The sequence below is a fragment of the Granulicella mallensis genome (assembly GCF_014203225.1).
GTDB classification, from domain to species: Bacteria; Acidobacteriota; Terriglobia; order Terriglobales; family Acidobacteriaceae; genus Granulicella; species Granulicella mallensis_A.
Genome location: NZ_JACHIO010000028.1, coordinates 1 through 83,496, shown reverse-complemented (window position 1 = coordinate 83,496; position 83,496 = coordinate 1). Strand labels below are relative to the sequence as shown.

Sequence of the window (83,496 nt, the reverse complement as noted above, 5' to 3'; positions counted from 1 at the left end):
TCTTCTCCCGCTTCGAGAAACTGGACGTACTCTTTATCGGCTTCCTCCACTTCGCACTCCTCGTCGAAGCGCTCAGATAGCGTGAACACGCCCTAGCGAAACATGCGGATCTAATCCTCTACGTTCTGAGTAAGAAACGGCTTTGGCTATGACGTAAAAAAAATGGCATAAGAGATCTCAATCCTGGCTTAGAAGCGTAGACTCCAAATCGAAAGAGACACAAAGTAGTCTGGAAAACGCAGAAAAGGCTTTGTACTTTGAGGAGGAGTCTGATGAACGATTACTATGTCCGCAAATTAGCATTTTGCTATATCGAAAACGGCACTTACAAAACGCGCGCAGCAAAAACGAACATGTTTCGGAGCCATCCCTTCAAGAATGAGCCGGGGATTCCACAGCGCGAGCTACTTCTATCTAGAGAGAACCTTATAAACTTCTTGTCTAACGCACTGAACCCGCTTCTTGCGGGAGAAAAAATCAATGAAGCAGCCAGGGGTGAAGTTATTGTGGATCTTCCGGTGCTATGCGGCCTGGATGATCTTCAATAGACTTCTAACACTGGCGCTCGACATTCTGCTGGTTCAAATCGCCTCAACATACTTGAACGGCCTGATCCCCTGGCTCTTCCAGAAGTACATCAGGATAATCACGCTGGCGACCGCAGCGTACGCACACCATAGCGACGTGAAGGCATAGCGTTTTACCGCCATCACAGCCAGCAGGATCACCAGGTTCGCGGTGCCGAAGAACACCATCGCCTTGACCTTCGAGAAGAACAGCGAGCCGCACGTCGCAATCACATAGAGCACCGCGACCCAGGTCATGTTGGTCGCATAGTTCACGTACACAATGCTGTTGTCCAGCACCGATACTTGCAGCGGATACGCCGCCAGTCCCCACAGCATATAAAGCGTCAGCAGCGTCCCCAACACGACGAAGGGAAGCATCGTCCGCCGTCGCGCTCGCGTCGGTTCGAACAGCATAATGCTCAACGGCATCAGGAATGGCAGCAGCCCCTGCGCATAGAGTACGAACGCCGCTCCCATGTTGTGCGCCACCGTCGGCGACAGAATGCCGTCCAGGCCCAGCCATACGAAGCCTTCGATGAACTGATGCACTGCAAACAGAGCCGGTAGCGAAGCAAACATCAGCTCACGCCTGTGCTTTACCTTCGCCAACGTGGCAACACCCATCCCACCGAGCACACCGCTCCCTACAAAGTTCGCCGTCGCAGAAAAACACATCACCGCACCATCCCACAGAAGTAGTGCAGATCATAAATGATGCTCACCGCGGCCATTGTTTGATGAACGACATTTGCCCCTATCGGCATGGCCGGATACTTTTAAGAAAACGCATCCAGTTCACACCATTCTTTGGAGTCTTATGGCGACCCGCACCAACATCCCCGGCACCTCTCCCTTTGAACCCATCATCGGCTTCTCTCGCGCAGTACGTATCGGTAACGCTGTGCACGTCTCAGGCACCGGTCCGGTCGGGGCAGAGGACCTCTCGCCCGCCGAACAGACCCGCGTCGTCCTCAAGCTCATCGAGACTGCTCTCTCTCAGGCCGGAGCGACCTTCGAGCACGTCGTCCGCACGCGCATGTTCCTCGCCCGCGTCGAGGATTGGGAAGAGATCGGCCGCGCTCACGGCGAAGTCTTCGGAACGATCCGCCCCGCAAGCACCATGGTCGTCGCCGCCCTGCTCAACCCCAAGTGGCGCGTCGAGATCGAAGCCGAGGCCGTGCTGCCTTAGAAGCTTCCTGTAGCTGTACTCTGGACGCTATGGAGAACTTCCGCCTCCGCGTCTTCCGCGCCGTCGCTCGCCATCGCAACTTCCGCGTCGCCGCTGAAGAACTCCTGCTCACTCAGCCCGCCATCACGCAACAGATCAAGGCGCTGGAGACGGAGCTCGACGTGGCGCTCTTCGACCGCGCGGGCGGCAAGATCACACTTACCACCGCCGGGACCGCGCTCCTTCCCTACGCCGAAAGGCTGGCGGACCTCTCCGAGGAGGCCCGCCAGGCCGTGGCCGCGACAACCAGCACCAACGCCGGACATCTCACCCTTGCGGCTTCGCAAACCATCGGCCAATACCTGCTTCCGCGGCTCATCGCTGCCTTCCTGATCGAGAACCCAAAGGTCGACATCAGCGTGATCGGCGGCAATACGCAGGCAGCGCTCGAAGCCCTCGTCGGCCATCGCGTCCAGCTCGCACTCATCGAAGGCCCTCCGATGCGTCAGGACGTCCGCATCGAGCCTTTCATGGAAGACCACATGATCTGCGTCGTTCCTGCTACCCACGAATGGGCCGGCGAAGAGGTTGAGCCTGCACAGCTCCAGCAGGCTACGCTCGTGACCCGCGAGCTTGGCTCCGGCTCGCGCCGCATCGTCGAGCAGGCCTTCGAACGCGCCGGCCTGCGCCTCCGCGACCTGCATATCCGCATGACCTTCGACTCCACAGAGGGGCTGCTCAGCGCCGTGGAAGCGGGTCTGGGCATCGCGTTCGTCTCGCGCTGGGCGGTACGTGCGCAGCTCGCTCTCGGAACGCTGCGGGTTGCGCATATTCGCGGCCTGCAGCTCGCACGCATGTTCTCTCTGGTCACACCCAGCGGCCCGGAACCTACCGGAGTGACCGGCGCGTTCCATCGCTTCGTCCTGGAACGCGCCGAGGACCTGGCGCCTCGCCCTACCGGAAGGCCACAGCCCTAGATCGAGATCACGCGAAAGTAGATCGCAGCCAGCGATGCCCCGGCCACAATCACCCAAAGCACGACTCCCTGCACCAGTGGCCTGACGCCCACCTGCTTTAGTGTCTTCTTCGACAGGCTCGTTCCGATCAGAAACAGCGTCGCGGTCAATCCCACCTTGCCGAGATGGTTCAGCGCACCGAACATGGGGTGCAAGGCAGGCAGGTAGGTGCTGAACGCGGCAGCCGCGCAGAACATCACGATGAACCATGGAATCTTTACCCCGACCCTCGGTCCCGCATCGGAACTCCGTGTACTGCTTCGCGCAATGAACGTCGCCGTAATCAACGACACCGGCACAATCCACAACGCTCGCGCCAGCTTTACGGTCGTTCCGATAGCCAATGCCTGGTCGCCATACTTCGCCGCTGCTCCTACCACGGAGCTCGTGTCGTGGATGGCCAGCGCAGCCCATAGGCCGAACTGGTTCTGGCTCAGATGCAGCGCCCAGCCCACAGCCGGGAACAGCAGCAGGGCCACCGAGTTCAGAAGAAATACCGTGCCCATCGATACGCTGATCTCTTCCTCCCCCGCCTCCGTAATCGGGGCCAGCGCGGCGATTGCACTCCCGCCGCAGATGGCCGTGCCTGCCGCGATCAGGAACGATGCCTTGCCCCCGACCTTCAGCAGCTTGCCCAGGAGCAGCCCAAGCCCCAGCGCGACCGTGATGCTCACCGCCGTGTAGAGGAATCCTGAGCGGCCCGCATGCACCACCTGCTGCACGTTCATCCCAAAGCCCAGAGCCACTACCGAGGCCTGCAACAGGAACTTTGCCAGCGAACCCGCCTCGGCCCGCAAGGGGTGGTCCACCGAGAAGCCGAACGCGATGCCTCCCACCAGGGCCACCGGCGGCGACACAATACCGCTGGCCGCGATCAGCAATCCGAGGAAGAACACGGTCTTGCTGTTGAGTGTCTTGAACGCTACTGCCTTCTCCGGAACTGCTTGAACTGCCGTTTGGGTCGTCATATTCCTTGCCTCGACTTCCACTTTCAACCCCTCCAAACCGGGCGTCCAAGCAGAAGTTCTTATGGCCCATAAGCGGTTGCTCTGACGATCTACCCTCCAGTCGGTTATCCTTCTGGCAATGCACAAGCTCTCGATTCGCGACCTCGATCTCACCGGTAAGCGCGTGCTCATCCGCGTCGACTTCAATGTGCCCCTCTCCAAAGAGGGCACCATCACCGACGACACACGCATCCGCGAAACGATCCCCACCATCGAGTACGCGCTGCGCCGCAAGGCCCGCGTAATCCTCGCCGCACACCTCGGCCGCCCCAAGGGCAAGCACGTCGACGCGATGAGCCTGCGCCCCGTCGTCGATCGCCTGCGCTCGCTGCTTGACCACGTGCTCGACCCGGATGAAAACGTCGCCTTCGCCCCCGACTGCGTAGGGCCGGTGGCCATCGAACTGGCCGACAACCTCGAGCCCGGCCAGACGCTGCTGCTTGAGAACCTGCGCTTCCACGCGGAAGAAGAGGCCAACGACCCGGCCTTCGCCAGGCAGCTCGCACAGCTCTGCGACATCTACGTAAACGACGCCTTTGGCGCGGCCCACCGTGCCCACGCTTCCACCGAGGGCATTACGCACTTCGTCGCCCAGTCCGCCGCGGGCCTGCTGATGGAGAAGGAACTGAACTATCTCGGCAAAGCCGTCGCCGAGCCGAACCGGCCGTTTGTCGCCATCATTGGCGGAGCCAAGGTCTCGGACAAGATCGAAGTCATCAATGCCCTTCTCAACAAGGTCGATGCCCTGCTGATCGGCGGCGCGATGGCCTACACCTTCCTCAATGCGCAGGGCCAGACCACAGGCAAATCGCTTGTGGAGGCCGACAAGTACGACGTCGCGCGTGCGGCCCTTGAAAAGGCCGAAGCCCGTGGCGTGAAGTTCCTGCTGCCCGTCGACCACATCCTCGCCGACAAGTTCGGCGCCGACGCGAAGACTCAGATTTTCAGTGGTACCAAGCCCTTCCCCGCCGACCTGATGGCACTCGATATCGGCCCTGAGACGATTAAGCTCTTTGCAGCCGAGATCGCCGAGGCAGCCACCATCGTCTGGAACGGCCCGATGGGCGTCGCTGAACTCGCACCCTTCGCCAAGGGCACCAATGCCATCGCCAAGGCTCTCGCGAAGAACGAAGATGCCATCACCATCGTCGGCGGCGGAGACTCCGTGGCGGCACTGCACAACTCCGGCGTAGCGGACAAGATCACGCACATCTCTACCGGCGGCGGCGCGAGCCTGGAGTTCCTCGAAGGCAAGACACTCCCCGGAGTAGCGGCGCTTACGGACAAGTAGCTAAAACTTGCGCAGGTAGCCGTGAATCATCTTGCGAACCTCGATGGCTTCCGCCGTCAACTTCGCGGATGATTCCGGCTTCCAGTAGGTCAGATCTTTAGCCAGCTCAATCAGGTATTCCAACTCATTGCAGCTTGCCTGCGCCTTCCGCAGGTCGGCAGCAAACTCCAGGTTGTTCTCGCGTCCGCATCCCTCCGCAATCCGTGTTGCAATCGCAGTGGCACTGCGCCGCAATTGAATCGTCAAACCGAATACCTCTTCTTTGGGCAGCGACTGGGTCTCCCGGTAGATAGCCAGAACCAGGACATGGGCTTTACGCCAAAATTCGATATTGCGGAAATCCTGCACGGTTCGAGCTCCTAGTGCCTGCTTTGAGTTTCAAGACTCGAGCTGCGAGACTCGAGTAAGCAACTCGATACTCGGCACTCGCATCTCGAAACTCAGAGCATAACCGCGCGGACGCCATAGCACCAGCAGCGTCCGAATTTCGGCCATCCCCTCTTGCCATTCCACCCACCTACCCCGTAATCTCCACTGACCACAGCCTTTATTGGAGTCTCGAACGCATGCGCAAGCCCATCATCGCCGGCAACTGGAAGATGTATAAAACACCCAAGGAGTCGCTGGCCTTTCTCGACGCCTTTCTTCCCCTGGTCGAAGACCACACGCGCGATGAGATTCTCGTCTGCCCGACCATGAGCTCGCTCGGCTATGTGCTGGAGGCGACCATCGGCACCAACGTCCGTGGCTGCGCGCAGAACATGCACTGGCTCAACGAAGGCCCCTATACCGGCCAGACCTCGCCAACGATGCTCGTCTCCATCGGCTGCCGGCACGTCCTGCTCGGCCACTCCGAGCAGCGGCTCTACTTCAACGAGACCTATGAGCGCGTGAACCTCAAGCTGAAGGCCGCGATCAACCACGGCATCACACCGATCGTCTGCGTGGGCGAACTGCTGGCCGAGCGTGAGGACATGAAGACGGAAGAGACACTACGCAGCCAGGTTCGTGCCGCGCTGCGTAATATCTCTGCCAATGAGGCCCGCCGACTGGTCATCGCTTATGAGCCCATCTGGGCTATCGGCACCGGCTCTACGGCCTCACCCGAGGTAGCCGCCGAGGCCCACAAGATTATTCGCCACGAAATAAGCCACTGCTGTGGCGAGCAGACTGCGGAAAACACCCGCATCCTCTACGGTGGCTCCGTCAAGCCGGAGAACATCAGCGCGCTCATGCAGCAGGCGCAGATCGACGGAGCACTGGTCGGCGGCGCCAGCCTGGTGCCCACAACCTTCGCCAACATCGTGCACTACGTTTAGCGGACTACGCCCGCCTGATCCATCGGCCAGTACACAAAGGCGGCCCGGCCATAGATCAGGTTCCGCTCTACCGGGCCGAAGTCGCGGCTGTCGCTGGAGATGGAGCGATGGTCGCCCATCACAAAGTACTCACCATTCGGAATGGCCATCTCCGGCTGGGAGCGGTCGTCTTCGTACTTCAGCGGGACGTAGCTTTCCTTGAGCGGCGTTCCATTCACCCACACTGTTCCGTGGTCGATCCGCAGCGAGTCTCCCGGCAGCGCGATCACGCGCTTGATGTAGCTCTTCGAGTGGTCGTGCGGATATAGAAACACCACAACGTCGCCGCGATGGATCTGCTCCCCCACCAGGGTACCGAGGTGGGAGTAGGCAAACTTATCGATGAACAGCCGATCCTGGTCTTGCAGCACCGGCAGCATGCTCGTGCCTTCCACGCGCACCGGCTGATACAGAAACAGAATGATGAACGCCGAAGCCACGCCCGCGAAGAGCAGGTCCGTCATCCACGAGCGCAGGCCCGGACTTTTTTGCGGTGCCGATGTCTCGGCTGTCTCTGGTATCTGCTGCTCCAATGTTGCCTCTTCCATGTCGAACGTCTTACCCACCCTCTACATTTTATAGACGCATTTCTACGCAAAGGGTGCGCAACCCCTTATTTCACGTCCAATCCCAGCCCCGGCACCAGCGTTTTGCCGTCGATCCCGGAGGGCGACCAGTCCGTCACGATCGCCTTTGCCAGCTTCGCAATGGTGACTTCCCCCTCGTTGTCCACCGTCCAGCCGTGGTCGGCATTGTCGTAGGTAAAGATCGCCAGCACCATCGGGCCGCTCTTGCCGGCGACGATAGCCACATCGTTGCGCACCGCGTTCAGGCTCCCGGTCTTGCTGGCGATCGCTGTGCCCGTCTCACTGGAGTCGACGGTCTCCAGGTAGCGCGGAATCGTCTCGCGATAGAACTGGTTGCTCAGCATCTTCAGCCCCACCGCGCAGACCGCCAGATCCTGCGCATCGGGCTTGGCAAAGCCCTCGCTGGAGGTTGGCGGCACCGGGGCCGTTCGTGGAGCGTCGGCGTGCAGTTCGCATCGTCCGATCCGGGCCATCAGCGTCGCCATCTCATAGGCAGTCGTCTTGCCGAGGCCAAACTTCGGCTGGTCAGCGGGCATGGGGCCTGTAGCGGGCTTCATGATCTTCTTGTAGAGGTGCGTGTTCACCAGCCCCAACGAGGCCATCCGAGCATTGACGGTGTCCGTGCCGAAGCGGTCGATCATCAGATTCGTTGCGGTATTGTCGCTGACGATCACCATCATGGTCAGCGCGTCCTTCAGCGTGAGGGTCAGGGGCGTGTCGAAGAAGGTGAGCACTCCCGATCCGGGCACCGGATCGCCCGGCCTCAGCACCAGCTTTTCGTCCCAGTGCGCTTTGCCCTCGCGGACCTCGAGCATCGCCTCATACAAAATCGCCAGCTTGATGTCCGAGGCCGTCTGCACCGGTAGATTCTGGTCGATCCCCACGGCCTTCCCGGTGTTCAACTGCACGGCATACAGAGCCACTTTTCCATGGTGCGCGGCCAGAATCGGTTGCAGTTGCGCGAGCAAAGCCGGATCGTCCGAGAGCGCTGGTGCAGCCTGAGCCTGGGCCACCGCCATGGCCGCGCCAAGCAGGATTGCCGTTATGGAGGTCTTTGCAATGCCCATCGAATCCCCTTTTGATTGCTTTAACTTACCCTGCCCCTGCACATTCCCGCCGGGTAATGCAGCTAGAATAGCTTGGTATGCACGATTTAGCTTTTGTCCGGGCGAACCTGCCGCTCGTAGAAGAAAAACTGCGCTCTCGCGGCGCTGATCCGTCGATCCTTGCCGACTTTGAGCGGCTCGATGCGGAGCGCCGCACTGCGATTACCGAGGCCGAAACCCTCAAGGCACAGCGCAACGCGCTCTCCGAAGAGTTCGCCAAGCTCAAGCGTGCCGGCGGAGACGTCGCCGCCATCAGCCAGCGCTCCGGCGAGCTGAAGGACCGGACAGCCGCCCTCGAAGCCGCTGCCAGCGCCGCCGATGCCAAGCTGCGCGACCTGCTTCAGGGCCTGCCCAACCTGCCGCAGGACGGCGTGCCCGCAGGCAGTTCCGAGCACGACAACGTCTGCGAAAAAACCTGGGGCGAGCCCACGAAGTTCGACTTCCCCGCCAAGCCCCACTGGGAGATCGGCGAAGAGCTCGGCATCCTCGACTTTGGCCGCGCGGCCAAGATCTCCGGCTCGCGCTTCGTCGTCCACTTCGGCGCGGGTGCTCGCCTGGAGAGGGCGCTGGCCAACTTCATGCTCGACCTGCACACCCGAGAGAACGGTTACGCTGAAGTGCTGCCACCCTTCATGGTGAACTCCAGCTCTCTCTTCGGCACGGGGCAGCTTCCGAAGTTCGCTGAAGACCTCTTCCACTGCGACGACAAAGGTCCGTACATATCCGGGCAGTTGCAGGAGAACGACCACTGGCTGATCCCTACGGCGGAGGTCCCGGTCACAAACCTCTTTCGTGACGAAACAATCGATCTGAGCGACGGCACAATCTCATTCACGGCCTACACCCCCTGCTTCCGCTCCGAGGCCGGCTCCTACGGCAAGGACGTGCGCGGCATGATCCGCCAGCACCAGTTCCAGAAGGTCGAGCTTGTGAAGTTCGCCCGGCCTGAGGACTCTTCTGCCGAACATGAAAAGCTGACGCGCGACGCCGAGTCTGTGCTCGAGCGCCTGGGCCTTCCCTATCGTCGCATGCTGCTCTGCACCGGAGACATGGGCTTCAGCTCCTCCAAGACCTACGACCTCGAAGTGTGGGTTCCCGGTCAGGAGACCTATCGCGAGATCTCCTCCTGCTCGAACTTCGAGAGCTTCCAGGCGCGGCGTGCGAACATCCGCTACAAGCCAGCTGGCTCGAACAAAACGGAGTTCGTCCATACGCTCAACGGCAGCGGCCTTGCCGTTGGACGCACCTATCTTGCGATTCTGGAGAACTACCAGCAGGCAGATGGCTCCGTGCGTATCCCGGATGCACTGCAGCCCTATATGGGCGGAGAGACCGTGATTACCAAGCAATCCCTGGGGCGTGCACGATGACCCGTTTAATTCGCAGTTACTTTTTCTGGTCTTACGAACGCGGCAGCTTTCACTACGACGTGATGGTCACGGCCATCCTGCTCTTTGTGTTTGTCTCGCCGCGCTTTATCGACTTCAAAGACAAGCCGGTAACCACCGTTCCGCTGCATGGCAGTGAAGTGCTGGTAAAGGAAGCTAGTGGCAATAGCAACGAGGCTCGCTTTGTGTATGAGGTTCGTGCCGAAGATCTCGACGGGGCATCGACCGATGTAGAGATTCGCAAAGCTCTGCTGAGCGTGATCGAACCCATCTCGGGTGAGGTAAAGCTCGAGCAGTACAAACCTGTACCGGACACCAAGGGCAAGATCGTGGCTTATGATGCCACGGTATTGCGTTCCGGCCTCTAAATTGCGAAGGCGTTAGATAACGCTTTTCTCTCCAGCTCATCTAACGACATGACTGTTCGTTGCGTCTGTCTCAGACCAAATCGCCGCTTCGCAGGAGATCGCGTTTTATGAAGAAGCTCTTCACTACAGCCCTCGCTCTTGCGCTGACCTCCACCGCGCTCCACGCACAGGCTCCTTCGCCGCAACTTACGGACGTGCTCCATCAGCTCGATACCGCCTCCGCGAAGTTCCACAATGTGCAGTCCGACGTCAGCTATGACAACTACACACGGGTTGTCCGGGATCATTCCATTGAGACCGGCACGATCTATGTCGAACGCTCAGGCAAAGGACAGCAGATGGGCGCCGTCTTCTTCAACAGCACCCCCGACGGCAAACCCACAAAATCGCCGGCCAAGATCCTTGTCTATGATGGCAGCACGCTGCAGATGTATTCGCCCGGCACAAATCAGGACGACGTCTTCAAGGCCGGAGCAAACCAGGCGAAGTACGAGAGCTTTCTTACGCTCGGCTTCGGCGGCAGCGGTAGCGATCTCGCCAAGGCGTGGACGATCACCTATGACCGTAACGAACCCCTCAGCGACGGAACGAAGCAGGTGAACACCGCAAAGCTCATCCTGGTCAGCAAGGACCCTGGGGTAAGCGACATGTTTACCCGCGTCACGATCTGGGTGGATCCTCAGCGAGGGATCTCGCTCAAACAGCTCTTCGAGCAACCCAATGGTGACAGTCGCACCACAACCTACTCCAACATTCGGCTCAATGAACACATCGACACGAAGCCCTATGAGATCAGCAAAAAGGCTCAGCACATTCCGCACTAGTCTCCTGACGTACTAACGCGAAGGCAGCCAGAAGGATCACCACCGGAAAGCACTCCAGCGTGTACCGTGGCTCGGAGTTGTCGATCGTTGCCAGCAGCACGCAACGCAGCAGCACGAAGAGGATCATGGCGTAGGCCAGCACGCTATATCCGCTCCAGCCCTGCCGCCGCCAACGCCATAATCCTACCCAGGCCAACGCCAGATACAGGGCATTCAGTAACGCATAGCCGAAGCTGAACGCCGATCTCTTTGGATGGGCACGCCAGTTCCACCAGTCGATCGGGATCTTCATCAACTCGGTCCGGGGACGCAGCCACATGTCCGCCAGCTTCGCTATTGGCAACAGGATGTAATAACGCAGCGGATGCGCCGCAATGCGCTGCGCGGCCAGCCTCCCGAACGCGTCGTCGGACTCTGGGTTCGCCGCACTGACCTCGTTGTACTGCGCGTAGACTCGCTCCGTCTCCTGGCGCTGCGCGGCATTGTCGAAGGCTCGCGGCGGAAGATCGGTCATCGCGAGCGGCGACCCGTCATAGGTCCAGTACACGTCCACCGTCGATTTGAAATCGATGGCCCAGGTCTTATACCAGCGCTGAAAGCCATAAGAGATAGGCTCGCCGGGATCGGTCGCATAACGTGGCGCCAGCGGCTGCACCACGTGAAAGACGCGCCAGTTGCGAACACCCCACAGCAACAGAGGCAAGGCCACGATGACGGCTACGCTTGCCGCAGGCAGTGCGCGCTTGAGCACTCCCCCTCTCCTCTCTCGAAGTCCCACCCACAGCACCGCCGGAACCACCACCATCGGCAGCAGCGCCTGGTCCGGCCTGATCAGCACGGCGAGGGCCGACGCAGACCCGAGCGAGAGGAGCCAGACGTTTCCCGGCCTTCCGTGCTGCCGCTCCCCCATCCATCGTTGCAGGGAGAAAAACGCCATGGTAATGAAGAACAGGCTGAGGGTCTCCGTAAGCGGAATGGCGGCATAGTTTGCGGTAAACGGGCAAAGAGCCGCCAGGCCAAGCGCTATCAGCCCGGCCCGGCGACCCCTCAGCCGTGCGGCAAGAGCAGCCAGAAGACAGCATTCGACAAGGCTGAGGACAGCCTGTACCCCGGTCACGGCAAGAAAGTTTTCATTGCCGAATACCGCAAAGCACAGGCCGAGAAAAAAGGGATATCCCGGCAGGCGCATCAGGGTCTGGCGTATTCCGGTGGCTTCCGTGACCCCATAAATATGATGGGCAAACATATTCTGGGCAAGATCGGCATAGATCTCCGGATCGCCCACAAATCTTGCGTGGTACTGGATGAACAGGAGACGCAGCCCGGTGCCCGCCAGCAAGAGCAGCGTCGCGACAGCCCACCTTCGGTCCCTTTGAGACATTTCATTGCATCATACTGATTGGAGAGGCTGATTCGCACCCTTCCGATTCAGGCGATTGACCTCGCCCTTTTCTCCCCTAGCGCATCTGCCAATACGTAATACGATGGCTAAGACGCAATACGATGATGGAGACCTCTAAAGATCGATGAACAAGCAAGTTTTTTACGACCCGCAACGCAAACGCTGGAAGCGGCTTCGGCGAATCTTCGACTTGTCGGCTCTCCTTGGTGTCCTCATCGGCGGCCTGTTTATCGTCGGCCTGGTCCGGATGAAGCCCCTGCGCGGGCTCGATCTGCGTTCGGTGACCAAACGCTACCGCGCCCTGGCGAATCCGCCGGCCCCGGTGCTTACCCCCAGAGAAAAGCTCAATCACTCCGCCCATCGCAGAACCGACCTCAAGCCCTCCGACGTCGTTCTGAACACGGGTGAAGGACTGCGTGCGGCGTTCTATACCGACGCCGACCCAGCCAGCTACGCGTCCTTCAAGCAACACCTCAAGCAGATCGACCTGCTCTTCCCCGAGTGGTTGCACGTCACCACGGCTGACGGCAATATCACCGCCCTCACCTCCGACAATATGCCGTTCAACGTAGTCGAAGGCTCCGTGGTGCATGGAGTCGACCGCGAAAATAAAGTCGTCCGCGCCATTGCGGCGGCCCGTGAAGATACCGAAATCTTCCCGATGGTCAACAACTACAGCGTGACGGACGGTGTCTTTGAAGACAACGTCGGGCAGTTTCTCCTGAGCCCCGTCGCGCGTGCGAACTTTATTCACCAGGTTGACGCGTTTCTCGCGGCCAATAACTTCTACCGCGGCCTTACCCTCAACTTTCAGAACATTCCGATCGCCGCGCAGCCCGGTTACCAGCAGCTCATCCAGGCGCTCTATAACGACTTTCACTCGCGCAATCTGCGGCTCTACGTCAATGTGCCGGTCGGTGACGACGACTTCGACATGAAGTTCATCGCAGCTAACTCCGACGGCATCATCCTCATGAACTACGACCAGCACCAGACCGGCACCGATCCCGGGCCGGTGGCCGGGCAGGACTGGTTCGCCGATAATCTGCGGGCCGCGATGAAGATCGTTCCGCGCGAAAAACTCATCTGCGGTATCGGCAACTACGGCTACGACTGGACCACCAACCTGCCTCCTCCGCCGCCGGCCAAGGGCAAACACGAGCGCAGCAAAAAAACTGCGACACCTGAAAAACAGCCAATTCTCTCCACCACCATGCTTTCGACCCAGGAAGCATGGCAGGCCGCCGCCGATGCGGATGCTCAGATCGACCTTGACGAGGACTCGCTCAACCCGCACTTCGCCTATGACGACGAAGATACGAAGACGCGCCATCAGGTCTGGTTCCTCGACGCTGTCACGGTGCTGAACCAGATGCGTGTAGCCCGCGCGCTCGGATTGGAGACCTTTGCACTCTTCCGTCTCGGCTATGAAGATGACTCCCTCTGGAAGATCTGGGACACGCCCACGAAGTCCGACCCCGTGAAGGACCTCGCAGTGGTTGCCCCCGGACAGGATGTGGACACCGAAGGTGACGGTGATATTCTGCGCGTCACCGGCCAGCCGCAAAACGGCCATCGCACCCTGACGATGGACGACGACAAGACGATCCCGTCCAAATACCTCAGCGTCGTCTCCGAGAAGATGGACTCGTACCCGCTGCCCTACACGCTCTCGCAGTATGGATACCATCCCAAGCAAGTCGCCATCAGCTTCGACGATGGACCCGATCCCACCTGGACGCCGAAGATTCTCGACATCCTGAAGAAGTACAACGTTGTCGGCACCTTCTTCATGATCGGCGAAGAAGCACAGGACAACGTCGGCGTGATGCAGCGCGTCTTCCGCGAAGGCCATGAGATCGGCAATCACAGCTTCACGCATCCAGACATCAGCGAAATCTCGCCTGGATCTGTCGACCTGCAACTCAACCTGACGGAACGGCTCTTCGCCGCCAAGCTCGGCGTGCAGCCCGTCTACTTCCGTCCGCCCTACTCGATCGACCAGGAGCCCGACACCAACGACCAGGCCGCTCCGATCGACCGCATTCAACATCAGCTTGGTTACGTCATCGTCGGCGACAAGATCGATACCAACGACTGGGACGAACATCCTCGCAAGACACCGCAGGAGATGATCGACAGCGTCTTCGAGCAGATTAACGAAGCCAACACCAAAACCTGGATGCGCGGCTCGATCATCCTGATGCACGACGGCGGCGGCGACCGCAGCGCCACTATCGCAGCCCTGCCGAAGCTGATTGAAGCACTACGGGCGCACGGCTACGAGATCGTTCCCGTCTCTCAGCTCATCGGCCAGACCCGCGACCAGGTCATGGTGCCGCTTACCCGCAAGCAGCGCTACTACGCCTTTATCGATTCGATCACCTTCTTCTTCATCGGCTTCTTCAATCACTTCGTGCTATCGGTCTTCTTCGTCGGCGACGTCCTGATGAGCGGCCGCCTCATCATCATCGGTCTGTGCGCGATCATCGATCGCTTCCGCCGCCGCAAAGACTTTGCGACCCCGGACTATAAGCCGAAGGTCGCCGTCCTGATCCCCGCCTATAACGAGGAGATGGTCATCGCACGCACGATTCGGTCCGTGCTGATGTCCAATTACAAGAACATCCGCATCATCGTCATCGACGATGGCTCGACCGACGCGACCTACAAGATCGCTACCGAAACCTATGCGAAAGAGATCGCCGACGGAAAGGTGACGGTTCTGACCAAGCCCAACGGAGGCAAGGCCGAGGCGCTCAACTTCGCGCTGCGCAGTACGGACGAAGAGGTCTACGTCGGCATCGATGCCGATGGCGTCATTGCCCACGACGCGATCACGCGGCTCGTCTGCCATTTCGCGAACCCAGCCATCGGAGCGGTGGCAGGCAATGCGAAGGTCGGCAATCGTGTGAATCTCTGGACACGCTGGCAGGCTCTCGAATACATCACCTCGCAGAACTTCGAGCGGCGCGCGCTGGATCTGTTCGACGTCGTCATGGTCGTCCCCGGAGCCATCGGAGCCTGGCGCACAGCTGCGGTCAAAGCCGGAGGCGCGTACCATCCCGACACCGTCGCCGAGGACGCCGACCTCACGATGAACCTGCTGGAACAGGGCTACGCCGTGATCTACGAAGATCAGGCATTGGCCTTTACCGAAGCGCCGGTCACCGCTAACGGACTTGCCCGGCAGCGTTTCCGCTGGTCTTTCGGTATTCTGCAGGCGGTCTTCAAGCATCGGGGCGCCATCGCGCGTCGCCGTGCCATGGGCCTCTTCGCCCTGCCGAATATCGTCATCTTCCAGATCCTTCTGCCGCTGGTCTCCCCGCTGATCGACTTCATGTTTGTCGCCGGGGTCCTGCATTACTTCATCGACAAGCACTTCCATCCCGAGACGACCAGTACGAACGACCTCTTCAAGCTCCTGACGTTCTTCCTGACATTCCTGCTGATCGACTTCGCGGCCTCGGGCCTGGCGTTCCTGCTGGAACGCAAACACCCGGCCAGCCGCGGAGACGCCTGGCTGCTCGTCCACATCTGGGTCCAGCGCTTTACCTATCGCCAGCTCTTCTCGTGGGTACTGCTCAAGACTGTCAAGCGTGCGATCGACGGCAAGCCCTTCTCGTGGGACAAGCTGGAACGCACCGCCAAGATGTCGAAGGCAACGGAGAAGCTGACGGAGTAAAAACCTGAACGAACCGCTTTGCACCGCATGAACGCTTAAAATGATTGAACAGAGGTCCCCAATGCCCGTCACTACGCTTTCCCCGTTCCACAATGAGCCCTTCACCGACTTCAAAGACGCCGACACCAAGCGCGGCATGCTCGAAGCCCTCGCGCAGGTTCGCAGCGAACTCGGCGCAACCTACGACCTCATCATCGGAGGCCAGCAACGCCGCTCCGGCACCACCTTCACCTCCGTCAATCCTGCTCGCCCCGCGGAGGTCATCGGAGTCCACTCCGCCGCCACCGAAGCCGATGCGAACGACGCCGTCAGCGCTGCACAGCAGGCCTTTCTGAGCTGGAAACGCATCTCTGTCACGGAACGCGTTGCCCTGCTGCAGCGTGCAGCCGAGCTGATCCGCAGCCGTCACCTGACCTTCTGCGCCTGGCTTACGCTCGAAGTCGGCAAGAACTGGGCCGAGGCCGATGCCGATGTAGGCGAGTGCATCGACTTCCTGGAGTTCTACGCGCGTGAGGCCCTGCGTCTCGACTCCGCCACCACGCCCATCCAGTTCCCTGGCGAACGCAACCTGCTGCGCTATATTCCGCTCGGCGCCGGTGCGGTCATTCCCCCGTGGAACTTTCCCTTCGCCATCATGGCCGGCATGACCGCCGCTGCTATCGTCTGCGGTAACACCGTGGTGCTCAAGCCCTCGCCGGATGCCCCCACCATCGCAGCCCGCTTTGTCGCGCTGCTGTCGGAAGCTGGACTTCCTGACGGTGTCGTCAATCTTGTACAGGGTGGACCAGAGGTCGGTCGCGCCATTGTGGAGCATCCGCAGATTCGCTTCATCGCCTTCACGGGATCGAAGAAGGTGGGTCTCGAGATTCACGAGCGCGCCGCGCGCACACAGCCCGGCCAGCACTTCATCAAACGCACGATCCTCGAACTGGGCGGCAAAGATTCCATCGTCGTCGACTCCGATAGCGACCTCGATGCCGCGGTTGACGGCGTAGTCGCCTCAGCCTTCGGTTTCAGCGGCCAGAAGTGCTCGGCGTGCTCGCGCGTGATCGTCGCCTCGTCGGTGTATGACGTCTTCTGCGATCGTCTGCGGGAACGCGTCTCGGCCCTCGCTACCGGCGATCCAGCGGAGAATTTTGCCACCGGTCCGGTTATCAACAGCGTCGCGCACAAACGCGTTCTCGACTACATCCAGCTCGGACAGACGGAAGGACGTCTGCTGGCAGGCGGTACGTCTCTCGAAATCGAAGGCGGCTACTACATCGCACCCACAGTCATCTCCGACGTCGCACCCACGTCTCGTCTGGCACAGGAAGAGATCTTTGGGCCTCTGCTTGCGGTCATTCGTGCCAAGGACTTCGACGATGCACTGGCCATCGCCAACAACACGGAGTATGGATTGACGGGCGCGATCTACACCAACTCACGCGAGAAGCTCAACCGCGCCCGCAACGAGTTCCACGTCGGCAACCTGTATCTCAACCGCAAGTGCACGGGAGCGATGGTTGGAGCGCATCCCTTTGGAGGCTTCAACATGAGTGGAACCGACTCCAAGGCCGGCGGCCCTGACTACCTGACACTCTTCACGCAGGCAAAATCCATCGCAGAGAAGATGGGCGTTGTCTCCGATGAAGCAGAAGAGCAGGAACAACGCATGGGGCTGTGATTCACAGCCTGCGAAAAGCAAGACCGAAAGGGCATGGCTGAGGCCATGCCCTTTCGTCTTTTAGCGATTCGAGTACCGCGCACTCTGTAAAAACTTCACAGCAACATCCTGTTCACAGTCGAGTTCAAACCAATGTGCCGTCTCGACGGTCAGGAGAGCTATATGAAACTTAATCGTGTGGTTCTCACGGCAGCATCGTCCTTGTTTCTGTTCGCGGGCCTTGGCTGTGCCAAACACTATGCACCACCCCCACCTCCACCGCCTCCCATAGCCCAGGTGCCGCCCCTCGTTCAACTGGCCGAACACAACGGCGTTGAGACAGGCCGCTCCGACGGTGCACGCGCGGCAAAGAGCGGAGCTCCGTACGACGCTCGCCGAACACGCGCCTTCCACGATTGCCCCGGCTACGATCCGCATCTAGGACCGTTTGAGCCCTATCGCAATGCCTTCCGCGATGCCTATCTGCGCGGGTACGATCAGGGCTATCGCCGTCGCTAGAGCAGTTCGTCGTTAGCCGTTGAATGTCGTTAGTTCGTTGAAGGTGATGGCTGCCATAACAGCGCGAAGCGCGTTCCCCGATGCTTCAGCATCGGGGAGACGGAGGGAGCCGTAGCCTTTAGGCTACGGAATTAGGCTAGGCAAGAATTGGGCTTTAGCCCCGGGCCTTTTGTTCGCAGCCGAAAGAAGGCCCGGGCCTAAAGGCTACGGCTCCCTCCGTCCCGCGACGCTAAAGCGTCACGGTTAGCGCTTCGCGCTATTCGGATCGTCCTGATTCTTCGACAAAAAAACGACTCACCTGGAGCACCGCACGCGGGACCAAAGTCCCGCCCCTTCAAAACAACTACCTCGTTGCACTGGCCGCACTCGCAGCCTCCTGCGTATCATCATCGAGTGGGCCATCACTCTGCCCTATCTCATTCGCGAGCGCACAGCATGTCCGAACTACGCCCCTTCCACATCGCCTTTCCAGTTCACGATCTCGCCGCAGCGCGCCATTTTTACGGCACGGTCCTCGGCTGCCCCGAAGGCCGCAGCTCAGAGCAGTGGATCGACTTCAATCTCTTCGGACATCAGATCGTCGCGCATCACAAACCTGCTCCTGACAGAGCAGAAGCACACAGCAATCCCGTCGACGGACACGCGGTGCCGGTTCCCCACTTCGGAGTGGTGCTGACACAGGCAGACTGGAAGTTGTTGGCAGAACGCGTCCGTGCCGCTGGTGTGTCTTTCGTCATCGAGCCTTACACACGGTTCGAAGGCCAGGTCGGCGAGCAGTCGACGATGTTCTTCCTCGACCCTTCGGGCAATGCCCTGGAGTTCAAGGCCTTCGCGGATCTTGGCGAGCTCTTCGCGAAGTAGAGACGCAGGGTACGCAATCAGGAATCGGAAGGGCATGGCTTCAGCCATGCCGTAAAGTGCCCCTCTTGCATTTCCCCCTCATGATTGCGACGCGTAGCGTCGCAATCATGAGGGGGAAGATGTTTAAGTGTCTCTATCGGCACGGTTGAAACCGTGCCCTTCCGATTCTGTAGCTACGAGAGCGAAATCCCCTAAACCGGCTGCTTGCGTCCGTTCGCTGCAGCATCCGGCATTGGCTTGCTGGGCACCTTCACTGGCGACGGCACATCGTCGCTGGTCAAGTGCTCTTCCACATGATGCAGGTGCCGTCGCATCGCCCTGCGGGCCTCATTCGGGTTGCGGCCTGCAATCGCCGCAAAGATGGCCTCGTGATCCTCCAGCGCGGCCGCCTGATGTTGGTCGAGACCGGCACGCTGGCTCAGCCGGTGATACATCGGCGCAAACATGCCTGCCCACAACCCATCGACGATACTCGTCAGCACGCTGTTCTTGGCGGCCTCGCCGATCGCCACGTGGAACTGCCTGTCCGATACCTGGGCATTGGTCTTTGCCTGCACCAGCTTCCGCATCTGCTGCAGGGTCTTTTCGATCTTCGCCAGGTCTCCGGCTGAAGCATACAGGGCGGCATCCGCGGCGATCTCGCCCTCAATCAGAATGCGTGCCCGCAGCAGCTCAAACGGCCCGGGGCCGGAGTCCAGCACCAGCGACATCGGGTTCACAGCCTCGCGAACATAGGCTCCCGATCCGCTCCGAATCTCTAACTCGCCTGCGATCTCCAGTGCCACCATCGCTTCGCGAATCGTGGGACGGCTCACCCCGCAGACCTTTGCCAGATCGATCTCTCCCGGAAGCCGGGCGCCCGGCTCGAGTCTCTTCTCCGCAACATAGCGCGAAATTCGTGCTGCAACCTCCTGGTACCTGCGATGCGTCTTGACCATATTCATCCCCGCGTTCCTGAGTAAGGAGCGCACGGCTCCATCCTACTCTGCAAGTGCCGTTTGTAACACATAAGAAACAGGTTTGCGCGACCTGGTGTACCGTAAAGATGAAATGTCTGTTCAAGACCCCAAATTCGCCCCAGATAGTTCCGTAGACACTCCTGCAAGCGAACAACCTTCCAATGGCAGCCGCTCCTGGATCATCAGCCTCACGAGCCTGATGTTTATCCTGCTCCAGAGCGCCTGCACAGCGGTCATGGCCATCAGCGGCATACGCGTCATCATTGGGGTAAGCGCATTGGCGGCTGCGGCCGGGGTGCAGCACACCATCGGCCGCATCCATGCCGATGCCATCCGCATTCCCATGATGGTCGTTGCGGTAGCCGGCTCCCTCATAAACCTGTATGTCGTCTGGAGGATTCGCAGCCTGCGCGCCAGACCCTCATCCCAGTGGCGTATGGCCTCCGTGACGCAGAAGCAACGGCGTTCCGAAACCTTCCAGATCGTCCTCGCAATCGTGACCCTGGCTCTTGTAGCGGCCGAGGCGATCGCGCACCAGATCCTCCATCAAGCTCAGTAGCCTGACAGGCACCGTATCTGGACACGGTGCGTGGTTCAATTTGATACCTCTCAGGCTATCCCTCGCGGCTCATCCACCATCAGGTTTCTTGGGCACGATACTCTGCATCTCCGCCTCAAGCCGGGCATGGAGACGTTCGCTATAGCCGAGCGGCAGTTCAAAGACACGCTCGTCCGCGGTGAGGATCAGGATGTTCCGCGTCGAGTCGAGGATCGCCGAACAGAGTTCGCAATGCTCCAGATGCTTCTGTACCACCGCCAGAACCTCGGGATCCAGTGTTCCATCCAGGTAGCCGGAGATGTGATCCCAGACATGTTTGCACTCTATGACCATGGGAGCCACCTCCTCTTCTTTGGATTGATCTGCTTCAACTGCGGTGCAAGCTTTTTCTGCAACATGAGCCGAGCGCGATGCAGCCGCACCTTTACCGCTGCCACCGTAATGCCGAGAGCCTTTGCCGACTCGTCGATACTCAACTCTTCGACATCCCGCAGCAGAAAGATCTCGCGATAGATGGGTGGCAGGCCGGCAATGGCCTGCTGCAACAACCCCCGAACCTCTTGCCGTTCCACCGCCTCGGAGGGAATCTCCCGCCAGTCTCGCAGCAGCGCGGGCGAGATATGACCCTGCTCATCCTGTGGCTCATCGAGCGACTCCATCTTGACCGTATTCTTGCGGCGAAGACGGCTGCGTGCCTCATTCAGCGTGATACTGATCAGCCAGGTGCTGAACTTCGCCTCGGCACGAAAGCTCGCGAGGCTGCGGAAAGCCTTTAGAAAGGCCTCCTGCGCGGTATCTTCCGCATCCGCTTCATTCTGGAGCAGCGACAAAGCCATGACATACACGCTTCGCTCATACGGGCGAATGAGTTCATGGAACACCTGCGAATTGCCTGCAAGGATGGACGCAATCATCTGCGCTTCATCCCTGCCTGCGAGTACGTCAGTCATTCTTTCTCGATCCCGGGGTTCTCCAGCCAGACGCGATAACGCTTCGCCAGCAGCGCATCCACAGAGAACAGTCCTGCACCGAATATTAGAACGAGAAGGGATGCAAACAGAATCGTATAGGGCGACGCGGCGCTAAATTTGTCCGGATCGGAAAAGAACGAGACAAAAGCGTCATGGTCCGCAGTCCAGTAGGCGACCAGCATATTGCAGGTCATGAGGAATGCCGTCAGCCTCGATCCAAGCCCCAGAATCAAAAGAATTCCACCGAAGAACTCGAGGCACCCGATGAAATGCGCACTGGCACTGGGAAATGGAATGTTCAGATTGGCGAAGATATCCGCGAACCTGGCGAGATTGTGCAACTTCCCCCACCCGGTCATCACCAGTTGCCATCCCCAATAGAGCCGCACAGCCAACAAAAATGGAGATTGCAGATAGGACAACATCCCCGAAATACGCACGTACAACTTAAGCAAATTTTTCATGAGGCTCCGTTCTCTCTAAAGTGGCAGCAGAAACGCCAGAAAGCGTGCAAGACAGCCGATAACACGGAGCATCGAGATTGCGATGCGGTGAATCAGTGTCTGTGCAACGTTAGAGCGGCAGAAAGCGTATTGGTTACAACCCATCGAGTGGTTTGTTCAAAAAACCGCCATTTCAGCAATATTTACCTCATCGAGTCGCTTCCAGCACCGCGATCCCGTATTGCGACAGCGTCACGGTCGAGACCGTCCCTCCTGCCAGAACGTCCTTCATCGCACTGGGTAATGTTACGGTCTTTGCCTCTGCTCCATAGTTTGTCAGAATGTATACGCGCTTTCCGTCTCCAGAGCGAATTGAAAGCTCCACATCCTCCGGCAGGTCGGTCATGATCGCCGCGACGCCGCTCTCCTCGATCATCCACTTGGCGGCAGTCTTCATCGTTGCCTCATCCAGCGCGGCTCCAATGTAAGTGATGCTGCCCTTCCCTACTTTGCGGGTGACTGCAGCTGGCTGTCCGTCCAGCCAGCCATTGCTCTTGCCGTACCGCATCAGCACCTGGGTCTCGGGGGATTTCACGCCGATCTGCTCGGCCCAGATTGCATCTTCTCCGCTGCCCCAGTTGCCCTCGATGGGAACCGGCTTCTGCAGGGCATAGAACTGCTCTACCCGCGCCCCCAGCAGTTCCGTAAGAGGACCAGGCTGTCGCTGGGTGTAGAGACTGTTGTCCTCATCCTTCAGGCCGCTGCGCTGGCCCAGTACCAGATGCCCGCCACCGCGCACATAAGCTTCCAGGTTCTGTACGGCTTCCGGAGTCAGCACGTTCAGCGCTGGAGCCACGACTAACTTGTAGCCGCTAAGCGGAGCCGTATCCGACACGACGTCGATGCTGCGAACCAGCCTGCGCAGCGGACGATAGAAGCTGACCAGTGCCGCCGTAGGATCAAACTGCTGATTATGCCGCTGCCAGTTGATCGCCCACCGGCTGTTGTAATCATGCAGAATCGCCACCTGCGACTCAACCGTCGTTCCGGCCAGCACCGGCGCGGCCTTTGCGAAGTCGTCTCCGAGCTGCTTCACCTCGTCATACAACGGCACCGGGGTTCCGTCCGGCCCCACAAGCGTACCGTGGTACTGCTCCTGCCCATTGAGCGCGCTGCGCCACTGCCAGTACTCCACGGCCTGGGCGCCATGGCCGATATCGTTCCAGGCCATCGCACGTACTTCCCCCTTGTTCAGCGCGTTGTTAAGGGGAGACCAGTTGACGAATCCCGGCTGCGTCTCCATCACCCAGAAGTTCTTCCGGAGAAAGCCTCGGGTCAAATCGTGAATCGCGCCGTTCGATGCCGGATCGAGCTGCCCTTGTCCGACGTAGTCATCCCACGAGGCGAAGTCCAGGTCCTGCGCCACCGTATAGGAGTCATACCCATCGAACCAGCCCATCATGTTCGTGGTGATCTTCTGCCGGGGCTCGGCATGTGCACGAATTACCTCGACCTGATTCTTCTGATAGCTCCGCCAGGTATCGGAGACAAACTCTTTCCAGTTCAGCAGCAGCCCCGGATTGCCATACTTCTCCTCGATCGGGATCTGGCCCCAATCCTGATAGGTCTCGCTCCAATAGGAGGTCGTCCACCGCGCGTTCAGATTGTCCAGGGTCTTGTACTTGGCATGCAGCCATTCGTCGAACTGCTTCTGCGTGCTCTGGCCGTAGCTCTCGTCGGCGTATTCGTTGTCGATCTGCCAGGCAATTACGTTGGGATCGTGACCGAAGCGCGCGGCCATCTTTTCGGCGATCTCCCGCGCCAGCTCGCGGTACTTCGGATCGCTCCAGTCAAACTGCTGGCGATTGCCGTGTCCATCCTTGCGGCCATCCACCATGGTGCGAAGCGTCTCAGGATACTTCTCCGTCAACCACGCCGGCGGAGCCGCCGAGGGCGTCCCCAGCACGACGGCGATGTGGTGTCTCTCCGCGGCACGCACCGCATGTTCGAGCCAGTCAAGCTTGTACTCGCCCTCCTTCGGCTCCATCGTGCTCCACGCAAACTCGCCCACGCGAACGAAGTTGATGTGGGCCGCCTCCATCAGGGCCAGATCAGCATCCCAGCGTGACTCCGGCCACTGCTCGGGATACCAGGCTGCGCCCAGCAGTAAGGGAGACTCGCGTGGCCCGGTAGCGAGCGGCGTCTGTCCAAAAGCTGAGAGCCCAGGGGTGAGAACGCTGAGAGCGAAGGCAAGAAGAGTGTTGAGCTTCATAGAGATTGATCCCTTTGTATAGGTAGTTCACATCTGCAAGCTGCCGTAAAACGAAAAACGATTCGGTCTTAGCCCTTGCCGGGCCGAAACCGAATCGTGTAGAAAGCGCCAAAGATTGACATCAGAAGTCCCCACCAAAAGGTGGGATGAAGCTGATTGAGCACCGTTGGCGCCTCATGGTGCGTAAACCAGGCCCATGCGCCATAGGGCGTCAACACCAGCCCATAGAGCAGTGCCAGCCCTCCTACAAAGAACCAGATTGAAAGAGCCTCGCCCCGTCCTGTTCCCTCTGCCATAAGAAGTACCTCCTCGCGCGCGTTGCGCGGTCCTGTCCGTTAGAAGAAAACGATGTTCAAAATAAAGAAGACGATGATGACTACAACCGCCCAGAAGATCGGCTTCTGCCACAACGTAGTGGCTCCGTCGTCCGGAATCGGTGTTGCGCCATAGACGAGCCCGGCAAGCTGTGCCTCAGGAGTCGGCTTCGTTACGTAGCTCACGACCACGGTTACGGCTACGCAGATGATCCAACTCCAAAGAGCACGATAGAGATTCTCCGCCATCGGCCTCGCATCCGCCGAGAGAGCGATGCGGCTCAACGCCGCCGCTCCGCCGTACGTCGTATAGAGCCACATGCCGATCGAACTGACGGTTCCAGCCAGCAGGCCCCAGAAACCGCCCGCCTTGGTCGCACGCTTCCACAGCATGCCCAGTACGACCGTACCGAACAGCGGAGCGATAAAAAAGCTGAAGAGCGCCTGCACGTAGTCCATGATCGAGGCCGCATGCGCCACCAGGTAGGCCGTGCCAATGGAGACCAGCATGCCGATCACGGTCGACCAGCGGCCCATCGCGACATAGTGCTTGTCGCTTGCCTTTTTGTTGATGAACGCACCGTAGAGGTCATAGGTCCACACCGTGGAGAACGCGCTCACGTTGCCGGCCATACCGCTCATGAAGCCCGCCACCAATGCCGTAATGCCGAGCCCCAGCAACCCCGGACCGCAGTAGCGAATCAGCATCAACGGCAGCACTTCGTTATAGCTGTACGGATGCTGCGCGTTCACGGCGTTCTCGCCAACCAGGTGAAGGATCGAACCATCGGGATTTTTCAAGACGGCCAGAGCCAGCAAGCCTGGCACGATCACGATGAACGGGACCGCCATCTTGAACGCCGCACCGATGATCGGGGCCATCTTGGCGGCTCGCAGATTGTTGGCACTCAACACACGCTGGACGACCAGGAAGTCGGTGGTCCAGTATCCAAAGCTCACCACAAAGCCCAGGCCAAAGACGATGCCCGTCCAGTGCACACCCATCGGGTTATCGCGGAAGTGGCCCAGCGTGGTCCACATGTGCGTGTAGTCGGTTGAGCCGACATTGTGAGCGATCTGCGCCTTGAGATTGCTCCAGCCTCCGGCTTCCACCAGGCCGAGGATCGGGATCAGCGCCGCACCGGCCCAGATCAGCACAAACTGCAGAACCTCATTGATGATGGCGGAGCGCAGGCCGCCCAGCATCACATACACGGCCACCGTGATTGCGCCGACCCAGATGGAGAAGCTGATATTCCAGCCCAGGATGACGTTCATCACCAGTGCCATCGCATACATGTTGACGCCCGACATCAGGATCGTCATCAAGGCGAAGCTCACCGCGCTCACACAGCGTGCGCCTTCACCGAAACGCAGTTGCAGGTATCCCGGCACCGAATGCGTCTTCGAGATGTAGTAGAACGGCATCATCACGATGCCCAGGAACAGCATCGCCGGAATCGCGCCGATCCAGTACCAGTGCGTCGCCAGCATGCCGTACTGGTACGCCGCGCCCGCCCATCCCATCAACTCCAGTGACCCCAGGTTGGCCGATACAAAGCTCAACCCGGCAACCCACGCCGACATCTCGCGCCCCGCGAGAAAGAACTCTTCACTGGTATTCGTAGACCCCTTCACATAGAAACCAATGAAGATCACGACTGCGAAATAAAGAACAAGAATCAGAATGTCGATCGGAGCAAGGTGGGTAAGTTGAGTGGAAAAGATAAGCGTAAGAGCGGTCATTAGGTCTCGTAGAAAGAGGGTTGAAGATAGCTCGGTGACAATCAATTACCCGGTGAGAAGGTCCATCACCGGATAGAACATAGGCAATACGGCAGAGCTGTTCCCAGGTTGCGATGCTCTCCTGGCCTGTAGGCTTTCTGTTTCGGATACATCCGTAACCGCATCTGCTCGATGCTTGGAAAGATACCAGCGCCAAGCTACAGAAAGATACCCCAACCGATAACAGGGCCATCTCCAGGTGTCGATTTGGAGCTAATGAGCCAGATCGAAACCACGTAACGGGCATTTGCTATGATCGTCTCGCTTCTCCCGCGAAAAACATGCTGACCATCTCCCGCTTCCACGTCCCCGGACTCTTCCTCGCCATGCTGCTCTGCATCGAGCTCGGCCGGCGGTTGCGCCATCGTGCCATTGCAGCCCATACCGACGTTCCCGGCGCGGCCGCGATGCAGTCTGCCGTCTTCGCGCTCTTCGGTCTTCTGCTCGCCTTCACCTTCTCCGGGGCCATGGGACGCTACGACACCCATCGCCAGCTCATCGTCCAGGAGGCCAACACCATCAACACCGCCTACCTCCGGCTCGACCTGCTCCCCGCTGATGCTCAGCCCGCCCTTCGTCAGACCTTCCGCGACTACACCCTGCTCCGCGAGCAGACGCTGCTCGGTCACACCGGGGCCATTGACGCCGCCAACCAGACCGGCAGTCTTCAAAAGAAGATCTGGAAAGACTCCTTCGCAGCCGCAACCCGTCCCGGAGCGAACTCTGACGCGAACAAGCTGTTGATCCCTGCCATCGGCAGCATGATGGACATCACCGCGACCCGCAAGAACACCTTCAGCATGCATCCTCCACCGATCATCCTGATCCTGCTCTTTTCGCTGGCCTGCGCCTCCGCGCTATTGGCGGGCTTCGGCATGACCGGCACCAGGCCAAGCTGGTTGCACAGTATCGTCTTCGCCGCAGTCATCTCGCTGACCGTCTACACCACGCTGGACATCGAAGATCCCATATCGGGTCTTGTCACCCTCTCCGGGAATCAAGCCTTCAATGATCTTCTCCAAACCATGCACTAGAGCAACTTCCCTGTTACTGGGAAGTTGAATCGGGCGTGCAGCACCGTTTTTCTGGGGAAAAACGGCCATAAATGTCACGGCTCCGCTATACACCTACAGGAAGCTTGCTCTAGCTGGTTTCGACCATGCTTCAATCGCTATATTCGCAAGGAATTATGATGGAGAACCTGGAGCCTGCGAATTGTTACTTCTGAGCATGTGGAACTATTCTTTTTTCGCCGTGCATTACTGGGCATCGTTCTGGACAGTGGTATGTCTCGGATTCGTTCAGATTCTGGTTGCCTTTTCGAACAGTCATCTCACGATCGAATCTCTCCCTATGCACATCACCCATACGAGGCGTAACAGATACCGTGCTATTTATGCCGCGCTCATGCTTGGAATTCTTTGCTTTACGCTGCTACTTGCCAGGCTGAACGACTCGAATCAGTATCAGACGCAATTAGCCCTGATTCAGGAGCGCGCCAAGCAAGAGGCACTCCAAGGCAAACTCGATCAAACATTGAATGCGATCAAAGTATCGGAAGCCGAGCTGGACGAGATTCGTAACACAGTGTCGGATCATCCGCCCGATCCAACAAGGACATCCATGCTCCACTCTTTAGATAGGGTTGAGCACAATCTAGCGACTCAGGAGGCATCCATGGAAGGGAAAAAAGTATCCACGGCGCTTCCTTCAGCCGGAGCGTCTTCGGTTCAACCTTAGCCCGCGAACGGATCAACACCCCGGAGGCGCTTCCCTATTCATCCCACTGCAGCTAAACCCTTGCATGGTTCAGCCGCGGGAACGACTAGGCTCGAACCCGCAGCCTTTGCTGTGACAAAAATGCTCGGAGTTACGGGCTGTGACTACTGACCGATGTGGACCGGCACCTCGATAGTTGAGGTGCGCGGTGGAAGACACATGTTGTTGTTGCAGGATTGGTAACGCACGAGGACGTGCAGTGGTTTGGCCGACGGGGACGCAGCGGCCTGGAGGTGGAGCGTGAACTCGGCCGTGGCGAGATAGACGGGAGTGTCGAGGTTGAAGGAGTTGTCATGCACGGTTTGGGGCTTGCTGGCGCTGACGTGGAGCAGGTCGGCCGGGTCTCCTTCCGCAAGGCCTACCTGCGTGGCGATAGGGCCGCCGTCGGGTTCTTCCATGGCGTAGAGGTGCCAGCCTGGTTCGACGGTGCCGGTGACGGCAACCGTAAACTTGCTGCCAGGCTTGACGCTGGAATGCGGGGCGGACTTGACGGTCCACGCAACGGGGTTGTGGGCCTGCGCCACAGCAGCGGGAGTCGCGGCAGCACAGGCGATGAGCAGAGTGAAATAGTTGAGGGCGTTACGCATGGTCAGTTCGACTCCTTATAGGCTGTTTCGCTTGTATTTGTAGATTGTCCGTTGATGGCGGCGATGGCGGACTGGAGGACGCGATTCGTGGTTGTGTCCTGCACCCAGGCGACAACGTAAAGGTGTTGCGGGTTCATCGTCGTGGGCATAGAGCGCCATTGCAGAGGGCCGAATTTGTCATTGGACTGCGCGTAGCCGACGAGATAGTCGTGTAACTTGGCGGAGATGGCTGCCATGTTGAAGGATGCATCAGCGGTGGTGGTCTTGTTGAAGTCGAGCGGAAAGCCGGTGTCTGCAGGCTTGGCGAGCGAGCGCACGACCATGCGGTGGAAGCGGATTCCATTTTCGCCGCTGTAGCGAATGTCGTCTTCAACCAGAGCGAAATTGACGACGAGGTGTGGAACCGGCGGCAGAGGAGGCGCGGCGGCCACGGCGGGTGCGGCTGCGGCTGCGGCTGCGGGCTTTTGCTTTTTGTCTTCTTTCTTCGCGGCGTCGGACTCTTTCTTTGCTTCTTCCGGCTTCTTGGGCGGCTCGGTCGGTTTGGGTTCAGTGATGAGCTTCGTGGTTTCTTCCTGCATGCCGGTGGTAACGTCTGCATGCACCTGGATCTCACCTGCCATGGAAAAGCTGGCCGTAAGAGTGAGCTTGACATTGGAGGGCGCGGCAATCTCGGTCGCGGTCATTGTCTGCAGCTTGGCGTAGACTTCTTTGCTGTGGTCACGATAACTGCCATAGATGGACAACGGGGTGCCGTCGAGGACGAAGCCGGGAGTATGGATGGCGTGAAAGAGTTCTGCGCGCGCGACAGAGTCCGGGTTGGTAAGCGGATCAGGCCGTGGGACGTGCTCATCGAAGGTGAGAGCAATCAGATCAGTGCGGGGATATTGCGCCAGGAGCGCATCGACGGCGAGGTCTCCACCGATGCAAGGCGGGCAGCCGGAGCCCGTGAAGAGCTCAAGCAGAGCGACGTGACCGGAATGGATAGGTGCGACTTTCTCCGGCGTAAAGGGTGCTGGAAAGACCTCGTTATAACGGGCATCCAGTGCTGTGTCGAGGCCGGAGTCGCTGCCGTTGTTTGCGTCGCGATACAGCTGGACGAGCGTGGCATGGTACTTCTTTGCGAGATCGCTGAAGAGCTCTGAGATGTCGTTGGCGACGGCGGCGCGCTCGAAGTAGGTGAGCGCGTCTGAGTTGTCGTGATTAGCGAGTGCATATTCAGCGCGGATGGCGTTTGTAGCGACGTCTGCAGGTTGAATAGCGTAAGCCTTGTCGAGCAGAGGCTTGGCTTCCGCGAACTTGTGCTCATGGATGTAGACGTCGGCAAGTGCGAGGTAGATATTGGCAGTTGATTCGACGTAAACCTGATGGAGTTTATCCGGCTGAGGGAGCGCGACCTTGAACTGCTTATAGAGTTCGGTTTGCCCGCTGTCCCACGTTGCTTCGTCGAGGTGATGTTCGGCGTGTGTGGCGAGTTTTTCCGCTTCAGGCAGAAGAATGCCATTGGGGCCCGCTTCGGCATATCTTTCAGCGATCTCAGCTTCGCTCTCAAGACGCTCAAAGCCCTTGTCGGAAGAGCGGATTTCGTCTTTTTCGGCGCGTTTCAGATCGTCGGTATGGTCGGGCAGGTAATCGATCAGCGTATTGAGGCGCAAGGACCTTGCGCGGCCTATCTGATGGCTCTTGGGATAGGTTTTGATGAAGGAATCGAGAGCAGTGACCCGCTGGACCGGATCGGCGGTGGCTGCAGCCGCTGCATAGGCCCGTTCATCGGCAGCCTTACGCATGGCGGGGGCGGCCTGAGCCGCAGCTGCCAGCGAGGTGAGCACAAACAAGCCAGAAAAGACGACAGCGGATGCAGTACGGGCTGCGAAAGAAGATTGGAAAAATTTCCCAGGGACTCCTGTAGCGAGAATCATGACGTTTCCTCTGACTATTTGGATTCTTTAGTTGAATATAGGATATATCTGAGGATATGGACGTACAGGAGGTACCGAAGGGTATCGACAATACAAACTTTCTTCAGTCCATGCCCCTGATGAAGAACCCGATGAAGAAACAGAACGCCAGACAGGCCTTCACACAGCGCAAATGATGGCTGCTGGACCTGACCCCGGAAGGGCGCGACACCTACAAATACCTAGAGCTCGAGTGCACACAAAATAGCGCGATACCGCCTTCCGCAGATCGTTCAGGACAAGGTCATTAGCCTGTCCGTCCCGCAACGAAGATAAAGCCATGCCTTCAGTGCGCGTAATGGGTAAAGACAAAGTCATTAGCTTTGGCAGGCTCGTGGCAAGAAAAGCAGCCTTTGAGCGCCGCCTCGTCAGCAGGTTTGCCGCCTTTGAATTGGGCGAATCCCCAGCCGCCGGTCGCGGCATATTTTTTGGAGTCCTTGACCATCAACTGGACATTCGTGGGAGCCCCGGCAACGAAAGACTGTTCGCGGCCAAACGCTTTGTTGTTTTCCTCAGACGGAACGTAGCTCCAGGCCAATCGGGCGATGATTGTGCCATCAGGAAACGGAAGCGTTTCTTTCCGATACGTCTCGATCGCTGCATCGTTGCCCAGAACGGCGCGGAGATCATTGAGGCTGCCTGCCTCGTGGGCCACGGAAATCAATCTCCAGTCGCGGTATCCGGGAGGAAGCTTGATTCCGAGGGATGCCTCTCCATCCGCACGTCCGGAGGCACAGGCCGTTAAGGCAGCGATGCCGGCCACTGCTACCACTGCAACCAGCGTAAAAGCTATCCGTTTCATAAAGCACCTCTTCTAAATCCTTGAAGACTACCCTCGGCTCTTCGTCAGAGCTTAAGATGAAACCCAAAAGGTCTCGATGACTTCATCTTTTTATCTCAATGTTGGGCTGTGCGTTCGCAGAAGCGATCATGCCTAGCTTCTTTTCTTTCGCCGAATTTGCGATCACCGCTCGGCGAGCCGATGAGCGCTTCGACGAACCAGAAACTCATCCACGCTGAAGGCGAAGCCTTCACAACTCGCGAGAAGCAAGCTCCCTCCTATCCCTGTGAATACGGCGTAATTCAAGGGCGCCTTGATCCCCAGGGAAAGTGTCATCGCCACCCCGAATATCGATAAAAGCACTCCGCTTAACAGCGCGGCGGTGCGTGTACGCCAGCCAATAACAAGGAGAAGACCGAGGAGAATTTCAGCACCAGTAGCGACAATCCCCAGCAACGGAATCATTCCTGCTGGCAGATACCAATTGAGGGTATGGGTATATTCCAGGAACCGCGAGAAATTCCCCCAGTCGACATTGGGTTGCCCAAACGCTCCCCACAAACCGAATCGATCGGCCACCGCCGACAAGAAGCCAACACCAAGCCCCATTCTTAGCAACAGGCTTGAGTAGTTTGCGAATTTCGAATCCTTCAGCGTAATCGTGCTCATATATCTCCTTATTGATCGAGCTTTTGCGAATAGAACCGCCGGCACTTATTGATCTACTTCACTGGAATCACGAGTGGAGAGCCTTTTTTGTTAATCAGGAGCACAAGAAATTTTGCCGGCTTTGTACTACTTGCATTCCGGCTAACCACATGAATATCGTTGGGATCTTCGTAAAAGATCTGGCCTGGCCCTAGCGTGAGTTCTTTTTGCCCTCTCACCTGCATCACCACGGAGCCCTCCAGCACGTAAACCGACACCTGCGCATTGTGGCGATGGATAGGGCTCGCAAAGCCCGGAGGAAAATCTACGGTATACATCAGAACCTGCTCACCAGGATGTCCTGCCAGGTCCTTCGTTATAAGCGGTGTGATCGTCTCCTGCGCCATCAGCGTGCTGGTTGGCACCAGGATGCTGGAGATGAGAACCGCCAGCACCCATATCAATCTTGAGTTTGTCCTACGTTGTGCTGCCAATCTTGTTTGCATCGGTCTATCTCCCTGCAACAACACTAGGCTTCATGTGGACCATAGCAAAGGTCCATAATGCGAAGGTGGACTAGTCCACCTGACAGAGTGCTTAAGAAAATCATCTGGGTCGAATTCTCGTCATCGAGGGGCATCACGAAAGACCTGCGGTTCGTCTAACTCCCTATGTCCACCCAAACAGTCACACGCGCGATTGAATCCGACTTTGAGCCAAAGCTCATCTACGTGAAGCTGGCAGATATCTCTCTCATTCCTCTGTGGGCGCCTGTCTTCGCAGACAAAGTTGAGCGTGCGCATGAAACCACCTTCCACGTCACAAAAGGCGGCGATGCGTTTGATATGGAACTTTTTGCGAATGAGTCCACATTGACCGTCGATTACTTGCGTGAAATGGCCAATGGAAAACGGGGTGGTGCCTACATCCGCGTTATGCCCAAACCGCTTGGCGGCAGTGTCGTCGTGATGACCGTGCCTGTTGGACCCAACACCACTTCCGCTCAGGTTGCGACCGTGCTGGAACAGGAACTCGAAGCGCTCATCAAACTGCTATAGACCAGGCGCGAGGCCAGCAATAAAGTCACAGAGATAGTGATCGAAGGGGCGAGACCAACGGGATCTTGAACTCGTAGAACCCTGGTATGAGCCATGTCTGTTGCGTGCTCTACAACGTAGCGCCAATAGGCTTGACCGTGAATACGCATTCGAACTGCGGACGTGACAGCGCCGCTGGATGGTCATTCAAATCCCCTGTCATCGCCCTAACCTCCACCCAACGAATGATGTTCCCCCGATCGTCTGATTGCTAGAGGTCAAAACCGGGGTTCCGAGCAGCCGTACGTTTCTCATGAGAACCTCCTCTGTGTCGCGACTGCCCGTTATTGCTGGAAGACTTTCCCTGGCCTGTCCCGACATTTCGATCTCTCTGTTTTGGCAGGCCTGCCCCATGCCTGATTCGCGCCTATTCTGAGTTCCCTTCGATGAAAACTCTGCTGAATCTGGATCGAACGGTCCGGGAGGGATCGCGGGCATATCGTTCCCATAGCAGCATCGCAAATTACATCTTGACAGAGATTGGCATGCGCGCTCACCTTCCAACCTTCACAAGGGAAACATTTCTTTTATCCATGAAATTCAATACCAAACAAGAAGTGCCTATAGAAATTCCAAATCAATGGGCTCAACCTCGTCGAATAAATACAAATACAAATCATGGCGCATCGCAAATTACATCTTGACAGAGATTGGTACACGCGTTTACCTTCCAATCTCGCAAGGAAAACATCTATTTTATTGATGAAATTTAATGCCAAACAAGAAGTGCCTATAGAAATTCCAAATCAAAATGCAGTCACGGCCGCGAAGCAAACCATATTCTGATCAGCAACCCCAACATCTCCGCCAAGAGAGGTAACAGTCTGGCTGCGAGCTACGTGAACTCGTATCCCGTCTTTTGCGCGGGTAATAAGTCTCCTGAGTGTGCCCGGAATCGAGAGGATCTATTGATGCTTCAACCTATTTTGAGCAGAACTGCGATGAACACCTTTGGTAATGCCGGCATTTCCACCAAACGCACTGCAGTCACGAATCTGCTTCGTCTCATCTGCATCGTTTTTCTTCTCTTGTCCGGCGCCACATCGTTTGCCCAGGAGTTTACAGGCCGTGTCACGGATTCATCCGGCGCAGCCATAGCAAAGGCAAAGATCAGCGTAACGAATCAGGACACGAAAGTGGTCGTTAACACAGTAACGACTCACAGTGGAGACTACACCGTGCCCTACCTGCGCCCAGGTCTGTACAGCGTTTCGGCGGAGGCGCAAGGATTTAGCCAGGAGGTACACACCGAGATCACCCTACAGGTGGGGCAGACCGCGACTATCAATTTTGCGCTGGTGGTGGGTTCCGTAACCGAAACGGTAACGGTGCGGACGGATGAAGCTCTGCTGGCGGGCAGTGGCGATGTCGGAGAGGTTGTCGAGAGTACCCGGGTGTCGGAGCTTCCTCTCAACGGCAGCAACCCAATGGCACTTCTCGGTCTCAGTGCCGGCGCGACCCTGGGAGCCGCTCCGCATGCCATGCGGCCTTTCGATGACGTCCAGGCCACACTGTCGATCAACGGTGGTGGCCAGGGTAACAACGAGATTCTCCTGGACGGCGTATCCAACGAAGCCGCTCGGGGAGATGCCTACCAAGCTACAAACGGGCAGATCGGATATATTGCACCTGCCTCGGCCGTTGCCGAATTCAAGATCATCACCAATCCTTACAACGCTATGTATGGCCGCGCCTCCGGCGGCGCCGTCGATATGACGCTGAAAACCGGAACCAACCAGTTGCATGGAAGCGTGTATGAATATGCCCGCAGAACTTTCCTCGATGCAAACACCTGGCAGAACGACTACTACCACAATCCCACGCCGCCCCAAACGCGAAACCAGTATGGCGCTGAACTGGATGGCCCTGTCGTACTCCCGAAGCTCTACAACGGCCGCGATAAGACGTTTTTTACGCTTGCGTTCGAAAACTGGTCAAGTACCGATCCGGGGACGATGACCACCAGCGTGCCCGAACCTCAATGGCTTACCGGCGACTTTAGCAATCTGACCTACTATGACCCAAACACCCAGTCTTATAAGCCGGAGATCATCTACGATCCGCTGACACTGCACGCCAATGCGTCGGGTGTTCTGGTTCGCGATCCGTTTCCCGGAAACATCATCCCGGCATCGCGTCTCGACCCTGTTGCGCTGAAGATCCTTTCGTACTACCCCAAGCCCAATACTGCGCCGACGGCAGGCTTGAATCCATGGAATAACAACTATGAAACCCCCGTGCCGCTGGTGGATACCTATAGGAACTTTCTGGCCAAGATCGATCAAAACATCTCCGGGAAAGATCGTGTGAGCCTGCGCTACGGATTTTGGGAGCGGTTTGAAACGCAATCGCAAAACGGCCTTTATGGCGCTCCGGCCGAAGGTGAATTTCCTCACGCTGAGCGCGTCAATACGTTGTACGCGGATTGGGTCCACACCTTCGCTCCGAACCTGCTGTTCGACTTCAAAGCGTCGGGTATCGTTCGCGTCAACATCGAAAACACAGGTCCAGCAGGTTTCGACATTACATCGCTCGGGTTCCCTGCGACTCTTGCTTCCGGGCTCGGAGGCTATGCGAACTACTTTCCTTCTATCCAATTTGGCGACAATTTCACTTCGTTGGGTAGCTCGGGCGGGCAAAAGGCCATCGGTAATTCCCTGGCCATGCTGCCAAGTGTGACGTGGATCAAAGGGAAGCACGCAATCCATGCCGGACTGGATTGGCGGATTCTCCAGAACAGCACACGCAGCGTACAGGGTGGCATGTCTCTCAGCACCGGTCGCACCTGGACACAGCAAAGCTACACCACGGGCGACCCGGCCAGTGGCAACTCGGTCGCCTCGTTTCTGTTGGGCACAGCGGACGGTGGGAGTATCAGCCTAAATCCAAACACGTTCGAATCTCAGCACTACTATGCGCCGTTCGTTCAGGACGACTGGAAGGTCACGTCGCGGCTCACACTGAACCTTGGAATCAGGTATGACCTGAACGCGCCGCCGATCGAACGTCATAACCGGGCGGACTATATCTTCGACACGAACGTGGTCAATCCGGTCAACTCTCAGGTGAATCCGGGCTTGCTGCCGAATGGGGGCCCCCTGAAGGGTGGATTGACCTTTCTGGGGGTCGACGGAAATCCTCGCGCCTTCTATGCCCTTGTGAAAAACGATGTCCAGCCCAGATTTGGTTTCACGTACCGGCTCGATGAACGCACGACCTTAGAGGGCGGCTTTGGGATCATGTACCGGAACGTGGCTCCTGGTCCGAACCAATATGGTTTTTCAGCCAGTACTTCCTACATCTCATCGTTCGATGGTGGGAAAACACCGACAGGGCCGAATCTTTCGAATCCATATCCGACGATCATTCAGCCGACCGGGGCTTCGCTGGGATATCTCACCGCCCTCGGTCAGGGGCCATATTTCATCAACCCGCATTACAAAACACCTCAGTATCAGTCGTTTTCCATTGGTGTCCAACACCGATTCCTGAAGAGCGACATGTTCCAGCTCAACTACGTCGGGAGCAGGACCTATCACAACGATAGCAATGACAATATCAACCGCATCCCGACGGCGGCCTTTGAGAACTGCAACATTTTGTACGGTGGGAACCCCGCCAATTGCAACAGCGGCCCCGGTAGTTATGTAACGAACCCTTTCTATAACATTGCACCATTTCAGGGAACAGGCTATTACTCCTCTCCAACCATCCAGGCCATCCAACTCACTCGCCCCTTCCCTGCGTTTACGGACATTCAGGAGTATCAACTGAATAACGGCAGGTCCTGGTACAACGCCATGCAGGTGACGGCCATGCATCAGTGGGACAAGTTCCTGACCGTGCACGCTACGTACACCTGGTCGAAGACCATGGACTCGGGTGGCTACGCCGATCAGACCTATCGCATTCCCGCTCGCAGCATTGACGGGAACGACTATACGCACGGGATTACACTTTCAGGCGTCTGGCTCCTGCCTGTTGGCCGTGGCAAGTATTTCGGGGGCAACATGAATCGCATACTGGATGAAGCGATCGGCGGCTGGGAGCTTGCGGCGCTTTATAAATATCAGTCGGGCTTCCCGTGGCAATTGAACGGAAGCACCATGTATCTGTCCGATGCCTGGGTTCCGAGACACTCCGACCCGACCATTCCAAATTCCATTCGCGGAGTGAAGCCCTGTGCTGCTCAATACGTCGAGCAGAACGATGGTTCCTACTTGTTGACGCCGATCCAGGCCAATTGCGGTGGGCACTACAACTTCATCGTGAATCCTCAGTACGGCGCAACGCAAAACATTATCTACTCCGGCATTCGGAACCCCGGGACTTCGGACTTGGACGTAAACCTTTCCAAAAATTTTGCAATCTATGACCGAGTCCGTCTTCAGCTTCGCCTGGAGGTCTTCAACGCGCCAAACCATCCGGTTTTTACCGGGGGTTACGACAACAATCCAACAGACCCGGGCTTCGGAACGATTAACAAGACTAACGGGCAGACCAATGATCCAAGACAGGTTCAGTTGGGAGCGAAGCTTCTTTGGTAAGGCTTGAATTTTGTCTCGGTGTTTAGCCCAACGAGAATGCGGGATCACTCCAACGTACGACTGACGTTCGCTTCCGCAACGTCAGTCGTACGTCTATGCGGGTGTCCTGCATTGCTCTGTCATGTGCACGCCACTGTTCGGAACCACGGGCAGCGATATCACCGATTGCACAAAGAGAGTCGTAGACGGAGTCAGATTATTAGGTATTGCAAGGATTCAGGAGAGCCGGAAAAGGAATGACAACATTTAGAAGGCTTCAATGAATTCATCTGCAATCTGTCTGTATAGAGATGTACCGGTGACCGTCGTCGTGTGCTGATTTGATTTAAGACATCGTAGTGGAACCACTTTTTCGTGTACCTCGCATGGCCGTAAGCGCGTTCTGCAGATCGCTCCTGCCGAGGAGCGCGAGCAGGCCGAGAGCCGGAACCAGAGCAGTAATCAGCAAAGCCCCCTGCCCTTTTGGCGCCCACCCCATCTGCGTCAGCCAGAGTGCTCCGCCGGCGATAGCAAGCCCGGCCATCATCTCCGGCAGACGATAAGGCAGCGAGAAGAGGCGTTGGGCCAATAGAAACGCGCCTGCGGCCTCGACTGCATAGGCAATGGTCGTTGCCCAGGCTGCTCCGTAAATTCCCCATCGCGGAATCATGGCGAAGTTCAGGGCCACGTTCACAGAGAATGCCAACAGGCTGACGATGAAAACAGAGGATGTGCGTTTTGCCTGCAGGATCGAAAGATCGAAGAGAGAAAACAAAGCATGGAACAAATAGCCCATGACGACCAGAGGCACAATACGTGCTGCGGCTTGATAGCGATGGTCAAGAAAAACGTTGATGAACAGGGGCGAGAGCAGTATTCCTGCACAGGCAACGGCAGCGAGAAAGACCGCCAGACCGGAGCAGATGCGACCCAGCATCTGGCGGTTCTTTTCCCGGTCTGCCGCCAGATCGAAGAACATGGGAAGCCACGCCTGCGAGAGCGACTGTGTCACAAGATACATGACCATTCCAAAGGTGTAGGCAAGAGAATAGACGCCCACGTCACTCAAGCTTCGGTAATGCTCAAGGATGAAGCGGTCGGCGACGACCAGGCCGCTGGCCATCACAAGGTGAGGAATGAGGGGCAGGCTGAAGGACAGGGACTCCCGAATAAACTTCCATTGGAAGCGTGCCGTTAGAAACGGCCACATGCTCCACGCCGCGATGATGAATGTAATCACACCTGCGGCCAGCTTCCCCTGCATCATTCCGATAGCGCCGCCACGGCGGATCACCACTCCATACATGCAACAGCCTGCGGTGAGCAGGGCGAGGAGGAGCGCTAGAAGCGCGTACGCGCGCGGACGCCGTGCAGCCTGATATTCAGCCAGACGATATTGCACCCCCTGGATCGCTGTTGCCGTGGCAATGGCCATGGCGACGTACGGATAGAACGGCACGGAGGAATGCGTCGCCCAGCGGGCCTGAAGGGCTCCTCCCAGGATGAGCGCCAGCCCCAGGAAGACGATCATCCAGGCGAGCCCGAAGCGGAGGATGCTGCCTAAATAACTGCGCAACTCCTCAGCATCGCTGTTGTGTTGGAAGTACAAACGCTGGAGCGCGCTATCCAGTGATAAGCCCGCGAAGATCACCAGGAACGAAGCGATGATTTCGGCGAGATAAATGATGCCGTAGTCGGAAGGGTGCAGGAAATGCGCATAGACGATGACCAGAAGGAAGTTGAGCGCACGGATGCCGATGTTCGCACCGCCGTAAATGGAGAAAGACCTGGCCAAACGCAGCAAGGTGCCATGAGTGGGCTGGGCTTCTACTTCTGCTTCAACTGGCGTTATGTCTTGGGGCGAAAGATCGGGCATTCATGAACCCTGGCGCTGCGTCACACTAGCATATCGAGGCTTAAAAGCGTACCTGCGTCAATGTCACGCTGCGTATGCCTCCCCAGTAATTGGGAGCGCATGGCGGGTGCAAGTCCCGTTCCCGGCCGCAGAACATCCAGCATATCCACCGTCAGCACAGCTCCTGCGGGAATGAACCTGGCAGCCACCAAGGATCTGCGAGCTACATCGGCAGTGTTGAGCTCCTCTGCTACCGGACGCTTGATGCCGTCTCCGAGAGCCGCTTCGATGTTGCGAATGCCTTTTACCAGATGCGCCAGCTCGTGTGGCTCCAGAGAGGCCCGATGATCCGGGCCGGGCAGATCCTTATTCAGGGTGAAATGCTTCTCGATGACACAGGCTCCGAGTGCGACGGCGGCGAATGCGATTTCGGTACCTACTGAATGGTCTGAGAGACCGGCGGCTACGCCGAACTCCTTCTCCAGGGTGTGCATGGCGCGCAGGTTCATACTGCGTGGCTCTGCCGGGTAATTACTCACGCATTGCAGCAGAACCATCTGCCGATTGCCCGTTGCGCGGATGGTTTCGACAGCGAAAGCCACCTCTTCAAGTGTGGCCATCCCTGTCGAAACGATCAGCGGGCGGCCTTTGCGAGCGATGTGTTCCAGAAAAAAAACGTTGGTAATTTCGCCGGATGGAATCTTGAACGCAGGCATAGACAACTCAGCAAGAAAGTCCGCACTTTCATCGTCAAAAGGCGTCGACAGAAAGAGGATGCCTCTTTCGATGCAATGCTGATGAAGCTCGCGGAAGGCAGTGAAGGGCAGCTCCAGCTTCCTTACCATGTCCAGTTGCGACTCTTCCGTCCCCGTCGTTTGCTGCTGATAGGAGGCCTTCGCGGCTACGGGCGAACAAACTTTTTCCGCCTGGAAGGTCTGGAATTTGACGGCGTCACAACCTGCCTCGACGGCTACATCGACCAGCTTGCGGGCCAGCTCCAGACTTCCGTTGTGATTGACTCCGGCCTCACCGATGATGAAACACGGCTCGCCTCTCCCCACTCTGCGTTCTCCGCGATCTCCAATGGAAACGACTTTATTCTCCATGCTGTTTTCTGTACCGAGCATCACGATGCTCCTCCTTCGAGACCAGGTCGCTTCCTGTCTACCCTACTTGACTTTGATGACATCCCCAACACACTCGGGAAACAGGTAGATTTCTTTTCCTGGAGATAGATGGCAGGATAGCAATATGAGCATTCATCCGGTACTGGCCGTGATCCCCGCTCGCGGCGGCTCGAAGGGCGTGCCTGGAAAGAATATTCGCCCCCTTGCGGGGCTGCCCCTGATCGCTCATTCGATCCGGCTGGCACAACGATGCCCGGAGGTTGCGAAGTGCATCGTCTCCACCGACAGCGAAGAGATTCTTTCGGTGGCTCGCGAATATGGCGCGGAAGTCCCATTTCTGCGGCCTGCGGAGCTTGCCGGAGATAACACTCCCATGTGGCCGGTTCTGCAACACGCATTGGCACAAATGGAATCGATAGAACGCTGCCGTTACGGCAGTGTTCTCCTGCTTTCTCCTGCCAGCCCTGCACGTCTTCCGGAAGATGTTGCAAAGGCTATCCAGTTACTTGAGCAGGATGAGCACGCCGTGGGAGTAGTCGCCGCATCAAAGCCATCCTTCCATCCGCGATGGGCGTGCATCGACATTGCCGAAGACGGCTATATGCGCCAGAGTTTTCCCGATGGCAAGGTTTATGTAAGGCGCCAGGATATCCCGGCGATCTACCGCATCAATGGCGCGCTCTATCTGTGGCGGCGCGACTATCTCGCAACTTCGGAAGCTCCGCGCTACTTTGAGATGCCGCATGCGATGCTGGAAATTCCTGAAGACCGGGTCATCGATATCGATAGTCCACACGACTTTCGCCTCGCGGAGCTGATGCTCAAGGACGGAATGATTCAGCTTCCCTGGCTTTAAATCTTTTTCCGCCACGACTCGAAACATTGCCACCACACCAGCTTCTGCCATTCATAGAGGGCGGTCTTTGCCCACTCACGATTGCGCCACCAGGACTGGCCGAAGATCGTTGGATCGTTCACGGCCGCAACCGACCAGCGATATTGAGGCAGGCGCGATCGCACGATGGAAAACGCACGCCGGGTGTGGAAGTCGCTGGTAACGAGGAGTGCTGACTTTGGAGCGGGGTGCAGTTGAGCAAGACAGTCGCGGATATTCGAGGCTTCCTGAACGGTTGAATCATTGGTGATCGTGCATACGCTGATCTGCGATTGATTGCTGCCTGCCGATTGCCTTACGAAGGCCGCTGCGCGTTCCGCAGAAGTCTGGCCATACGTCAGGTCTGACGATGCATCCATCACCATCTTCTGGCCGTAGCCTGCGCGCAGCAACGCAAGCGCACCCCAGTAACGGTGGTCATCATGATCTCCGGCCAGCACGACGATGACATCGGAGCGCTCCGGCTGATTCACGACCAGGTAGCTGCCTGAGCGGACAGCGCAGAGCACTCCGATCAGGAGAAGGATGACGATGGCGATGGAAGTTCTTATGGCTCTATTTCTCTTCACGGATGCAGTTTACTGAACAGGAAGGGCAAGCGGGATGCGATGTGCGCGATGCTATACTGCGACCAATAGAAATGGCAGTCGAGCCTGTATTGGTGCTGGCGTTGTGTAGTTCAGATGTAGCACGAAATGTGTGATCCGGCAGACCCTGCCGATTGATCCGTAAGCGGAGACACCTCGATGCCAGCCCATCCATCCCATGAGTTGCCGCTCATCACCAGGTCGCAGGCAGTTCGCGAACTGATGAGCCTCATGGACCGCTGTGCTTTGGGGATTACGCTGGTCGTTGACGAAGACAGGCGGCTTGAGGCGACGATTACCGACGGGGATGTGCGGCGCGCGATCCTTTTAGGAATTGAACTGGATCAGCCGGTCAGCGATCTTCTTTCAACCCGCAAGGGCAATGGCCACCCGATAACGGCCAGCCTTGGCACGCCGCCGGAAGAGTTATGCCGATTGATGGCCGAGTCTCGTATCCGGCAGATTCCGCTCTTGGATGCGGAAGAGCGTGTGGTAGATATCGCGCTCGATTCAGACTATCTGGCGGCGGTTGCCCTGCCTCTGGACGGCTTTATCATGGCGGGCGGATTCGGTAAGCGGCTGATGCCGCTCACCGAAAACTGTCCCAAGCCGATGCTACCGGTGAACGGCAAGCCGATCCTCGAGCACCTGGTCGAGAAGCTCCGCGCCACTGGAATTCAACACGTCAGCATCTCCACCCACTATCTGGCAGAGAGCATTGTCGAGCACTTTCAGGATGGGAAGGACTTTGGCGTCCACATCGAATATGTTGACGAAGAACGGCCCATGGGCACAGCCGGGGCTTTGGCAAGGGCCTCGGTGGGGGAGCTGCCTTTACTCGTTATCAATGGAGATATATTGACCTCCATCGACTTTCGGGCGATGCTGGAGTTCCATCGCGAGCATCAGGCCGATATGACGGTCGCGGTTCAGCAGCACGAGACAAAAATTCCCTATGGCGTCATCCACATGGAAGGAATCGATGCTGTCAGCATCGAGGAGAAACCGCTGGTGCGCCATTTTATAAATGCGGGCATCTACCTGATTCAGCCGAGCGTGTGCCGGATGGTTCCTGCGGACCGCGCCTTCGACATGCCCGAGCTGATTACCAGCCTGATCGATACGCAAAAGCGCGTGATCTGCTTCCCCATCCGGGAACACTGGGTTGATGTTGGACAGATGGAGCAATATGAGCGCGCCTCCACGGATGCGCAGTGGGCGTGGTCTAAAACCGGAGACGAGCTACGACATTGAGCGATTCATCTATATGGAATAACCGGCGCGTTCTCGTTACAGGCGCAGGCGGTTTTATCGGGAGCCATCTCGCGGAACAAATGGTTCAGCTGGGCGCCAGGACACGCTGTCTGCTCCGCTATAACTCGCAAGGCTCTTTGGGCTGGTTGTCGACCTCGCCGTTGCGTTCCGATATGGAGATTCTTCATGGCGACATCCGCGATAAGGAGAGTGTGCTTCGGGCCGTCAAAGACGCCGATGTTATCTTTCATCTCGCGGCATTGGTCGGTATTCCGTATTCGTATGAGTCTCCACGATCGTATGTGCAGACCAATATTGAAGGCACCTTGAATGTTCTGGAGGCTGCCCGGCAATATGGAACGGAGCGGCTGATCTGCACCTCGACCAGCGAAGTCTATGGCTCGGCTCTGCATGTTCCGATCGATGAAAACCATGCGCTGCAGGGGCAATCCCCCTACTCCGCAACCAAGATCGGCGCCGATAAAATTGCGGAGTCTTACCATCTCTCTTTCGGCTTGCCGGTCTCCATTGCTCGACCCTTTAATACCTATGGTCCGCGCCAGTCATCGCGCGCTGTGATTCCGACGATCATTACACAGGCCCTTGCGCAGACATCCGTGAAGTTAGGGAACCTGCACACCACGCGCGATTTCAACTTTGTCTCGGATACCGTAGCCGGATTCCTGGCCATTGCCGAGTCCTCGGCAACCATCGGGAAGACGTTGAATATCGGTAGTGGCATCGAGATCTCCATTCACGAGCTGGCGGAGTTGATCTTTGAGCTGACCGGGACAAGATGCCCCGTGGATGTCGAAGAGGTACGCTTGCGTCCGGAAGCGAGCGAGGTAGATCGTCTTTGCGCTAACAGTCTTCAACTGAATGCGCTTACGGGGTGGAAGCCGAGGGTTTCGTTACGAGAAGGACTGGAACGAACCATCGAATGGATCGGCCAAAATCTTGGAGCCTACTCCATCGGAAGCTACACGGTTTGACGATGGCTTACCGTTCGGCAAGGTGACATGAAATGATCCGATCGCTGGCCAAGCGCCTGCCTCATCCGCTTCTGTCCCGGTTGTACCATCATGTGAATCTCCGCGAAGAATCGGCTCGTGTCTCAAAGGCTGCTGCAATGGCCGGCTTGCCTCTTTTGCAAACTCTCGATCTGCAAAGTCTGCGAGCCAGCGATACGCTCTTTGTGTTAGGCAGCGCATGGTCGATTAACGATATCCCCGACGCAAGATGGAAGATCATTGGCAAACATGACAGCATCGGCCTTAACTTCTGGCCTGCTCACCCTTTCGTTCCACGTTTTTTTCACTTCGAGAACGTAGCGTATGACGACCACCCGGTCATGTATGACGCCTTTCATTCGCTTTTGACACATCGCGCAGCAGCCTACGCAAACACGGTAAAGATCGTCACCAACGTGGAGCCGCTTGAACGGCGGCAGATGTTCTTTGAACTTCCGGAAGATTTGAAAAAGAACCTGTACGCCGGCTTCTCGATGCCCGTCGTTGCACGCAATGAGAACGAGCTGCGCGCGGGCATTCGGTATATGCGTTCGATCGGGGCCTTTTCGCCACGAGCAAAGACGGCATGGTTCTTCAAATACGGTGGTTCGGTCGTCGGCACCATGACGCTTGCGGTACTCATGGGTTACAAACGCATTGTTCTATGCGGAGTCGATTTGAATCGGCAGGAGTATTTTTATCAGCATCGTGAGCTCTACCCGGAATACGCTGACTGGGAATTTGTATCCCCGAAAGAGATACACCTGACCACCCGTCGTCTTCCCTGGCTTGTTCCTGCCCAGACTGCCGTACACCTGTTTAAGGAGTTAGTCCTTGACCCGGAAAACATTGAGTTGTTCGTAGAAAACAGCGTCTCCACACTGTATCCCCGCGTGGAGCTTGCCCCTCAGTCACTTTTCGAAGAGCTGGATCGGTGTGTTCCCTCGCGCCCTTTGCAGCCGGGACAATGAAATAGACTTCATTCATGTGGCCGTTTAAACTCGCACGAGCGACGTGGTGCTGTCTCTTTAGAGAACTGTGTATATTAGTGCAGCCGGGGGTTGAGTGTTGAGCTCTGTCTTGAAGACGACTCTTGATTCGAAGACTGCACCCTCCAGGTCCCCGCGGCACGGTTGGTTGCGTGGCTTTCTCATTGCCTTACCCCTCATGATGTGTGTCCAGGCAATGCAGGCGCAGACGCATCCCGCCAACGGCGCGCCGGTCACTCCTGCCTCGACCTATCCCGAGACATCGGGAAGCCCTGCGGCAGCACCTCCCGCGCTGACAGCGGTTCCATCTGTCGATCAATCGCACTACATTCTCTCGCCGGGCGATGTGCTGGAGATCTCCGTCTTCAACGCTCCTGATCTTTCACAAAGGGCAGTCGTGAACAGCGCCGGCAATATCTATATGCCGCTCATCAATGATGTCCACGTCGCCGGCCTGCACGTGGAGAACGCGCAGGGAGTGGTTGAACAGGCTTATCTCAAGGATGGCGTACTGAAGGTTCCGCATGTGAGCATCGTGGTCACAAGTTATTCAAGTGGCGTTCTTTTGATGGGCGAAGTGAATAGGACGGGAATCTATCCGATTGTTGGCGCGGGAAGGCTCTTTGACATCTTTGCGGAAGCAGGGGGAACAACGCCGAGTGCCGGACAACTCGTAACGATTACCCACAAAGGCAGTACTACCGAGCCACAGACCTTATTTCTGACGAGCGATCCTGTGAAGTCACTGGAGGCGAATGTCGTAGTCCAGCAGGGAGACACCATCATCGTTTCCAAAGCGGGTGTGCTCTATGTGGTGGGCGAGGTACTGGCGCCCAGCGGTTTTCTTATGGATGAAAAGGGCCAATACACTGTAATGAAGGTGGTTGCCATGGCCCACGGGCTTGGCAAGTTCGCCAAGCCTTCCAAGGCCAGGATCGTTCGGAGAACGCCCGAGGGAGAAAAAGAAATCCTGGTTCCGCTGGATAAAATTCTTGTCTCGAAGCTGCCTGATGTTGCGATGCAAGCGAACGATATTTTATTTATCCCGCCAAGCAAAGGAAAGCAGGCTGCTTCCAGGTCTATCGACGTAGCTGTTGCGCTGGCCTCGGGCGTTGCCTATTACGGTCTCTCACGTTAGAGCAAATTATCTGACGGCTGATGCCAGAACCTTTTCTACAGCGTCGGCTGCATCCTCCATGTCACTCTTGTTGAGTGTCGGATGCACGAGAAACATCAGCGAGGTTTCGCCCAGCTCCTGGGCAACAAGAAGCCTTGCCGGCGGACGAAGCTCCACGGGAAAAGCCTTCTCCAGGTAGATCTCGCTGCAGCTTCCGGAGAAACACGGCACACCTTCTGCGTTGATGGCATCGGCAATGCGTTGCCGGTCCCACCCTTCCCGCAGATGCTCAGTCCGAAGGAAAACATAGTATTTATAGAAAGAATGCATCGACTCGGCAGGAGGCCTGGTGATCCGCAGGGCCCGAATTGCGGAGAACCGCTCGGTCAACACGTCCGCTAATTCCCTTCTTGCCTGTACCGATTGCGGCAGCTTCCCGAGTTGCAGGCGGCCTATGGCGCTTTGCATCTCGGTAAGCCGCCAGTTCGTGCCGAAGCTTTCATGCAGCCATCGGTACCCCGGTGGATGATGCCGGTGATAAACGGCATCATAACTTTTTCCATGATCCTTATAGGCCCATGCGCGCGACCAGAGAGCCGTATCGTTCGTGGTCAACATGCCGCCTTCGCCCCCAGTGGTAAGGATCTTGTCCTGGCAGAAGGAGAAGGCGTTCACGTCGCCCATAGAACCTACGGGGCGTCCTTTGTACGTTGCTCCGTGTGCCTGCGCACAATCTTCGATGACCTTGAGCCCGTGTTCGCGGGCAAGGTCGAGGATCGGGTCCATATCGCAGGGCCATCCGGCAAGATGGACGGCGATAATGGCGCGTGTACGCGGAGTCAGCACAGCGCGAATCGTTTCGGCTGTAATATTTTGGGAATCCCGGTCGACATCTGCCATCACGGGAGTTGCTCCACGCATGACGGCACAACTGGCCGATGCAATGAAGGTGCGGCTGGTGCTGATGACCTCGTCTCCGGGGACGATACCGAGCGCTTGCAATGCCAGTTCCAGCGCGACAGTTCCATTAGCCAGCGCGATGGCATGCTTGCAGCCTGTAAATGCGGCGAACTCCGCCTCAAACTGCCTTCCTTCGTCACCGGTCCAGTAATTGACCTTTCCCGATTCGAGAACGCGTGTAACAGCTGCGACCTCTTCCTGTGAAAAAGATGGCCAGGGAGCAAAAGGATGTTTGCGCAGAGGCTGTGCGCCTTCGATTGCGAGTTGAGCTTGAGTAGAGAGGTCCATCCGATTCAGCTCCGAGGTTCCAGTTCTTTCAAAACATGTGCCGGTGTTCCGACGGCAACGGTCCAATCCCCAATGTCATGGATGACCGTTGCACCGGCTCCGATGATGGAGCCGGTGCCGACTTTGCGATTGGGAATGACGATAGACCCCATACCAAGCCATGAAAGATCTCCCACCTGCACGTTCCCGCCAATGGCAGCCCTGGGCGACAGGTGCGCGAAATCTCCGACAGTGCAATCATGTTCCACGATCGCGCCGGTATTGATGATTGCACCTTGCCGGATCACTGCATCGGCATTGACGACAGCCTGAGGCATAATCACGATTCCCGGAGAGACAGTTGCTGAAGCCGCGATGGTTGCTGACGGATGCACTGCGGTCAATAGAGAGGCCCCCGCCGCGATACAGCGTTCCGCAACAGCGCGGCGTGCAAAATTATCGCCAATCCCCAGTGCTACCGCAATCGTTTGGCCTGCAGCTTCTTTCAGCCACTCTGCGCCGCCCAAAATCTTCAGGCCATATTCATCGCCGCGCTTTTGCGGATTGTCCTCGAGAAAGCCTGTGATCCGGATGCCATTGGCCAGCAGAATATCGACGATCACCTTACCGTGCCCGCCTGTGCCATAGACGACTACGAGACCTTCGTTCTCTCTTGCTCTCATCTTCGCTCAGCTCCAAATTTCTGCGCCGTTGCCTGGCCTTGCTGATTGATTCCCTCGTGCTTGAAGACCTTTACAACGGTGGATAAAAGAATACGGAGATCAAGCCAGAGGCTCCAATGCTCGACGTACCAGACGTCCCACTGAAATTTTTCTTCCCAGGTGAGCGCGTTGCGTCCTTTGACCTGCGTGAGCCCTGTGATGCCCGGCTTCATTCGATGTCTCTTTGCCTGTTCCGGAGAGTAGAGCGGGAGATATTCCATCAGTAAGGGCCGCGGTCCCACGAGGCTCATCTCCCCTTTCAATACATTCCATAATTGAGGAAGCTCATCGAGGCTGAAGCGGCGCAAGGTTGCTCCTAATCCAGTGAGGCGTGCTGCATCCGTAGACGGATCGACTACCGTGGATGGGGCCTCAACCATCGTTCGAAACTTGAATAAAGTAAAGGGCTGTCCATGCAGCCCTGCCCGTGGCTGGCGAAAGAGTACGGGCCTGCCCATGGTCAGCCGGATGACAAGCGCTACACCGAGGATGACCGGCGAAAAAACCACAAGAGCCGTCAATGCGCCTGCGAGGTCAAGCATGCGTTTGCAGGCTGCCCCTATTGCGTTTGCGCGCATCGCACTGCCTCCACGGAGGAACCGGTGGGAAGAGGATAACCTCGCTCCTGGAGCATCGCTCGATAGAACAAGGCTAATTCTTCCCATATCCTCTCATTCCGAAACTGCCGCAAGATGCGTTCCCTGCCTGACGATCCCATGGACTGCATTCTGCTGGGGTCCGATAGAAGCGACAACAATATTTCCGCCAGCTTGTCAGCATCTCCAACAGGAGTCAGCACTCCGGTAATTCCATCCTCAATCGCATCTACCGCCCCGGTGGCATTGGTGGTGACAACGGGAAGCCCTGCGGCCTGCGCTTCGAGAACCGTGTTAGGAAAGCCTTCGCGATGGGTGGGCAGCACAAAAATATCCATGACAAGGTAATGCAGGTCGATCTGGGAGGTGAACCCGACATGGCGAATTCCAGGCTCTGATGCGATAGCCTTCCTGGTCTCCTCGGGAACAGGATCTCCCTGCTCATAGTCTCCCACTAACAATAGGACGGCCTCCGGCATTTTTTTTTGCACCGACTGAAAGGCCGTAACCAATTCAGGGAGTCCTTTGTCCCTTGTAAGTCTTCCTGCAAAACCGATGACAGGCTGATCGGGGCGAATGCCTAGCTTTTCGCGCAAACCCGTTGCCAGCACTGCTTTTTCGGGAGTCGGCTCGAACCGGCCGAAGTCCACACCGTTGCTGCTTCCGGCTCCAAGCAGGACCGTCTTGAACCGCGCCACAAGCCCCAGGGCAATGGCACGCTCGCGAAGACTGGCGCTCACGCAGATCACACGATGCGCGGTGAAGCATGCTGTTTTTTCCGTCAGCATCAGCAGGCTGCGCTTGAGGCCGGTTGCCGTCTCCAGGCGCAGCCCGCGCAGGGTGTAGACGCGGCAAGGGACGCGAGTGAGCCATGCCGCCAGCCCCACCAGCAGCCCTGCTTTAGGGGTGCCAGCGTTGCAGATGACCGGCCTGATGCGGCGGAGAAGCCGCCATAGATCGAACAAAGACCGCAGGTCGGCTCCCGGCGCAATCTCTCTCGTCATGGCAACGCGATGCACGGGATATCCTTCCCCTGACGCCTGGTCCTCTGACTGCCGTCCAAGGCCGGTTAAAAGAGCAGGCTCGAAACCATTGGCCTTTAAATAAGCCAACTGCCCGCGCATCAGAATCGTACTGATCGGGTCTGTCACGGCATGCAGTACGCTGATGCGGCGATCGCTCATGCACTTTCCATCGTTGCGTTGGCAATGTCTTCACTATCGGAAGATAGACCGTCAGGTGTGCGGCGGCTTTCTTCGAGCCACCCCTGGAACATCAGCACATCCCACAGATGGTATTCCCAATTTTGCTTTCCCGAGAGATGTTCTTGCCACATCTTCAGGATCGGCGCCGGGTTGAAGAATCCTTCCTGTCGCAGGCGCCTCTCGTCCAGAAGCGATTCGGCCCAGTCGCGCAGAGGGCCGCGCAGCCAGGCTGCCAGCGGGATTCCAAAGCCCGACTTGGGGCGGTCCACCATCTCACGCGGCACGTAGCGGTAAAGCACCTGGCGAAGAATCCATTTCCCCTGCCTCTGGCGAATCTTCATGGACAGCGGCAATCTCCAGGCAAACTCCGCTACCCGATGATCCAGAAACGGAACCCGCCCCTCAAGACTGACGGCCATGGTTGCCCGGTCGAGTTTTACCAGGATGTCGTCCGGCAGATAACCGATGGCGTCCAGATACATGAGGTTCTCAGCCGAATGACGAAGACTTGGTGGATTGTCTTCTGAGAACGAGATGAAGGAAGCTCCCGGCAGAATCTTCTCAGTATCCAGCCAGTGGGAGGACAGCTTTTCGTAGAGAGAGTGAACACTACGACTTTCCAACAGGGAGGCCAGCTTGTGCAGCTTGTGTCCCGGGATGCGCTGCCGCCATCGCGCCGGAGCTACCGGCCAGCTCATTTGAGAGAGACTATCCCAGCCTTCGGGAGGGATCGTCCTGATACCGGCTGCTCCGAATCTGCGCAGAAAGAGCGGCACGCGATGAAGGCGGTCGAGCGTGTCTCCCCATATATGGCGGGTGTATCCACCAAAGAGTTCGTCGCCGCCATCTCCGGAGAGACTCACGGTCACGTGTTCCTTCGCGAGTTGCGAAACCAGCAGGGTTGGAATCTGCGAGGAGTCCGCGAACGGCTCGTCGTAGAACCGCGGAAGCATCGGAATCACCGACATCGCCTTCTCAGCGGTTACATAGAGCTCTGTATGTTCCGTTCCCAGATGAGCGGCGACCTTCGCGGCATCCCGGGCTTCGTCGAACTCCTTGTCATGGCTCCCTATCGTGAATGTCTTCACCCGGGTCCGGCTCTGGGCCTGCATCAACGACACGATGATGGAGGAGTCGATGCCTCCCGAAAGAAACGCCCCAAGCGGAACATCCGAGTGCATGCGAATGCGAACAGCGTCGCGCAGGATGGAGTCCAGTTGCTCCACTGCTTCGTGCTCACTGCCGTAGAAGGGATGGGATACGGCTTCGTCGACGACGCTACGCAAGGACCAGTAGGGTTGCGGTGTTGATGCGAAATCATCGGCCGAGACCTTCAACAGGGTCGCGGCGGGCAGCTTGCTGGTGTGCTTATAGATGGAATAAGGCGCCGGGACGCAGCTATAGCGCAGAAAGAGCGCTGCTGCATCCACATCCACTTCGCCTGCAAATTGAGGATGAGCGCGCAGAGCCTTCAGCTCCGAACCAAAGATAAAATGGCTGCCCATTCTGGCATAGTAGAGCGGCTTTTCTCCAAAACGATCGCGTCCGAGAGTCAGGTTTCTTCCCTGACGATCCCATAAGGCAAAGGCGAACATCCCGTTGAATCTGGACACCGACGATTCGATACCCCATTGCTCGAAGGCCGCGAGCATCACCTCGGTATCGGAGCTTCCCCGGAAGGAATACGCGTGAGACAGCTCGTTGCGCAGGTCCTGATAGTTATAGATCTCGCCGTTGAAGACGAGCATGTAGCGGCCGCTGGCTGATTCCATGGGTTGATGCCCGGCAGGGGAAAGATCGAGGATCGCCAGCCGTCTCATGCCGAGCGCGATACCAGCCCCCTCATCAGCCCATACGCCTGCATCGTTGGGCCCGCGGTGGCGCAGGGTATCGGTCATGCGCATGGTGATGCGCCGCAGCTCAGGGGCCGGGGTTGCATGGTTGAGGTCGAGAAAGCCGCTGATTCCGCACATGAGAGTTCAATCCCCCACTGGAATGCGGTCTCCTGCCGGAGACATCTGCCTCGCGCTCCTGGCTAACCGCCGCAGAGGGGCTTGAACCAGAGGCATTTGTTGCGCGCAGAGAAGCATCAGCACAACCGGCATCATCATGATGCGCTGCCGCAGCAGGGTTCCCAGATTGCTAATGGCTCCTCCGAATGTGATCAGGAAAATAAGCGAGTACATGACAAGGAAGCTGACATAGGGGTTTCGCCATTGTCGCAGAGTCGACCGGATCTCGCGACGCCGACGCCAGCAAAGAAACAACAGGCCGACTGATTCAAGTGCGGATACAAAGGCCATGGAACTGTGTATCTCCCATGGGAACGGCCGGAATATCAGGAAAGGAGACTCGGCGATGCGAACCGGCAGAGACACTCCTTCGTTAAAGGAGGAGCCTCCTGTTTGACTGAATTTGGTGAGAGTATTCGCTTGCTCAACGACACTCGATGCATTATCACCTTGTGAGTCAACCAGATTTTTTGCCTGGTTTACAAGAAAGTATGAGCCGGCCAGCAATATCGGTATGAGAGTGATTCTTGCCGCTTGATTGGTTCCCCCGGCCCTGGGTCTGCCCACAACGTAAGAAGCGGTCATGGCAAGGCCGAGCATCGCGGCCACATGAGCCCGTATCAGCAAAGCGCCGGCAAGCCCAATCACGCAAAGAAGAACGCTTCGGGGACCAGGGCGCTCCATTAATCGGGCAAATCCAAAACAGGTTACCGCGATAAAAAATTGAATGGGCGCATCTTTTCCTATAAAGCTGGACCAGAATAAGATCGACGGCAGTAACAGAACGAGAAGACCGAAAAGCCATCGGTCTCCATCAGGGAACGCGATCACGAATGCGCGATAGAAGAGATATCCCCCAGCCAGGGAAAGGAACGCGGAGGCAATAAAAAGGGTTGGCATCGCATCGCCGATGAGCAACGCCGCGAGGCCGCACAGGTTAAAGATTAAATTCGTGCTCCAGTAAGGCGGCTGAAATATGCTCCAACCTACAATCTGAAATTGACTCGCAATCCCCATTCCGACAGTCCAATAGTGGAATGTATCCGCAATCCCGCCGTAGACAACAATACCCACCCATAGAAACACGCTGGAGGCGACCATGTGCGCCATCAGACTGGCCATCGACAGCCGCCGAAGATAGGGATCGTTCTGTGTAAAGTGCGCGATTGCTACCGCACAAACAATGGCCAGCAACGGAACGCAGATGAGAGATGAGGTGTAGGAATAATCCTGCGGGTCGGAAAAAAAGAGAGCCGTCAGCCAGAAAGGAGAGGTGGCGATCGAGGCGAATGCCACCAACTTGATCACGAGCAAATATCGGACGATGCTCCGCGGTGGGGCTGCCTTCATGGATTCATGAATGACCCTTGTAGCGGGGATGCCCATTTGCCCCTCAATCAAGTCTGATTGCCAACCTCAAACTGCGGCAAGTGTAGCATGATGCCTGGCGGATAATGTATTTTGAATCAACCGATAGCCGATACTTCGCCACGACTTTTCCGAGATAGGACCATGCGCGTCGTTCATGTCATTGACTCTCTGAATCGCGGCGGAGCAGAAGTTATGCTGACAGGCATGGCCCCGCATTTTCAGGTGCGTGGGGTTACATGCGATGTACTGGTATTGATCCGCAGGCCTAGCCCTCTTGAGCAGGACCTCCTGGACAACGGCATACGGTTGCAATTTACAGAGGTGCGTAACCTGTATTCGCCGCGACAGATCTTCGCGCTGGTCAGGCTGCTGCGCGGATATGACCTCATCCATGTGCATCTCTTTCCGGCGCAACTGTGGTCTGTTCTAGCCGTGGCGCTTTGCAAAGATCGCACCCCACTGGTGACGACCGAACACAACACCTGGAATGCACGCCGCCGCTGGTGGATGCGGCCGCTCGATCGTTGGATGTATCCGCACTACAAGCGCATTGCCTGCAACAGCGAGGCCACAGCGGAACACCTCATCGAGTGGTGCCCTGGCATTGCGGATAAGACTACTGTCATCCCCAACGGAATCCCTCTTGACGCGTTCGAAAATGCCCAGCCCGCTACGCTGGATCATGTACCGCATCATGTTACTCGGCTGGTCTTCACAGCACGGTTTGAAACCCAGAAAGATCACGCAACCCTGCTGCGAGCTTTACCTTCAGTTCCAGGTGCGCACCTTATTTTCGTGGGAGACGGCCCCTTGCGCCCTCAACTTGAGCAGATGGCCCAGTCCCTCGGAATCCGAAGCCGGGTAACCTTTCTGGGCTGGCGGAAGGATGTCGGAGCGGTGTTGAAAGCGTCGGATATCTATGTTCATTCCACGCATTCCGATGGCTTCGGCATCGCCGCGTGTGAGGCGATGGCGGCAGGGCTGCCGGTTGTGGCGAGCGATGTTCCAGGTCTGGCCCAGCTCGTTGCAGGGGTGGGCATCCTCTTCCCTGCCGAAGACGACAGGGTGCTGGCCTCTCATCTCAATGCTTTGATCCAATCGCCGGAACGGCAAAACGAGATGCGCATGGCAGGCCTTCAACGGGTGCGTGAATTGAGTATCGAAAACACGGTCGATGGCTACATTCGTATGTACGAGTCCGTGCTGCAAACCAGAGCAACGCAGATGGCAGAGGTGCAATGAATAACCTTGATCCGGGTGTGGTGAAAGCCTTTGGCGAGCAATGGGATAAATTCGATCATACGGAGCGGGACAATCCTGATCTGCAGAGGCTCTTTCAGTCATATTTTGAGATCTTTCCGTGGCATGAACTGCCACAGAATGCAGAAGGCTTCGATCTGGGATGCGGCACAGGTCGCTGGGCTCATTTTGTAGCGCAACGGGTGGGGACTCTTCACTGCGTGGACGCAAGCGCAGCTGCTCTGGACGTTGCCCGACGCAACCTCCAGACGCATCCGAATTGTAGTTTTCACTGTGCCTCGGTCGACGCAATCCCTCTCGCAGACGCTTCCGCAGACTTTGGTTATTCTTTGGGCGTGCTGCATCATGTGCCGGACACGGAAGAAGGAATCAAAGCCTGTGTGCGCAAACTAAAACCGGGTGCGCCACTACTGATCTACCTGTACTATGCTTTTGACAACCGCCCAGCCTGGTTTCGGACTCTCTGGCGGCTCTCCGATTTTGTCCGCCGAGTCGTCAGCGCTTTGCCATTTGCCATCCGGTCGCCGCTCTCCGACATCATCGCAACACTCGTTTACTGGCCGCTGGCGCGCACCGCGAAGCTGCTTGAAGCGTTGGGTGTTGCTGTCGACTCCTTCCCTTTGTCCGCCTATCGCAACCGGAGCTTTTATTCCATGCGCACGGACGCCCTGGACCGCTTCGGCACGCGGATCGAAAAACGTTTTACCCGCGAACAGATAAAACGCATGATGGAAGCTGCCGGTCTCCAGCGGATTGAGTTCAGCGAATCCGTTTGCTGGTGTGCGGTTGGATACCGTAGGCTGGAGACGCCCTGATGGCTGGGCGCATTCCAATCTTGCTTCGTAGAAGTAATTTACTTTCGAGGAGTAAGTTCTGACCCAACTGCGAATCCATCACGGCTCTACCCGGGCTTTCCCCAGTGCTGCACCCGTCAGCCAAATGGGTCAGATCTTTGATTTTGTCCTGGCAGCCGGAATTTGCGCCGTCCTTGGATTCGGGCCTTTGGCTTTTGGCGCCGTTCAGCCCTGGAGTATTTGTATTCTGGAAGCCGCCGTTGCTTGCCTGGTTGTCCTTTGGGCTGCACGGGAGGTAGCAAATGGCGGCTTTCACATCCTTCTAAATCCGCTGTACATCCCCATGGCTCTGTTTGCGGGGGTGGTGCTGGTTCAACTCCTCCTGCATCAGACGGCCTACTGGTATGCAACATGGTCGAAGGGACTGCTCTATGCCTGTTACGGGGGGCTCATCTTCCTTGTGTCGCAGGTCTTCCAGCGGCGGAAGCAGCGGTCGGCCTTTGGATTTTTTTGCGCTGGCTATGGATTCCTGCTCTCGCTCTTTGCGATTGTCCAGCAATTCACCTTCAACGGGAAGATTTACTGGGTCGTAGCCACACATCATGGAGGATGGATCTACGGACCCTATGTGAACCATGCCTATTATGCAGGTTTGATGGAGATGCTTATCCCCTTCCCACTGATGCTGGCCATTGACAAGCGAGGAGAAAAAGCCAGCCGGGCTTTTTTTCTCTTTGCCGCCGTCGTTATGGGTAGCACGATCTTCCTCTCTCAATCTCTCGGAGGCATGATAGCGTTTGCCGTCGAGCTGGCTGTGCTCTCGTTGATTTTGTTCCGGAACAGACGTTTCGCTTACACCGAGATTCTGCTGCTCGCAGTTCTTTGCATGGCGTTGATTGCCTGGCTGGCATGGCTGCGTCCCGCAGGGTTGGTAGAAAGAATGGCACGTCTGCTGAATCCGATCTCCGACGCTGGAGCAACCGGACGCGTCGCGATCGTCAAAGACAGCTTCAGGATGCTGCGCCAGCGGCCGTTCCTGGGCTGGGGATTGGGGACATTTTCGACCGTATACCCCTCCTTCCGGAGCTTTTATACAAATTTATGGGTGAACGAAGCGCATAACGACTTTGTTCAAACACTCGTAGAAACCGGTATAGTTGGTTTTGCCTTCGCAGCTACTTTTCTAGCTCTGCTGTTTCGTGACGGCATCGACAAATTGAATCACTGGCGCAGCGACACGCAATCAAGCATGGGACTGGCTGCCTTTCTAGGATGCATCGGAATTCTGGTTCACGGGTTTGTCGACTTCAATCTGCAGATACCCGCAAACGCAGCTTTCTTTTTTGCTTTGTCAGCGCTCGTAACCACGCGCCACGGCAAATCGGAGGCACATCAGGAGTTCGGCAAGGTGCGAGGGTAGGGAAAAATGAGTGCTGGAAGAATGCGCGGAGAATTTGCCGAACCGGTACGCCATGATTCGCCCCGGCTTGCATCTCTTCAGGAGATGTATACACCCCCTGCACGGGAACATTCGATCAGCGATTACTGGCACATCCTGCTTAAACGCAAATGGATTGTGATCGTTTCTGTCGCCATTATTTTGATTACGACAGCGTTGATCAGCCTGCATACCACCCCCATTTACGAAGCTGTGACGAAAATTACGATTTCGCCACCGACTTCCAACCCGCTCAACTTCAAAGACAACAACAGCTCGTCCGCGGCCCTTGAAGACCCGCAGGCAGGCATCAATACTCAGGTCAAGATTCTGCAGTCGGACACGATGTCTGAATTAGTCATTCATCGGATGAATCTCGACACGCGTGCCGATTTCGCCGGTCGCGCTCAAACGCAAAGCAACGGTGGCATCGCCGTTTCGCAATCGCCCGCCGAGGAAAGTTATCGTCTGGAATCTCTTATTCGCAAGCTCCAGGGCAATCTGACAATACAGCAGATCCCCGACACGACCCTGGTTCAGGTTGGGTATTCCGACCCAAGTCCCGCGTTGGCGGCAGAGATCGCGAATGGGATCACCGCCGCGTACATAGAACAAAATGTGAAATCGCGATACGACAGCACCATGCAGGCTGCTGATTGGCTCTCCAAGCAACTGGCCGATATGCAGATCAAAATGCAGACGGCACAGGCCAAGCTGGTCCAATACCAAAAGGAACACGCTATTGTTGGCACGGACGACAAGCAAAACCTGACAACGGAAAAACTCGACGAACTGAACAGAGAGCTAACCTCTGCCCAGGCAGATCGAATCCAAAAGGAGTCTCTCTACAACGTCGCGAAGAGGGGCGACCCATCGACGCTGAGCGTGATTCTCCAGGACCCCATTCTTAGCGCGCTCCGCCAGCGGCAATCCGAGCTGCAGACTCGATATGCACAGCTTGACACATGGGCCGGCCAAAGCTATCCGCAGATGCGGGAGATCACGAGCCAGCTTGACCAACTGAACAAGAGCATCAACGAGCAGGTGAAGAACAGCGTAAGTCGCATTCATAATGACTACCAGACAGCCGTGAATCGCGAGCAGATGCTACAGGAGGCGCTGGGGGAACAAATGGGCATTGCCGACCAGCTCAACCAGAATGCCATCGAATACAAGGTCCTCAAGCAGGAGGCCGACTCCAACCGCCAGATCTATGATGGATTGCTGCAGCAGCTCAAAGAGGCCAGCCTCGCGGCGGGGCTGACCTCCAGCAATACTCGCGTAGTGGACCGGGCGCGCTTGCCGCGCTACCCGACGAAACCGAATATTCCGAGGAATCTGGAGTTTGCCCTGCTCGTCGGTCTCGTCGTCGGCATAGCCCTTGCTTTTGGCCTGGAGGCTCTTGACGCTACGGTGCGCACCCCAGAGCAGGCAGAGACTACATCCGGGCTGCCGGTACTGGGAGTGATTCCCATGCAGCCCGTCTTCGATAAGGCGGGCACAAATGCTGCAAGATCACGTCTGCTCAACAAAATGCCTGGCACCGGTACCGGGCCGCAGCCGTTAATCAGCTATCTGGAACCGCGATCGGAGATTGCAGAAGCTTATCGTGCGTTGCGCACGTCGATTCTTCTTTCCAGCGTCTCCCATCCGCCGCGCTCGATCCTGGTTACGAGTTCCGTCCCTGAAGACGGAAAGACGATGACCTCCATCAATATAGCCATTGTGATGGCGCAGCAGGAAAAGCGAATTCTACTGGTAGATGCCGACATGCGCCGTCCAAGCATTCACACCGCATTCAAGATTAAAGGGCACGTTGGTTTATCGAACGTGCTGACCGGAGGCGCCAAGGTCCGAGACGCTATTCAGTCCACGGTTCAACCCAACCTGTTTGTTCTCCCGGCAGGTCTTGTGCCTCCGCATCCTTCTGAACTCTTGAGCTCATCGCTGATGCGCGATCTTCTCAAGACGTGGTGCGAAGAATATGACCACGTCATCATCGATTCTCCTCCGGTGATTACGGTCACGGATGCCGTTCTTTTGTCCGTTGAAACGGATGCTGTGCTCTTGATCATCCGCTCCGGTCAAACGACTGCTGCCCACGTCCGGCACACATGCGGTCTGCTTCATAGCGTAAACGCCGACGTGCTGGGAGTGGTCGTAAATGCCGCGGATCTGGGTTCGCCGGATTATTACCACTACGGGGGCAAGTCCGGTTATTATGCCGGAAATAAGATGAAAAGCCAGGAGATGAAGCTAAGTGAAGATAGGGACTTAGGCCAGAGCCCAGAGAGTGAACACGATGAAACTCTCCACACATCTTCCTAGCTTTACCTAGCCGGTAATTGGGGATCTCTCATCATGGAGCAGGCATTCGAACAAAGCCGGTTGCGACGAATATCTTTATTCATCGCTTGTGCCCTGGTGATGGCGAGTTATGCGTGGTTCGCGATCAGGGTATATCGCGCGCAGCAGCTTGCCGATCACCTGGACCAGCCTTCCATTGAAAAAGCGATTGCCCTCGCACCGCAAAACGCGACCTATCACGAGCAGCTATGCCGCAGCATGCTCTTCGTCTCTCAGCAAACCGAACGAGCTGTAGGCGAATGCCAAAAAGCCTCTGAACTGAATCCCTATAGCTCTGCCATTTGGCTGGATCTCGCGCAGGCCTATTATTTTGCGGGAAACATTCCGTTGAATCAGGCTGCAGCCTATAAAGCACTCACTGTCGATCCCACCACTCCGGACACGGCCTGGAGCGCGGCTAACTTTTTCCTGGTTCAAGGAGATACGGACGAGGCTTTGCATCAGTTCGCGATCGTCCTGCGGGAAGAGCCGTCGCTGGCTCCATCCGTACTGAATAGCTGCTGGCAATCTCTGCATGATATTCAACGCATGCAAAGCATTCTTCCCCCAAACCCTGAAGTCTACTTAGCCTTTATCAAGCTCCTGCTATCGACAGATGACTCCAGTTCGGCACATCAGATATGGTTGGCCCTCATGCAAACGAAGGTTCCCTTCGACTACCATCATGGGCTCTTTTATATCGATAGCCTGATCCAGGCCCATGCCGTAGATCAGGCAAGCGAGGCATGGAAGCAGCTTTCGTCCATGTCGGCAGCGCTGCAAGCGTATGGGCAACCGGATAACCTGGTGATGGATAGTTCCTTTACCCGGGAAATCCTTAATTCGGGCTTTGACTGGCGCTATAGCCCGGCGCCGCAGATCGCGCTCACTCTTGACGACACAGCGTTTCACAACGCGGCACCCTCCCTGAAGCTGGTATACGGCCTTAACGGTGGCGACGCCGGCATCTTTCAATACATTGCAGTCCACCCTGACTCACGATACCGCCTTTCGGCGTGGGTGAAGAGCGAGGATATCAAAACGGCGAACGGCCCGGCGCTTACGTTGCTGGATGGCTATAGCAAGACAGTGCTTGGATCTACGGAAGAAACGATCGGCACTACGCCCTGGCATCGCCTGGATACAGAACTGACAACCGGACCGGAAACAAAGCTTCTGATGCTGGCCATACAGCGCCATCCCGGGGAGACGCAGATTCAAGGAAAGTTCTGGGTGGACGACATCCAACTGGAGCCTATGCAGCCTTCTGGAGGCTCATAGGTCATAGAACTTCTTGTGCAGGAGTGCGTTGCCCAACTCAACGCGTTTGAGGACATCCACGATCGTAGACACAGCCGAGTTTGTCTTGCTTGCGTAGGGGTTCACCAGGGATCGCAGCGAGCCGCGGAACTCACTGGAAGCTGCCTTTCGTATCGCTGCCAGGATCTCTGCTCGCTCATTTCCTACATCGATGACACTTTCCGCGCGGATGCGACCCGCTTGACGGATACCAACATTGATCGCCGGAACCTTAAAGGAAGGCGCTTCGATGATCCCACTGGAAGAGTTGCCGACTACGGCAATCGCGCGGCACAACACGCTGTGATAAGCCTCAGAGCCAAAGTTATCCACCAGATCACCAACTCCGGGATGGGACTGGATCCATTCCCGGATTCTTGCCGTGATGATTCGTCCTGCGGTATCGGCGTTCGGCATGGTAAAGATCACCGCAAAACCGGCTTGATCGAGAGCGGCCAGCAGCTCGTCGATCTGCCGCTCAACGTCTTCGTATTCCAGAGTGACAGGATGGAAGGTCACAAGAAGGAAGGGACGCTCGACGTCGACGCCAAAGCGTTTTCGCAGTTCCTCGGGAGTGAGCCGCGGTGCGGTCGAAATATGATCGAGCGTCGGTTCACCGGATACAAAAACACGCTTTGGATCTTCGCCTAATTGAATGACGCGGCGAGCATAGGCTTCCGTAGCCGTAAAGTGCAGATGGCTCAGCTTGGTAATACTGTGTCGTAGAGCGTCATCAATCGCTCCTTCTGTCAGTTCACCCCCGCTAAGGTGAGCGATGGGAATCTTGAAGGGTAGCGCGGCGAGCGTTGCGGCGAGCATCTCATACCGGTCGCCCAGCACGATTAGAATCTCCGGGCGGTATCTGCTGAAGGCCTGGCCAAACCCGATCAGGCCCAGCCCCATCGACTTGGCAATAGCCTCCGGCGTATCGGAGGAGAGCAGCATCTCCACCCGTTCGACAATCTCGATTCCATCGGTTTCAACGGACCGCACAGTCATCCCAAACTCCGGAGAGAGATGCGTGCCCGAGACATATAACTTAGGCGATATCTCCGGATCGGCCTGGAGGGCATTCAGGAGCGGGCGATAGCAGCTATAGTCCGCGCGCGATGTCGTCACAACTCCGATCGATCTCAAGGTCGTCCGTCTCTTTCTTTCCAAACTCATGTGCGGTTCACGTTGTAGGGCCAGGGTGCATTCGGTAACTGACAGAGATGCTCGAAGCGTTCCGGATCGATGACCATTACAAGATAAGCATAACGATATAGCTCTGTCCCGAAACTGCGCTTGAAATCTTCGAGCGAATCGCCAGGACTCACTCCGCCGCCGAGATGCAGCAGCTTGCAGCCTTGCCGTCGCGCCCATTTCGCACCCTCGACAAGCAGCAGCGTGGCGGCCTTATGTTTCATCCCGAGTTCATTGCCGGCGGCAAGATGGTAATGGGCATAATCGCGCCCCGCCAAAAAGATGCTTGCTCCGGCGAGTTGATCGTCCAGCCATGCAAAAGCAAGGCTGAAACGTTGTCCCAGTGAAGCCAAACGTGAAAAATACGCGGGAGGAAATTTGTAGAAATCGGCGGCGTCACGATTTTCCATGGCCTGTTCATACAGAGCAAGAAAACGATCAAGGCTCGGGCCGACGTCATGGTCTTCCCCGCTGGTCCATGTCACGCGCAAATCACGCCGGGCAACGTTCAGATCGGAACGCCTGCCTTTTCTCATCCCGTCCGGGCAATCTCGGGCGTCATCCCAGCGGCCCAGGTCGATTGCGACGGTCGAACCCCGAAGATCTATCTTCAGATCCTTTTGCCATGGCTCCTCCGGCAGAAACCACTCTGCCTGATTCATGAGCGGATGCAAACGAAGCACACAGCAAACCAGATCGCGAGAAGAACACCAACGGCGAAGGTCGTCAAAAAAATAGCGCAGGCTGTCGGTATCCACGGCCTGGCTATTCGATAGAGGCAGGAGACCACCGTAACCATAGGGAGAACAAGCGTCACTCCACTGGATGCCCGAGACGTCTCCCGGTGCATTCTCTGAATCGTTCACCCCAGCTGTCATCTTGCGAATCAGTAAGGGCGCGAGGAGCCGGCAGGAATCCTGTCCCGCAACGACGGCCACAGGCTCCGTGTGTTCGATCTCTGCCGTTGCCTGGACGTATGCAGGCAGGTAGTAGACATCAGGCGCGGCGGAATGAACAACCAAGGTGCTCCATCGCTCTGAATCCGCTACAGTCAGAAACTCAAGTGCGGATTTTTGCATGATTCATTTCCCAGGCTTACGGCAGGTGACCACAATCTGTTCTACCAGATGTTGCTCCCCGTCCAGCGTCTGGGAGATTCGTTCGACATTCACATCGGAGAAATCCTGAAAGAGGCTGGGAACTTTCTCTCGCTTCAGAAAAAAACAGAACCCGGTACCGGCAATCGGGCCCTCCTGGATATTTGTAAAGCTATCAGGCTCCACCCATTCACCCAGACCATAGCCCCATGTTCGATCGCTAAAAGACGAAGAAAGAAATGGTGCCCCGGGTTTCAACACACGATGCACCTCGCGCAACGCGCGTTGGATGCTGTTCAAGGGATTTGTATAAAGACTGACATTCTCTACGACGCCATCGAAACTTGCAGCCGGCCACGGCAACTGACCAAAATCGCCGACGCGCAAATCAGCCACCAGGCCTTCGTTGCTCAATCTCTGGCCGGCCTTCTGGATGGCGGTTGAAGAACCGTCGATACCCGAGACCGCAAAACCCTCGCGCGCCATAAACCAGACATTTGCACCCGGTCCGCAACCGATCTCCAGTATCCGAACGCCGCTGCGATCTGTAGCGCGGTAAAGATTACGCGCGACAAAACGAACCACGTGCTCAGGCGGATACTTACCCCATTCCTTATGCTGGAAGATCTCTTCCCACACCGGGTCCCATGTAGCTTCGTTACTGTTTTCAGGCATGCACTCTCCGGAGCTCCCACCAGATCTGAACTTCAGGATAGCAACGCGGCAATCTGGACCAGACCCGGAGACGCCGATCCAGCCTTTTTGAGCCGCATGTTCGCAGATTCGATCCCAGTCCGCGCGTAGGATTTTTGGCAGTCCTGCGTGGACGGTCCACGCATGCTTCCTTCCATATAGGCCAGTCCGGGGCAGCGCGAACAGGAGCCCACATGACCGCAGCCCGAGCACACCGGCAGATCAGCCGCGGTGATGGAACGAACATCGTTAAGTTGTTCGGAGTGGAGCCAGATATCCATGAACTTCTGGCTGCGCACATTACCGCTGGGCAAAGGGAACTGCACGCAGGGGTACAGGTCTCCGTAAGGCGAGATATAGCATGCCGTGTGACCGGCGCTGCACGGTAACTCTCTTAGGACATCCTCATGCATTGCAGGCGGCGGGGCACAAAACTCATCGACGTCCCCCACCAGATCGGAGTTGCGAAACACATCCTGCAGTTGCGGCACGCCCAGGCCCAGCCGGAGTACGTTCCTGTCCCCATCCATCATCGGGGTGATGGTCGGGTCGATGGTGTATTCGGCTCCAAGATCCTCTGCAAGTTGAATCACTCCGCTATAGTCGCCCAGGTTCTGCATCATCAGGACGTTTGCGACTATGACTTTAACCCCCTGTGCCCGCAGCCGCCGTATTCCTTCAACGGTCCGCTTCAACGAGCCCGGAAGCAGCGTAATGGCATCATGAACCTCTGCGCGATGGGAGTAGATGCTGACCTGAACATCCTGCACCATCAGCTCGTGCAGGCGGCGCGCCTCTTCTTCTCCGATCATGAATGCGTTTGTCTTGATCTTTACGCAGAACATCAAAGAGCGCGCGTATTCCACAATGTCGAAAAAATCCCGGCGCATGAAGACTTCGCCGCCGCTCAAGGTAAGGAAAAAAACGCCCGCGTCGGCCAGTTGGTCCAACACATCGCGAATCTCCGCAATGGTCATCTCGCCGTGGTCGTCGTGGTCAAGATAGCAATGGATGCAGCGCTCGTTGCAGCGGTAGGTAACGTCGAGTTGCACGCTAAGCGGCACGCCTCGGTCCAGAGCACGCTGTCCAAACTCCTGCATCAGGCTCATCATGACCCCCTTGTTACAGTCTTGCTGTGTAGCTCGGGCTGAGTGATCGGACTGTCAGACACAACCAAAATGCCGTGACTGGCCAAATCGCTCACAAATTGCTCGGCATCCTCCAATGCCTCCGCTGGATCAGCGTCAAATTCCACGCAAATCTTCTGTTTCACAATCTCCGCCAGCGGCATTTTTCCGTCAGCCGACTGCCAGATGATGGTACCGGCCGGATTCAGCGTGAACAAAGTGGAATCCCTGGCAGACATGATCATCATTTCACCATCGAGCGAACGAGCAGCCACGGAGGTTGCCCTGGAAATATAAACGGATCTCATCCAATCAGCTCCCAAACTCGTGCATCGGGGAAAAAAGTCAAACGGTACACAGGGACATGCTGCACCAATTCGCAGGCTGCGTCAAAGACCATACCTACCAGATCCGGATCGCAGGCAAAGAACAGCACGTTTTCGAGCAGCATCCGCGCGGCATCGTTCGGCCGCACCGGTTCGATCGTATTCTCCGTTCCCTTCCGCAAAAGGTACAAGGCCGCCAGCGGAGCCTTCACGTTTTCACCGGCCCGCGCCAGCTCTCCGGCAAACGGCGTGCCATAAGCGGCGTAGCCATTTCCGTCGCGCCCCCCATCGCGGCGTAGATATGAAATCTCGTCGGTAAGCAACGTAACATCCGAAGGAGCCAGCCGCGAGATGGTCGTCTTTCCCGCCTCGGAGACTCCCGCAAACAGAAAGGCTTTGCCATTCCGAACCGCGCTGGCTGCATGCACCAGCAAACCGCCCTCCCTCGCCAGAACCAGGGTGTGAACAATGCGAAGAACCGAGTCGATCGAGTAAGGGTTTGCCGACTGGATAATTTTTCCGCGCCGCGTCTCCGGCTCCCACTCCGCACGAAAGTCGCCACGCTCGATCAACCATCGACCCGAGTCGAAGCTCACCACGACATCGTCCTCTTCGCTGATCCTTCGCGGCTGCACCAGCTCGACATCGAATTCAAAGACCGGGTGTGCCTCACCGTTGAGAAAGCCGGCATAGCGTTCTTCCAACATGCGCAGAAACTCCGGACTTTCGCTACGCACCTGGATGGGTATGCCGCCGATCTCGATGACGATTGCCTGCCCGGCAGCTGTGACGGGCTCATGCGTCATGCCATCTCCTCAGTTCCCTGCCGCCGCAGGCGAAGCCCCAGACGCAGCGTCATTCGCAGGCAGAGGTCCGAGTGCCGCAGAATAGACGCGCTGATGCGCTGCCACGAGGATTGGCGTAGATTCACCCGTTGTCCATTACGAACCAGTGAAAGCACCTGCCCCACCAGATCAGAGGCCTTGACCGGAGGGTCGACATGCCGGAGCGTATCTCCCCGGGTCGTCAAAAGATTGCCATGAATATGGACGATCCGGTGAGCCACCAGCCCTCGTTCCTGTCTATATAAAACGATCTGGCCAGGCCGCAGCTCTCCCAGTTCAGAACGCCGGACGGCAACCACATCACCCGGCCAGATCGCCGGAATCATGCTGGAGCCTGTGACCTGGAGGCAGACCTCACCAAAGCTGTGAGCCACCTCGGTCACCAGCTCACAACCTAATGCCGAGCGCTGCTGCAACACCACAGGCATGACATCGCCCGTCACGAGCTTTTTCGATTGTGGGCGCACTGGGCCTGGATCGTCGATATCTTGCCGCAACTCAGAGCCCGCGTCTCAAAGACGCGCTCGAAGCGAAACTCAGGTTTGCGATAGAGCTTCTTCGCCGGCGGCTGTATCTCCGATTGGGCGGTTATCTCGTCGATCTCTTCCGGTCCATTCATGTTGACCTCATTGCAGCCCTGCTTGAGAAGCTTGCACTCCAGTACCTGCATTCTGGTTTCCGAAGTACACCTGCGATCCTCCAGTGCTAGTGGAGACGTTGTCAATGACTAATCCACTCGTCCCCAGCAGCGTCGTACCTGTGGCTAAGGGAAACGTCGCTATAGGAGCAGTGGGAACGGCGCCGCTGGTAATGTCGAAGGTCATGATGCACGCTTCGCCACCGCAGCCCGTGGGCACTCCCTTATTCGTCACCCCCAGGAAGAGCAGGTCATGGCCTGTGGTTCCACTGATCGTGAGATTAGGGTTAAAGACCTCGGTAAGCGGCGTGCAATCAGCTTGCGCGCCTGTGCCACTGCTTAGCTTGACAGTAGTGGCAGTAGCCGTAGTCCCCATGGCACCGCTTGTGATCGGGACCTGGTACAGCGTGCCGCCTCCACAGAAGTACATATTCCCCGTGTTGGTTCCGCTTGCGAAATAGGCATTATCGAATGCCCCATCATAGAGGTCGGTCCCGGCTGCTCCCATGTTGGCTGTAAGCAACGACGCTGAGGCTAACGACGTAGACACCTGAAACAGAGCATTCGATGAACCGTTGTCGTTCGCTACAAAAACCTTCTCTGTTGTGCTGTCTACGATTGGACCATCCTGGATGCCACTGCTACCAGCCTGGATATTGGCATTAGCGCAGGCAACACCTGCCGTGGTAACGCAGAAAATCTGGCCGCCGGCGTTAGAGCCGTTCGCAAGGCTAGCAACGTAGATGTTCTGACTGGCCCCTCCATCGAAAACCGGGCTGCCAAAAGAGGGTGCTGTACCGAGCAGAGGCACAGGGGCGATAAATGGCCACCCCCCGGTAGTGACTTCGGTTGGAGTTCCTTGAAATACCCCTGTGAATTTGTGCAGCACCCCGTTGAGATCTCCCACATACGCAATGTCGTTCGTGTAATCGACAAAAGGCGATGACTTGAAATCGGTAGAACCGAACACACCCAGGCCAATGAGGGTAGCGGGCGCCATCTGGATTTTGACGTCCTTTGCATTGTTCAGGGTGCCTGGAGCCACAGGTTTATTGCTGGCGTTTCCGTTGCATGGCGAACTTGGGCAACCTGTATTCCCATTGGTGCCCAGCGTAAGAACGTGAAAGATCGACCCGGCGGTGTTCAAGAGAACTCCCTGAATGCTCTCCACGAAAGCGACCTTCGTGCCATCCTCAGAAAGAACCGGAGAAGTTTCGACGATGCCCGTGCCAACTTCATAAGCAAACTCTACATTTGGCACCGTTCCCGTGGTGCAGGTGGTTTTGTAGAGATTGTTGACGCCAAGAATATTCGCCTGAGTAGTGGAGCCAGCGACATCGACGGGGTAAATCACGTAATCCTGAGTGCAACTGGGAGCGGCATTCACGTTAAACGTGAACTTCGCAGGATAGGTATCGATCGCAGTAGACGCACCCGCTGCTCCCAGCGTCACGGCCCAGTCTCTCTGGATAGACTCATCCTCACTCCCTGCGGGAGGCTTCCCTTCCCTCCCCCGGTCGTGTTCCCTATCATTCCAGGGATCTGAGCCAAAGTGTGATGCTTGCCTGGCTTCAGCTCCCCGCCGGAGTTGCTGCATACGATAGCGAGGATCGTTAACAATGCGCAGCCATTCCGCGTGCCTGCCCTTCTTGATCGCGTCCTGCTCCGTACCGGGGTCGGAGAAGATGACATGATGATGCGTCCAGTCATCGACCAGATGACCGCCAGGGGGAGGAGTCTGTTGAGCAGGCGCAGACATGGTGATACATCCGGCTAAAAGAGCTGCAACTGCAGGATAAGCAACATATCTTCCTACAAAATTACCGATGAGTCTCACAGGACAATTCCTCCAACGGAACGGGTCGAATGGCTGGGACGAACGAAACGATTCGTTCGCTGCGGCAAGGAAGAAATCTCCGCCCTGCCGTGTATCTTCTTTGCAGTTTCTTCTGCTCCCGTGTAAGAGACTAGCTTATGCTAATGCTCGCCTTCATGTCGGCTGAGAGGCCAAATACGGCAGGTAACTAATACTCTTCTGAGTGCAGCCAATTACCTAAAGCAAAAGTCTTAGATTCGACTTCGCAGCATACAACATAAAAGTATCGAAGTGCCGCCATACTACACTTAGGTAGTCCGTTCCGCAAGATGTGCAAAGTAACAATGCATTCACCTAAGCGTACATACGAAAAGAACGTGCGTGCCCCACTTGCTCAGGCCGTTTACCAGGGAACAGAGGGCAGCGAAGGCAATCTCGTGGTGCAGGCTGCTCGCGTGTATCTTGCTGGTGGAGATGACAGCGGCCTTCAGGCGGCGCTGGCGCAACCTCTCCATTGGGAAGCGATCGAACTCATAGCGGATCGCCACGCAATCAAACCGCTTGTCATCTATGTTCTGAATCAATACGGCACGGAGAAAATCCCGCAGGAAGTACGCGACCGCTTCCAACAGCAATGGCTGCTGGCCGCCCGGAACAACCTGATCCAGATGCAGGAGTGGCGCCGTCTTCTGCAGGCATTCGATGCGGCAGGTCTTCCCGTTATTTCATTGAAAGGTCCATCGCTTGCCTTACAGGCCTACCGGAATGTCGTACTGAGAGAATTCACGGACCTCGACCTTCTGGTCGTCCCTGAGGACATGCCCGCAGCGTCCGACCTTCTTGTGCGCGAGGGTTATCGGCTCCAGTCTTCTGCGGACAGGTCTACCTTGCGGAGCTCCAGGAATCGCCAGATGGACTTTATCAACGACGATCGAGGAACAGTCATCGATCTGCACTGGAGCCCGCTGCACGCGATGTTCCCGTTTCAACTGCCGGTTCGGGAGCTTTTCCAATCGGCGCGAGTCGAACACCGGGAGGGAATCTCGTTTCTGACGCTCTCTCCGGAGCATCTGCTGCTCTATCTTTGCGCTCACGGAACCAAACACTGCTGGCTGAACCTGAGGGATCTATGTGACGTAGCCTGCTCGGTATCAGCAGAGGGTCTGGATTGGGAGCAGTGCATGGCCTGGGCAAAGTCAGCCCATTGCGGCCTTGTGCTGAAACACGCCTTGCTTCTGACGCAGCAGGTCCTGGGGTTGAAACTGCCGCCGCAAATCCAGCAGCATTGCGAAGAGGAGGGAGAAGCGCAGACGCTCGCCAATACAGCAGCGGCATTTCTGTTTCGCAAAGGCAACGATATCGGCTATCGCGAAACCTTGCATTACCACCTGGCCTTTGTAAAAGGCTGGCACGCTCAGAGCAGCTTCCTCTTCGAGCGTCTATTTATTCCCGCAGAGCCGGATTGGCAGCACGTGCGGTTGCCGCAGCCGCTACATTTTCTGTATTACCTCGTCAGGCCCGTGAGGCTTTTGCTCGAACGCCTTCCCAGGACATCTTAGGGCATGTCATCAAATTGCATCTGCGATGAAGTTGGACTGTGCAATAGCTTTATCTCAAACGGCAATTTGATGACACATCTTAGGGGACTGAGGGAGTCACCGGCGGTGGCGTGGGGGCGCTGGACCCGCTACCAACACTCACACCAATCAGGGTTCCGACTCCTGCAAGCGCACCTATACCTATAAGAATCAGGCCTACCCGCTTCCCCTCTCCACCTGCTGCATCGCAGGAACCTTGCAGTTTTTGAATGCCATCCACCGTTACAACGGAAGGTGCAGTGGAGGAAGGAGTGCCTCCTGTAACATCCATCGTTCCGGCAACCCGGACCCGCTTATTCATGAAGGGATCGAGGTCTGATCCTTTCAGCTTGTAGGTAGCATGGGTAGACTTATCTGAAAGCAGGTATCCTGGACGCAGCCGTCCGCAGAGGTCTACTGAGCCTCCCGCCGGAGCCTGCTGATAGGTAAAGCTGCGAGGCTGCCCCGGCTCCACCTTAGCGACAAGCTTTCCAGAGGCATTCCAGACATCCGCTTCTCCGTCTCGCGCAGAGACTTCCATATAAGAATCATTCCTCACACCAACCAGGGCTGTGACATTCGAGGTTGTGCTGGAAATCCTCAACCCATTGGCAAGCACGAAATGCTTATCAATACCATGCTGCGTCGTCACGCCTTGTTGCAGGACAGAGCGTTCCCGGTACACAGTCATCGTCGTACCCGGGTTCATGACCGCGCTTGTACCGTCTGAAAACTGCAGGTTCGAGGTCTTATCGCCCGAAGAGATTCGGCTTCCGGAAAAGATCGCTGAGTTGCCCGGTACGCGCTGCCCATCGACCACGACATCACCCGTAGCCATGACCAGCCCAATGCTGGACGAGGAGGCTATGGCCATGCTCACAAGGCAGTTACAGGTAAACAGTGCGATAGCTGAGCGAAATTGCAAGATGATCATAGCTTATCTCCGCAACGCAACCATGACAAAGGCTCACGGCATCAAACGATTGCAAAAGAGGAAGCATCACGAGCTACTGTTCAATCCAGGTCAACAGGTAGCCGGTAGAACCCTAGCACCGCGATTATATTCTTATCGGTGACACGCAGATAAAAATTATTGCCGAATAATTCGGATCAAAATAATCTTGCATCTTCTGTCGTAATTTTGTTGCTATTGCGAAGTTAAACAAACCTGATAAAGTGATCGAAATAGGTACTGAAAGAAAAGGTTACTGGCTTTTCTCAACAAGACCTAACTTGTCCGTCAGAGGTTCTCCCACGCAAAAACGAAAACCCCTAGGAGGGTAGGTGGAGTATAGTCACAAACTGTTGGTTGTCACTGACCGTAGACGTGAAAGATACGCCAATCTAATTCCGGCCTGGGTGTTTCATGGGTATATTCGTGTAATTCTCGATGGACTCACTGCGGCCATGGCTATGATTTATGCCTATGTGCTCCGGTTCGATTTCCATATCGAACCCAAAATGCAGCGCAGCATGTGGACATGGTTGTGTGTCGTAGTAGTCTTGCGACCCCTGTCGATCCACCTCTCGCGGGAAGGATACCGGTCAACCTGGCGCTTCTTCGATGTGCGGGATGGGCTTGTCCTGGCCCTTCGTTCGCTGCCTGTGACCGTTCTTCTGTTGCTGGTGCGCTGGCAGGAGCCCAAAGCTCTTCCCATCGTTCCTTACAGCGTTCTCATTCTTGAATTCGGCATCTTTCTTGTCTTTGCCTGCACGCTGCGCCTGACCCGGCGTCTCATCAATGATGCAGCCCACACCCCAGTAGACCGGCCGCGCGCGCTGATTGTCGGATCGGAGACGACACTGGCAACGGCGGTCCATCATCTTCATACATCGAACGAAGCTCATGTATTAGGCCTGGTAAGCGAGGATGTACGTCTGGCCGGTGCGAATATCGCAGGCAGGCCTGTCCTCGGCCATCCGGACTCTCTGGCCAGCCTTCTGGTAAGTCACCGTATCGAAATTGTGGTCCTCTCCGGTGCTAATTTGAGATGCGCCGCGCAGGTGATTCGCGATGCCAGCCTCCTCGATGTTCAGGTTCGCATCCTTCCTTCGGGTAGTGAGTTAATGGACGGCAGAGTCACGGTGAACCGCGAGGTCTCCATCGATCAACTGACGCAAGGCGGCACAAAGATCTTGAATGAGGCGCATCCCGCAGTGGTTCAGTGCTTCAACGCGCGAACCGTTTTGATCACGGGAGCCGGGGGCTCCATCGGTTCGGAGATGGCGCGGCAGGTTGCGGCGTTGAACGTTGAACGTCTCGTCGTGCTCGATCATGACGAGAATTCAATCTTCGAGCTGATGAATGAGCTGGGAGACCTGAATGGCAGAAAAGTAGTGCCGATCGTGGGCAACATCCGCGATCATGACATCGTCCACCAGACCTTCAAGCTGTATTCCCCGCAAATCGTCCTTCATGCCGCGGCTTACAAACATGTTCCAGTGATGGAGGACAACTGCTGCGAGGCGGTTCTGAACAACGTCGCCGGCACGCGTGAGCTTGCCGATGCAGCCATCGAATTCGGCTGCGAGCGCTTCGTCATGATCTCTACCGACAAGGCCGTGAATCCCTCCAGCATTATGGGCGCGACCAAGCGCACGGCGGAGATGCTCATTCAACAGCGCGCCATCGAGAATGCCGGCCTCCAGACGCATTTTGCCTGCGTGCGATTTGGAAATGTTCTGGGCAGCCGGGGCAGCGTGGTTCCCATCTTTCTTCGCCAGATTGCCGCAGGTGGCCCGGTCACCATTACGCACGAGGAGATGACCCGCTACTTCATGACCATCCCGCAAGCCGTGCAGCTCGTCCTGCAGGCCGCCACGCTCGCATCGCGCGGAGATGTCTATCTCCTGGACATGGGCGATCCGGTCAAGATCATCGATTTTGCGAAAGAGATCATCCACTTGTCCGGTCTGGTTCCTGGAAAAGACATTGACATCAAGGTCGTAGGCATCCGGCCAGGGGAAAAACTTCATGAAAAACTATGGCGAGATGACGCGCTGGTAACCCCCACACCGTTTCGTGAAGTTTTTCAGGTACAAGCCGGCGTCGTACCCGCAGACTTCCCGCAGCTTCTTGCAGAACTCGAGCTTGCGGCGCGCGCCCGTAAGTCAGGCGCAGAGATCCAGGAACTGCTTTATCAGCTCCCCATCGATTACTGCCCCGAAAAAATGGAAGCAACTCCGATAGCCATCGCGAATTAGCAGTATCCTAACCGCTGTTCAAAGAACTTTCTTTCAGAGGATGCCCATGAGCGTGCAGGATCAGAAACTGTTGGAGCCGATGCAGAGATGGTCGCACGTGTCCATGATGGAAGGCCCCATCAGTACGTCCTTCAGCCTGAGCGTTCTGGTGCCGGTTTACAACGAGCGTTATCTCGTCGAACCCAGCTTGCGCCGCCTGCTCGCCTTGCAGGACCCGATCATCCACAGCATGGAAGTCATCGTTGTCGACGATTGCAGCACGGATGGAAGCTGGGAGATCCTGCAGCGGATCGCCTCCGAGGATGACCGCGTCGTGCTGTTGCGGCATGAGCGCAACATGGGCAAAGGGGCAGCGCTGCGCACCGCGCTGGAGAAAGCCACCGGCGAAATCAGCATCGTGCACGATTCCGACCTCGAATACAATCCGGCGGATATTCCTCTTCTGCTGAAACCGTTCGCAACCGAGTCTGCGGATGCCGTCTTCGGATCGCGATATCTTTCGTCGCATTATCGCCGCGCACTCATGTTCCGGCACACCTTGTCGAACAAGGCGCTTACTTTTCTGGCCAATATCTTCACCGACCTGAACCTGAGCGATATCGAGACCTGCTACAAGGCGATCCGCACGCCTCTGTTCCAATCGATCCCGCTGCGCCACAACGATTTTCGCTTCGAAATAGAAATAGCTTTCAAGCTGGCGAAGCGGCGCGCACGCATCTTCGAGGCGCCCATCAGCTATCTTGCCCGAAGCTACCAGGAAGGCAAGAAAATAGGCCATAAGGATATATGGCTCGCACTGTCCGCGATCCTGCACTTCTGGTTCATCGACGATATCTACAAGGAAGATCAGTACGGCTCGCAGATCCTCGCGAGTCTGGAAAAGGCACGCAGGTTCAACCTGTGGATGGGGCAGACACTGGCGCCGTATGTAGGCGATCGCGTACTGGAAATTGGATCGGGCATCGGCACATTGACCGGGCAGTTTATCCCGCGTGAGTTGTATCTCGCCTCTGACATTAATCCTTCGTATCTTTCCTATCTGCGCTCCTACTCCGTAGGAAAACCCTATCTCCGCGTGCGCCATATCGATGCTGGCGTCCCGGGAGATTTTGCGAGCACCGAGGGACAGTTCGATACCGTGCTGATGGTCAACGTCCTGGAGCACGTTCCGAATGAGCAGATAACGCTTGAAAACATCAAATCGTCGCTGATGCCCGGCGGACGGGCCGTGATCCTCGTCCCTCAGCATCCCGCGCTTTACGGCACACTCGATCACGCGCTCGATCATCGCGAGCGATACACGCCACAGTCGCTGCGGCAAGGCCTGGAACAAGCCGGCTTCCAGGTCGAGCGTATCTTCGACTTCAATCGCTTTTCCGTCCCCGGCTGGTGGTTCAATGGAAAGATACTGAAGCGCAAAACATTCTCGCCTGTCCAATTGAAAGTCCTGCAGATGCTCATGCCAGTGCTGCGGCGGCTGGACCCTATCCTTCCCTGGGGCGGTCTCAGCTTGATTGCTATAGCGACGAAGCCGCAGGCTTAGGGCGGCCATGCAAAAAGGAGCATGGATGAACGAGGTCGCCGTGTCGTCGACAGAGACGCAGTCTGATTCGATCGCCCCTATCGATACACGCAGGCTTCAGGTGTGGGTCTGGGTCGCACTCATAGCCATTGCTCTTGTACGAGCCTGGTATACCCGCTATGAGTTCGATGGAGATTCCATCTCCTACCTGGACATCGCCAGGGCCATTGTCGACGGACATCCAGGAATGGCCATCCATCCCTATTGGGCGCCGGGTTATCCTGTGCTTCTTTCATTTTTCCTATGGCTGTTTCATCCCAACGCTTATTGGGAATGCCCTCTGGCCCATCTCGTAAATGTGCTGATCTTCGCAGGAGGGCTGGCCAGCTTTCAGTTGTTCTGGAGCGAGGTGCGGCGATGGCACGAGAGCCTCACACAGCAGAGCGGCGCCGCGATACCCGCATCGGCCTTCTGGGCTCTGGGCTATTCAGTCTTCGGCATTGCAACTCTAAGCGTCATCCCCGTAAGCCGCGTAGGACCGGATTTGCTATGGGCTGTATTTTGTTGCCTGGCGGGATGGAGCATACTGAGACTCCGGCGCTCTCCGCGCATAGGAACCGCGCTGCTGCTGGGCCTCTTTCTGGCCCTGGGCTACTACGCCAAAGCACCGTTCTTCCCCATAGGATTCATCTTTATCGCGTGCGCCGGCTTCAGTGTGCCGCTATCGCGGCGAAGGCTGCTTTTGAGCGGAACCTCGCTCGTACTCTTTCTATTGCTATGCGCCCCCTTCATTCGCGCGATCTCCCTGGCGAAGCACCACTTCACCTTTGGCGAGTCGGCTCGCCTGAGCCAGGCCTTTTACATCAATGGCGTCTCCTACTATGTGCATTGGCAGGGAGGCCCCACAGGCTCGGGAGTGCCGGTTCATCCCACGCGCAAGCTGAATGATTTTCCGGAAATTTACGAATTCGCAGCGAAAGACATGGGCACCTACCCGCCCTGGTTCGATCCGACCTACTGGTACGAAGGATTAACACCACACCTCAACTGGAGTCTTCAGGCAAAGATCTTCGTGGCAAACCTGATTCTCGAACTGCAAACCATCATGGAGACAGGTGCGGGCATCGTTTGTGCCACGATCGTTCTGGTACTGATGGCAACGTATCGCGGGCAATGGATTAAACATATTCGGAAGCTCTGGCCTCTGTGGTTGCCGGCCGCAATGGCACTGCCTATGTTTGCGCTTGTCCACGTTGAGCCGCGCTTTATGGGTGGCTGGCTGATCCTTCTCTTTGCAGGTGCAATCTGTGCCTGCTCGCTGCCGAAAGGCAGCGGCACACCTCGCCTGGTTTCATGCGTAGGACTCGCAGCCCTGATTGCCACGGGAGCAACGCTGATATCTCAGGCAAGTCAGGAGGCGCTGCGAAGTGACCATGCGGCGGGCAGAAGTCCCCGCAGCGCTGTCATTGCAACGTTCCTGCTTCAGAATGACCTGCGCCCGGGCGGCCGGGTAGCCGTCATCGGCGACAGCATGGAAGCTTATTGGGCGCATCTTGCCCGGCTGCAAGTCGTGGCCGAGATCCCTGCGAACATCCGCTGGTATCAAGCTCACCCTGCACTCGATTACTGGGAGTCCGGACCGGAGCAGCAGAAAAAAGCATTAGGGATTATCGAGCAAACCGGAGCAGAAGCTGTCATTGCCGATCCGCAGGGCTACGTCGTCCAAGGATCCGAGCCCTCCATCGTTCCAGCGCCCTGGAAGAAAATAGACGGCACCGACGCCTATGTCTACTTCTTTCACGCCAGCAAGTAACATGGCTAAAAAAGAAGAGGCAAGACCTGGATGCGGAAGCGGGAGATGCAAATGACGTCAGGCACAATTTCTCGTCCCAGCACGGCTGGTAATAGCCCTTCACCCGCACGAAGCTGGTTTGGCTGCTCCACTCCAGCTTTGCTTCTTTACGTAATCTTTTGCCTGGCATTGGCCGTGGCGGATTATCTTCGCCCGCTGCCGACCTTCGACCGGTACCTGTACGCGGGCGCGGTCGCCTCTCTGCGCTACTCCGATCCGGCAACGGTTCAACGCATTGCGCGCACGGAGTTCGACGCACAGCCAGATCCTTTCCAGTTCGAAAGCGTGGCCGCCGAACCGTACTTTGCCGATGTGTATAACAACCCGGATCATTTCATACAGCAGTTAGGTTTCTATCGCGTGAAGCTGGGTTACATAGCCACCGGATACGCGCTCTGGCGCGCGGGCCTGCCCATCCTCACCGGTCTGCGTCTCCTATCGGCCTGCTGCCTCCTGATCACAGGCCTTGCGGTCCTTGCCTGGACGCACGAGACCGTCTTATCCGCGTTGTTACTGCTGGCGCCATCCGTACTGACGATGGGACGAATGGTTACCGTCGATCCCCTCTCAACTACTCTCGTTCTTCTTGCCCTGCTCGCCTTCGCAAAGAACAAAGACCTGCTCGCTGCGGGACTTCTGACTGCAAGCGTTCTGCTAAGGTTCGACAACGCAATCCTTGTACTCGTCCTGCTGGCATGGATGATCTGGAAGAAGCGCCTCAGCCTCTCCCTCGGAGCCTTGTTCGGAGCCCTCAGCGCAGGCTGCATAGTTTTGACGAACCACTTTTCCAGTTATTACGGATGGCGTGTTCTCATGCAACACTCGTTCATCAAGCCGGAGATGGAACCGGTCAAGCATCCCATCCCAATCAGCTTGGCCGGATATCTGCATGCCATCGCGGCGTTGAGAGTGATTCCCTACACCTATATGACGATCTGGCTTCTGGTGGCAGCAGCAGCATGGAGGAAACTCCCGCCAAAGTCGGCGCTTCGCACCTTGCTGCCTCTCGCAGGCATCTGCACCCTGGCCAGGCTGGCGATCTATCCGAACGTAGAAGACCGATATTTCTTATGGGCCTATCTGCTTGCAGGCATCGCACTCATTCAGGCGGCTCACTCCCCCACTTCAACAACCGAAGAAGACGCTCTTCCCTGATCACACCGGTCGCAGCTTTTCTTGCTGTTGACCAGGCTCATCCTTCCTCCGCAGGAAAAACTCTTCATAGGTAACACGCGACACGTAAGCTACAGCCGTCGCAAGAACAAGAGCCACCAGCAACCGGAGAAGGCATCTTCCAAAGCTATGTCCGACAGAGAAGAAAGATACATATTTCACGGACACATCGTTATAGAGGTGGAAGATCAGCGGATGAATCAGATAGAGGCCATAACTGATGAATCCATAGAAGGACAAAATCCGCAGATTCACTAACCTTCTGTACCGTCCCGTCCCCAACCATAACGCAATCGCAAGGGCGCTGAGCGATCCGTAATTCACGCTGGTGGCCCGCAGGCTGATGGCTATAAATCGCGGAACAGGCAAGCTCATCACCAGTAAGATCATTCCAACAAGAGCGCTAAAACCAGCCAGCTTCAAGACGTTCGTCCGGGAGCCCCATTGCGAACGAGCAAAGATAGCCAGCAGAGAACCAAGGGCTAATCCATCGGCCGAAAGCCATGTATAAGGGCCCCACCACAATCCTCCGCGGGCGACAGCAAAGGCTCGCAGCACCGGCTCGCAGATACAGATCGAAGCGGCGGCAATCGCAAGGCCCTGCTTGGTAAAAGCTCTCACGGCTGCGGGCCAGATCAGGTAAAAGTGCTCCTCCACCGCCAGCGACCAGAGCGGCGCATAATCTCTCGGCACTCCGAGCAGGGGCGTGATGTTGGAGAGATAAACGAAACTAAGTCCGGCAAAAGCCAGCGACGTATGCTGTCTCACGAAACTCAACCTGCTCACTAGAACCAGCACAACAAGCAGGAGATAGTAGGCAGGCAAAATTCGCAGCGCACGGCGACGATAAAATCGCGAATAATAGTGCGGCCTGCTCACACTTCCCAGCAAAATACCGGTAATCAGGAAGCCCGAAAGAACAAAGAAGAGGTTGACGCCCATCCACCCTAAGCCAAAGACAGATAAGAACACGCGCTCCCACGCCGGAAGGTGCTGAGCAGCGGGGGTAAAATCTTCGAAAGCATGAAAGAGGAACACCATCAAAACAGCGATTCCGCGAACCGTGTTTAACTCCGGCATCACCGGTCGCAAAATTGGGTCTTCACCACAATGTTTTTCAGGGTTTCCCATGCACAATGAATCATACCGCTGCATTGGAAAGTTCCAGTCCAGGGAACGCATGTCATGAGAATCGCATTGTTAGTGCCAACGCTGGTGATCGGCGGCGTCGAACGCGTCTTCGTCAACCTGGCCAACGGCCTCTGCCAATGCGGAGCCGAAGTGGATCTGGTCGCAGGCAGAGCTGGTGGTGATATGGGGAGGCTCCTCGAAAGAGACATTCAGGTCTTCGATCTCGAATCAGACCGCATGATGCGGAGCGTACCGAAGATCGCAAAGTACCTTCGGGCAAGGCAGCCAGAGGCATTGATCGCCGGCATGACGCATTGCAGCGCTGCGGCAGTTATCGCAAGGGCAATTGCTCGCCAGAAAACAAAGATCATAGCCACCGAGCACAACACGATGTCGCAGGTCATAGCCAACGCCTCCGGGCTCAAATATCGCCTGATGCCGTTATGGAGCCGATGGGCTCTCAGTGCAACAGACGCCATCGTGGCCGTCTCCGGCGGAGTCGCAGACGACCTCTCGGCGCGAACCGGAATCCCTCGTCAAAAAATTCAGGTTATTTACAATCCTGTCATCACAGAGGCTCTCCAATCCGCAGCAGCGGCAACGGTCGAACATCCATGGTTCCAGCCGGGCCAGCCGCCGGTGCTATTAGGCGTAGGCAGGCTGGATAAGCAGAAAGATTTTCCGATGCTGGTACAGGCCTTCCGCATCGTTAGAAACCAGCGCCCCGCTCGCCTGATGATCCTCGGCGAAGGCCCGGATAGAGCCCGCATCGAACAGGCGGTCCAGGAGGCCGGGCTCGCAGCGGACGTATCCCTCCCCGGCTTCGAACAGAACCCCTATCGATTCATGAAGCGCGCTGCCGTCTTTGCATTCTCATCGCAGTGGGAAGGATTCGGGGTAGCGCTGGTAGAGGCACTGGCCCTGGGCACGCCCGTGGTTTCGACCGACTGCACCTACGGCCCGGCAGAAGTTCTTTGCAATGGAAGATACGGCACGCTTGTGCCCGTGGGAGACCATGAAGCCATGGCACAGGCTCTCTTAGCCGCCCTGGACAAGCCAAAGCCAATCGATAGCTACGAGCACCTGCAGCAGTTCACAGTCCGCAGTGTAGCTGCGAGTTATCTGTCACTGATCAATCACTAGAGATGGATACTTTGCAAAATCCCGGATCGTTTGTCATCAGTCTCGATTTCGAGCTGCACTGGGGCGTCAGAGACCATCGCACCGTCGACCAGTATCGCGAAAACCTGCTTGGAGTTCGCCAGGCCATCCCCGCCATCCTCCATCTCTTTGAACAGTATGGAATCCGCGCCACATGGGCCACGGTAGGTTTTCTATTCTTTGCGAATCGTGATGACCTGAAAGCCGCATGGCCTGCGGAGCTGCCACAGTACCGTGATACCAACCTGGACCCCTATGCAGCCTTCTCTGAAGCAGGCAGGAACGAAGACGAAGACCCGTTTCATTTCGCACCGAGCCTGATCCGGGAGATACAAGCGCATAAGGGGCAGGAGATCGGCACGCACACCTTCTCGCACTACTATGCCCTGGCTCCAGGCCCGACCTTAGAGTCCTTCCGCGCCGACCTTAGAAGCGCAAAGTCTGCGGCAGCCCAGTACGGAATCGTGCTCAAGAGCATCGTCTTCCCGCGGAATCAGATCTCGAGGCCCCACATAGGCATCTGCGCGGAAGAGGGTCTCATCGCCTATCGCAGCACGGAGGCAGAACCCTGGATCACTGCGGGAAACGGCCTGTTCAACAAAGCCAGACGACTTGCCGATGCCTACCTCCCGCTGAGCGGCGACGGATGCGCCACCGCCTCACTCGACCACGAATATCCCATTGTGCGTGTCTCCCAATCGAGATTTCTGCGGCCATGGAGTAAGTCCCTAAAAGGCTTCGAAGCCCTGCGACTCAAACGGATTCTTGCCTCCATGGACGCAGCCGCGAACAGCCATCAGACCTTTCATCTCTGGTGGCATCCGCACAACTTCGGTGTGGACTTAGAGGAGAACATCGCTATCCTCACCCGCATCGCGGAGCATTATGCCAACCTGAACCGTGAAACCGGCTGGTCCTCTCGAACCATGTCCGAGGTTGCCGAAACCATCCTACGCGCGGAGAAATCGCAGTGAACGGTATAGTCCTGCTCATCGATCACAGCGACCTCTCGCGTATCGTCTACCACGCGCTGGCGAAGGAGTTCCGCATCGACGTAGTGATCCGGGAAGCCAAGATTCCCCGGTCGATCTTTCTAAAACGGCGGCTAAAAAGACTAGGCTGGCGCACCCTGGCAGGGCAAATTTTGTTTGCCGCAGGGATGGTTCCTCTGTTGAAGCGGGAGTCTATCCAGCGCCGGGCGAACATCATGCAACAGTACGGGATGGACGAGTCCCCCATCCCTGCCGAGTGCATCACAGACGTGCTGTCGGTAAACGATGCCCAGGTGATCACCCTCCTGCAGAAGCTCTCCCCGCGAGTCATCGTCGTGAATGGAACGCGCATTCTCGAAGAAAAGGTACTACAGACAAGCGATGGAGTCTTCCTGAATACTCATGTCGGCATTACGCCGCTCTATCGGGGAGTGCACGGCGGATATTGGGCTCAGGCCTCCGGCGATCCCGAGCACTTCGGAGTAACGATTCACAAGATAGACAAAGGAATCGACACGGGAGAGATCGTGGCTCAGGCATCGGACAGGCCAGCCAGCTCCGATAACTTTTCTACTTACCCCTTGCTGCAGATTGCGCTTGCGATTCCGATTCTGAAACAGGCCATCCGCAACGCACTCGACGGCAAGCTCGAAACGCTCTCCGCGCCAGCAGGCAAGTCAAAGCTATGGACTCACCCAACTCTCTTCCAATATCTGAAGCACCGGATCGCGCGCGGCATCCGCTGAGAAACAAACTACGGTTAGCCAGCAAGCGCATTGGCGGAAGAGGCACGCAAGGCTCTAGTGTGGTGAGTCATTAATTCGTTGAAGAACCAGCATTACCCCATAGCGCGAAGCGCAAACCGTGACGCTTTAGCGTCGCGGGGCGGAGGGAGCCGTAGCCTTTAGGCTACGGCTCCCTCCGTCTCCCTGATGCTGAAGCATCAGGGAACGCGCTTCGCGCTGTGCTGAACTGACCATCATTCTTCAACGAATTAGCGACTCACCACACCAGGTTTTCGAGCCCGTTGAGCCCACTCCACCATCCCCGCCGCGCCACCACCAATCAACAAGGCATACATCGGCATGATGGGAACCTTGAAGCGCGAATAGGCCTCTCCTCCGGCAGAGATTCCCAGGAAGTACGCGATGGTAGGGACAAGAAGCCAACAAAGAATTCGATCACGCCGATACCAGTACCGGCATCCGATCAAGGCCAGACAGACCTCAGGTACGGTGAAGAGCAAAACGATGCCTTCCGCAATCCGTGGGCTGACATTGCTGACCCGCGATAAGGCCTCCGCACCGCCCCCAAAAACAAGGTACGCCAGCGACACTGTCATGGAGTGAAGATAGCTCAAAGGGTGCTCTCGAATGATGCTCATCCCTTTGCGGGAAGCGTATGCAGCTTGTTGCTTGTCGGTGATCTGCGAGCAATCCCGGTGGTACATCTGTTCCAGATCGGCGCATGTCTGCTGGATCAATTCGCCATTCACCTTGAGAATATTCGCAGGATAGCTTCCGGGCCGCTCAATCGCAATGGCTCCCGCGGCTCGATAGTACAAGATATCCTCTGCACCAATAGCACTAATGCCGAAGTATCCTCCTTCGACAAAATTCCGCGTGGCCCACAACACGGGAAGAATCAGAAAAAATGCAACAAAGATCAAAACAGGACGCCAGGCGCGCCGCCTTAACACCAGGAACAGGCAGAGCGACAGAGGCACAAAGTACAAGACGCCGACGGGGCGGACAAGTACGGCATAACCACCCAGAAGTCCGGCGCCTGCGATCGCAATCCCCTTGCCCGCCGGTTTCATCATCGCGCGATAAAGAATCCAACAGATCAAAGAGATCAGAACCATAAACACAACTTCGGTTAATAGGAGATTCGCCACACGGAGAGTAGCCAGGTCCAGAGACATCACGATTGCCGCAACGCATGCAACCAATCGGCTGCCGGTCATTTGTAGAGCGATAGCGACAACCGCAACGGCCAGCAGCACACAAAGAAGATGCTGCACAACAATCAGGTACTCAACCTTTAGCGGAGCAATCCGGAAGAGGGCGAGCAGAAGCGGATAGCCTGGCGTCCGCAGCAATTCCGGCTGGTGCAGTGCATTCACAAATCCATGCCCATGCAGAAGATTGTCAGCAGGGATTAAATACGATGGTGTATCTGCTCCATAGTGTTCATGATCCAGAGTGAAATATGTCGCCTGGGTCAAAAGGCTCAAGCCAAGAGCAATCCACACGACAGGCGAACTGATTAATTTGCGAATGGACATAGCTACTTGCTCTCCTGCCTCTGACAAACCATACGCCTCGCTCGAAAAGGGTGAGTAAACGGGTTTTCGCAAGTCCGAGCATGGCACATTGTTGAAGGCCAATGGGGAAGACGTGAAGACGGTCCAGGAGCTTTTATGGCACGCCAACAGCAGGATCACGCTCGACGTTTACACGCAGGCCGTGAACCCGCAGAAGCGGGCTGCATAGAGCAAGGTTGTCCAGATGATGGTGCCCGGCATGGGCACAAAGAGGGCTCAAGCACGAGCGGGTACAGAAGGGTAATTTGCTTAGTGTGC

The 83,496-nt window shown here is 56.9% G+C and carries 74 protein-coding genes; 35 read left to right on the top strand and 39 right to left on the bottom strand.

The window, feature by feature from the left end; all coding sequences use genetic code 11:
* Positions 1 to 272: 272 nt before the first annotated feature.
* On the top strand, positions 273 to 548 hold the full coding sequence (locus HDF15_RS23480) for a hypothetical protein (protein WP_184260224.1): 276 nt from the start codon (positions 273 to 275) through the stop codon (positions 546 to 548).
* Positions 549 to 581: 33 nt separating this feature from the next.
* Here the strand turns inward: HDF15_RS23480 and HDF15_RS23475 are convergent, their stop codons facing one another.
* Positions 582 to 1,244 carry a DUF6629 family protein gene (locus HDF15_RS23475; RefSeq protein ID WP_184260233.1) on the bottom strand — a complete coding sequence of 221 codons (663 nt, stop codon included), beginning with the start codon at positions 1,242 to 1,244 and terminating at the stop codon, positions 582 to 584.
* A 142-nt stretch (positions 1,245 to 1,386) separates the two neighbouring features.
* Between HDF15_RS23475 and HDF15_RS23470 the strand changes: the two genes are divergently transcribed.
* Positions 1,387 to 1,758 (top strand): RidA family protein, encoded by a 372-nt coding sequence (locus HDF15_RS23470; protein ID WP_184260222.1) that lies wholly within the window; start codon positions 1,387 to 1,389, stop codon positions 1,756 to 1,758.
* Positions 1,759 to 1,787: 29 nt separating this feature from the next.
* Positions 1,788 to 2,714: a LysR family transcriptional regulator gene (locus HDF15_RS23465; RefSeq protein ID WP_184260219.1), complete on the top strand. Its 927-nt coding sequence runs from the start codon at positions 1,788 to 1,790 to the stop codon at positions 2,712 to 2,714.
* Here HDF15_RS23465 and HDF15_RS23460 read toward each other — a convergent pair.
* On the bottom strand, positions 2,711 to 3,721 hold the full coding sequence (locus tag HDF15_RS23460; RefSeq protein ID WP_221314590.1) for a YeiH family protein: 1,011 nt from the start codon (positions 3,719 to 3,721) through the stop codon (positions 2,711 to 2,713). The two genes, HDF15_RS23465 and HDF15_RS23460, sit on opposite strands and share 4 nt — an antisense overlap.
* A 118-nt stretch (positions 3,722 to 3,839) precedes the next feature.
* Here HDF15_RS23460 and HDF15_RS23455 point away from each other — a divergent pair, with 118 nt between their 5' ends.
* Entirely contained in the window at positions 3,840 to 5,051 is a 1,212-nt protein-coding gene (locus tag HDF15_RS23455; RefSeq protein ID WP_184260213.1) for a phosphoglycerate kinase, read from the top strand.
* Here the strand turns inward: HDF15_RS23455 and HDF15_RS23450 are convergent, their stop codons facing one another.
* Positions 5,052 to 5,399 (bottom strand): four helix bundle protein, encoded by a 348-nt coding sequence (locus HDF15_RS23450; protein WP_184260210.1) that lies wholly within the window; start codon positions 5,397 to 5,399, stop codon positions 5,052 to 5,054. It lies immediately after the preceding gene.
* A 218-nt stretch (positions 5,400 to 5,617) separates the two neighbouring features.
* On the opposite strand from HDF15_RS23450, the gene tpiA reads away from it, so the two are divergent.
* Entirely contained in the window at positions 5,618 to 6,370 is a 753-nt protein-coding gene (gene tpiA / locus HDF15_RS23445; protein WP_184260207.1) for a triose-phosphate isomerase, read from the top strand.
* Here the strand turns inward: tpiA and lepB are convergent.
* Together lepB and HDF15_RS23435 are read right to left on the bottom strand one after the other, a co-directional pair.
* The gene (gene lepB / locus HDF15_RS23440; RefSeq protein WP_184260204.1) at positions 6,367 to 6,957 is read right to left on the bottom strand and encodes a signal peptidase I; all 591 of its coding nucleotides are present in this window, start codon (positions 6,955 to 6,957) and stop codon (positions 6,367 to 6,369) included. The genes tpiA and lepB overlap by 4 nt on opposite strands.
* 65 nt (positions 6,958 to 7,022) lie before the next feature.
* On the bottom strand, positions 7,023 to 8,063 hold the full coding sequence (locus HDF15_RS23435; protein ID WP_184260201.1) for a serine hydrolase: 1,041 nt from the start codon (positions 8,061 to 8,063) through the stop codon (positions 7,023 to 7,025).
* A 77-nt stretch (positions 8,064 to 8,140) separates the two neighbouring features.
* Between HDF15_RS23435 and serS the strand changes: the two genes are divergently transcribed.
* From serS to HDF15_RS23420, 3 genes are all read left to right on the top strand, one after another.
* A complete protein-coding gene (gene serS, locus HDF15_RS23430; protein WP_184260198.1) occupies positions 8,141 to 9,472 on the top strand; it encodes a serine--tRNA ligase in 1,332 nt (443 codons plus the stop codon).
* Positions 9,469 to 9,858 carry a hypothetical protein gene (locus tag HDF15_RS23425; RefSeq protein WP_184260195.1) on the top strand — a complete coding sequence of 130 codons (390 nt, stop codon included), beginning with the start codon at positions 9,469 to 9,471 and terminating at the stop codon, positions 9,856 to 9,858. Before serS ends, HDF15_RS23425 begins: the two co-directional genes overlap by 4 nt.
* A 107-nt stretch (positions 9,859 to 9,965) precedes the next feature.
* Entirely contained in the window at positions 9,966 to 10,682 is a 717-nt protein-coding gene (locus HDF15_RS23420) for an outer membrane lipoprotein-sorting protein (protein WP_184260192.1), read from the top strand.
* Here HDF15_RS23420 and HDF15_RS23415 read toward each other — a convergent pair.
* The gene (locus HDF15_RS23415) at positions 10,651 to 12,063 is read right to left on the bottom strand and encodes a glycosyltransferase family 39 protein (protein WP_184260189.1); all 1,413 of its coding nucleotides are present in this window, start codon (positions 12,061 to 12,063) and stop codon (positions 10,651 to 10,653) included. The genes HDF15_RS23420 and HDF15_RS23415 overlap by 32 nt on opposite strands.
* A 145-nt stretch (positions 12,064 to 12,208) precedes the next feature.
* On the opposite strand from HDF15_RS23415, the gene HDF15_RS23410 reads away from it, so the two are divergent.
* From HDF15_RS23410 to HDF15_RS23395, 4 genes are all read left to right on the top strand, one after another.
* Complete coding sequence (locus HDF15_RS23410; protein WP_184260186.1) at positions 12,209 to 15,769, top strand: glycosyltransferase; 3,561 nt, start codon at positions 12,209 to 12,211, stop codon at positions 15,767 to 15,769.
* Between the two features lie 61 nt (positions 15,770 to 15,830).
* On the top strand, positions 15,831 to 17,435 hold the full coding sequence (pruA, locus tag HDF15_RS23405) for an L-glutamate gamma-semialdehyde dehydrogenase (RefSeq protein WP_184260183.1): 1,605 nt from the start codon (positions 15,831 to 15,833) through the stop codon (positions 17,433 to 17,435).
* 162 nt (positions 17,436 to 17,597) lie between these two features.
* Complete coding sequence (locus HDF15_RS23400) at positions 17,598 to 17,933, top strand: hypothetical protein (protein ID WP_184260181.1); 336 nt, start codon at positions 17,598 to 17,600, stop codon at positions 17,931 to 17,933.
* A gap of 435 nt (positions 17,934 to 18,368) precedes the next feature.
* The gene (locus HDF15_RS23395; RefSeq protein ID WP_184260178.1) at positions 18,369 to 18,794 is read left to right on the top strand and encodes a VOC family protein; all 426 of its coding nucleotides are present in this window, start codon (positions 18,369 to 18,371) and stop codon (positions 18,792 to 18,794) included.
* Positions 18,795 to 18,985: 191 nt separating this feature from the next.
* Here the strand turns inward: HDF15_RS23395 and HDF15_RS23390 are convergent, their stop codons facing one another.
* Positions 18,986 to 19,738 (bottom strand): FadR/GntR family transcriptional regulator, encoded by a 753-nt coding sequence (locus HDF15_RS23390; RefSeq protein WP_184260175.1) that lies wholly within the window; start codon positions 19,736 to 19,738, stop codon positions 18,986 to 18,988.
* 106 nt (positions 19,739 to 19,844) lie between these two features.
* On the opposite strand from HDF15_RS23390, the gene HDF15_RS23385 reads away from it, so the two are divergent.
* Complete coding sequence (locus tag HDF15_RS23385; protein ID WP_184260172.1) at positions 19,845 to 20,312, top strand: hypothetical protein; 468 nt, start codon at positions 19,845 to 19,847, stop codon at positions 20,310 to 20,312.
* A 69-nt stretch (positions 20,313 to 20,381) separates the two neighbouring features.
* On the opposite strand, the gene HDF15_RS23380 is transcribed toward HDF15_RS23385, so the two are convergent.
* From HDF15_RS23380 to HDF15_RS23355, 6 genes are all read right to left on the bottom strand, one after another.
* Positions 20,382 to 20,645, bottom strand: coding sequence for an anti-sigma factor (locus HDF15_RS23380; RefSeq protein ID WP_184260169.1), 264 nt, complete (start codon positions 20,643 to 20,645; stop codon positions 20,382 to 20,384).
* Entirely contained in the window at positions 20,636 to 21,262 is a 627-nt protein-coding gene (locus tag HDF15_RS23375; RefSeq protein ID WP_184260166.1) for a sigma-70 family RNA polymerase sigma factor, read from the bottom strand. The genes HDF15_RS23380 and HDF15_RS23375 overlap by 10 nt, the downstream gene beginning before the upstream one ends.
* Positions 21,259 to 21,747, bottom strand: coding sequence for a DoxX family protein (locus HDF15_RS23370; protein ID WP_184260164.1), 489 nt, complete (start codon positions 21,745 to 21,747; stop codon positions 21,259 to 21,261). Before HDF15_RS23370 ends, HDF15_RS23375 begins: the two co-directional genes overlap by 4 nt.
* A gap of 187 nt (positions 21,748 to 21,934) precedes the next feature.
* Positions 21,935 to 23,998, bottom strand: a complete 2,064-nt coding sequence (locus HDF15_RS23365; RefSeq protein ID WP_184260161.1) for a beta-galactosidase — start codon at positions 23,996 to 23,998, stop codon at positions 21,935 to 21,937.
* A 68-nt stretch (positions 23,999 to 24,066) separates the two neighbouring features.
* A complete protein-coding gene (locus HDF15_RS23360; RefSeq protein ID WP_184260160.1) occupies positions 24,067 to 24,294 on the bottom strand; it encodes a hypothetical protein in 228 nt (75 codons plus the stop codon).
* Positions 24,295 to 24,333: 39 nt separating this feature from the next.
* Complete coding sequence (locus tag HDF15_RS23355; RefSeq protein ID WP_184260158.1) at positions 24,334 to 26,058, bottom strand: sodium:solute symporter family protein; 1,725 nt, start codon at positions 26,056 to 26,058, stop codon at positions 24,334 to 24,336.
* Between the two features lie 320 nt (positions 26,059 to 26,378).
* Here HDF15_RS23355 and HDF15_RS23350 point away from each other — a divergent pair, with 320 nt between their 5' ends.
* Together HDF15_RS23350 and HDF15_RS23345 are read left to right on the top strand one after the other, a co-directional pair.
* Positions 26,379 to 27,131: a DUF4239 domain-containing protein gene (locus tag HDF15_RS23350; RefSeq protein ID WP_184260156.1), complete on the top strand. Its 753-nt coding sequence runs from the start codon at positions 26,379 to 26,381 to the stop codon at positions 27,129 to 27,131.
* 181 nt (positions 27,132 to 27,312) lie between these two features.
* Positions 27,313 to 27,837 carry a hypothetical protein gene (locus HDF15_RS23345; RefSeq protein ID WP_184260154.1) on the top strand — a complete coding sequence of 175 codons (525 nt, stop codon included), beginning with the start codon at positions 27,313 to 27,315 and terminating at the stop codon, positions 27,835 to 27,837.
* 143 nt (positions 27,838 to 27,980) lie between these two features.
* Here HDF15_RS23345 and HDF15_RS23340 read toward each other — a convergent pair whose 3' ends face one another.
* The 5 genes from HDF15_RS23340 to HDF15_RS23320 form a co-directional block, all read right to left on the bottom strand.
* Positions 27,981 to 28,463 carry a protein-disulfide reductase DsbD domain-containing protein gene (locus HDF15_RS23340; protein WP_184260152.1) on the bottom strand — a complete coding sequence of 161 codons (483 nt, stop codon included), beginning with the start codon at positions 28,461 to 28,463 and terminating at the stop codon, positions 27,981 to 27,983.
* Positions 28,464 to 28,465: 2 nt separating this feature from the next.
* Complete coding sequence (locus HDF15_RS23335; RefSeq protein ID WP_184260150.1) at positions 28,466 to 30,379, bottom strand: hypothetical protein; 1,914 nt, start codon at positions 30,377 to 30,379, stop codon at positions 28,466 to 28,468.
* Between the two features lie 325 nt (positions 30,380 to 30,704).
* The gene (locus HDF15_RS23330) at positions 30,705 to 31,220 is read right to left on the bottom strand and encodes a cytochrome P460 family protein (RefSeq protein WP_184260148.1); all 516 of its coding nucleotides are present in this window, start codon (positions 31,218 to 31,220) and stop codon (positions 30,705 to 30,707) included.
* 162 nt (positions 31,221 to 31,382) lie between these two features.
* Entirely contained in the window at positions 31,383 to 31,868 is a 486-nt protein-coding gene (locus tag HDF15_RS23325) for a MauE/DoxX family redox-associated membrane protein (protein WP_184260147.1), read from the bottom strand.
* A 53-nt stretch (positions 31,869 to 31,921) separates the two neighbouring features.
* Complete coding sequence (locus HDF15_RS23320; protein WP_184260145.1) at positions 31,922 to 32,353, bottom strand: cupin domain-containing protein; 432 nt, start codon at positions 32,351 to 32,353, stop codon at positions 31,922 to 31,924.
* A 165-nt stretch (positions 32,354 to 32,518) separates the two neighbouring features.
* Here HDF15_RS23320 and HDF15_RS23315 point away from each other — a divergent pair, with 165 nt between their 5' ends.
* Both HDF15_RS23315 and HDF15_RS23310 read left to right on the top strand, forming a co-directional pair.
* Positions 32,519 to 32,905, top strand: a complete 387-nt coding sequence (locus HDF15_RS23315; RefSeq protein WP_184260143.1) for a hypothetical protein — start codon at positions 32,519 to 32,521, stop codon at positions 32,903 to 32,905.
* Between the two features lie 980 nt (positions 32,906 to 33,885).
* Positions 33,886 to 37,491, top strand: a complete 3,606-nt coding sequence (locus tag HDF15_RS23310) for a TonB-dependent receptor (protein WP_260331298.1) — start codon at positions 33,886 to 33,888, stop codon at positions 37,489 to 37,491.
* A gap of 325 nt (positions 37,492 to 37,816) precedes the next feature.
* Here HDF15_RS23310 and HDF15_RS23305 read toward each other — a convergent pair whose 3' ends face one another.
* A complete protein-coding gene (locus tag HDF15_RS23305; RefSeq protein WP_184260139.1) occupies positions 37,817 to 39,346 on the bottom strand; it encodes a lipopolysaccharide biosynthesis protein in 1,530 nt (509 codons plus the stop codon).
* Positions 39,347 to 39,366: 20 nt separating this feature from the next.
* Entirely contained in the window at positions 39,367 to 40,452 is a 1,086-nt protein-coding gene (neuB, locus tag HDF15_RS23300) for an N-acetylneuraminate synthase (RefSeq protein WP_221314589.1), read from the bottom strand.
* Positions 40,453 to 40,576: 124 nt separating this feature from the next.
* Between neuB and HDF15_RS23295 the strand changes: the two genes are divergently transcribed.
* Positions 40,577 to 41,308, top strand: coding sequence for a cytidylyltransferase domain-containing protein (locus HDF15_RS23295; RefSeq protein WP_184260134.1), 732 nt, complete (start codon positions 40,577 to 40,579; stop codon positions 41,306 to 41,308).
* Here HDF15_RS23295 and HDF15_RS23290 read toward each other — a convergent pair.
* Complete coding sequence (locus HDF15_RS23290) at positions 41,305 to 41,916, bottom strand: YdcF family protein (protein WP_184260129.1); 612 nt, start codon at positions 41,914 to 41,916, stop codon at positions 41,305 to 41,307. The two genes, HDF15_RS23295 and HDF15_RS23290, sit on opposite strands and share 4 nt — an antisense overlap.
* A 177-nt stretch (positions 41,917 to 42,093) precedes the next feature.
* On the opposite strand from HDF15_RS23290, the gene HDF15_RS23285 reads away from it, so the two are divergent.
* The 4 genes from HDF15_RS23285 (at position 42,094) to HDF15_RS23270 (ending at position 46,325) form a co-directional block, all read left to right on the top strand.
* A complete protein-coding gene (locus tag HDF15_RS23285) occupies positions 42,094 to 43,188 on the top strand; it encodes a nucleotidyltransferase family protein (RefSeq protein WP_184260126.1) in 1,095 nt (364 codons plus the stop codon).
* Positions 43,185 to 44,180, top strand: a complete 996-nt coding sequence (locus HDF15_RS23280; RefSeq protein ID WP_221314588.1) for an SDR family NAD(P)-dependent oxidoreductase — start codon at positions 43,185 to 43,187, stop codon at positions 44,178 to 44,180. The genes HDF15_RS23285 and HDF15_RS23280 overlap by 4 nt, the downstream gene beginning before the upstream one ends.
* Before the next feature lie 32 nt (positions 44,181 to 44,212).
* Complete coding sequence (locus tag HDF15_RS23275; protein WP_184260123.1) at positions 44,213 to 45,169, top strand: hypothetical protein; 957 nt, start codon at positions 44,213 to 44,215, stop codon at positions 45,167 to 45,169.
* A 109-nt stretch (positions 45,170 to 45,278) separates the two neighbouring features.
* The gene (locus tag HDF15_RS23270) at positions 45,279 to 46,325 is read left to right on the top strand and encodes a polysaccharide biosynthesis/export family protein (protein ID WP_184260120.1); all 1,047 of its coding nucleotides are present in this window, start codon (positions 45,279 to 45,281) and stop codon (positions 46,323 to 46,325) included.
* Between the two features lie 6 nt (positions 46,326 to 46,331).
* Here HDF15_RS23270 and HDF15_RS23265 read toward each other — a convergent pair whose 3' ends face one another.
* From HDF15_RS23265 to HDF15_RS23240, 6 genes are read right to left on the bottom strand one after another with little or no spacing between them, the layout of a single operon-like run.
* Positions 46,332 to 47,552: a DegT/DnrJ/EryC1/StrS aminotransferase family protein gene (locus HDF15_RS23265; RefSeq protein WP_184260117.1), complete on the bottom strand. Its 1,221-nt coding sequence runs from the start codon at positions 47,550 to 47,552 to the stop codon at positions 46,332 to 46,334.
* A 5-nt stretch (positions 47,553 to 47,557) separates the two neighbouring features.
* A complete protein-coding gene (locus tag HDF15_RS23260) occupies positions 47,558 to 48,214 on the bottom strand; it encodes an acetyltransferase (RefSeq protein WP_184260114.1) in 657 nt (218 codons plus the stop codon).
* Positions 48,211 to 48,831 carry a sugar transferase gene (locus HDF15_RS23255; protein ID WP_311733191.1) on the bottom strand — a complete coding sequence of 207 codons (621 nt, stop codon included), beginning with the start codon at positions 48,829 to 48,831 and terminating at the stop codon, positions 48,211 to 48,213. The genes HDF15_RS23260 and HDF15_RS23255 overlap by 4 nt, the downstream gene beginning before the upstream one ends.
* Positions 48,813 to 50,033 carry a glycosyltransferase family 4 protein gene (locus HDF15_RS23250; RefSeq protein WP_184260112.1) on the bottom strand — a complete coding sequence of 407 codons (1,221 nt, stop codon included), beginning with the start codon at positions 50,031 to 50,033 and terminating at the stop codon, positions 48,813 to 48,815. The genes HDF15_RS23255 and HDF15_RS23250 overlap by 19 nt, the downstream gene beginning before the upstream one ends.
* On the bottom strand, positions 50,030 to 52,027 hold the full coding sequence (gene asnB / locus HDF15_RS23245; protein WP_184260110.1) for an asparagine synthase (glutamine-hydrolyzing): 1,998 nt from the start codon (positions 52,025 to 52,027) through the stop codon (positions 50,030 to 50,032). Before asnB ends, HDF15_RS23250 begins: the two co-directional genes overlap by 4 nt.
* A 6-nt stretch (positions 52,028 to 52,033) precedes the next feature.
* Positions 52,034 to 53,380, bottom strand: coding sequence for a hypothetical protein (locus HDF15_RS23240; protein WP_184260108.1), 1,347 nt, complete (start codon positions 53,378 to 53,380; stop codon positions 52,034 to 52,036).
* A 198-nt stretch (positions 53,381 to 53,578) separates the two neighbouring features.
* On the opposite strand from HDF15_RS23240, the gene HDF15_RS23235 reads away from it, so the two are divergent.
* The 5 genes from HDF15_RS23235 to HDF15_RS23215 all read left to right on the top strand — a co-directional run bounded on the left by HDF15_RS23235 (position 53,579) and on the right by HDF15_RS23215 (position 60,556).
* Positions 53,579 to 54,679 (top strand): glycosyltransferase, encoded by a 1,101-nt coding sequence (locus tag HDF15_RS23235; protein ID WP_184260106.1) that lies wholly within the window; start codon positions 53,579 to 53,581, stop codon positions 54,677 to 54,679.
* Positions 54,676 to 55,512 (top strand): class I SAM-dependent methyltransferase, encoded by an 837-nt coding sequence (locus HDF15_RS23230; RefSeq protein ID WP_184260104.1) that lies wholly within the window; start codon positions 54,676 to 54,678, stop codon positions 55,510 to 55,512. The genes HDF15_RS23235 and HDF15_RS23230 overlap by 4 nt, the downstream gene beginning before the upstream one ends.
* A 187-nt stretch (positions 55,513 to 55,699) precedes the next feature.
* Positions 55,700 to 56,911, top strand: a complete 1,212-nt coding sequence (locus tag HDF15_RS23225; RefSeq protein WP_184260102.1) for an O-antigen ligase — start codon at positions 55,700 to 55,702, stop codon at positions 56,909 to 56,911.
* A gap of 21 nt (positions 56,912 to 56,932) precedes the next feature.
* Positions 56,933 to 59,257 carry a polysaccharide biosynthesis tyrosine autokinase gene (locus HDF15_RS23220; RefSeq protein ID WP_184260100.1) on the top strand — a complete coding sequence of 775 codons (2,325 nt, stop codon included), beginning with the start codon at positions 56,933 to 56,935 and terminating at the stop codon, positions 59,255 to 59,257.
* Between the two features lie 33 nt (positions 59,258 to 59,290).
* Positions 59,291 to 60,556: a hypothetical protein gene (locus HDF15_RS23215; protein WP_184260097.1), complete on the top strand. Its 1,266-nt coding sequence runs from the start codon at positions 59,291 to 59,293 to the stop codon at positions 60,554 to 60,556.
* On the opposite strand, the gene neuC is transcribed toward HDF15_RS23215, so the two are convergent.
* From neuC to HDF15_RS23170, 9 genes are all read right to left on the bottom strand, one after another.
* Entirely contained in the window at positions 60,551 to 61,711 is a 1,161-nt protein-coding gene (neuC, locus tag HDF15_RS23210; RefSeq protein WP_221314587.1) for a UDP-N-acetylglucosamine 2-epimerase, read from the bottom strand. The two genes, HDF15_RS23215 and neuC, sit on opposite strands and share 6 nt — an antisense overlap.
* A 26-nt stretch (positions 61,712 to 61,737) precedes the next feature.
* Complete coding sequence (locus HDF15_RS26310) at positions 61,738 to 62,697, bottom strand: GNAT family N-acetyltransferase (RefSeq protein WP_184260091.1); 960 nt, start codon at positions 62,695 to 62,697, stop codon at positions 61,738 to 61,740.
* Positions 62,698 to 62,841: 144 nt separating this feature from the next.
* Positions 62,842 to 63,531, bottom strand: coding sequence for a class I SAM-dependent methyltransferase (locus HDF15_RS23200; RefSeq protein WP_184260088.1), 690 nt, complete (start codon positions 63,529 to 63,531; stop codon positions 62,842 to 62,844).
* Between the two features lie 32 nt (positions 63,532 to 63,563).
* Positions 63,564 to 64,661 (bottom strand): radical SAM/SPASM domain-containing protein, encoded by a 1,098-nt coding sequence (locus HDF15_RS23195; protein ID WP_184260086.1) that lies wholly within the window; start codon positions 64,659 to 64,661, stop codon positions 63,564 to 63,566.
* Positions 64,658 to 64,984 carry a PqqD family protein gene (locus HDF15_RS23190; protein ID WP_184260083.1) on the bottom strand — a complete coding sequence of 109 codons (327 nt, stop codon included), beginning with the start codon at positions 64,982 to 64,984 and terminating at the stop codon, positions 64,658 to 64,660. The genes HDF15_RS23195 and HDF15_RS23190 overlap by 4 nt, the downstream gene beginning before the upstream one ends.
* Complete coding sequence (locus HDF15_RS23185; protein ID WP_184260080.1) at positions 64,981 to 65,808, bottom strand: hypothetical protein; 828 nt, start codon at positions 65,806 to 65,808, stop codon at positions 64,981 to 64,983. The genes HDF15_RS23190 and HDF15_RS23185 overlap by 4 nt, the downstream gene beginning before the upstream one ends.
* Positions 65,805 to 66,290, bottom strand: a complete 486-nt coding sequence (locus HDF15_RS23180) for a S24/S26 family peptidase (RefSeq protein ID WP_184260077.1) — start codon at positions 66,288 to 66,290, stop codon at positions 65,805 to 65,807. Before HDF15_RS23180 ends, HDF15_RS23185 begins: the two co-directional genes overlap by 4 nt.
* Positions 66,287 to 66,466: a hypothetical protein gene (locus tag HDF15_RS23175; protein WP_014264704.1), complete on the bottom strand. Its 180-nt coding sequence runs from the start codon at positions 66,464 to 66,466 to the stop codon at positions 66,287 to 66,289. The genes HDF15_RS23180 and HDF15_RS23175 overlap by 4 nt, the downstream gene beginning before the upstream one ends.
* A 7-nt stretch (positions 66,467 to 66,473) precedes the next feature.
* On the bottom strand, positions 66,474 to 68,243 hold the full coding sequence (locus HDF15_RS23170; RefSeq protein WP_184260074.1) for a hypothetical protein: 1,770 nt from the start codon (positions 68,241 to 68,243) through the stop codon (positions 66,474 to 66,476).
* Between the two features lie 434 nt (positions 68,244 to 68,677).
* Here HDF15_RS23170 and HDF15_RS23165 point away from each other — a divergent pair, with 434 nt between their 5' ends.
* Positions 68,678 to 69,859, top strand: coding sequence for a nucleotidyltransferase family protein (locus tag HDF15_RS23165; protein ID WP_184260071.1), 1,182 nt, complete (start codon positions 68,678 to 68,680; stop codon positions 69,857 to 69,859).
* A gap of 79 nt (positions 69,860 to 69,938) precedes the next feature.
* Here HDF15_RS23165 and HDF15_RS23160 read toward each other — a convergent pair whose 3' ends face one another.
* Positions 69,939 to 70,811, bottom strand: a complete 873-nt coding sequence (locus HDF15_RS23160; RefSeq protein WP_184260068.1) for a hypothetical protein — start codon at positions 70,809 to 70,811, stop codon at positions 69,939 to 69,941.
* A 473-nt stretch (positions 70,812 to 71,284) separates the two neighbouring features.
* Here HDF15_RS23160 and HDF15_RS23155 point away from each other — a divergent pair, with 473 nt between their 5' ends.
* Genes HDF15_RS23155 through HDF15_RS23140 form a run of 4 tightly spaced genes read left to right on the top strand, consistent with a single transcriptional unit; the run spans position 71,285 to position 77,610 of the window.
* Positions 71,285 to 73,081 carry a nucleoside-diphosphate sugar epimerase/dehydratase gene (locus tag HDF15_RS23155; protein ID WP_184260065.1) on the top strand — a complete coding sequence of 599 codons (1,797 nt, stop codon included), beginning with the start codon at positions 71,285 to 71,287 and terminating at the stop codon, positions 73,079 to 73,081.
* Between the two features lie 46 nt (positions 73,082 to 73,127).
* A complete protein-coding gene (locus HDF15_RS23150; protein WP_184260062.1) occupies positions 73,128 to 74,624 on the top strand; it encodes a bifunctional glycosyltransferase/class I SAM-dependent methyltransferase in 1,497 nt (498 codons plus the stop codon).
* Between the two features lie 25 nt (positions 74,625 to 74,649).
* The gene (locus tag HDF15_RS23145) at positions 74,650 to 76,416 is read left to right on the top strand and encodes a hypothetical protein (protein WP_184260059.1); all 1,767 of its coding nucleotides are present in this window, start codon (positions 74,650 to 74,652) and stop codon (positions 76,414 to 76,416) included.
* 51 nt (positions 76,417 to 76,467) lie between these two features.
* The gene (locus HDF15_RS23140) at positions 76,468 to 77,610 is read left to right on the top strand and encodes a hypothetical protein (RefSeq protein WP_184260056.1); all 1,143 of its coding nucleotides are present in this window, start codon (positions 76,468 to 76,470) and stop codon (positions 77,608 to 77,610) included.
* Here HDF15_RS23140 and HDF15_RS23135 read toward each other — a convergent pair whose 3' ends face one another.
* Entirely contained in the window at positions 77,611 to 78,708 is a 1,098-nt protein-coding gene (locus tag HDF15_RS23135; RefSeq protein ID WP_184260053.1) for an acyltransferase, read from the bottom strand.
* A gap of 105 nt (positions 78,709 to 78,813) precedes the next feature.
* On the opposite strand from HDF15_RS23135, the gene HDF15_RS23130 reads away from it, so the two are divergent.
* Genes HDF15_RS23130 through HDF15_RS23120 form a run of 3 tightly spaced genes read left to right on the top strand, consistent with a single transcriptional unit; the run spans position 78,814 to position 81,658 of the window.
* Positions 78,814 to 79,902, top strand: a complete 1,089-nt coding sequence (locus HDF15_RS23130; protein WP_184260050.1) for a glycosyltransferase — start codon at positions 78,814 to 78,816, stop codon at positions 79,900 to 79,902.
* Positions 79,903 to 79,904: 2 nt separating this feature from the next.
* Complete coding sequence (locus tag HDF15_RS23125) at positions 79,905 to 80,894, top strand: polysaccharide deacetylase family protein (protein WP_184260047.1); 990 nt, start codon at positions 79,905 to 79,907, stop codon at positions 80,892 to 80,894.
* Entirely contained in the window at positions 80,891 to 81,658 is a 768-nt protein-coding gene (locus HDF15_RS23120) for a formyl transferase (RefSeq protein WP_184260044.1), read from the top strand. The genes HDF15_RS23125 and HDF15_RS23120 overlap by 4 nt, the downstream gene beginning before the upstream one ends.
* A gap of 248 nt (positions 81,659 to 81,906) precedes the next feature.
* On the opposite strand, the gene HDF15_RS23115 is transcribed toward HDF15_RS23120, so the two are convergent.
* Positions 81,907 to 83,199, bottom strand: coding sequence for a hypothetical protein (locus HDF15_RS23115; RefSeq protein WP_184260041.1), 1,293 nt, complete (start codon positions 83,197 to 83,199; stop codon positions 81,907 to 81,909).
* Positions 83,200 to 83,496 lie beyond the last annotated feature (297 nt).

Excerpts from the sequence above, each read along its gene's own strand:
- HDF15_RS23480 (WP_184260224.1), top strand. The coding sequence starts at position 273 with ATGAACGATTACTATGTCCGCAAATTAGCATTTTGCTATATCGAAAAC.
- HDF15_RS23475 (WP_184260233.1), bottom strand. The coding sequence starts at position 1,244 with ATGTGTTTTTCTGCGACGGCGAACTTTGTAGGGAGCGGTGTGCTCGGT.
- HDF15_RS23470 (WP_184260222.1), top strand. The coding sequence starts at position 1,387 with ATGGCGACCCGCACCAACATCCCCGGCACCTCTCCCTTTGAACCCATC.
- HDF15_RS23465 (WP_184260219.1), top strand. The coding sequence starts at position 1,788 with ATGGAGAACTTCCGCCTCCGCGTCTTCCGCGCCGTCGCTCGCCATCGC.
- HDF15_RS23460 (WP_221314590.1), bottom strand. The coding sequence starts at position 3,721 with ATGACGACCCAAACGGCAGTTCAAGCAGTTCCGGAGAAGGCAGTAGCG.
- HDF15_RS23455 (WP_184260213.1), top strand. The coding sequence starts at position 3,840 with ATGCACAAGCTCTCGATTCGCGACCTCGATCTCACCGGTAAGCGCGTG.
- tpiA (WP_184260207.1), top strand. The coding sequence starts at position 5,618 with ATGCGCAAGCCCATCATCGCCGGCAACTGGAAGATGTATAAAACACCC.
- lepB (WP_184260204.1), bottom strand. The coding sequence starts at position 6,957 with ATGGAAGAGGCAACATTGGAGCAGCAGATACCAGAGACAGCCGAGACA.
- HDF15_RS23435 (WP_184260201.1), bottom strand. The coding sequence starts at position 8,063 with ATGGGCATTGCAAAGACCTCCATAACGGCAATCCTGCTTGGCGCGGCC.
- serS (WP_184260198.1), top strand. The coding sequence starts at position 8,141 with ATGCACGATTTAGCTTTTGTCCGGGCGAACCTGCCGCTCGTAGAAGAA.
- HDF15_RS23425 (WP_184260195.1), top strand. The coding sequence starts at position 9,469 with ATGACCCGTTTAATTCGCAGTTACTTTTTCTGGTCTTACGAACGCGGC.
- HDF15_RS23420 (WP_184260192.1), top strand. The coding sequence starts at position 9,966 with ATGAAGAAGCTCTTCACTACAGCCCTCGCTCTTGCGCTGACCTCCACC.
- HDF15_RS23415 (WP_184260189.1), bottom strand. The coding sequence starts at position 12,063 with ATGTCTCAAAGGGACCGAAGGTGGGCTGTCGCGACGCTGCTCTTGCTG.
- HDF15_RS23410 (WP_184260186.1), top strand. The coding sequence starts at position 12,209 with ATGAACAAGCAAGTTTTTTACGACCCGCAACGCAAACGCTGGAAGCGG.
- pruA (WP_184260183.1), top strand. The coding sequence starts at position 15,831 with ATGCCCGTCACTACGCTTTCCCCGTTCCACAATGAGCCCTTCACCGAC.
- HDF15_RS23400 (WP_184260181.1), top strand. The coding sequence starts at position 17,598 with ATGAAACTTAATCGTGTGGTTCTCACGGCAGCATCGTCCTTGTTTCTG.
- HDF15_RS23395 (WP_184260178.1), top strand. The coding sequence starts at position 18,369 with ATGTCCGAACTACGCCCCTTCCACATCGCCTTTCCAGTTCACGATCTC.
- HDF15_RS23390 (WP_184260175.1), bottom strand. The coding sequence starts at position 19,738 with ATGAATATGGTCAAGACGCATCGCAGGTACCAGGAGGTTGCAGCACGA.
- HDF15_RS23385 (WP_184260172.1), top strand. The coding sequence starts at position 19,845 with ATGTCTGTTCAAGACCCCAAATTCGCCCCAGATAGTTCCGTAGACACT.
- HDF15_RS23380 (WP_184260169.1), bottom strand. The coding sequence starts at position 20,645 with ATGGTCATAGAGTGCAAACATGTCTGGGATCACATCTCCGGCTACCTG.
- HDF15_RS23375 (WP_184260166.1), bottom strand. The coding sequence starts at position 21,262 with ATGACTGACGTACTCGCAGGCAGGGATGAAGCGCAGATGATTGCGTCC.
- HDF15_RS23370 (WP_184260164.1), bottom strand. The coding sequence starts at position 21,747 with ATGAAAAATTTGCTTAAGTTGTACGTGCGTATTTCGGGGATGTTGTCC.
- HDF15_RS23365 (WP_184260161.1), bottom strand. The coding sequence starts at position 23,998 with ATGAAGCTCAACACTCTTCTTGCCTTCGCTCTCAGCGTTCTCACCCCT.
- HDF15_RS23360 (WP_184260160.1), bottom strand. The coding sequence starts at position 24,294 with ATGGCAGAGGGAACAGGACGGGGCGAGGCTCTTTCAATCTGGTTCTTT.
- HDF15_RS23355 (WP_184260158.1), bottom strand. The coding sequence starts at position 26,058 with ATGACCGCTCTTACGCTTATCTTTTCCACTCAACTTACCCACCTTGCT.
- HDF15_RS23350 (WP_184260156.1), top strand. The coding sequence starts at position 26,379 with ATGCTGACCATCTCCCGCTTCCACGTCCCCGGACTCTTCCTCGCCATG.
- HDF15_RS23340 (WP_184260152.1), bottom strand. The coding sequence starts at position 28,463 with ATGCGTAACGCCCTCAACTATTTCACTCTGCTCATCGCCTGTGCTGCC.
- HDF15_RS23335 (WP_184260150.1), bottom strand. The coding sequence starts at position 30,379 with ATGATTCTCGCTACAGGAGTCCCTGGGAAATTTTTCCAATCTTCTTTC.
- HDF15_RS23330 (WP_184260148.1), bottom strand. The coding sequence starts at position 31,220 with ATGAAACGGATAGCTTTTACGCTGGTTGCAGTGGTAGCAGTGGCCGGC.
- HDF15_RS23325 (WP_184260147.1), bottom strand. The coding sequence starts at position 31,868 with ATGAGCACGATTACGCTGAAGGATTCGAAATTCGCAAACTACTCAAGC.
- HDF15_RS23320 (WP_184260145.1), bottom strand. The coding sequence starts at position 32,353 with ATGCAAACAAGATTGGCAGCACAACGTAGGACAAACTCAAGATTGATA.
- HDF15_RS23315 (WP_184260143.1), top strand. The coding sequence starts at position 32,519 with ATGTCCACCCAAACAGTCACACGCGCGATTGAATCCGACTTTGAGCCA.
- HDF15_RS23310 (WP_260331298.1), top strand. The coding sequence starts at position 33,886 with ATGAACACCTTTGGTAATGCCGGCATTTCCACCAAACGCACTGCAGTC.
- HDF15_RS23305 (WP_184260139.1), bottom strand. The coding sequence starts at position 39,346 with ATGCCCGATCTTTCGCCCCAAGACATAACGCCAGTTGAAGCAGAAGTA.
- neuB (WP_221314589.1), bottom strand. The coding sequence starts at position 40,452 with ATGCTCGGTACAGAAAACAGCATGGAGAATAAAGTCGTTTCCATTGGA.
- HDF15_RS23295 (WP_184260134.1), top strand. The coding sequence starts at position 40,577 with ATGAGCATTCATCCGGTACTGGCCGTGATCCCCGCTCGCGGCGGCTCG.
- HDF15_RS23285 (WP_184260126.1), top strand. The coding sequence starts at position 42,094 with ATGCCAGCCCATCCATCCCATGAGTTGCCGCTCATCACCAGGTCGCAG.
- HDF15_RS23275 (WP_184260123.1), top strand. The coding sequence starts at position 44,213 with ATGATCCGATCGCTGGCCAAGCGCCTGCCTCATCCGCTTCTGTCCCGG.
- HDF15_RS23265 (WP_184260117.1), bottom strand. The coding sequence starts at position 47,552 with ATGGACCTCTCTACTCAAGCTCAACTCGCAATCGAAGGCGCACAGCCT.
- HDF15_RS23260 (WP_184260114.1), bottom strand. The coding sequence starts at position 48,214 with ATGAGAGCAAGAGAGAACGAAGGTCTCGTAGTCGTCTATGGCACAGGC.
- HDF15_RS23255 (WP_311733191.1), bottom strand. The coding sequence starts at position 48,831 with ATGCGCGCAAACGCAATAGGGGCAGCCTGCAAACGCATGCTTGACCTC.
- HDF15_RS23250 (WP_184260112.1), bottom strand. The coding sequence starts at position 50,033 with ATGAGCGATCGCCGCATCAGCGTACTGCATGCCGTGACAGACCCGATC.
- asnB (WP_184260110.1), bottom strand. The coding sequence starts at position 52,027 with ATGTGCGGAATCAGCGGCTTTCTCGACCTCAACCATGCAACCCCGGCC.
- HDF15_RS23235 (WP_184260106.1), top strand. The coding sequence starts at position 53,579 with ATGCGCGTCGTTCATGTCATTGACTCTCTGAATCGCGGCGGAGCAGAA.
- HDF15_RS23230 (WP_184260104.1), top strand. The coding sequence starts at position 54,676 with ATGAATAACCTTGATCCGGGTGTGGTGAAAGCCTTTGGCGAGCAATGG.
- HDF15_RS23220 (WP_184260100.1), top strand. The coding sequence starts at position 56,933 with ATGCGCGGAGAATTTGCCGAACCGGTACGCCATGATTCGCCCCGGCTT.
- HDF15_RS23215 (WP_184260097.1), top strand. The coding sequence starts at position 59,291 with ATGGAGCAGGCATTCGAACAAAGCCGGTTGCGACGAATATCTTTATTC.
- HDF15_RS23200 (WP_184260088.1), bottom strand. The coding sequence starts at position 63,531 with ATGCCTGAAAACAGTAACGAAGCTACATGGGACCCGGTGTGGGAAGAG.
- HDF15_RS23195 (WP_184260086.1), bottom strand. The coding sequence starts at position 64,661 with ATGATGAGCCTGATGCAGGAGTTTGGACAGCGTGCTCTGGACCGAGGC.
- HDF15_RS23190 (WP_184260083.1), bottom strand. The coding sequence starts at position 64,984 with ATGAGATCCGTTTATATTTCCAGGGCAACCTCCGTGGCTGCTCGTTCG.
- HDF15_RS23185 (WP_184260080.1), bottom strand. The coding sequence starts at position 65,808 with ATGACGCATGAGCCCGTCACAGCTGCCGGGCAGGCAATCGTCATCGAG.
- HDF15_RS23175 (WP_014264704.1), bottom strand. The coding sequence starts at position 66,466 with ATGAATGGACCGGAAGAGATCGACGAGATAACCGCCCAATCGGAGATA.
- HDF15_RS23170 (WP_184260074.1), bottom strand. The coding sequence starts at position 68,243 with ATGTCTGCGCCTGCTCAACAGACTCCTCCCCCTGGCGGTCATCTGGTC.
- HDF15_RS23160 (WP_184260068.1), bottom strand. The coding sequence starts at position 70,811 with ATGATCATCTTGCAATTTCGCTCAGCTATCGCACTGTTTACCTGTAAC.
- HDF15_RS23155 (WP_184260065.1), top strand. The coding sequence starts at position 71,285 with ATGGCTATGATTTATGCCTATGTGCTCCGGTTCGATTTCCATATCGAA.
- HDF15_RS23150 (WP_184260062.1), top strand. The coding sequence starts at position 73,128 with ATGAGCGTGCAGGATCAGAAACTGTTGGAGCCGATGCAGAGATGGTCG.
- HDF15_RS23145 (WP_184260059.1), top strand. The coding sequence starts at position 74,650 with ATGAACGAGGTCGCCGTGTCGTCGACAGAGACGCAGTCTGATTCGATC.
- HDF15_RS23140 (WP_184260056.1), top strand. The coding sequence starts at position 76,468 with ATGACGTCAGGCACAATTTCTCGTCCCAGCACGGCTGGTAATAGCCCT.
- HDF15_RS23135 (WP_184260053.1), bottom strand. The coding sequence starts at position 78,708 with ATGCCGGAGTTAAACACGGTTCGCGGAATCGCTGTTTTGATGGTGTTC.
- HDF15_RS23130 (WP_184260050.1), top strand. The coding sequence starts at position 78,814 with ATGAGAATCGCATTGTTAGTGCCAACGCTGGTGATCGGCGGCGTCGAA.
- HDF15_RS23125 (WP_184260047.1), top strand. The coding sequence starts at position 79,905 with ATGGATACTTTGCAAAATCCCGGATCGTTTGTCATCAGTCTCGATTTC.
- HDF15_RS23115 (WP_184260041.1), bottom strand. The coding sequence starts at position 83,199 with ATGTCCATTCGCAAATTAATCAGTTCGCCTGTCGTGTGGATTGCTCTT.